Here is a 115,343-nt window from a genome sequence, read left to right on the forward strand (position 1 = left end):
TTGCATTGTGGATCTTGGCATACAAGCATTTGTCCATTTTTAGTTTTCACTTTTATCATAAATTTACCACATGTTGGACACTCTGTTGTGGTTAAATTATCGTGCTTATAACGTTGCTCACTTGATTTGATATCTTCAACAACTTCATTCGTGAACGTTTTCATTTCAGAAATAAACTTTCTGACGTCATATTTACCTTGTTCAATCAACGATAACTTTTCTTCCCATTCTGCTGTAAGTAATGGTGAAGTCAATTTTTGTGGCGCTAATTCAAGAATTTGTTTCCCTTTAGACGTGACTTTAATCTTGCCATCTCGAGATTCAATCGCATTCATATTAAAGAGCTTTTCTATAATATCCGCCCTCGTCGCAACTGTACCTATACCGCCTGTTTCTTTTAACATCTTGTTGTGTTTTTTATCTTGAAGATCAAAGAATTTTTGTGGACTTTCCATAGCTTTCAATAATGAGCCCTCATTGAAATATGGTGGTGCAGTTGTTTCATGTTGTTCAATTTGTGTTTTAGTTATTTTTAATGTTGCGCCCTTTTGCAACTGACTTATTTCAGCAGGATCTTTTTCATGATCTTCATATACTGCTTTAAATCCAAGTTTCGTCGTAACTTTGTCCTTAAATGAAAATGTGTAATTATCCACTTTTAATTCAATCGCTACCGCTTCATATTCATGCGGTGGCATTAAATTTTCTAAAAATCGCTGCGCAATCATCATGTAAATTTTTGATTCGCGCTGACTTAACTGGCTCAAATCTGGGCGCACTTCAGTTGGAATAATCGCATGGTGATCCGAAACTTTACTATTATTCACAAACTTAAATTTTCCTGAAAATGAATTCGCCATCTGTTGTTTTGCATGTGGTTTAAGCGTCGTAGACATAATTGCTTGTAATCTGTCTTTAAGTGTCTCTACCATATCATCCGTTAAATAATTGGAATCTGTACGCGGATACGTAACAAGTTTATGGCGTTCATATAGTGCTTGTAATGTATTTAAAGTTTCTTTAGGTCCTAAATGGTAACGTTTGTATGCATCTTGTTGTAGATCAGTTAGGCTATACAATTGCTGTGGATATGCTTTTTTGTGCGTTTTGTTAATCGCTTCTATCTGAGCTTGTCCGCCATCAATATCTTTTTTAATTCGCTCTAACACTGTGCGATCCATATGAGATTGTGGCGTTTGACATTGATAAGTCAATCCACCCGCCGTCAATTTCATTGTATAGTAGGTCTGTGGCTTAAATTGATTTATTTCATTTTGTCTCATTTGAACTAATTGTATTGTCGGTGTTTGCACTCTTCCAAGTGAAAGCTGTGCATCATATTTAGTAGTTAATGCACGTGTTGCATTAATACCAACAATCCAGTCTGCTTCACTTCGTGCCAATGCAGCTTGATACAAATGATTATATTTGCGACCATCTTGTAGTTTACTAAAACCGTCTTTTATCGCTTTATTAGTTACAGAACTAATCCACAGTCTTTGTATTGGTTTTTTATTATGCGCTTTATCTAGTATCAAGCGCGCCACTAATTCACCTTCACGTCCAGCATCAGTAGCAATGATGATTTTATTGATTTTATCACTCTTTATGAGTGATTGTACTGTAGAAAATTGTTTTCGTGTTTTACTAATTACGACAGTTTTCATCTTATCTGGAATGATAGGCAAATCATTAAGGTTCCATTCTTTAAATCTACTATCATACTGTTCTGGTGTGGCATTTGTTACAAGATGACCTAGCGCCCATGTAACAATATATTTATTATTTTCAAAATAGCCATTGCGTTTTTCGTTTATATTTAACGCATTTGCAATATCTCTACCTACTGAAGGTTTTTCAGCAATAATCAGTGATTTCATAGTTTCGCCCTTTCAAGTTCTAATATAATATCCATTGTAACATGTATGTAGCACATCATAACTTCCATTTAATGCAAAAAATTCTTATAATTGACTTAACTGAATAACTTACGGAGGTATTGTTATGAAAATTACGCAATTAAATAGCTATGAGCAGATTGTAACTTTTATAAATGACGCTGATTACCATTCGGCCTCTTACTTATATAAACTACCGCAAGCACATGAAGATGTGGAAGCAACGATTAAACAAGCAATAGAAGATCCAGGCGTTTTTGCACAATTAGATGATCAAAACGACATAGTTATGTTATTACTCGCATTTAAATATGAAGATAATAAATATAAAGTTATTGGTCCTTTTGTAAAAAAATCAGTCTCACTCTCAAAGGACGATTTCAAATCATTATTTGCAGCACTTGCCCAAAGTAAACCCGATACTGCAAATTTTAATTTTTCTTTTGAAGAAAATGAACAGGCATATGCACCATACATGAAAGCAATTGAAGCTTCGTATAGTTTTACTGATTATCATCTCATATCTACACAAGATGTTGGTAAGGTAGATCATGCACAAAACATAACTGAATATCGCCCAGCCTATTATCGATCATTTAAAAAATTACATGATTACACGTTTAAGCACGATGTCATGACTACTGATGAAATTACAGAATCGCTAGATGAATATAACAAATTGTTTGTTTTTATGTCTGAAGGTCTCCTCAAAGGATATCTTTACATTCAAATTTTCCCTGCTACTAAAAGAGCAGAAATCAAATATTTTTCATCACATGCGGATTATAGATTTATGGGTATCGCATTTGACTTACTCTCTTACGCATTGCAGTTTACGTTTTCTAATTACAATATTGAGAGAGTTTATTTTAAAATTCGTAGTAAAAACAATACACTTGTTGAACGCTTTCATGAGTTGGGCTTTAACATTAATTATGAATACAAGAAATTTAAATATGTTGCCGCCCATCTCTAAACAATCCATTTAATTTAAAATGATAAACATTTAATTCATCATTTGTTACTAAAAACAAAAATCCAACTATAAATCATTGATTATTTTTTACTAAATTATTAATTTGCTTTAAACTAGATTTCACAGCAATCTAAATAGATTGTTTAAAGGGGAAAACAAAATAGAAAGCGTGAGTCAAAATGGATTTATTAATTGCGTTATTACCTGCATTATTTTGGGGTAGCGTTGTTTTAATTAACGTACTGGTTGGTGGTGGTCCATACAATCAAATCAGAGGGACTACTTTAGGTGCACTCATTATTGGTATTATTTTATTACTTACTGGGAATGCCAAGTTTGATAATATCACCGTGATTATTGTCGGTTTAATCTCAGGTGCATTTTGGGCACTTGGTCAAGGTTATCAACTTAAATCTATCAGTTTGATTGGTGTATCGAAAACAATGCCAATCTCTACTGGCTTACAATTAGTTGGTACAACATTGTTCAGTGCTGTGTTCTTAGGCGAATGGAGTACTGGTACACAAGTGACACTCGGACTTGTGTCAATGGTATTACTTGTAATTGGTATTGCGATGACTTCAATCAAAGGCAAGCATGAAGCCTCTGATAGTAATAGTAATTTTGGCAAAGCGATACCTATCTTACTTATTTCGACTGTGGGCTATGTCGTGTATGTTGTAGTCGCACAAATCTTCGGTGTAGATGGTATGAGGGCCCTCTTCTTCCAATCAATCGGTATGGCAATCGGTGGCTTGATTCTTTCTTCAAAACATGAAACATCGATTAAAAGTACAATTTGGAATATCATCCCTGGTGTCGTTTGGGGTATTGGTAACTTATTTATGTTCTACTCCCAACCTAAAGTGGGTGTTGCAACAAGTTTTTCATTCTCTCAATTGTTAGTTATTGTGTCTACACTAGGTGGTATTTTCTTATTAGGAGAACGCAAAGACAAACGTCAAATGATTGGTATTTGGGCTGGAATAGCACTTATAATCATCGCTGCATTTATTCTAGGTAATTTAAAAGGTTAATTATAATTTATTCACATACAAACATCATGAAGTTTAGAACATAGGACGATGGTTGGTTGATTCAACAATTTAACTTTCATATCCTACTTGTTCTAAACTTTTTATTTCATTTACTTATAAGGAGGCGTCAATATTGTTTAAAGAATTAGAAAATAAAGTTGTTGTTATCACTGGTGGAAGTAGTGGTATCGGTAAAGCCATGGTAGAACAATTCGGTAAAGAAAAAGCAAACGTAGTCATTAACTATCGCTCAGAAAAAAGCTTAGACGCAGTCGCAGAATCCATAAAGATCATCGAAGACGCAGGTGGTAAGGCAATCAAAGTACAGGCCGATATATCTAAAGAGGAGGATGTAAATCACCTTATTGCAACAGCAGTGTCTGTATTTGGAACATTAGATATCATGATTAACAATGCCGGTTTTGAAAAAGCAATTCCCACACATGAAATGCCTTTATCAGAATGGCAAAAAGTTATAGATATTAATTTAACTGGAGCGTTTATGGGGTCCAAAGCGGCAGTAAATCAATTTTTAAAAGAAGATAAAAAAGGTATCATCATCAATACATCAAGCGTTCATGATAAAATTCCTTGGCCGAATTACGTTAACTATGCTGCTAGTAAAGGCGGTTTAAAATTAATGATGGAAACGATGTCCATGGAATATGCACAATATGGTATCCGTATTAATAACATTTCACCTGGTGCTATTGTTACCGAACATACGAAGGAAAAATTCTCTGATCCAGAAACGCGAGCTGAAACACTTGAAATGATTCCAGCAAAAGTCATTGGCGATGCACAACAAGTGGCAAACGTTGCACGCTTCCTCGCATCTGACTTAGCAGACTATATTCATGGCACGACCATCTATGTTGATGGCGGCATGACAAACTATCCTGCATTTATGGGTGGTAAAGGATAAATAAGAAACTAAAAGGTTGGAAACAGACAAATGAAATCCTTGTCTATTTCCAACCTTTTTTGTTATACATTTGCAGCTACCCAAATATCGTAATATCTTATGAACACTATGATACAAATAATGCTTGATAGATATACAGAATTATAATACTAATGACAATCGTTAAATTTGTAACCATTCCAACAAGGGGTAATGTTTTATATTTAAACTGTATAGAATATGGAATTATAGCAACACCTACTGGTAAGAGCCACGCTACTTGTAATGTTGTCTTAATCATTTGATCGTCTACAGGTAGGAAATAATATACACATAAACCTGCAATGATTCCAAGTCCATAATGTGCCGCTATATATTTAAGGGCAATTGGCAAGAACCGTCTATCGATACTAAAATTAAGCATAAGTCCAAGTAATATCATGGATAATGGCATATTGGCACCAGATAACACGGAAAAGAAATCAATCATTGGTTCAGGAAAATGGATATCTAACATATTTAATATAAACATGATGATATAGGTCATTAATGGTACAGATTTCAAAATATTTTTTCCTAAATATTTAAAGTCAAAACTATCTCCGGCACTACTAAAATAACTGCCTACAAAATAAGTTACGCCAAACATAATAATAGCGCCACCGATATCTGCCATGCCGAAATAAATCATCCCAGTCTTAGGCCAAATTGCTTCGACCAATGGATATGCAAACAGTCCAATATTAAGTGATGCTATCATCATGCCAGTGGCGCCACGAATTTGATTATCATATTTTATAAAGAACCAAATAACAATGACTTTGGCAACCACACCATATAGAATCATCATTATAGGTAAGATGGACAGTGATATATCTAATTCAGCTTTATTTAAGTTTACAATTACTAAAGAAGGCAGAGTAACATTCAATACTAACGTAGAGAATACTTGGCTATCGTTAGCTTTAAAATAATTAATTCGTTTAAGTATGTACCCTAATGCGATGAGTAAAATAATAATGATAAATTGTTGAGTCACGCTAATGCCTTCTTTCACTTCGTTATTTCGTTTTCATGCTACTTTCATACCTTAACATATCAATTGGTTGTTTTAGAAGCTTTCAAATCCATGATATAATACGAATCAATTGATAAAGATAATTTACTATTTAAAGGAGTGCGTATCCATGGACCTAAATGAAAAATTAGCTGAACTTAAATATGATTATGTTAGATTACAGGGTGACTTAGAAAAAAGAGAATCTGTAAACCAATCAGTAGACCCACTAGTTAAACAGCTAGAAAATATAGAACAGGAAATTGCAGCGGTTCGTTCAGAAATTAGACAAAAAGAACACAAATAACATTCTAGTAAATCTATTTTTAACATGCTAAGATTAATGGCGAACATAGAAAGGAAGTAAATTCATGCAACTATATCTTATCTTTTTACCAGTATTGTATCTTATTGTTGCTTACATAAGCATATTTAGAATGGATACAATTATCACACGCATATTGCGTATTATAATGGCATTACTTTTATTATTTGTAGTCGCTTTGACGACAATGTCTTTGCCAGCAATTAATTGGTGGGTATTTGTCATCTTACTACTGTTAGTAGGTAATGTTGAAGTTACTGCCTTTAAGCACATTAAAAAAGATGCAAAGGCAATCCAAATTTTAAACATTATAAGTGTTCTTTTATTTGTTATCTATGCTATTTTAACATTAGTATTATACTAATAAAGCATATTATGGCAAGATATATATACTGAAATCAAACGAGATTGGCGTGTGAATCATTCATACGTCAATCTTTTTTTATACAAAAATAAGGACAGGCATAAATCAGAATAATTATTCCAATTGATGTACCTATCCTTACTTCACATTACTTTATTTACGTTTTTTTCTACCTAAAATCTTCCCTTTTAATGTAAAGAGAATTTCATAGATAACTGGAACAACAATCAATGTTAACAACGTAGATGAAATCAATCCACCTACTACAGTCGCTGCCATGCCTTTAGAAATGATAATTGAACTATCTTCTCCGAATAACATCGGTGCCAATGCACCTATTGTTGCTAAGGCTGTCATTAAGATTGGTCTAATACGTGTACCACCCGCTTCGAGTAATGCTGCTTTCATATCTAGACCATCTTTTTGATTGTTTATCACTCTGTCCACTAGCACAATCGCATTAGTAACTACAATACCAATCAACATAAGCATACCAATCATACTTGGAACAGAAACTGTTTCGCCTGTAACAACAAGCGCTACCACTACGCCGATAATTGTATATGGTAATGAGAAGAGTATCGTAAATGGTGCTAACGCGCCTTTAAAAGTTAATACAAGTACGAGATAGACAATGATAATCGCTGCGAGCATCGCCATCGCTAACTGTGTAATAGCATTACCAATATCTTCATTTGCACCGCCAACATTTATCTTCACATTATTTGGCGTATCAATTTGATTCACTTTAGATAATACTTTTTGAGAAGTACCACCTACATCATCACTCGTAACTTTTGCAGAAACTGTTGCCGTTTCATCGCCAGCTTTTGTTTCAATTTTATTTGGTGTAGTTGTTTCTTCTAAAGTTGCAATATCGCTTAATTCTACAGATTGACCTGTTGGTGTTTGTAATTCCGTACTTTCTAATTTGCCTTTAGTCCAATGCTTTTCTTTATCTTCTTTGATTTTCACATCAATAGATTTGCCTTTTTCTTTAACGGTTGTGACACTTTGCTCAGGTGTGTTCTGGTTCAATGTCATTGCTAATTGTGATGCAGACAATCCATATTCTGCTGCTTTATTTTGATTTACTTTCACATTGTACTGATCATAAGTTTGCGTTAAATCTGACTTAACGTTAGCCACACCTTTAACGTGTTTCATTTCACTTTCGACTTTTTTAACGGTACCTTTTATTGCATCGAGTGATGGACCAGTAACTGATATTTCTAACGCATTATTACTACCGCCTGTGCCCATATCTTGATTTGCCCATTCACCATCATGCTTATATTTTTCAATATGTTGCAATACTTTATCCGGCTCTTCATCAAAGTTTGGCGTATTTGAGTCATATTCAACCATTATAGCCAAGCTATTTGAATTCCCAGTTGGATCATTTGGAGAAGGACCACCAACAGAGTACTGAACGGTATTCACTTTATCTTTACTATTTAAGTATTTTTGAACCTGTTCTGCATTTTTCAAAATACCTTCTTGTGTTTCACCAGGCTTCGGCGTATATGTTAACGCCATGTATTTATCCTCACCTGTTGATATAAAGCTTGTTCCTAATTTAGCAGCACCTAAACCGATACTTGCGATTAAAATGACAGTACTTAAAATAATGACAATCCATTTATGATTTAATGACCAATTTAAGACAGTTTTATATTTTCTGCCAATAAATCCTAAAGAATTTTCATTCTTATGTGGTTTAACACCTTTTTTAAATAAAGTCGCGCTCAATGCCGGAACAATTGTAATTGAAACTAGCAGTGATGCTAATAAACTAAATGCGATCGCAAGCGCAAATGGTCTAAACATCTCTCCAACTGAACCACTCACAAATGCTAAAGGTAAGAACACTATAATTGTTACGATAGTAGATGACATGATTGGTTTAAATACTTCACTAGTTGCACTTACAATCAAGTTATCTCCTTTAAGTGTTTCTGTACGATTCGATAGTCTTCGGTAAATATTTTCTACGACCACGATGGAATCATCTATGACACGACCAATTGCAACGGTTAATGCACCTAACGTAAGTATATTTAATGATACGTTCGCTAATTTTAATGCAATCATTGCAATGAGAATTGACATCGGTATCGATATGACCGCAATTGTTGTTGTTCTTATATTTCTTAAGAATAAAAGAATAACAACTATCGCAACGATAGTACCTAATGCTGCTTTTTCAATCATCGTATACAATGCATCTTCAATTGGTTTAGCCGTATCCATAACCTTAGTTGCAACCATGTTTGGATTTTCTTTAGTGAATTTATCTATTTCTTTTTTAGTATCTTTCGCAACTTGTACAGTGTTTGCGTCTTGTGCTTTTGTTACCTGTACATTCACTGCATCTTTACCATTTGTTTTAGAAATAGATTTACGTTCATCACCGGCAGATACATCTGCAATATCTTTTAGTTTCACTGAAGGCATATCACTTTGCGAACCTTGTCCAGCAGTTGCACTTGCAGCTGCTGGTGAGGATTGACCTGATGACGCCATTTGATCACTGGCACCTGAATCTTGACCTGATGCTCCACTTTCTTGAGATTGTCCAGCTGCAGCTGCTGCCAATGGAATATCTAAATTTTTTAGTGCGTTGACAGATGTGAATTCACCGTCTATAACAACGGATTTTTCAGTATTATCAAATTGGAATAGCCCAAGTGGTGTTTTGCCTGTAGCGCCTTTTAAATATTGTTGAACACTATCTTTTGTTAAACCACTCTTTTCTAATTTATCTTGATCAAATTTAATAGCAACTTCACGCGCTGTTTGTCCATTGAGTTGCGCATTTTGTACACCATCTATTGTTTGTAATTTAGGAAGTAATTGCTTATTAATTTTACTCGTTGTATCTTTTAAATTATTGTCCTTTGTAGTAAATGAATAAGCGACAATTGGAAACGCGTCCATTGAATTTCTTGTTAATTCAGGTTCTTCAACATTGTCGTCAAATTTTATTTTGTCGATTTCTTTCTTTAAATCATTCTCAGCTTTATCTAAATCTGTTCCTTCTTCATATTCGACAGTAACCATAGACGCATTTTGGATAGATTGTGCACTTACGCTTTTCACGTTTGCCATCGATCGTACTTGATCATCAATCTTGTCGCTGATATCCTCTTTGACAGTTTCTGGTGTAGCACCAGGCATCGACGTTTGCACTGTGATAACAGGTGGTTCTACATCTGGTAATAATTCCAGTTTCATTTTGGCACTCGCGTACACCCCACCGAGTATAACCAGTAATACCATTAAAAATATTGCGAATTTATTGCCTAACGAAAACTGTAACAACTTTTTTATCATGCCCTTATCTCCTCTCACTTTTCCCTCTATCATTATTAATCTACCATAGAAAACGAACTATTTATATGTATTTATGAATCATTTGTACTCCATTCATTTGAAACACAAAACAATCCATATGAAAATGAAAATGCACTATAAAGTTTACCCGCTTCATGTCTAAACTCTATAGTGCATCACATCATTATCATTTAACTTATTTATTTTTCAACTTGCGTGATATTTTAATTTTCGCCTTCGTTATTTTAGGTTTAACGTTTTCAATCAGTTGATATAGTGGTTTGTTTAAAACATAATCAAACTCCCCAATTTTTTCACTTAAATATGTTCCCCAAACTTTTTTAAATGTCCATAACCCATAGTGGTCTGAATCTTTATCAGGGTTATTATCAGTACCCCCAAAATCATATGATTCTGCACCATGTTCACGTGCATATTGCATCATCGCAAACTGCATGTGATGGTTTGGTAAGAAATTGCGATATTCATTTGATGATGCACCATATAAGTAATAAGATTTTTCACCTGCAAACATTAACAATGCTCCAGATAAATAAATGCCGTCTGGATGTGTCGACTCTAAAGTTGTCATCTCATCAATAAGCTCTTGTGTTTTTGCAATTTTATTATCAGCATCATTAATTTTATTGAGTGTTTTCTTATCTTGTTTTTTCTCTAACAGTTTAGCTTTTTCAGTCTCTAAATCAGCTAGTTCTGCTCTTAAGTCTTTAAGTACAGGTTTTGGACTAAGTTTTACAAGGAATAACTCAGCATCACCATCATCATGTAATGCATCATAGATGTTTTGGAAATAACTAATATCTCTAGTTAAAAATCCATCACGCTCTCCTGTAATTTGCATTAACTCAGCGAATGTCTTCAACCCTTCTCTATTAGAACGCTCAACAGTTGTACCACGTTTAAGGGCAAGTCTTACTTTAGAGCGGTTACGACGTTCAAAACTTTGAATAAGTTCTTCATCTGTTTTATTTATAGGAGTAATCATTGTCATCCTAGGTTGGATATAATCTTTAGACAATCCTTCTTTAAATCCTTTATGTTTAAATCCTAACGCTCTTAAGTTCGTCAGTGCATCTGCACCTTGATCCACTTCAACATCTGGATCTATCTTAATAGCATAGGCTTTTTCTTCTTTAGCAATTTGTAACGCAGCTTCTAATAAAGTTTCTAGCGCAAGTTTATTACTATAATCCGTTACAAATCCTCTTGATATATAGCATAATGTGTATGGAAGCTTCGGCACTTTTTTAAATAAAAGTTGTGCTACCCCTGCTATTTCTCCATCTTCTCCAACTGCGATACGTCTTGAATACCAGCCAGTTAGTGTTTTAGTTTCTGCCCATTTTGTTAATTGTAATAAATCACCATTTGGATGTGACTTAACAAACGCATCGTGTGCTTGATTTGTGATATTCATCTTTTCCATAAAACTGATGTCTCCTTTATCAATTCAATACTTTGATATTATACATAGCTACGCTCAATCTTTCACATATAAGTAACACGTTTGATATACTAATTATAGATTAAGAAATGAGGTATAGACATGCGTATTATTATTATTGGGTTATTGGCAGTCGTTAATATTGTATTCATAATACAAGCATTGAACGAGCCGTTGACCATATCCTACTTAAGTTTAAGAATTATATTAGCCGCATTTACATTTATAATAACTGTTTATTTGCTATTATTGCGGACACAAAAAATTTCTACCTATTTGACTATTTTAACACTTATTATTGCTTTGATACACATATTCATTATCGCGCACAGTGCTTATAGTTATATTTATTAGTCCGCTTCAAATCGGTAACTCAAGCCACGGATAATCAACGTATAAGGTGACGTAGTCTTACTATCTTGAAGTGTGACTGTTTTATACCCTGAATAGTTGCCATCGCTAATCTTAAATAAAATATCATCATTTTTCAGTTTCAAAGTGGTAGTTTTATCAGATTCACTTACTAATTCCATATCAAACCATCTTTGCCACTTGCGAACTGTATGCGCACGTTCCGTACTATTGATATCAATAGATTTAATCCTGAATTCATTTTGACGGATAGGCGCTATTTTTTTCTCTCTAACATCCTCATGTTCATTCCATTGAATAAAGAAAGGTGGTTTTACTCTGTAATCAGGATCAGCAATATAAAGTAATTTCCAAGATGTCTTATCACCTTTAACATTTTCTCTATGCATATGGACGGGACCAATCACATCTACACCCTTTGCTTCTAATTCAATTTTCAGCTGTTCAATATCAGTTGTGCCAAACGCCATCGTCTTCATACCTTGACTGTATTGATCCTGCACGATTTTTGAAGGGAATGATACTCGGCCTTCATCTGTTTTCACTATTTTTTGCAATACATCTGGTTTATAGACATCCAATAATTCAATATAAGCATTGTTGATATATGCTAATTTATTGAATGTTCCAAGTCTTTCATGTTGACCACCCTGATTCAATGTAAATAAATGCCCTGGATATTTAAAATTATCCAGCTGTTGCACATAATGAATCAAATGGTCTAGCTTCAAATTTTGCATTGCCGGTCTCCCCTCACTTTACCTTTTCTCTCATAATAACAAATCACACACAACTTTACTTCTCATAACTGTTCCACATGGATGATTATCTTAAATACGAAGCACATACACCTATTAACCCAAATACAGATTCTGTTTGGAAATTCTTTTTGAAAATCACTATTGCTTTCTATATGTAAAAGGTTTACAATATTATTCGTTACCAAATAAGTTAGCAAGGCTAACTATAAATGGAGGCTGTCATGGACGCACAAAGTATATTTAATCATCTTACAGCTATTTATCGCCCTTATACGAAATTATTTCAACCTGTCTTTGAAGAATTTGATATTTTTCCTGCGCAATGGTTGGTATTAAAAGATATCTCACAAAATGCGCCTACAACACTTGTTCAAATTTCAAAACGTCGTGCTATCGAAAAACCTACTACACGTAAAATTTTAAAAGCACTTTCTGAGAAATCATTACTCAAAATTGAGCAAGGCAAGGATAAACGTGAAAAGTTGTTATCATTTTCTGAAGAAGGTCAAAAACACTTTGATGCGATTAATCAACGTGTGAGCGAAGTTCAGACACAAATCATTAAAAATACTGATTTAACTGAAGATGAACTCAATCAGACGATTGAAATTGTGCAAAAAATCCATGCTCAAATCACTAAAATGGAGGAATTGTAATATGCACGCATCTACACCAATAAAATCACCTATATGGACTAAAAGTTTTAATATTAATTTTATAACAAATTTTTTAATATACCTTTGTATGTATTTACTCATTGTAATTATTGCGAGTTATACCAAATCAGAATATAACGCTTCTGATAGTGTTGCTGGTTTAGTCACTGGTCTTTTTATAATTGGTTCCTTAATCGGACGTTTTACTACTGGAAAGTACGTTAATAAAATTGGTCCGAAACGCATATTGTTAATTGGCTTAAGTTTTTTATTGATTACGCAATTATTATATTTTATTGAAGGATCATTAGCCTTTTTAATGTTTACTCGACTTATCAATGGTATTGCCACTGGTATTACTACTACAGCAACTGGTACGATTGCTGCCTACGTCACACCGAATGATAGAAAAAGCGAAGGTATTAGTTTATTCTCACTTAGTTTAGTAATTGGTGCCGCAATTGGCCCCTTCTTTGGGTTATTACTCATCAACCTGTTCCCAATCACACTATTATTCACGTTATGTTTAGTTTGCGGCATCATCAGTTTCATCATCTCATTTTTCGTTAACCTACAATTCGAATTGGAATCTAATGAACAACAAGATGTTGCTAAAACTAAATCAAAACGTTTCAATATTAATAACTATATTGCTAAAGAAGCTGTACCAGTAGCAGTCATCATGTTAATTTCTGGTTTAACGTATTCATCTATACTGACATTTCTACAATTTTTCGCTAAAGAAATTAATCTCGTAACGATTTCAAGTTATTTCTTTATCTTTTATGCTATCGCATCATTACTTACACGTCCCGTAGCAGGACGACTTATGGATTTGAAAAATGAAAATATTGTAGTTTATCCAGCATTTATCTGCTTAATTCTTACGTTTCTTACACTTAGCATTACTAATAATGCGCTACTCTTAATAGTAGCAGGATTACTGCTTGGTGCAGGTTATGGAAATCTTTCATCTAGTATGCAAGCAATTGCTATCAAAGTGTCTCCACCTGCTAAATATGGTATTGCTACTTCAACTTATTTCATTGGCCTTGATCTTGGCCTTGGATTTGGTCCATATGTATTAGGATTCTTTACTTCAGCGGTAAGTTACGCTCAATTATATGCAATTATGGCCGTCGTTGCGTTAGTTACTGGCATTATCTATTATTTCGTTCATGGTAGAAAAGTAAAACCATCCGTATAATTATTTACAGATAAAATTAAATATTATAACAAGAGCGATCCCCATAATATCAATTTATGGGGATCGCTCTTTTGGTTAACTACTTATTTTATTGACTATTGCGTAATTTGAATTTTTTCAATTTCTTTAATAATATCGTCAATCAGTTTCACTTGTACTTCATTATAATAGTAAAAGACTTGTCTTTCGTCTGTTTCTGAACGAACTTTAGATATTAATTCTTTTTTATAAATCTTTCTAATAATGACATCAATTTTACTTGTATCCCATAACATTTCAAAGTGAAGGGTATCTCGTAACTCTTTGCCACTAATTTTCTTAGCTTCATATACTTTATACAACACAACAAATTCTTCTATTGATAAATGATGCACTGATTTCAACCAATGTTTTAACTGGCTCAATGCTCTCTCAGAAGTTATAAAATATGATACTTTACTTTCCATAATAACGGCCTCCTTATTGACTACTCTAGTTGATTTTCATGGCTTTATTTAATGAATAAGCTTCGAAAATATTATATAACACTTTCTTCATTTAATCTATTATTTTTATTGAAACAGATAAATAATATCTTCTATTGATTAATTTTAATATAATCTCAAATGAACATCTCAAAAAAATTGTATTACTAAGCATCTTTAAGTTTAAATTAACAACTTTTATTTAAATTATTATTTTGCAAAATAAAAAGCGCTCAACAATGATAGTACGTGTGCATAGCATATTTAAAACCAAAAAAAATAAGGCTAAGACAAATAATGTCTCAACCTCTTCTCCATTAGTATCGCTATTAACTAACATGTAGTTTAACCGCCAATGTAATTCATGTTAATCTTTTTGCGTTTTCTATTCGCAACCGTTTGTTCCGTACGTTCATCAGAATAACGGTCATCTCGTATTTGCCACAACGCTTTAAATTGTTCAAATAACTCTTCGTCTGTAGCACCATTTCTCATAAATGCTTTTACATCAAAGCCATCAATGGTACTGAATAAGCAGCCATAAAATTTACCATCTGATGATAAGCGCGCACGCGTACACGTCGAACAAAATGATTGTGACACACTTGTAATAAGTCCAAAACGTGCTTGATTATCACTATGTTCATAATACTTTGCGACTTCACCATAATACTTAGGTGCAACTGGTTCAATATCGAAATGTCCCTCAATCACTGCTAACATCTCATCTTTGGAAACCACTTTGCTAAAATCCCAACCATTATCGTTACCAACATCCATAAATTCTATGAATCTAATTTCTATATCTTTATCTTTAAAATATTGGACCATAGGAATAATTTGATCATCATTGACCCCTTTTTGAACAACAACATTTACTTTAACATGAAAACCTATACTTACAGCATAATCTATTTGTTGCAAAATTGTAGATGCTTTTATATTTCTGTTATTAATTGCTTGAAAAACTGCATCATCTATCGCATCCAAACTAACATTAATTCGTCTTAGCCCAGCATCATAAAGTTTCTGTCCATGTTTTTTTAATAGCAAGCCATTCGTAGTAAGACCAATATCTTCAATACCTTCTACTTGAGTCAAAGCATAAATCAATTGGTCTAAATCACGTCTTAATAATGGTTCGCCACCTGTTATTCTTATTTTTTTTACACCTAATTGTGTGTAAACCTTCGAAATACGAACCATTTCATCAAATGTCAGTAATTCGTTTTTAGGTAAGAAAACAAAGTCATCACCAAATATTTCTTTCGGCATGCAATAATCACAACGAAAATTGCAACGATCTGTAACTGACAATCTTAAATCACGAATCGGACGGCCGAGTTTATCAGTTATTTGTTCTACCATTTAATGGCCTCCTTATCTATTTAATATATCTTGTTGTAAAGAGTCCAAATCTTGTTGATAATTTATATTTTTATACCAGTAATCTGGAGAGTCAATCGCAGCTACATCTAGCCAATCACTTTGAACCTGGCGATAAACCCTTCTTAAACTATAATCTCCAGAAGCCAATGCATCTTGGATATACGTTAACGTATGCGGGCTATAAAATGCAATTGTAGGTATAGCTCTTCCATCTTCTTTGAATCCTGCAATATCTAATTGGTCTTCAATCAGATGTTCTACCATAAATTGATATAATTTACTAATTGCTTTTTGTGTAATCATAGGCGTATCAACTGAAATAACAAAGAACAACTCTTCGCTTTCATAGCGTTGTATTACCGAACCAATCCCAGCCAAAGGTCCTTTATCCTTGTTTTTTGAATCATCGACAACGACATCATCATGCTCGAATTGCGAAGCCAATGTTTCATTTGTACTAATAATAATTTGATTAAACATATTTGTAGCTTCTAATACATCAATAATACGTTTATAAAATGGTTGCGCATTTATTGTTGCAAAAGCCTTTGGTTCGCCAAATCGTTCTGACTGACCTCCGGCAAGTATAATTGCTTTCATGTCTTTATTTACCCTCCGCTAACTGGTGGAATCAATGCCACGATGTCATTTGGTTGAATGATAGCATCACTTTGAACAAACTCTTCATTTACTGCAATTTGGAATTGTTTTTCCGCAATTTGAGGATAACGTTCAACTAAAGTTTGCTTAAATGCATCTACAGTTATTTCTGAATTTATATTAATTTCTTCTGATTGCACATTTAAAATTTCTTTTAACTCTGCAAAATATAACACTTTCATGGCTATGATTCCTCCTCAATCGCGTCTTTATGACTACCGTGTTGATGTCCTTGCCATTTCGCACCATCTTCCCATATCTCTTTTTTCCAGATAGGTACAATTTCTTTAATCCGCTCTATTGCATATTCATTTGCTTGATATGCATCTTTACGATGTGGCGATGACACACTGATGAGTACTGCAATATCTGAAATATTAAGTGGTCCGATTCTATGAACTATTGCCACATGTGTACCTGGCCAACGTTGTGTAATTTCATCACCAATTTGTGCTAGCTTTTTTTCTGCCATAGGAACATAAGCTTCGTATTCCAAGTATTCCGTTTTAATACCTTTTGTCCATTCCCTAACATGACCCGTAAACACTACAACTGCGCCTTGATGTGAGTCAAGGACATACTCTCGATATTGCTCTGTTTGTATAGGGGCATGTGTCACTTCAAACTGTTTCATTTAATGCATTCCTTTTATATTAAAATAATGTTCTAACCATTGATCGTATGCGGTTAAAGCACTCATTCCATTCATATTAATACAATATTTAATGTTAGACAGGTTTCGCAAAAGTTGTAATTCCTGCTCATCTTTATATACCACGACTTTATCATATGAGGCTGATTTAAATCCTTCTATCAAAATAATGTTAGTGTTTATTGTAACAGATTCACTGATGATTTTATCAAGACTTTGATTTTCTTTTCGCGTTACAGTTTGTTGAAATGACTCACCTTGAACAATACTTTGATCTGCTCCCGCATTAAAATGCTTCATATGGTCAACATCATCAGCTTGTAACGTGATGTCCATTTCTGCTTCTTCATTTTGATGTGACCCATGATGTTTAATAGTTGCAACTGTCAGTTGATGAGATTTCAATATTTTTATCGTATGTGCCATCAAAGTTGTTTTTCCAGAATTTTTAAAACCTACAATTTGTAGTATCATATGATGCAATCCATTTCGAATGCTTGGGATTCCGTTAATATGACATTGACTGTATGTCCTTTTTCGAATCCTCTTGTACCACCTGGCAGCATTATCATGGCGTTACTGTGCGCAATAGCGACAACAGCGCCGGATTTATTAAAACCTGAAGGAACAACGGTCATACCTTTACTGTTAAATGTTACTTTAGCTCTGATAAACCTTGTGAATGGATTTGCTTTTTTGAAATCTTCCATCAACGTTGCCTGTACAATTTGTGGATATATCGCATTTGCTCCCATCATGTGTAGAACAGCTGGTTTAACATATAATTCGAAACCGGTATAGCAAGCCGATGGATTACCTGATAAACCAAATAAATATTTGCCATCTGCAACAGCTACTGTAGTAACACTTCCAGGACGCATGGCAATTTTATTGAATAATACTTCTGCATTTAGCGCCTCATAAATTTGTGGTAAATAGTCAAAATCTCCAACCGACACGCCACCTGTTGTAATGACAATATCATGTCGGCTCATAGCTTCTTTTACAACTTGGATACTGCTCTCTAAGTCATCTTTTTGTATTTGATATGCTACAGCAGTTAAGTCTAATTTTTTGGAAAGTGCAGTTATCATGGGACCATTAGAATTTCTAATCTTACCAGGTTCTAATTCATCCGACACATCTAAGAGTTCGCTACCAGTTGCAATAACACCTATCGTAGGTTTTTGTGTGACCTTAACTTTTGCATAGCCATAAGTCGCTAATACCGCAATGGTACCAGCATTAATAAATTGGCCTTTACGTAACACGACATCTCCCACTTCAGTTTCTTCACCTTTTAAAGATACATTTTCATTAGGTTCAAATGACTTTCTAATTGTGAAACTTTGCTGTTGTTCCGTCGTTTGTTCTAACATTACAACTGCATCTGTCCCTTCTGGCATGGCCGCTCCAGTCATAATACGTACTGCTTCAAAAGGACCTACAATCTTATCAGATACAGACCCTGCACCGATATGATCAATAACATTAAAGGCAATACGATTTTGTCCATTTGCCCCTTTAGTATCTTTACTACGTATAGCGAAACCATCGTAAGGTGATTTATTAAACCTAGGAATTTCATATGTTGCTACAACGTCTTCTGCTAAAATGTGATTAATACTTTCATCCAACGAAACTTCAATAGTATTTGTGAAAATTTGTTGTTTAATCACACGTTCAATTGCTTCACTTACTGGTATTGGGTTTCTTTTCTCTACTGGCATATAAATCTGCTCCTTACATGATTGGATTTCGTGATATACTAGAAAACGATTAGGAGGGATATTTTGACTGATTTTACACATATTAATGCACAAGGCAATGCACAGATGGTAGATGTATCTGAAAAAAATATTACCAAACGTACTGCTATCGCGCACTCAAGTATTACTGTAAATCCAGATATATATCAACAAATTGTTGATCATACAAATAAAAAAGGTAATGTGCTCAATACTGCCCAAATCGCAGGTATTATGGCAGCTAAAAATACTTCAGATATTATCCCAATGTGTCATCCATTACCGCTTACAGGTATTGACGTAGCATTCACTTGGCAAGAAAATGAACAATCGTTCACCTTAAATATTGAAGCTAGCGTTACTACTACAGGTAAGACTGGTGTTGAAATGGAAGCACTAACTGCCGCAACTACTGTTGCCTTGACTGTATACGATATGACTAAGGCACTAGATAAAGGAATGGTAATAGGTGAAACCTATTTGGTTTCTAAATCAGGTGGTAAGTCAGGTGATTACCAACGCTAAAATAGAGTTAGTAGCTTCTTCGAATTGCAATACAAGAGCCTGGGACATAAATAGATGTCTCAGGTTATTTTTCCAATTGGGCAGTAGATGACTGAATTGAAAATGCGCTTATATCAAGCTTTTTTCAATCCTAGTCATCCTTGCCGGGGTGGGACAACGAAACTTTTTTAGAAAAGTAAGTTTCTGTCCCACTCCCTTTTTAATTTAATAATGCTCAGCTATTTGGTAATTTCATTCACTAGATGATTTAATTCAGGTTTAATTAACTTGTTCACTGCCAATTTAACAGCACCCGTTGAACCCGGCACACTAAAAATCAATTGCTCACCGATAGTACCTGCAATTGCCCTCGATAATAGCGCCCGTGAACCAACATCTTCTGAATAACTCAAATATCTAAATAACTCACCAAACCCTTCAATCTCTTTCGTAATTAATGATGAAACAGCTTCGATAGTCACATCTCTTTGCGCGATGCCTGTACCACCCGTAGTGATAATTACATCAATTTCGTCATCTAGCCATTGTAGTAATTGTTTGCGAATCAATGCTTGGTCATCTTTTACAATGCAATAATGCTCAGAACTAATTGAAACATTCAAATCAGATAGTAATTCTATAACTAACTTACCACCTTTATCTGTTTCATAATTTCTTGTATCCGATACTGTCAACACTGCACATTGAATCTCTCTTTCTAACTTAACATTTGTATGCATCTTATCCATCCCCCTTTATCCAAAAAGTTGATTTATTAAATGAATTGCTTCTTGTGGACGCGTTGTACCATGTATAAGCATGCGTCCACTTGTAAAACTTACGATGCGATAACCTTTAAAGTGAAATTGTAATATATATGGATTTCTGTTATATACAATATGATGCTGTTCTAAGAATTTTTGGAGCATTTCCTGGGAAATATTAGGATTTACATACTGAACAGTATCTCTCCCACATAAGCTCGCATATTGTTTATTTGTTTCATTTAAAAAAGGATAGGTTGGTTGGTCACCACATGTTGGACACGTATCCCTCTTCAAACGACTAAATCCAAAGCTCATATGTGTGTCATCCCACAAATCACCATATGTTAATTTTGTTGGCACTGTATTCCCTGTGATTATTTTCAAAGTATCTCTCATTTGCAAGCTTGTAGTCATCGTTACAGCAGGTTGAATTACACCAACCGTATCACAGGTCATATTCATTACTGGCAATTGCGGTACTAAACAGTTAAAACACGGTGTTTCACCAGGAATAAAAGCAGCTTCAATATACGTACTTTGAACTACACCACCATAAACCCAAGGTATCTTTTGCTGATATGCAAAATCATTCAACAATTGTCTTGTTTCAAAATTATCAGTTGCATCTAATATTAGCGTGACATCTTTACAGCAATCCTCTAGAAATACTCGATCAACGTGCGCGATATGACTATGCAATATTATATCTTCACGAATTGCACGCAACATTTTTTCAGCCGCAACTACTTTAGGTAATGCTGCATTCGCATCTGCTTCAGTGAAGAGCGTTTGTCTCTGAAGATTACTATATTCAATATAATCTCTATCAACAATTGTGAGTGCTCCTATGCCTGAACGCGTTAGACTTTCTGCGAGGTGTGTACCTAATGCACCCATACCCACTATAAGCACGTGTGCCTGGCCAATGGTCTGTTGTCCCTTTGGTCCTATTTGCTTAAATAACATCTGTCTGGAATATCGATCTTGTGTCACACACATTTCCCTCTCTCTTCTTCATTATTTCTATTATAAAACTTGCCCCTTGATGACTCAATGTTTTGAATTGAAGATTTTGAAAATTAGCGATTTCCCTAATTATATTTTATAAACAAACTGTTGCGAGTTCAGTAATAAACAAGTGTATGATTATATATTAAAATATATCCAATTGAATAATGTTCGTGGTACAATTAATCAAATATGATTTAGAGGTGAACACATGACACACTTAAAGCACTATCAACAACAGTTAGAACAAGCAAAAGATATCGTCATTAACTCAATAGGTGAAACAATGGATCTCTATGGTGTGAATCGCAGTGTGGGCAACTTGTATGGCACAATGGTATTTGAACAAAAGAGTATGACTTTGGATGAAATGCGAACTGAACTTCAAATGAGCAAACCCAGTATGAGCGCTGGTGTGAAAAAATTACAAGAATTTGACGGTGTAAAACAACAGTTTATTCGTGGCAGTAGAAAGCAACATTTTATTGCAGAAAAAGATTTCTTCAACTTCTTCGGTAACTTTTTCTCCCAAAAATGGAATCGTGAAATTAAACTTAATCTGGTTGCAATACAACGTGCCGAAAAATTGTTACTACCTATATTAACTGCAGAAGATGCATCTCCAGAAGTTATTAAAGAAACTAAAGAAATGTTAGAACAAATTGACCACTCAAAAATATATTATGCATGGCTTTCTAGTTTGTCCGAAGCAATTCATACAGGTGAAATATTTGATTATTTCCCTATTCCAAATCAAATTACCGACTAATCGCTATAAACTAAGCCTAAGCAAATGGACGACCACCTGCTTAGGCTTAGTTTTTGTATTCAATTCAAAATGTCACCTTAGTAAATTTCAAGATTTAATTTTCAAGCCATCATATGCGATAGTACAATTAAGCCCATATTGACTTAAATGTTGTTCTAACATTGCGACATGTGTTTCATTTAAACCTTCTGTGGATTCTATATGCGTAAAATAAGTATGTTTCGCATTAATTGCGCGTGCGATTGCAACACTTTCATCAAAGCGTGACTCTCCTAATCTTTCAAGCATACCTTCTTCATGTATACGTTCTCCTGTTACTGGATTTACTTCATTACTCCCAAAAGGCAAAATAGCAATATCTACATTTTTAATATTATCACTTGGGGTATAATCTTTAATTTCATCCGGAATAATTAATATACGCTGCGTCGGTGTAACTATGTAAAAACCAAAAGCAATCGCTTGTGTCAGCTGAACATATTCTATTGTAGTTTTTCCAACTGTTATTTGTGCATCATTAGCAACCACATCATATTCAATGACACCAAGTGACTTTAAATAATTTAAATGATCCCAATGACCAAAATATTTTTTAAAATCTAACTTTTGTTGTTCTGTAAGATAGATTTTGGTTTTATTAGAATTTGGAGTTGAGTTAATAAAATCATAATTTAACGTTTCCCAAACTCTAATCCCCATCGTATGATCAGGATGCCAATGAGAATATAAACCTATTTTTATATCATAAATTTTTGAACGTCTCAATTGATAAAAGATATCCTCTGATGTATCAATTAACACCTTCAAATCATGAATATAAATCGCAGGTCCAGTTCTAACTATACTATCTTTATGTTGTGATACTGTTTTATATAATGAAGATATACCACCAGCTGTTCCTAGAAATTCAATTTCCATAGAGCCCAACCACCTTTGCTGTAAAATTACTCCTATTATAATGAAAGCCTACTAACTAAACAATGAATTTTTTATTTTTAAGTATAATGTATTAATAGACTGTTACGCATTTTTCTACAAACAATGAAAAAGCCGAGACATTGCTTTATGTCCCGACCTTAGCTTATATACAAGCATTACACTTTTATTCAATGACTAATATCCTCTATCCTCATCTGCTACGTTAAATGAATAACTTCGTGTGCCAAAGAAGTAGCTTCGTAGTTAGAATGTGTCACAAATATAATTGGTATTTGCCATTCATCAAAAATACTTCGAACTAGTGTCATACTTTCTTCTTTGGTAGCATCATCTAAACTAGAAAATGGTTCATCTAACAATATTAAATCCGGTTTTGTACTGAGTGTTCTAGCTAATGCAACGCGTTGTGCTTCACCACCAGACAATCGGATAGGGTATTGTTTTTTCAAATGATTGATATTCAGTTGTTTTATCAAACTGTCAATATGTTCAGATGGTTCTGCCATAAATGTAATATTATGATATACATCCATATTTGGAAAAAGTTGATAATCCTGAAATAAATATCCGATATTGCGTTTTTGGATTTTCACATCAATTTCATGCTCTGAATCCAAAATAATGCGTTCTTTAAGTTGTACGAAAGCCTTATCTGCTGGCTTCAAGCCAGCAATAATATTTAACAGTGTCGTTTTCCCAATACCAGACGAACCTTTAATCGCGTAGATTTTAGGTGTATCATCATCGATGTTTACTTCTAATAAATTATTATTCAAAAGGTGTGATAAATATATTTTCAACAATCAATCCACCTCCCGATAACGATCTCTGTTTAATACATTGATGGTCCCAATGACCGTAATCGCAAATGCTACAAGTACAAGCACCCAAAGCCATGCTTGGTTTTCTTTACCTTGTTCTACTAAAAAGTAGATTTCTAAAGGTAATGTATTAGTTTTATTTGGAATATAACCTGCAACCATCAATGTCGCACCAAATTCTCCAATTGCACGCGCAAAACTCATCATAATACCAGATAATATCGAACGTTTTGCTAAAGGTAAAATGAGCTTGAAAAATATTTTGTTTTCACTGGCTCCCATTGTCCGAGCCGTATTCAACATTTTATGATCGATGCTACGAAATCCTTGAACTGTATGTTGATACATTAACGGCAGACTAACAATGACAGAAGCGATGACCGCTCCAGTCAACGTAAACACAACAGGCAAGTGAAGTACATTAGTAAAAAATTCTCCGATTAAGCTTCGTGGCGAAAAAATAATTAATAATATAAACCCCATAACTGTAGGTGGTAACACAATAGGAAGTATAATGATACTTTCTAGAATCCTTGCTATCAAGCCGCGTCGCTGATATAACCATTTTGAGATGATTATGCCAACTAAAGCAACGATAACCGTACTAATACTTGCTACTTTAAGTGAAATCCAAAATGGTGTTATATCAGGCATCGTCAATCCTCCTAAGCGTCAAATTTATATTTTTTCAAAATTTCTTTAGCTTTATCTGTTTTTAAAAACTCAATCCATTCTTTGGCAACTTTTTTGTCGGAAATCGTAGCCGATTTATATATAATTGGCTTTTTCAATGCTGCAGTATTAATCTCTTTTACTTTACTGTCACCATTTTGTTGTGACTGATACAAATCCGTTTTATACACATAACCTAATTGTGCATTTCCTTTTTCAACATAATTCAACACTTGACGAACATCTTTTGCATAAACTAAATTCGATTTAACTTTGTCGAATAAGTTGTTATCTTTTAAATATTGTTCCGCGTATTTACCAGCTGGTACAGATTTCGCCTCGCCTATTGCTAATTTATCATTCGGTTTGATATCAGATACAGCTTTATAATTTGTATCTTTTTCACCAATAAGTACGAGTGTATTTTTCGCATAATCATATGTATGGTGTGCTTTGTCTTTATCGACTAACCCATCAACATCTTTGGTATTGGCTGACATGAAAACATCAACAGGCGCCCCTTTTTCAATTTGTTGTCTCAATGCACCTGAACCACCATAATTAAATGTAATATCTACATTTTTATGGTCTGCTGAAAACGCTTTTTCTAATTCTTTAGATACGTCAGTTAGACTTGCCGCTGCTGAAATTTGTAATTCTTGTTTTTTAGTGTCTTCATCTTTAGATTTTGAACTTTTATCTTTAGCGCTATTGTCATTTGAACATCCTGCTAAGACAAGACAACTTACTAACAATGCTATAATGAGATGCTTAAATTTCAAATTAGTCACTCCTTTTCCCTCATTATATGCCTGTCAAATTAAAAATAAAAGAGCAGAAATGTGAAAACAAATAACCATACTTGCCTTCACATACTGCTCTAGTTTTTTATTTCATACCAAAATTTCATCAAATATTTATAACGAAGCTATGAAACGCTTAAATGCTTGTTGCCCTTGTTCTGTATTTTTAAATACACCTGCATCTTCTAAAACACGCTTGAATTTATCGCCAACCGCTTTATCAACAATTTCATCAACATTATGCTGATCAAACTCATGCGCTTGTACCATCTCATCTGCCCATGTTTGATGTTGACCTAAATCAATGTCTCGTTCCCCTAAAAGATACGCTTTAACCTGTTGCAGTTCATCTTTCAATCGTCCTGGTAATATTGCTGTACCCATGACCTCGATAAGACCTATATTTTCTTTTTTTATATGCTGTACATCTTTATGAGGGTGAAAAATACCATCCGGATAGGTTTCAGAAGTTTGATTATCTCTTAACACTACATCTAATTCGTATTTACCTTCTCTGAATCGTGCTATTGGTGTAATTGTATGATGACATTCACCATCATCACTATATGCTTTAATATCAACTGCTGCATCCGAATATTCATTCCATGTATGCATCACATGCGTAGCAGCATTTATAAGTAAATCTCGATCTTCACTTTTTAATCGAATTACACTCATCGGCCAATTTAATGTACTTGCTTGAACATCTGGAAATGCCGCGATTCGAAAATGTTCAATTTCTGCTGCATTATCCATCGGGAAGATATGCTTACCACTTTGGTAATGATTGTGTGAAAGTATAGAACCTCCCACTAATGGTATATCTGCATTGGAACCAATGAAATAATGTGGAAACTGTTCAATGAAATCAAGTAAATTAATAAATGTCTGCTTATTGATTTGCATAGGTGTATGTTCTGCTGACAAGACAATACTATGTTCTTGGAAATAAGCATAAGGTGAGTATTGAAAGCCCCATGATTGACCGCCTAAATCTAAACGTATAACTCTATGATTTGTACGGGCTGCCTGTGTAACCGAACCTTTAAAGCCCTCATTTTCAAGACACAATGCACACTTTGGATAGTCAGTCGCTGGTGCTGCTTTTGCAGCTGCAATTTGTTTCGCATCTTTTTCAGGTTTTGATAAATTAATTGTTATTTCCATGTCCCCGTATTCTGTCGCTACTTCATAGTTAATATTATTTGCTATCGCATCTTCTTTAACATAGTGATTACGTTTAGCAATGTCATAAAAGTAATCTGTTGCTGCTTGTGGTGATTGTTCATACGCTGTTTTAAAATTACGATTAATTGTGGAAGGTCTAGGTGTAATTAAATCTAAAATTTGTGCTTCGACAATTTCTTTTACATATAATGCGTCATCTATAGATTGTTCAGTTACAGCTTGATTAATCCAATATTGTGCAATGTCATTAGCAGTAGCATTGTCGTTTAATGGCGCTTCGCTAGATAAATCAATGCCTTTGGCATTTAGTATATGCAATAGTTGGTTTTGTATATACATGGCATCTTCTTTTTCATAATCACCATACGTAATTGCTTGCGATATATATGCTTGTACTAAGTGTTGATTTAATAACATACGTTACCCCTCTCCATTGTCCTGATAACCATTTGGATGTTGGTGATGCCATTGCCAAGCAGAAGCGATAATATCATGTATATTATCATGTTGTGGCTTCCAGCCTAATAATGTTTGTGCCTTTTTGCTTGATGCCACTAACTTACTTGGATCACCTGCTCTTCTCGGTCCTACCTTTGCCTCAATTGGATTTCCAGTAACTTTTCGTGCTGCCTCTAGTATTTCAAATACTGAATATCCTTGGCTACTTCCTAAATTAAAGGCCCCAGATTCTCCACCTTTTTGTAAATATTGATACGCTAAAATGTGGGCATCAATCAAATCTACAACATGTAAATAATCTCGAATACATGAACCATCTTCAGTATCGTAATCATCGCCGAATATTGTTAACGCGTCTCGTTGACCCAATGCAACTTGTAATACAATCGGCACTAAATGCGTTTCTGGTCTATGGTCTTCTCCTATAGTGCCATCTTCTTTCGCACCCGCTACATTAAAATAGCGTAACGCAGCGTAATTTACACCATAAGCATTATGACTCCAGTGCATCATTTTTTCCATAATCAACTTACTTTCACCATAAGGACTCGTTGGCGTCTTAGAATCATCTTCAGTAATTGGCACTGTATCAGGTTCTCCATATACAGCAGCTGTAGAAGAGAAAATAATATGTTGAACTTGATGCTCATACATAACTTCTAATAATACTTGTAGTCCGTGAACATTGTTATTAAAGTATGCTAATGGCTTTTCAACTGATTCTCCAACTAATGAATAAGCACAGAAATGGAACACACCTTCAATAGACTCATCTGTAAATACTTGGTTTAAGAATGTTTTGTTGCGAATATCTCCTTCGTAAAAACGTGCATCTTTATGCACTGCTTCTCTGTGACCTGTCCCCAAATTGTCAACAACAATAACGTCATATCCTCTGCTAATCAACTGATCTACCGCATGACTACCTATATAACCTGCGCCACCTAATACTAATACAGACATATAAACAATCCTTCCTCTACTATATTATAGACATACTTACAGCGATTTAACGCCATCGCTTATACCTACATGATAAAATGATGGTGCATATCCAATGCGTTCGGTATAAATACGTGAAACTGTTTCTTCCAACTGTGGAATATTGTTTTTATGCACTAAAGCAATGGCACAACCAGCAAAGCCTGCACCTGTCATTCGAGCCCCTAATACGCCCTCTACTTGTTGCGCTGTTTCTGCTAATGTATCCAATTCTACACCAGTCACTTCATAATCATCTTTTAATGATGCATGAGAAGCATTGAGCAGTGCACCAAATTGAACAAAGTCATTCTCTGATAATGCTGTGTATGCCAACTTAGTTCTTTCATTTTCCAACACGGCATGTTTTGCTCTACGTCTTTCAATATCATCTTTAATTAGATGCTTGTGCGTCTCGAATTGTTCCGGAGTTAAATCACCCAATGTTACTATATCAAGTGTCTGTTGTAATTGTGCCAATGCAGATTCACACTCCGCACGTCGTTCGTTATATTTACTTTCAGTTAATGATCGACGTTTATTGGTATTCATTATAGAAATAACATAATCACCAAATTTCGCAGGTACATATTGGTATTCAAGTGTCGCAGTATCAAGTAAAATTGCTTTCTCCGCTTTACCCAAACCAATAATAAATTGATCCATAATACCAGAATTAACACCCATAAAATGATTCTCAACACGTTGCCCAATTTTGATAAGCTCTAAGCGCTCTAAATCTAAATCAAATAGCGCTTTAATGAGCCAACCTGTTAACAATTCAATGGAAGCTGAAGAAGAAAGGCTCGCACCATTAGGTATGTTACCTTCTATTAAAATATTAAATCCGTGGTTAATCGTCTTAAACTGTTCCGATAAATATTTAATCACACCTTTAGGATAATTTGCCCAATCGTGTGATGCATCAAATACTAATTCATCTAATGAAAAAGATACAATGCCTTGTGATTCAAAATTATTTGAATACAATTGGATTTGTTCATCCTCTCTTCTTGATGCTAAGCCATACGTACCAAGCTCTATAGCCGCCGGAAAAACATAACCACCATTATAATCTGTATGTTCGCCAATCAAATTGATACGTCCCGGTGCAAACGCACTCACATCCGCAGCTTCGTTAAATAATTTTTCGAATTTTTCATGCATTGACTGTAACACTACTCACCACTCCTTTTTTAAACATACCATCATCATAAATAACATTAGTAAACTTAACAAAAGTTTACTTGTTTACTTAATGTTTTGTCAATATACATTATCTAAAACTTAAACGTATTACGCATTTTCAATTGTGCTTCAACTACAACATGTATCGCATTCTGTCTTGTATTGTTAATACGCTCCTCTGCCATCCTTACAGCAGTTCTACCAAATTCATCAACTGGAATATGTACACTACTCATCGAAGGCACCACATATTGAATCACTTCTGAATCATTGAAACTAATTAACTTCACATCATTTGGAACATCAATTTTCTTGTCCTGTAGCTGTTGTAATATACCAATAGCAATCATATCATTACCTGCTATAAACACTTGTGGCAGGCTATCGAATTCAGCAAAAAAATGATTCAACGCTACTTCTCCATGTTCTTTCTTCCATCCATTAAGCAGAGTGATTGGTTGTATATCATGCGTTGCACACCAATCTTTATATGCTTGATATCTAACATCTGTTGCTTGTGAAGTTGTCGTACCATCTAGCTCTCTAATCGTATGATTTCCACCTACATATGCGATATCAGTCAATCCTTGTTCTTTTATTAAATCAAGTAAATGTGTCATCGCATAACTTAAATCTGAATATACTGCATCAATAGATTTAGGCGCTTGAGGATTATTAATGACTACCATATTCGCATTATGTGATTTCAGATGCTTTAATGCTTTAATAGAAAAATTGCCTATTACAATGATAGCACCGGCTTTTTCAACTTTCTTTGCATCAACGATGTCATCCTGTTGACCATCGATACGAATCGTACGTTTCAATGATAAATTCAATCGTTTTACTTCCGCTTCAATAGCTAATCGAATTTCTCTATAATATGGATCTGACATCTCTTTTGCGCGCGATGCATATGTAATAATTTGAATACTTTTATTTTTTCGAGTAGTTTTTTGATATTTTAGTTCACCTGCAATATGATGAATACGCTGTCTCGTATCATCTGCTACTGATAATGTAGGATCGTTATTTAATACACGAGAAACAGTTCCAGGACTGACTTTGGCTTGTCGTGCTATATCCCTAATACTTGCCAATGCACTTGCCACCTCTTTCATAATTTGTTTACTTTAAGTTTACTTATCTATTTTACTAAAATCAATTATGAATACATATATTATGTAGCTACAGATTATCTTCAATCAAACTGATTCTTTTTTTTAAAAGTCAAAATACGCTAAAATAGAAACTGAAGTTGAAATGAGGTGTAAGTATGCACGAAGATGTATTAACAAATCAACCTATCATTCGCTATGAAAATGGCAAATTGGTTGAAAAAAAAGATCAATATGTTACAGAATTCCCTCTAACAATCATGGTCAACGGCGAAGAATTTGCAACTGTGATTTGTAGCCCAAATCACCTTGAAGAACTCACATTAGGTTTTTTAGCTTCAGAAGGTGCAATCTTAAAGCGAGAAGATTTAAAATCTATACAAATTGATGACAGTAAAGGGTTTGCTCACGTAGAATTAACTAAATCATTAGGTGAAAGATTTGAATATTCAACAAAACGTATGATTGCTTCTTGTTGTGGTAAAAGTAGAGAATTTTATTTCCAAAATGATGCTGCAATCGCAAAAACATCCATGTCAAAAATCATCTTAAATCCTACTCAGGTACTTAATATGATGACTCGACTACAAAGCGCAAGTGCAGTGTTCAAACAAACAGGTGGACTACATAATGCAGCAATCAGTGATGGCGATACTTTCTTTGAACATCGACAAGATATTGGACGTCACAATGCTTTAGATAAATTATATGGATACTGTATCGAACGTCATATTCCCGTCCGTAATAAAGTGCTAATATTCAGTGGACGTATCTCATCAGAAATATTGATAAAAGCTGCTAAAATAGGCGTCGGTGTTATTCTTTCTAAATCCGCACCAACCACTTTAGCAATTACACTTGCTCAGGATTTAAATATTACAGCAATTGGTTTTATAAGAGATGGCAACTTTAATATTTATAGCCATCCAGAACGTATAAAAATAGCGGAGTAATGGTTGTTTTATATTCAACCACGACTCCGCTTTATATATTTTCTTTAAGTATTTGATAACGATAACTAATAAATGTATACCCTTGCTTAACATACATATCTTTAGCACTATCCTCACCATCTGCAAGCAAAATGATTGTCTTATCTTTGACTGATGATGCTACAAATGCTTGCATAGCACTACCAATACCCTGTTTTTGATATTTATGTACCACACCAAAGGCATCTATTTCAGCTGTATGCGCACCAATAATTAAATCCATGATGCCAACAGGCGTTGCTTCTTTGTATGCAATTACCCTGCATTTTTGCTCCGATTCAAATTGATTACGAATTACTTGCACACTTTGTTCAACATAGTCCTGCCCATATGGTTCCGCAAATATACGATGCACCTTAATATAATCTTCAAGTGTTTCCTCTGTAACAAACGCAACATCGACACCATGATAATCATGCATATTAACGTCACTCGCTTCTATCGCATAAAGTTCCATTAACCCTAATTCAAACCCCTGTGCTTCGATTTCGTGTAACCACTGTACGGAAGGTGTGACGTTTTCCGGAAAAGTAAATGCAAGATGCGACGAACCTTGATTATGGTGCATACTTAATTGTGCTGATTGATCTACTTGCCAAGTTTCTAGTGTAGGCATGGTCTTATATATCCACTTATTTGTATCATATACTAATGGCTCGTTAGGTGTTAAATAAATAGTCTTTCTCTGATCATCACTGTAAATTTTACCTTCTTGAAAAATGTCACTCATTGAAACAATCATTATTTAGTCACCTAACCTTTTATTTTAATAATTGCTTAAATCGACTGTGATTCAACATGATATTACCAATTAAACTGGCTATAACTGCTTTCACGACATCACCAGGCATAAAGACAAAAGATAGCATGATTGATTTGGAAATTGGTAAGTTTGTCATAACGCCCATGATTATCGTACCTACTATATCTAAAAGTACGACTCCAATCACAATAGTTGTACCTAATAATACAACAAAATTAATTTTATTAAAATAGATGTCTCTTAGAAATCCTATTAAATATGTAACGACTGGATACATGAATAAGAAACCTGCTGAAGGGCCTGCAAAGACACCAATACCGCCACGACCACCGGATAATAGTGGTAATCCTGCCGCGACAAGTAATAATAATACAATAACACTCAACGTACCATATTTACGTCCTAATAAAATTGCGGCTAAGAAAATACCTATATTTTGCAATACGATGGGTACCGGCATTATTGGTAGTGGAATTGCGGGTACAAACCCCATAACTGCAATAATTGCTGTCATCAATGCTGTATATACTAAATGTTTTGTAGTCATGCTTAAACCTCCTTGATGAAAGCATTATATCACTATTGTAAACTTATATAAATAAAAAGTTTACAATTATTAATATACTTCTTTCCTCTAAAAGTTAGGTCGTTAAAACTTCACCATTTTTTTAAATTACAAATTAAAAATAGACATATGAAATCATGATCATTCTCATAATTTCATATGCCTATTGCTTTACCCAATTCAATTTAGGAGTGGGATAGAAAACAATTTTTCTAACAGAGTTTTCATAGTCTCACCCCATCGAAATAGAATCTGTGACATCTATTTTTATCTCAGTTTCTTTTGGCGTGTTTGTACTGATGTTTTCTTTTTATTTATTTAAAAATTTCTCTTTTAAGTCTTTTCTCATGTATTCAAGTGTATATGGATCGTTGTACCAATAAGTCTCTGCTTGAACTTGAATGACATTATCATTTTTCACAGCAGGAATATTTTTCCATAATTCCGTCTTTTCATAAGCAGGTTTAGCTTTACCTTCACTTGTTGAAACAATATAATCGCCAGCATAGTCAGCAACCTTCTCTTGTTTCACTTCAGCCCAGCCTTCTTTTTTAACTAAATCGTTAAGTTTATCTGGAATTTTAAGTCCAAATGCCTGATAAATGACTTCTCCACCACGACCCCAGTTTGGTCCATAGCTGTATAGTTTTTTGTCAAATTCATCAAAAATAGATACCGTGGCATCTTCACCAATCTTGGCTTTGATGTCCTCTCCATCTTTTTTAGTTTCAGACTTCCATTTATCTTCCCAAGATTTTACCTTATCTTCTTTACCGAGTAATTTACCTAGTTCTCTTTGTTGATCTAAATATTTATGTTTTCCATAATCATAAACAACGGTTGGCGCAATTTTTTGATATTTTTTGATATTCTTGTCAGTTGAATAAACTACGATTAAGTCTGGTTTTGATTTTGCTACCTTTTCAACATCGTTTTCACCAATTTTTTCTACGCCTTTAAACTTATCTTTCAACAATTTACTGCTATCTACTTGCTCATTCACAGCAACAATTTTCCCACCAAGATATTTAATACCACCAGCATATGTCGGAGCAACAACAGCTATGCGTTGGGGATCTTTCGGGATATCGATTTTCTTCCCATTATCTAATTTATATGATTTTGTCTCGGCTTTTTTATCCTTATTTGAACCACTATCTGATTGATTTCCACATGCAGCCAATATAAGCATTAAAACTATTAACGGAAACAATAATTTTTTCATAACTTTCCTCCATTGAAAATGATTATCAGTACTATTTGATTATATAATGTTCCTAGTAAATTTACAATAGTAATTGTATGAATTTTAATTTTTGATAAATAAAAAAAAGCATTTAGACATATAATCTAAATGCTAAAAATATTATTTTGTTTTAAAAATGCCCTAACACGCTATGTGCAATGTTCGTATAAGCCATATCTTCCATAGGCGGATTATGCAATCCTGCACGCATATCTCTATAGTATCTTTGCAATGGGCGCTCCATTTCTAAACTTTTAGCCCCGACAATTCGCATTGCAATATCAATCACTTCTAATCCTTGATTCATTACTAACACTTTACTTGCTGACGTCTCATTCCAAACTGGTGTCTTAACTTTTTTTTCTACATAAAGTGCAGCTGTACTCCATAAGAAATGACGTGCCGACAGTAAGAGCGACTCCATTTTACCAATATTTTGCTGAACTGTTGGCAAATCACCAATGGTTCCATCAATACTGTTCGGACTATATGTTTGAGCGAATTCAACTGCATAGTCCCTTGCAGCTTGCGCTATTCCTAAATAAACACTCGGAATATGTAATATCCAACCATTAGGTTTCTTTCCTCCTGCACCTCTAATTTCTACAAAATTTTCTTGTGGCACATGGACATCGTTAAGTATCAAATCATGACTTTCTGTAGCACGCATACCTACCATATCCCAGTTATCTGCAATTTCTATACCTGGCGTATCTTTATCAATTAAGAAAAACCCTATCTGATCTATTTCATCATAATATGCACTTACAATAAAATGCGTTAGCCCTTTACTCATTGAAGTAAAAGTCTTCACTCCATTCAGTTTAAAGCCATCATTGAGTTTTACAGCATTTGTTGCTGGTCGGCCCCCTCTTGTTGGACTACCCGTTTCTGCTTCACTAACTGCGCGATTCACTAATGCACCTTGACACACTGCTTCTGCGAATGCATTTAACATTTCTGGTTGCCACATTTTTTGTTCGAATAATTGGCCAACTACACTTAAATGCCAACCGATAGACAATGCAGTGGCGCCATCGATTGCTCCCAGATAACTTTGAAGTATCACCATATCTTCTATAGTAGCACCTTCACCACCATACGCTTTTGGTAAAGTTAATAATGTATAGCCTTCATTGACAAGCCATTCTATATTTTCATATGGAAAACGTGAATGTAAATCATTGTATTCAGCGTGTGATTTGAATGTTTCCTTCACAGTCTCAAATTTTGCTATCCATTTCTTTTGAATTTCTGTATGTATTAATGCAGAAACCTCCATTACCTTTCACCTCATCCATCAAATTTTCACTATTAAATATAAGTTTAACACTCGCTATGACTGAAATAAAGGTTTTGAAGCTAAAAATCCTTACTTTACCGATAAGAATTAATATGATAGTTTATAATTACTGTAATACTGGGGGGATAAATATGATTAATGTAAGTCATCTTATACATAAGTACAATGATCATTTGATACTAAATGATGTAAGCTTCACACAACCAAAGGGAACTGTCACCGCAATTATTGGTCCAAGTGGTTCGGGAAAAACGACGCTACTTCGAACATTAAATGCACTTGCACTTCCTAAATCAGGGACTATTACAATAGGAGAAGACACGTTTGATGCTTCAAGTTTCACTAAAAAAGATGTTTTTCAGTTGCGTCAAAAGTCAGCAATGGTCTTCCAAAATTATAACCTTTTTAAAAATAAAACTATTTTAGAAAATATTACTGTGGGTTTAAAACACGGTAAAAAATATAATACATCAAAAGCCAACAATATTGCATTATCTTACCTAGAACGTATTAATTTATTAAATCAAAAAGATAAATATCCAATTCAACTATCTGGTGGACAAAGTCAACGTATTGGAATTATTCGTGCGCTAGCTTTGAATCCAGAAGTACTGTTACTTGATGAACCTACCTCAGCATTAGATCCAGAATCTATCCAAAGTGTACTATCACTTATTAAATCCATTGCTCAAGAAGGTATGACGATGGTCTTAGTCACCCACGAAATACAATTTGCAAAAGCAGTTGCCGATCAAATACTTTTTATTGATGAAGGACAAATTATTCATCGTGGCACACCTAAAGAAGTACTGGAACATTCCAATTCAGATAGAATTCAACGCTTCTTAAACCATGTCAGCACGGAGCGTGATGATCAATGATAATTAGTAAAAAGCGAATTTTTATTCTGCTATGTGCTATCTGTATGTTATTAACTGCTTGTCATAACAATCATCGTTCAAATAAAAATACCCATAAAAATGAAGTTAAAGTTGCATTATCTGCAGAAGTTAACCCACCCTATCTATATACTAATAAAAAAAATGAATTTATTGGTCTGGATATGGAATATATGAAATTACTCGAACATAAATTACCACAGTATGATTTTAAATATGAAGTTGGTGAAGAGGAATCAAATTTAGTAGGCATCGGTGCTGGAAAATTTGATATGGGCATTAATTGGTTTTTTAAGACACCAGAACGCGAGAAGCAATTTTTATATCAGGACGTTCCATATAGTTATGCGCTTCCTATGCTGGTCGTTAATCAAAATAATAAAGATATTCATAGCTTAGATGATTTACCTGGTAAGAAGCTTACACCTATGGCTCCGAGTGGTGGTCTCTATTCTATTTTATCTGAGTATAATAAGCATCATAATGACAAAATTGATATCGATACTATTCAAGAGCCATCGAATGGCGATAATTTGAAAATGGTTAGCCAGCAACGTCGAGATGCGATGTTGTTAAATTGGAATACATATCAAGCAATACAGTCACAAGTTAAAGAAGACGTTAAAATAGGTGGCATAGTCAAAAAAGAACCCCTTCACATTGTATATAATAAAAAACACCACAAGCTTCATGATGACATTGACCGTGCCACATTAGAATTAAAAAAAGAAGGAAAGTTACAGGCACTTTCAGAAAAATATTTTGATATCAATCTCTTCGAAGATTTAAACGACATTAATAGAAAAAAATCACAATTGGAGGTGCAACGCTAATGCAATCTGTAAATTGGTTAGACTTATTGAGTCAAGTTTTACAACAATTACCAATAACCTTACTAATGATTGTTACATCACTCATCTTTGCTCTAATTCTTGGTTTCATACTAGCTATTGTGCGCATTCGCAAAATCAAGATATTGACTCCTATTGTACGGCTATATCTTTCATTTATTCGAAGCACACCATTACTATTGCAACTATTTTTAGTTTATTTTGCTTTGCCACAATTATTATTACTCGTACATATCGATATCAATCATTTTAGCAGGTTGTTCTTTGTCATTTTAGCTTTCACTTTACACACAGGTGCTTATTTATCAGAAATTATACGTGCTGGATATCAATCTGTAGATTATCGTCAAATAGAGGCTGGCTTATCCATTGGTTTAAGTTATCCTAGAATATTAAAAGAAATTGTTATACCACAAGCATTACGTAACAGTATTCCAAATTTAACAACACAGATTATTGAACTTGTTAAAGATACTTCCTTAGCTTTTACTATTGGCATCATCGACATGATGGGTCAAGTTAAGCTTATCATTGGTAACAACTACGGGTTAGGTATGTTAGAAGTTTATATCGTCATCTCTATCGTTTATTGGATGATTGCTTTGATAATTCAAGGAACACTTGCACTTATTGATAAACGTAGTCAAAAGCCATACCGAATTTAAGGAGGAACAAATATGACTTTCATTATATATACAATAACTGAAGTGCTTAAAGGTGTTCCTAATACAATTTTAATTTCAATTGTCGCAATTATGGTTGGTCTATGTATAGGATTGATTTTTGCAATAATTCGATTAAAACGCATACCTATGCTGTCACAACTAATTATTGTGTATAATTCATTTTTTAGAAGCACACCGCTCATCGTTCAATTATTTATTGTCTATTATGGTTTGCCGACTTTCATCATTTACTTGAACAAACAACTAAATTGGCACATAAATCCAGATATATTCTCACCATTGATTATTGCTTTTATTGTGTTTTCATTACATGCCATCGCCTATCTTTCGGAATCCATTAAAGGTGGGTTGCAATCCGTTGATGCTGATCAAATTGAAGCCGCTCAATCTGTGGGATTAACTAAGTACCATATCTATAAAGAAATTGTATTACCACAGGCTTTTGCGTATGCATTACCTAATATTGAAAATCAATTCATTATGCTAATTAAAGGAACATCCCTAGCATTTGCCGTCCAAGTCACGGAAATTATGGCTGTCAGTCATGTTATTGCCAATGAAGGCTATCGGTTCATAACAGTCTACTCAGTTGCGGCAGCATTTTACTGGCTATTAGCGATTGGCTTAGAATATATTTTCAGTAAAATGGAGAAGCATACAACCCGCTATTTAGAAACGAATGCTATTTAATTTAGCGTAATAGTATTTGCCTTTATCATGACTGTCTAAATATAAAGCTACAAAATACAGTAAAACGCCCGTGTCGATATTTAATTATCAACACGGGCGTTTTTATGTTTATTTGGACTTCTAATAAGACATTACAGTGCTAAGCTTTCCGCATATTGACGTTTGAGCTTGTAGTACTGTTTTACCTTTTTAGGCATTGTGCCATTTTGAAGTTCTTGTTTTGTAATAATAGGATAATTTTTAAATACTAATGAACCGAGATAACCACATATAGCACTACTAGCTGCACACATACATGCAACAGCTATAACTGTTAATGCATTATTGAAGCCAAACATGACCATTAATCCTGCGATTGGAGTTGCTGTACCTGTAGCATCATTGACTAAACCAAATGAGGCAATAATGATACCTGAAATTGCACCACCTGCAAAATTAGTCAAGTAAACTGGCACAGGATTCGCTGTAACAATATCTGCTTGAGATAACGGCTCAATTGCAACAGAAATCGTTGTTTTACGATCGCCAAATTTCATACGTTTAAATAAGACAAAGTTCATAAAGGAAGAACCAAATACGGCAAGTGCACCGATGGCCATTGGCGTACCTGTCAATCCTAATAACGCAGTTAATGCCATAGAACTTAATGGTGCTGTTGCAACAACTGTGATGATACCACCTAGTACAATGCCCATTAATATAGGACTAGACGTTGTAGAGTCTTTAATAATATTTCCAATTTGAACTAATGTAGCATCTACAACAGGTGTTGTTCCCATTGCAATCAATCTTGTGATTGGAGCAATAACGATAATTGCAGCAATCAAATCAAGACCGTCTGGTAATTTTTGTTCCATCCATTTCATTCCAAAACTTGCAATATATGCTGCAACAAATCCTGGTAATAAATCCATATTCCCACATGCGACAGCTATAACAAATGCATATACCGGGGATACGCCCATCGCTAAAGCAACTAAACCAGCAGCAGCAACACCGCCAAGTCCCCCTGCCGCTTCACCAAGTTGCCCTAAAAAAGGAATACCAAACAAATCTCCGCCTACATACTTATGAAATGCTTCTACTAGAAATGATGCAATCGCTGCATTTGCAAGTGCACCCATTGCCTTACCACCATTGGGCGCCTTACTTGTAAACAATGTAAATAAACATAAAACAATACCTAAAAATATAATCCCTATTAGTAAATTCATAATAACACCTTTCCCAATCTCTTTGAATGCGCTTTCATTTAATAAATATAAGTATAACACAGTTAATTTGTTTCTAAAAACAAATATTTGTTCAATATATAACTATTATTATAAATTTACATTTTTCAGAATATTGCGCTTTTTGAAGATGGGAAATGTCTAATAATTGCAGGTGTTATCTATGATTATAGTGCCTTTTGCAGCGTTTCAATCATCTCATTAATTCGTACACGTTGTGCTTCATTTATGTAAACGACCACAGTTCTTTCATCAATTTCGCTTCTCTTTTTACTTAAATAATCCAATTTTATCAATTTTTGAAGTGCTTTCGTTAAGTAGTATGGTTGTAATTCGGAGTATTTTGCAATGTCCTTTGCAGTGATTTCATTGTTGTTACAGTTATAAATGTAATTCAAGATAAATACTTCTTCATAATTTAGTTTATAATTCTTTTTCGTCTCTTTAAAAAATTTCTTGCCTTCTTGATATGTTGCAATCAACTCATTTAATGTTTTAAAACTTTGCGTGTTCATCAAACCACTCCTTATGAATTTCGTGATGTTAATATATGTCACAGTGATTTCTAACAATATTAATATAACAATTTTAGCCTATTTTCCTTCTCAAATTCAATATGACCAACTATGTAAAATATTAAAATTTCCTACTATTTTTTTAATATTTACTTTTAGATTTTAAATTTTAGTGAGCTATTTTTCTTTTTATTACTAAAAAAAGAATATAGGTATCCATTGTATTTATTAATTGATCTAATTCATAAAATGGGTTTATAAATGACATAAATAAAAAACAGACTATTCGTCAACTTAAACGTAACGAATAGCCCTTTCAGTTTCACAATTTACTCTGTTTCATAAATTAATGTGATTATATTTATTTTTTCTTACAATCTAATGTATCTAAGAAGCTAAGTGCTGCTAAACCTGTTAAATCTAACGCATGTTTAGCACCAGCTTTACCGTGCCCTGCCTCAAAGTGTTTGTATGCAGCAACACCTAAAACAGAAATAGTTAATAATGAAGCGATACGAGATAATCGTTTGCTTGCAAAGCTCAACACAAAGAACACTGCACTTAATGATTCAACAGCACCTGCTAATGGTACTGCATTTGCAGGTAAATTAAACACTTCTACAAATGTATCCTTCATAGACTGATCGCCTTTAAGTTTTGGTTTGGCCGCACCGTATAATTCCTTAGCTAACTTTAAGTTTGTTAAATAACGTAATATCATGACAAAATCTCCTTTTATTTGTTTTCAAAATATTTATCTACAATCGGTTTTACCCGTTCGCCTAATAATTTAATGGTATGCATTGTTTTTTCATGTGGCATGGAACCTACAGGTGTATGCAACATAAATCGTGACAGCCCTAATGTTTCTATTGTCTCTATGATTTTATGTGCTACAGTTTCTGGACTACCTACATATAATGCACCATGTGGACCTGCTTCTCTGTCAAAACTATTTTCATCATACATTGCCCAACCACGTTCTTTGGCTAAAACATCGTGGCTTGCTTTAACTGATGGGAAAAATTCTCGCTTAGCTTGTTCATCTGTTTCTGCAATGTAGCCCCATGAATGCGTTGCAATTGGTAACTGATTGATATCATGACCATAAGAGTCAGCAATCGCTTTATACATATCGATATTTCTTTTAAATCTTTTTGGGTCCCCGCCAATTATAGCATAGGTTATCGGTAAACCCAGAGCTCCTGCTTTTAATGAAGACTCTGGTGTACCACCTGTAGCAATAGAGATTGGTAGTGGACCATTTTCAGTTCTTGGATAGACACCTAAATGATCTATAGATGCTCTAAGTTGTCCTTCCCAATGCACAATTTCATTTTGATTGATATTTAAAAGCAATTCAATCTTTTCATTAAATAGTTGTTCGTAGTCATTTAAATTATAACCAAATAATGGAAAAGATTCGATAAAAGAACCTCTGCCTACCATAATTTCTGCTCTACCATTTGATACAGCATCTAATGTAGAAAAACGTTCATAAACACGTACAGGATCATCCGATGATAACACCGTAACCGCACTACTTAATTTGATATGTTCTGTGTTTCTTGCAGCTGCTGCTAATACTGTAACAGGATCAGAAACGGCATAATCAGGTCTATGATGTTCTCCTAACCCATAAACATCTAAACCAGACTGATCTGCAAGTTCAATTTCTTCTATTATATTGCGAATTCTTTCTGCATTTGATAATGCTGATTGCCGACCTTCATCCGTGTAAATATCACTATTATCTGCAAATGATGTTAGTCCAAGTTCAATTTTCATATATTCACCTCGCTACATAAGTATAATTTTTATACTAACTATATTAAGGCTTTGTTTATAAAGTGTCAATATGGTTGCTTAAATGTGTGTATTTCTTAAATTTTTCCACCATAAATTAGATTAATCAAAATATAATCAATAAATCATACTATGTATAAATATTATTTTCTTATGTTTTTAAATATATATAATGTCTCTTATATTACTGTTTGTAATTTTCTGTTATTTTACAGCTTTGTAATATACTAAAGTGCAATGTTACACATTAAAATGTGAAAAGTCGATACGGTCAGTCTTTAGAAGTATGTTTGTACATACTTTCTTTGTTACATGACAGCATTAATTATTAGAACTAAATTACAAAACGATAACAACCCACACAAACCTAACTTTTTCTGATAAAGTAATGCTTGTCGTTGAAACAGCGAATAAAAATTATAACAAATTGTCGTTTAGAGACTGGGATACAATTAAGACTAAAATTTAATTATTTACTATTCTTAGGAGGATATTTAACAATGAAAAAAATCGCTACAGCAACTATCGCTACTGCAGGAATCGCTACTTTTGCTTTCGCTCAAAATGAAGCAGATGCATCAGAAAATAACAATGGTGGGTACAATCCAAATGACCCAACTTCATATAGCTACTCATATACTATAGACCAACAAGGTAACTACCACTACACTTGGCAAGGTAACTGGAATCCAAGTTCAGTTGACCAAGGTCACAATAATAACTATAACTATGGTTACAGCAATAATAACTATAACTATGGTTACAGCAATAATAACGCTACAGCAACTCAATCTTATACAGCATACAACCAAAGTACTGGTGGAAGAGGCGCAGTTTCAAACTCTACTTCAAACAGCAATGTTAAAGTAAGTACAACTAGTGCACCATCAAGTTCTTCAAACTCAATCTCAAGCACTTCAGGTTCATCAAACAACCTTTATACTGCTGGTCAATGTACATACTATGTATATGACAAAGTTGGCGGTAAAATCGGTTCTACTTGGGGTAACGCAAACAACTGGGCAAGCGCAGCAGCTGCTTCAGGTTACACAGTAAACAACAAACCTGCTTCAGGTTCAATCTTACAATCAACAGCTGGTGGTTACGGTCACGTAGCATATGTTGAAAATGTAAACAGCGACGGTTCAATCAACGTTTCTGAAATGAACTATGGTCACGGTGCTGGTGTTGTAACTTCACGTACAATCTCTGCTAGCGAAGCAGCAGGTTACAACTACATTCACTAATTAGTGCTTACTAAAGACAATCCTTTGCGGATTGTCTTTTTTTGTGACAACAAATAAACTACACATACAAACCACAACCTCATAATACAGACTTAACCTACTATAATATAGCTAGTTACTGTTTCTGCACAAAGTGTTTATCAATTAAGGCCTTATACTAACATAATAATGGCTAGTGAATTTTAAGTTACCTTATTAAGATAAATACTAATGTGAATAACAAGGTCTAGTAATACCCATTGAATATATAAAATAAAAACTGCCGACAAAGCTGTAAACTTTGTTGGCAGTTTAATGTTAAGACATTACTTTCATCTTAAACTTACTTATATAAATACTTATTTAATATCATTATCAGCGCATGTATTAATTAAATGCGCAAACGAATCGGTTCTATAATGTAATATCGCTACAATATACACAACAAAACCGATCCTAAAATAGATAATAGAAGGATATTTAAAATCTTTATCTATACATATGATTGAATGAAGTAGCAATGAACTCATTTTACAAAAGTAATATCGCTACAATGATTACTATGTAAAATCAAACTCATTTCATCCATAGTTGTGTTTAACCTAAATAAATGGTTTCAAACTTCTATTTTGAAATTTTGATAAAGAAATTGTAAATTTCATACACTTATATAAGCTCAAGTGCACTATGACAGCTTTTCATTAAATAAATGCAGGACAAGCTATAAAATCAAAAACTCAATTTCATACCCTATCCTGCATCTTATATTTTAAGTTTATGTTATTGTGTTTCACTTGGTTTTGCTTTTTTAATACCGATACCTGTAAAGCCATAAAACAATGCGAATACAATACATAAGTAACAAGGTACTGTCCAAATGAAGAATTGGTCAACAGTAACACCGAGTTGCTGTGCGTAATAAATACCTGATGTGCCCCATGGAATTAATGGAATAATCATCGTTCCTGAATCTTCGAGCGTTCTCGACAAATTCGAACGATCAAGCCCCATTTTATTATACATTTTCATCATCAATACGCCGACCATGATAATCACTACAGAAGCAACGCCTGCAGCTAGTACCATCATGAGTCCACCTAATACTGTTGCAAGTACCAATTGTCCAACAGTATTGATATTTTTAGAAATTTTACCTAAAATCACGTCTAAACAGCCTGCTTTTTCAACAATACCTGCAAATGCATATCCACAAAAAATCGTGACAACAATTTCAGTCATGCTCATCATACCACCTTGTTCAACAAGGCTAATTGCTTTCTTAGTTAATTCACCACTACTGGCAGGAATCATATCTTTATTAAAACCGTTAAAAGTTGCGTTGAATCCATCTACCAGTTTAAAACCATTATTAAATGTACCGACAATAATCGCACTCAAACTGGAAATTAACATTGCTGGTACCGTTGATATTTTTAACAGCAAACAAACGATAATTACAACAAGCGGTATCCATACAAAAACGTTAATATTGTAAATATGTGACAATTCTTTTAGCAACTCATTCACTTGGCTCGTATTCGTTTGACCTCTAAATTGTCGTCCTGCAATATACCAAACAATCAATCCAATAATAGATGCTGGTACGGTCGTCCAAACCATTGCTCTAATATGTGAAAAAATATTCACTTTCGTAACTAATGCTGCTAAATTTGTAGTGTCAGAAAGCGGTGACATTTTATCACCAAATACCGCACCGGCTATAATTGCGCCAGCAGCCATTCCTGGTGTGATATGTAATTGTGCAGCAATAGCCATAAGCGCAATCCCAGCTGTAGATGCAGACCCCCATGCTGTTCCCGTTGCGACAGAAGTAATTGCACAGATGATAAATGCAGATACTAAAAATAAATTAGGATTTAAAAATTCTAATCCATAGTATATTAAAGCTGGTACAGTCCCTGAATACATCCATGTCCCTACAATAATGCCTACTGCTAATATAATAAAAATTGCAGGCATCGCCGTAGCTAAACGGTGTGTGATGCCTTCTTCTAAATCTTGCCATTTTAGACCTACACGTCTAGCTATAATCGCTGCATATGCTGACGCTAATATTAATAATGCTTGTATTGGTATATGGAATACTACAAACCCTGTAATCACTATAATAATCATCACTACAATTGTAGAAATTGATTCTAAAAATGTTGGTTGCCTTTTCATTCACATTCCCCCTATTTACATTATTAAATTATTCTAATCCGAGTTTGTCTTTACCTAACTCATCAATTGTTAGCCCTTCTTCGAAGAAATCACGTTCTAAAATCGTTGACGCGATGACGATAATTGCATCGATATTAGGTGTTGCGACATCAATTTCACGTCCCAAACTAGACCATAGTACTAAACCGTATGCTATATCTTCTGTTAAATAACGATTTTTCACACGGTTAGGTCCTTTAATTTGTGAGAATACAGGACTCGTATTAAATAAGCGATTGAGTGGTTCATCTTCATCCTGTTTTTCTAAATATCCACGTTCTATACGTGCTTCCTTAGCTGTAGATAATTCAAAACCAAGTTTGCGCCCCAATGTTAATCTTTCTAATTCGACGGCATGTAAGAGTCTAACAGTATGTCTTGTGATGCCTTCTTCGTATAATGCAAATTCATCTGCATAATCTATACGCCCTACATTCAGTAAAGTTGGACCTGGATGTACTTCTGGGTTACCATTTTCAAGATTTGTCTTCCAAAGGCTTTCTTCCTTTACTATATATGGGTAAAGGGCTTCAATTTTATCAAATGCCTCACTTAAATAAGCTTTATCATATGTTGAAAAGTGAACTTTTCTTACGTTTAATGATAAATCTACGCGTGCTTCTTCAAAATTAACACGTGTCCCGTATGTAAGTGTATTTGCCTCAGCAAATTGCGGCATTTCCTCAATATGCTTATCTTCTAACACATTCATGAAACGAATAGATCCCATCGAAGCTGCAATATTAAAGAAAATTAGTTGCTTACTTTTAACAAAAGGCGCCATTGTATACGCGTAATGTTCAATGAATGACGATGGAATGACAATTTGAATAACTTCAGCGTCTTGAAGCACATATTCCATATCATCACTTATGTCAGTAAATGAGACAAAACTTTCTTCACCTTCATTATTAAAGGTAAAACCACCTTGTTCTATTGCTTTATCAAATTTATTCATGGATTGATTTCTGCAATATAGTTTTACTTCATGACCTTTGCTGTACATATCTAAAGCCGCTGTCACCGCTCCATTCCCTGAACCTACGATAGCTATTTTCATAATAACCCTTCTTTCTATTAAAATTTTGTATTCTATTTTTAGCATTACTATCAACTATAACCTATTCCCAAAATTCATAAACAATCGTTTAAAAACATAATGTTCTGGCTATAGTTAGTTAACACTATTAAAAGTGCATCACTACATTTTAACAAGTATACACAATACAATATAGCCATTTTTTTAAAATAAATAAATAATTTCAAAATGCATATAAACCATTTAGAAACTTTGGTATAGTTATGTTGTGAAATACATTAAATAGGAGGTTGTATCCTTATGACAGAACAATTCAATGAACAAGCAAATCAAGCATATCAATCCAATTTTAATCAAGAACCTAATAGTGATGCGAGATTAATGGCTACATTAATCTATGTATTGAGCTTCTTCGCACCTTTACTAGCACCATTAATCATTTGGTTAATTAAACGTGAAGAATCTCCATTTGTTGATAGAGCTGGAAAAAACTACTTTAACTTTTTAATTTCTTATACTATATGGCTTACTGTTTCATCGATTGCTATGATTATATTAATTGGATTTATTCTTGTACCTGTGATTACAGTATTATTAATCGTCTTTACAATCATTGCTGCTGTAAAAGCATATAATGGTGAAGATTATTTAGCACCACTATCTATTAGATTCTTAAAATAATTTGAAACACAATTTTGTGATTCTTTACAACAGCTGTAACAATCAAATGTTTTAAAATCACATTTTCAAGCTAAAAACCTTATAATATCAGTGTTTGCGATATGTTACGAGCGGACACCAATTTGTAACCTCACATCTCGTTTATTACAACGATATGTGAGGTTTTTTTAATTGTTTTACAAAAGCGTAACATTGCACACAAAGTAGATTTCTTCTGTTAGAGTATTACTTGTCGTTGAAAGCAAATCGAATTTACAAATTAAAAAATTAAGGCAATACTATTTGCCATTTAAATATTTACAATCTTTGGGAGGATTTTTAAATTATGAAAAAATTAGTAACAGCAACTACATTAACAGCAGGTATCGGTGCAGCAATCGTAGGTTTAGATCACGGAAATGAAGCAGACGCAGCAGAACAAACTCAACCAGCAGCTCAAGATAACACACAATCTACTGGTTCAAGTGCTAACTTATATACTGCAGGTCAATGTACTTGGTATGTATTCGATAAAGTTGGCGGTAACATTGGCTCTACTTGGGGCAATGCAAATAACTGGGCTTCAGCTGCTTCAGCTGCAGGTTACACAGTAAATAATTCACCTGAAGCTGGTTCAATTTTACAATCAACTGCTGGTGGTTATGGTCACGTAGCATACGTTGAAAGTGTAAACAATGATGGTTCAATCACAGTTTCTGAAATGAACTATAACGGTGGACCATTCTCAGTAAGTGAACGTACAATTTCAGCTGGTGAAGCAAGTTCATACAGCTACATCCACGTAAACTAATATGATTAACATTTGAATGTTTTTTAAACCGATTAAGTGCGCATACTTGATCGGTTTTTTTATGCATCCTTGATTATTGAATATTCAAGTATAATTTGAGAAAATTACATAGTTATTTAAAAATAAGGAGGTTCATTACATGCAATGGTTTAAAGTCATCTTAGCTGGTCTCATTGAAATCGTCTGGGTTACTGGTTTAAATACAGCTGATTCATTAATGAGTTGGATTGGCACATTTATAGTTATCATTATCAGTTTCTTTCTAGTTATATCTGCATGTAAATCGTTACCCGTAGGTACTGTATATGCCGTTTTTGTAGGTATTGGTGCAGTAGGTACGGTCATCGTCGACATGATTTTATTCAATGATCCGTTTAATAGCGTTAAAATTGCGCTTATTTTATTATTAGTCATTAGCATTATCGGCTTAAAGTTAACTACAGAGGAGGCTGAAAAATAATGGCTTGGTTACTGTTATTACTCGCTGGTTTATTAGAAGTAGTTGGTGTAGTTATTTTAAATGAAATTACCCGCACCAAGAAAAAATGGCTTGTCATTTTATTAGCAATTGCCTTTGTTTGTAGTTTTAGCACACTTAAATTGGCTATGAATGATATCCCAATGGGCACAGCATATGCCATATGGAGTGGTATTGGTACAGCCGGTGGAACATTAATCGGCATGATGTTTTATAACGAGTCCACAAATGCAAAACGTATTTTCTTTATTGCCTTAATCATATTATCCATCGTTGGATTGAAACTCGTAAATTAATGTCAATTATCATCATACGCACGCACCTACCAATATATATAAGACTATTTAAAATAAGTAATAGTATCATTTGTTTGAGCCAATGAATTTTAATATACTTTATATTAAAGGAAGTGATAAAACATGGTAAAAGTTTATATTGCAGGTCCAGTTCCTGACGTAGGATATCAATTATTGAAAGACCAAGGTTACACTGTTGAAATGTATGAAGGCAATGGCATTATAGATAAAGAAACCTTAAAAGCAGGTGTCAAAGATGCTGACGCTTTAATTAGTTTATTATCGACACCAGTGGATCAAGAAATCATTGATGCAGCCGATCATTTAAAAATTATCGCTAATTATGGTGCTGGCTTTAATAATGTTGATATTGATTATGCACGTAAACAAAATATTGATGTAACAAATACACCAAAAGCTTCAACAAATTCGACTGCTGAATTAACATTCGCACTTGTATTAGCAGTAGCGAGACGTATACCAGAAGGTGACAAGTTATGTCGAACAACCGGTTTTGATGGTTGGGCGCCACTCTTTTTCCGTGGAAGAGAAGTTTCCGGTAAAACCATTGGCATTATTGGTCTCGGTGAAATTGGTGGTGCTGTTGCAAAACGCGCGAAAGCATTTGATATGAATGTACTTTACACAGGTCCACATCAAAAGAAAGATAAGGAACGAGAAATCGGCGCAAAATACGTCGACTTGGAAACATTACTCAAACATTCAGATTTTGTAACTATAAATGCAGCATATAGTCCAAGTTTGCATCATCAAATTGATACGAAACAATTGGAAATGATGAAGCCTACGAGTTACCTTATAAATGCATCTAGAGGGCCTATTGTTCATGAACAAGCACTTGTAAAGGCTCTACAAGATAAAGTCATAGAAGGTGCAGCATTAGATGTTTATGAATTTGAACCTGAAATAAACGATACGCTTAAATCGTTAGATAATGTTGTCTTAACACCTCATATTGGTAACGCTACATTCGAATCACGCGATATGATGTCTAAAATTGTAGCTAATGACACAATCAGCAAGCTAAATAATCAAACACCTAAATTCATTGTGAATTAATCATTGTTCAACAATGCGAATCATTGCTCAAATAGCAATAAAAGTAATTAACCTCGAGTTGCGTATCATCACGCAACCCGAGGTTTATTTTATCTAAATATCTATTATTTACTTTTTGATTTATATAAGAATTTTGTCTGACCAGCAACAAGACGGTTTGGTATCACCTTAGCCAATAAATTCCTACCAGCTACAACAAGCTTATTACGTTTTTGGGCTATTTTACCAATTTTTCTTGAACGCATTATTACTTTTTTAGTATGTTGTACACGTAGTTTATCATAACGTTGCAATGCAGCTTCAAATGGGTAAGCCTGCAAGCAATTCGCTAAAACAATAGCATCTTCCATTGCTTGTCCTGCGCCCTGTCCCATATTTGGTGTAGTTGCATGTGCTGCATCGCCTAGCAATATCACACGTTGGTAAACAAATGATTTTAATGGTTGTAAATCATAGATATCATGTAATAAGATATCCGTTTCACTCTGTTTGTCTAACACTTGTCTTACTTCATTTGGAAAATGATTAAATCGTGCTTGTAAATGTGGTTTCCCATACGCACGCATCTTTGCATCATTTTCCTTAGCATTAATAGAAATAAACCAATACGCTTGGTTATTCAATAATGGTACAATCCCTACGCGACCTTTTGGTGACCAATATTCTTTTGCAATATTATCTGTTTTAATATCTACGTCATCTACTAAACCTCTAAAGACCGTATAACCTTGATAGATTGATTTACTGTTTGGAACAACTGATTGTCTAATAATTGAATGTAAACCATCGGCTCCAATGCATAAATCAAATGCTTCTGGTGCTTGTTCACTAAAATGTACAGTTACCTTCATTGCACCATTATCTATATGCGTCACTTGATGATTTGTATAAATAGTAGATTCAGGTACATATGACTGGATGACATCTATTAAGCTTTGGCGTGTCATAGTTAAATTAATTGTAGATTTCTTTAATTTAGCCTTACTGAGTACATTGTTTTTGTCATCTAATATTTCCATTATATCAATGACTTGTCCAATATTTTTAATCCCTTTTGCTAAATCATGATTTCCTAATTTATCAATAACGTTGCCGCCAATGCCGATACCTGCACCCACTTCAGTAACTTCATTATTTTTTTCAAACACTTTAACGTCGTGCCCTTGTTCGCTCAATAATGCAGCTGCTGTTAATCCACCTATACCAGCACCGATGATTGCTATTTTCATCTTTAATTCACTCCAAATTCGCTATTCTTGTCTTAATGTATTACTTCAATCTATCCGCATGTTGCATTATCATATATTCACTATAAGTAATAATCTTTGTTAACATGATCTTTCTTAATACCAAGTTTATCATAGTACAACTTCATAAATGTAGCGATATTCTCATCCCATTCAATATCACTAGCATATTGATGTTCTCCGGGAGATGACGGATGCCACCTCATTTGGTATAACGAGAGTTGCTTATTTTCAAAATAATTATTTCTGACAAATTTCGCACCACCCATAATCGCTTTCTCTGGTGAAGTCCAAGATTGTTTTTTAGCATAGCTACTACCTGTATGAACAGCATTCTCGTCAAATGCGCCAATGCCATAAAAATTATAATATTTCTTACCTTTGTCTTCGATACCTTTTGCCAGTTCAGATTTACCATTGCCCGTCTCAACTAAAGCATGACTTACAAGATAAATAACATTAACTTCATATTTATCTTGCGCTTTTAAAAATGTCTTACCTTTGCCTTTTAAAATCCCTTTATCTTTCAACATGTCATTGAGCTCTTGTTCAGACATAGGTACTTTTTCCGAAATATCCATATGATTTAAGTTGCCTTTATCACTGTCGACAGCCATTGCATTTTTCACATCAGTCTTTGACGCTTCTACAAATTGACCATCTTTCTCTGTCATATTTAATGTACCTGCTCCAACTTGTTTCTCTACCGCTTCATTAAAAGTATGTGTTTTTTGATTATCAAAAAGATGTGTTTCATTAATTATGAATAACACAGCAAATATCATAGCAATGAGGATAATTATAAACAATGGCATTTTACGTTTGATATTGTCATTCATTATGTGGAATCTCCTTAATTTTTGCTATTTGGTTAACGTAATATACGCAATAATGATAGCGATGAGGACAATTACAAATGAAACATTAATTATAATTTTCATTGCTTTTCTATCTCTAAATAGCGTGTTAAATATCATTAAACTAATCGCTAAGGAAACAACAAACATCGTTATTGCCATTACCATATGCATCGTTGCTAACAGTACAATGCCAATGAGTAAAAATACATTCGAGATGATAGCCATGATTTTTATTATTTTCGGATTGATACGCCTTCCACTCCTTGCTCTAAACTTAGTATAAATTTAACTCCAATAATAGAAATTGTATCACATTTGTCATGGATTCAATATGTCATTTTTCAAACAACAAAAAGAGTGAGTCAGAAAACAAATGCATTACATTTGTTTTCTAAAACTCACTCAAATACATATACCGCTTTTTTAATTATAAAACTATTTAAAAACCTTGAACTTAATATTCAATTTAAGAATCTCTCGACATACCTCTTAACATATTTAGCATATACGTTAAGCTACGATTCATTTCGTCATCTTTTAAGATACTCATTAAACCAGTAATAGATGTTTTTTGATTAGGATTCGCTTTATTCGCAACACTAAGTCCTTTGTTAACTTTATTCAACATCGTCGTTAAATCATCAACATCTAAATCGCCAAGTAAGAATACCAAGGAGGCCATGTTCGAAATTAATCCAGTATACTGCTCTTTGTTTAACTCTACAGAGAATTTATTCGCAATAACGCCTCTACTCTTAACTGCACCAGACATTGCATCTAAAATTTTCGCATCATCTAAAGTATTAATAAGATTGATTGCTTTTAGAATACTATCCTTGTTCGCTGCAATTGCATCGGTTACTTCTGCTAAACTCTCTTGTTTAACTTGCTCCTCTGATTTGTGCATACGTTTAATATTCGTTATTCTTTCAGCCATTATTTATTCACCTGACTTCCTGGGAATGTGTAATCTTCACGTTTCCATTTATCTTCAACACGTACACTATACTGTGGTTGACGTTGCTTATTCACACGGAAGTTTGTAGGATTTAACGGCGATTTACCTCTACGTGTTTTCACTTCCATACGACAACTTGTACGTTTATAAGATGGTGTATCCGTATCTTTATCTACATCACTATTTGTTAATAGATTAATTGCACCATGATCACCATTTGCCATCGCATTATTATTTAATGGAATATAAATTTCTTTGCCTTTTACTCTATCTGTTACGTGAGCAACGAGTTCTACTTCTCCAGTTTCCGAAATCAATTTAATTTCAGCACCTTCATGAATCCCTCTATCTTCGGCAAGTTCTGGTGATACTTCAACGAAAGCATTCGGCACTTTGTATTCAAGTCCAGGTACTTTATAAGTCATATTACCTTCATGGAAATGTTCAAGTAAACGACCATTATTTACATGTAAGTCATACTCTTCATTTACTTTAAAGAAGTTATCAAATGTCAGTGGATAGAAATTCGCTTTTTTATCTTCAAAATTAAATCCATTAAGATATAGCGTTGGCTCATCTGTACCATCTTCAGCAACTGGCCATTGCAAACTATTATACCCTTCAAGTCTGTCGTAACTTACACCTGAATAAAGTGGTGTAACTCTAGCAATTTCATCCATTATTTCACTTGGATGTGTGTAGCCCCAATCATATCCTAATGATTTGGCTACTGCTTGGATAATTTCCCAGTCAGGTTTAGAATCGCCTTTAGGCTCTAAAGCTTGATATAAACGTTGGATACGACGCTCTGTATTGGTAAATGTTCCAGTTTTTTCAAGTGAAGGACTTGCTGGTAACACAACATCTGCAAACGTTGCTGTGAACGTAAAGAACTCATCTTGAACAACTAAAAATCCAACTTTCTCTAATGCTGCTTGTACATAGTTGATATTAGAATCGACAATTCCCGTATCTTCACCATATAGGTATAAGGAATCGATTTCACCTTCGTGTATGCCTTCCATCATTTGATGATTATCTCTACCAACTTTGCTTGGTAATGCTTCGCCATATTCACGTTCGAATTTAGCTCTAATTTCGTCATCTACAACTTTTTGGTAGCCTGGGAATTGATCAGGCATACTACCCATATCACTACAGCCTTGAACGTTATTATGTCCACGTAGTGGATATGCACCAGAACCTGGTTTTCTATAGTTTCCTGTAGCTAACAATAAATTAGAAATTGCAGTTGACGTATCACTACCAATATCTTGTTGCGTTACGCCCATCGCCCAAGCAATTGAAACAGATTTCGCATCTGCAACTTGATGTGCAAAATCAATTAACGCTTCTTGAGCAATACCTGTAGTTTCTTCGGCAAATGCCATTGTATAAGGTTCTAATGATTTATAATATTCATCAAAACTATTTACCCACTCATCAATAAATGCTTTGTCATGTAAGTCATTATCAATAATATACTTTGTCACTGCAGATAACCAAACTAAATCAGTACCTGGTTTCGGTTGATAAAAGTTGTCTGCACGCTCAGCCATTTCATGCTTACGAATGTCGAATACATTGAGCGTATTGTTATATAATTTATGTCCACGTTTAATACGAGATGCAATAACAGGATGTGCTTCTGCAGTATTTGTTCCAATTAATACAACCATATCAGCAATTTCAAGATCTTCTATAGAACCTGAATCGCCACCATGACCAACAGTTCTGAATAGACCTTTTGTTGCTGGTGCTTGACAATAACGTGAACAGTTATCCACGTTGTTTGTACCAATGACCTGTCTAGCCAATTTCTGCATTAAGTAAGATTCTTCATTCGTAGCTTTTGAAGAAGAGATGAACGCTAAGCCATCAGAACCATGTGATGCTTTAACCTTATTAAAATTATCCGCAACAACACTTAATGCTTCTTCCCATTCTACTTCTTCAAACTGTCCATTTTTACGTACTAAAGGCTTCGTTAAACGTTCATCTGAATCAACATAATCCCAACCAAATTTCCCTTTCACACATGAAGAAATTTTATTGGCAGGTGATTCATGTTGAGGTTGAACTTTTAATACTTCTCTATCTTTTGTCCAAACATCGAAAGAACAACCCACACCACAGTATGTACATACAGTTTTTGTTTTTTCGATACGTTCTTCACGCATAGCCGCTTCTGAGTCTGAAACTGCAAATAACGGACCGTATCCTGGTTCCGCTTTTTTCGTTAAATCAATCATCGCCGCTAATGAACCTGGTTCTAAGTCTGTCATATAACCAGCGTTACCTTCCATATTGACTTCCATCATTGCGTTACATGGACAAACAGTTGCACATTGGCCACATCCAACACATGATGAGTCATTGATTGAAGTATCATTATCCCATATAACACGTGGTTGTTGGCGTTCCCAGTCTATAGTCAACGTTTCGTTAACTTGCACATCTTGACATACTTCTACACAACGACCACATAAGATACATTGGTTTGGATCATAACGATAAAATGGACCGTAATCTTTTTCATATGGTTTCTCTTTATATTCGTATGTTTGATGTTCTAAGCCCCACTGATCCATTGTATTGTGAATTTCACAATCTCCGTTGTTATAATCACAAACTGTACAATATAACATGTGTTTCTCTAAGATACGATCTAATGCTTCTTTTTGACTCGTTTGTACTTTGTCATTTTGAGTATGTACAATCATTGGTTTGTCGATTGTTGTACTACATGCGCGTTGCATTTGACCATCAATTTCCACTGTACATGTATCACATGTTTGAATTGGACCAAGTGATTCGTTATAACATATTGAAGGAACAAACGTATCTTGAGATTTAATAAATTCTAATAAATTTGTTCCAGGTTCAACAAGATAATCTTTGCCATCTAATGAGACAATTAAATGTTCTTGCATCTTCTTCACCCCTGCTTTTATATTTGTTTTGCCCATGCATTTAACTTCTTAAGATGTTTGATAACATTACATCTAAAAAGCCCCACACTTTTTCAAGATAATGTTACTTTATATTGTATAGGTATTTTGAAGAAATGTTAAGGTTTTCTATTATATTTACCCACTTTTAATTAAATAGTTCCATATTTAATTTGCACTGTTCATTAATTATTATATAGTAGTTACCTTTAATCACTGCATTAGAAAAAGACTCTGTATTTGCGAAACGCAATTTACAGAGTCTTTAAAAATTAAATTCCTAAGTTGTCTTTAATACTAGATTCAATTTCGCTCAGTGAGCTTTCACTTGGTACGAAATAGTACAATCCATCGTCTTGAATGCCACCTTGACCATCTAGTTGATGTCTATGAACATTGTCGTTCGCATTTTTATAATTACTTCTTACTGTGTTTAATTCACCGATAGTTAAATCTGTTTTCACATTATCTTCAACATGATTCATCAAAGCATTAAAATGTGTTACAGAGCTTATGCCTGTTAATTTATTTGCTAAACCTTGAATTACAAGTTGTTGACGTTCTTGTCTACCAAAGTCTCCACCCGCACCATCTTCTTTACGACTTCTAATAAACGCCATCGCTTCATTACCGTCCATTTCAGTCTTTTCACCTTGTGTGAAGTGATAACCATGGAATGAGAATGTTGCATTACTTGTTACTGTAATGCCACCAAATGTATCAATCATGTCTTTCATACCATCCATATCTATAGTTGCATAATGATCGATTGGTACATTCAATAATTTTTCAACAGATTTCACTGCCATATCAGGACCACCATATGCATAAGCATGGTTGATTTTCTCTGTTGTCCCTTTACCTACGATATCAGCTTGTGTATCTCTCGGAATACTCACAATTTCAGTTGTTTTCTTTTCCGGATTTACTGATAACACCATAATGGTATCACTACGTTGTCCACCACCATCAGCTGCTCTTTTAGCATCTGAATCGACACCAAACAATGCAATCGTAAAAGGATCACCATCATTTAAATTCACTTTTTTATCTCTAAGTTCAGATTTATCTCTATTTAAAGGATTGTGTATCGCTCCCCCAACTGAGAAAATTTTAAATCCTAAATAAATAACTGCAACTAATGCTAACAACGCTAAGATTCCAAAAAACCATAAAAAGATTTTAGCTGGTAAACCCATCTTTCTTTTTTTATCAGAACGATTCACTATTATCATTCTCCATTTCTTTATTCAATTTTATACTCTATTTAATATTACATTATATAGTAATAAAAAATTTATGACATAGTGCTTTAGACCTATTCTTTTTTTAATTAATAAAAGTTATTAACTTAATATTTCTTATAGCCATCGCCTGCATTCAAGATTGCTAACATGTCAGCATGGCAACCCTTATTACTAATAATAAATGGACCCGCCGTTGAAAAATCTAACGGTTCATTATTTAAGGAAGTCATTTTCAAACCTAATTCACTAGCAAATAAAAACTGAGCTGCAATATCCCAAGGCTTAGGATTTGTGTTAACATGTGCACCAAATTGTCCTTTAACAACTCTCATAGAATCCAATCCACATGAACCAATACATCTATAACCGAAAGTTGCTGCATTCAAATCGCTAATCGTGGCATCGTTAATCACTAAAGGATTATATGAGACAATCGCATCTTTCAATTCAAGCATTTCTGGTTCGTGTAACGTTTTGCCATTAACATATGCACCATATCCTTTTATGGCTTTATAGAGTTGGCCATGAGGGTAGTCATATATGTAAGATAATACTGGTTCTCCATTAACAAAATACCCAAGTATAATACAATAGTCTTCTTGCTGCTTAACTAAATTCGTCGTACCATCAATAGGATCCATTATCCAAACATGTCCTTGTTTAGCATTTATGTCATTGTTCAATTTTTCCTCGGCAAACAACTGATGGCTTGGAAAATGTTGATTCAAAAATCGTTCGAAATGTTGCTGAATTGTCTTGTCTACATTTGTAACTAAGTCAAATCTATTTTGCTTAGTAGTCGTAACCATATCATTTATGAGCTTGGGGATAATTTCATCAAGTGTTTCAAGCCATGCATTAACAGCATCATCTATTTGCATTAATTGCGTTCTTTCCATTTAAGTTACACCTCTTTGTTTATATAAATATTGAAAAACTATTATGTATAATTTGTTTTATTTTATCATATAACATTATTTAATATCGCTCATTTTTGTACCGAATAAAATAAAACCGATTAGCGTCGCTAATCGGTTAAATAGAAAGGAAAGTAAGTAATAAATATTGAAGATGTTTGATTCGTAACTCGAACAAATAGATGTAAACAAAACTATATGTAATAGCCTACCCCTTTGCCATCTATTCGCTATCCCCTTGTTACTAAATCTATATTAACATATGACACGCAATAATGTAAGCGTTTTCTTTAAAAAATTCAAATTTCTTGTTCTAAATGTCGTCATTGTCACTTTTATGATATAATAAATGTAATATGTAATCATTCGGGAGGTGACTTTCTAAATGAATAAACGCGAAAGACAAAACAAACTTGTCTTAGCCATTCAAGAGAATAGACAAATTACCGCGTCAGAATTGGCAACAGACTTAAATGTTTCGAAACGTACAATTTTACGTGATATCCAGGATTTAGAAGATCAAGGCGTTAAAATCCTTGCAAAACACGGTAAACTTGGTGGTTATCAATTACAAGAAGCACCGAATAGTTATGAAATAGAGTTAACTGAGCACCAACTGTCCGCCTTATTTCTCGTACTCAACGAAAGTCAATCTTATTCGACATTACCTTATAAAGAAGAAATTAATGCAATTATAAAAAAATGTTTAAATTTACCATATACCAAAATGAGGCGTTCGTTAAAAAAACTAGATCGTTATATTAAATTTGATCATAGTGAACACGCAAATTTACCAAATATTTTTTCAGATATACTTATCTATTGTACCGAAAGAAATGTCATGGCGATGGAATACGCTAATCATTCAACTATCGTAACCGAAAATGTAATTTTTATTGGCTTACTTTGCGAAGAAGGTCTATGGAAAGCTGTTATTTTTGAAATTGGACTTGGCAAGACGAATGAAATACCAATTGTTGATATACATGATATTTCATACTCATTTGGCAAGACAATTAAGACGCAAGACATTACCGTTAATAATTACCAGCAATTTTCAAATCCAACTGAGCTCTAGTCTTCAGTTGGATTTTTAGAACATTAAGCTGTCCTCCTCTTCTCGTTAGCTACTCTAATTTATAGTATAGAAAGTTAAATAACCCACTTTGGACACATCCTATTACACTTTCCAACTTTTACCTTATCTACTTAATTTTCCAAACTTCCAAATAAAAAGTAATTTGATTTGCCTCTTAACCTATAATTACATATTGCATCGAAATATCCTCAATGAAAGGAAGATTATATGTATCAGCTAGAACTCCACGATTTAGAAAAACGTATTGCTAAACTCATCAATTTAATAGAAGTATTTAAATTCGGTTATGTCACAAATCATAGGCATAAACCACAATATAAAACCGCTGTTCATACATTTGTTGAATCAGAGTATAATGCTTTTAATGATTTGAACCTCAGACATATGTCACTCTTTCACTATAATTATTACGTATTTCTTTCTGAACAAATTGATAACCCTATCGACGAATTGACTGTTGGCAATACCACTAAACATATTGATACCATTCAACATAGATTGCTTCGCATTCATCAACAACTTTTATATTTTCTGTAACAATATTACTATTTATACATTTAAGAAATTTGAAATTGTAATAGTATTTCATGTATTGTACAATGAAACCGATTACAGATCATGGAATAAGGGAGTGATATCTATGCATGGCTTCTCAATTTACTTAGGAAAACCAATAAACAAAACATATATCAGGCAAATGGTTGATTTGGGGTATTCAACGATTTTCACTTCGGTTCAAATACCGGAAGAAGATGAAAGTACTAAATATAGCTATTTAGGAGAACTTTTAGACTATTTATCAAACGATTCGCTTACCTATATGATTGATATCAATCCTTCACTACTCAATCGTTCTTTCTTTCAATTTTTAAAACAATATACATCTGCTGCATTTATTATTCGTATTGACCACAGTACTTCTATTGAAATTATTCGTGAAATTGTCGACAACGGTTTTCAATGTTGTTTAAATGCAAGTATTTTATCCGAATCATTACTCTGTCAACTCAAAGCGCAATTAAATGATTTCCAACGCTTATGTTATTGTCATAATTACTATCCTCGACCAGATACAGGCTTAACCGCTTCGTATGTTAATTCACAGAATAGACTCATTTTAAAATATAACCACAATGCTGACATATATGGGTTTATTGTTGGTACAACAAAGAGAGGACCACTTTATAAAGGCCTTCCAACGATTGAAGCAACCCGCGACATACACCCTATTGTTAGTGGACAATTATTACTAGATCATCATACGCAACACGTCTTAATTGGAGATCCATACTTTGAAGCAGAGCAAGCGCAAAAATTAATAGCAGCTTTAAGAGACAGGCACTTCAAGTTAGCGATTGATTTATATGATCAACAGTGTGAATATATTTTACAATATCAGCACACTGTACGCGTGGACAATCCTGAACATGTGATACGCTCACAAGAATCACGTCATTATTGTCAATTTAGTCTACAGCCTAACTACATCCGTATGCGAACGTACGGTGACATAACCATTGATAATCAGCTCAATGGTCGTTACCAAGGTGAATTACAATTGATTAAACAACCATTACCACAACATCCACATGTCAATATTGTAGGTCATGTCGAGACGCATGATTTACCACTGCTTGAATGTTTACGTCCGAATGATACATTTGAATTTAATATAATTTCTAGGAGTTGAACTATGAACAATTCAATTACAGAAGCAAGAAATGACGCCACAATGCAATTAGATGAAATGACGATTCTTGAAGCTTTAGAAACAATGAATGCTGAAGACCAAAAAGTACCTCAGCAAATAAAATCCATCTTACCTCAACTAGCTGATGTCATACATATGACAACGAAACAGTTTAACCTTGGCGGCCGTATAGTTTATATTGGTGCAGGCACGAGTGGCCGTTTAGGCGTACTTGATGCAGCAGAATGCGTACCTACATTTAATACAACTCCAGATGAAATCATTGGCTTAATTGCTGGTGGACAAAAGGCTATGACCGTTGCAGTCGAAGGCGCTGAAGATAGCGAATCTCTTGCACAAAGTGATTTAGCACAGTTACATCTCAATCATAATGATGTGGTCATCGGTATAGCTGCCAGTGGTAGAACTCCTTATGTAAAAGGCGGTTTAAAATACGCAACTTCGGTAGATGCACATACAGTCTCTATCTCATGTAATACTCATACAGAAATCAGCCAATTAGCACAGTATCCAATCGAAGTGAATGTAGGTCCAGAAGTATTAACCGGATCCACACGTTTGAAGTCAGGCACTGCTCAAAAGCTCATCCTTAACATGATTTCTACTTTAACTATGGTTGGTGTAGGTAAAGTTTATGGTAACCTGATGGTTGATGTTAAAGCCTCAAATGAAAAACTAGTCGATCGTTCAATACGAATTATTCAAGATATATGTGATACGACATTTACAGAGGCTCAACAACTGTATAACGCTGCTGACCAGAATTTAAAAGTCGCTGTCGTTATGCATATATGTAATATTGGCAAATCAGAAGCAGTAACAAGACTGAATGATAATGATAACATCATCAAAAAAGCCATTCAGTTTTAATTCATTTTGAAAATAAAACGAATAAATATCTATCATTAATCAAAGGAGGTCATTGCATGACAAAAGAACAAGTATTAGCCGAAAATATTATTGAAGCTGTCGGTGGTATGGAAAATATTGAAAGTATCATCAATTGTATGACACGAGTTAGAATTAAACTGATTGATGAAGGCAAAGTGAATTACGAACAACTAAAATCAATACAAGGCGTTATGGGTGTTGTTAAAGATGAACGACTTCAAGTTGTTGTCGGCCCTGGAACCGTCAATAAAGTTGCAGCACATATGTCAACATTGAGTGGTGTCGGTCTAGGTGAAACAATTACACATCATTCAAAAAATTATCGTGCAAACGCTGAAGCACAAGCACAGAAAAACAAATATGAATTCCAAAACAAGCAAAAGCGTGGAAAATTTAATAAATTACTAAAAACTATCGCTAATATTTTCATACCACTCATTCCAGCATTTATAGGTGCCGGTTTGATTGGTGGTATTGCTGCAGTGTTAAATAACCTATTAACCGCTGGCACTATCTCAGGAGACTGGATTACACAACTTGTTACTGTCTTCGGCGTTATTAAAGATGGAATGCTCGCTTACCTTGCTATATTCACTGGTATTAACGCTGCAAAAGAATTCGGAGCAACTCCTGGTTTAGGTGGCGTTATTGGTGGTACTACATTATTGACGGGACTAACAGATAAAAATATGATTACCAATATTTTTACTGGTGAACCCCTTCAACCTGGTCAAGGTGGAATTATCGGTGTCATCTTCGCAGTTTGGTTACTAAGTATCGTTGAAAAACGTCTACATAAAGTTGTTCCAAATGCGGTTGATATCATAGTTACACCAACCATCACATTATTGATCATCGGCTTATTAACTATCTTTATCTTTATGCCTTTAGCAGGATTTGTTTCTGATGGACTTGTACATGTCATCAATGGCATCATTGATATTGGGGGCGTTTTTAGTGGATTTATTATTGGGGCATTCTTCCTACCATTAGTTATGTTAGGATTACATCATATGTTTACGCCTATTCATATAGAGATGATTAATCAAACAGGCGCGACATACTTACTTCCAATTGCTGCTATGGCTGGAGCTGGACAAGTAGGTGCTGCTCTTGCACTTTGGGTAAGATGTCGTAAGAATACGACATTAAGAGATACCATTAAAGGTGCACTACCAATCGGATTTTTAGGGATTGGCGAACCTTTAATTTATGGTGTCACTTTACCTCTAGGCAAACCATTTATCACTGCATGTATTGGTGGTGGTATCGGAGGCGCTGTTATTGGCGGCATCGGACATATTGGTTCAACAGCAATTGGTCCAAGTGGAATTTCACTATTGCCATTGATTTCAGATCATATGTATTTAGGCTACATTGCAGGACTAATCGCAGCATATGCAGGTGGCTTCGCATTCACCTATCTCTTTGGGACAACCAAGACAATGCGAGAATCTGATACTTTAGGTGATTAATTATGACCAACGTACTCTATAAAATTGACAGTAATTATAAACAATTAACCAAAAGCGAAAAGAAGATAGCAGATTTTATATTAAATACACCACATAAAATCATAAATATGTCTGTCCAAGACTTATCAAACGAAATAGATACTAGTACAGCTTCTATCGTAAGATTTAGTAAAAAGATTACAGACAAGGGATTTCAAGACCTTAAAATAGCAATTTCACGCTATATGCCAGATGATGCTATTAACAATAGTCATCTTGAACTCGTTGATAATGAATCTGTGACAACACTTAAAAACAAGATGCTGTCTCGTGCCACAGACACAATGAACTTTGTCTCCAATCACATTGACGATCAATGTATTGATCATATTTGTGATACTATGAAACGTTCACGTACTATTTTTCTTTTTGGCTATGGCGCGTCTCTTGTTATTGTGACGGATTTATTTCAAAAATTATCACGCATTGGACTCAATGTGCGACTTATACAAGAAACACATTTATTCATGTCAACATTAGCAACACATGATGAGCGCGACTGTATTATTTTTGTAACTAATCAAGGCAATCATAGTGAAATGCAATCAATGGCGAAAGTTGCTTCAGATTATAGTGTGCCTATAATCACAATCTCTAGTTCAAATGATAATCCGGTTGCTAAAATATCTGATTATACTATCATTTATGGTCAAACTGATGAAAATGAATTACGCATGGCAGCGACAACATCTTTGTTTGCTCAACTATTTACAGTAGATATATTATATTACCGTTATATCGCCTTAAATTATCAAAGTGCTTTGGATTCCATTACACAATCTAAAATGGCACTCGATAATTATCGCAAACATCTTTCAAATATCCGCTTTAAACATTAATACATCTATTAAAAAAGACACTTTCGTACTAAGATATGGCATTGTATGCCATACGAACGAAAGTGTCTTTTTTAATTACATATTTTAGTATAGAAGAACCGAGACAAAATGATTGTCCCGGTCTGTCAGTACTCATTTGATTATTGTTGGTTATTTTGGAAAAAATCAAAGATATTTTTAGCATTATCTGTGTTATCAATATTGCCGTGGAATTTGTCACTACCAGGACCAAATGCGTAAGTATTTACGTCTTCCCCTGTATGACCGTAAGTTGTCCAACCTGTATTAGATTCATCATTAATTGGTTTTTGAACAGCATCTTGAAGTTTTTGATATGCATCTTTATATGCTTTGTCTTCTTCATCAAGTTTTCTTACTTTCTTAGCTTCTTCATTGATTTTATCAATTTGGTCTTGTTTCACTTCGAAACCATAACCATCTTTGATAACCTTAGCTGCATCTTTACCACTTGCAATTTGTTTAGTCATGTATGCACCAGAATGTTTCATTGAATGAATTGCGTCTGGGTTCCAAACATAATCTTTACCTTTTGCAATTGATAAACCACCTGTTGAATGGTCAGCAGTAGCGACGATAAGTGTATCTGGGTTTTCTTTTGCATATGTTGTTGCATAATCAAACGCTTTTTCGAAACCTTGCATCTCCGACATTACACCAGTAATATCATTCGGGTGACCAGATTTATCAATTGAAGCACCTTCTACCATTAAGAAGAAACCTTTTTGATTTTGTTTCAATTTATTGATTGCAGTATCTGTCATATCAACTAGTTTTGGATTCTTTTTAGGAGCATCAATTTGTAGAGGCATGTCATTATCTGCAAACAAACCTAATATTTGGTTACTCTTAGAATTTTGCATTTGTGATTTATTTTTCACCACATCATAACCATCTTTTTTGAATTTCTTCGTTAAATCGCCATTTTCTTTACCAAAATACTCTGCACCACCACCAAGTAATACATCTACTTTATGTTGGCCATTGATTCTGTCATTGTAAAATTGTTGTGCAATTTCATCTTTTTTGTCACGATGGTCAACATGTGACGCATATGCTGCAGGTGTTGCATCGGTAATTTCTGCTGTAGATACAAGTCCTGTAGATTTACCATTTTCTTTAGCTTGCTCTAATACAGTTTTAACTTTTTGTTTGTTTTCATCGACACCTATTGCACCATTATATGTTTTATGTCCTGAGCTAAACGCTGTAGCACCTGCTGCAGAATCTGTAACATTTTCTTTTGGATCTTTAGGATTCGTACGTTGGTTCCCTACTAAAAAGTTATCAAATGCTGTCTTGTCCATTTCTTTTGTTTCTGGTTTATCTGCAAAATAACGGTATGCTGCGTTATATGAAGGACCCATACCATCACCAACTAAAAAGATGACATTTTTAGGATTCTTAGTATTTCCCATATAGGATACGTTATCATTTTGATTCGCTGTTTCTACACCACCAGACGCAAACGTTGGTTGTGCACTCCCCAATGCAGTTCCAGCCACAATTGCACTTGCTACAGAAATAGTTGCTAACCTATTGAAGATTTTCATAAATTAATAACTCCTTTAAAATATGTATTATCATGCTACATATCTAGTTTAAATCACGAGTTTTGAGTGAACATTTTAATAACGTTAATTTTTTGTAAACTAAGCATTAGCAAATTATGAATAGACTATAAAGAAATCATTGAATTCAAATAGCTTAATACGATAAGACTTGTAAATATAATCGAATAAATGCGTATTTTCATCAAAAAAGGACTCATCCATTAACTGGATAAGTCCTCATATCTTATAAATTTTTAAAGTTGTTGATCTTTGCTTAATTTATGATAGCCTTTAATAAAAAAGAACAGCGTCATAAATGATAAGAATACGATACCAATTACTACAGAAACTACAGTTTCTTTATTAAATAACATACCAATCAATACCATGATAAAGAATGCCATTGTAATGTAGTTCGTGAACGCACCACCTGGCATTTTGAAAGGGTGCCCTTCAATTTCTTCAGGATGATTTTTTCTAAATCTCAAATGACTGATTAATATCATAAACCACGGTACCATACCAGGTAATATAGATGCACTATATACATAAACGAATACACTATCAGCACCTTTAATAAATAAAGGTAGAATTACATTTAATAATGCACCGATTAAGATACCTACTGCGATTGCTACTACTGTCCATACTGGCACACCATTTTTCATTACTTTCGTAAAGAATTTAGGCAACATACCTTTTTGAGATAAATTCAACGTCATACGACTTGCACTAAAGATACCTGAGTTACAACCTGACATCGCTGCAGTTAACACTACAAAGTTGATGAGACCAGCTGCAAATGTAATACCTACTTTAGCAAATGTTGCTACGAATGGACTACCGATATTACCTAACTCATCCCAAGGATAAACAGTTACGATTACGAAAATCGCACCAATATAGAAAATTAGTATACGCCAGATAACACCATTTACTGCACTCTTAATATTTTTCTGTGGATCTTTAGTTTCACCAGCTGTAATACCGATAAGTTCCACACCTTGGTATGAACCGATAACAATTGAAAGTGCAAAGAAGAAACCTACCCAACCATTCGGGAAGAATCCACCATGTGACCATAAATTAGAAAGTCCAATTGCTTCGCCACCGTTTCCAAGCCCAAAGAAAATTAATCCGAAACCAGCAACAATCATTAATATAATTGTTACTACTTTAATCATTGCAAACCAAAATTCAAACTCACCAAATGCTTTTACAGATACTAAGTTCGCACCTGCTAATAATAAAACTACAATAACACCTGGAATCCATTGAGGTAAGTCTGGGAACCAATAGTTCATATATTCTCCAACTGCTATTACCTCACTCATACCAACTACTACCCACTGGAATATATTACTCCATGCCGTTAAATAACCTGCTACCGGATGTATGTAATCACTTGCAAAGTTAGCAAAAGAACCTGAAGTTGGATGTAAATAAACCATTTCTCCCATTGCTCTCATAACTAAAAATAAGAAAATACCTGCAATTAAATATGCAAATATTACGGATGGCCCAGTCCATTTTATAGTACTTGTCGCTCCCATAAAGAGACCTACACCAATTGTTCCACCTAGTGCAATCATACGCATTTGACGTGCACCTAGTCCCCTTTGTAATTCGTTATTCTCATTCATCTTTCAAACCCCATCTCATTCAAATATAAGTAATTGTAAATTCACTTATTATGTCGTTATTATACTATAAATTCAAAAAATTAAAACAATTATTTTGGTTTTTGTAAGGGCTTACATTTCCCGTAACTAATTGTATGCGATTTTAGAATAAAAAGCAAAGTCTTTTTTATTAATTGATTAATTTTATTTTGCAAATGCATTGTTTTAGTATATCACTTTACTTTAAGTTTAAGATTTAATTTTAAACTTATTATTGAGATAACTAAGCTTAAGTTAAGAATATCCTAAATATTTTGTGAAAATAGTGCTTTATTTAGCTTTCTTCTATACCTCATTGAATCACTACTTTAGTATTTTTTGTGAATTTATTCACAAAGCAAAGATATCATAGTATACTTATGCTTATTCCAAGAAAGTGAGGACAAAACATTGAATGAAAAGAACATAAAATGGGATAAAGTTTTTTATGGTAAAGCTTGGATTAATCATGTAGTCGATACTATTAGAACCAAGGACGTACTTCAAAGTTTTTATTTCAAACGTTATTTACTTCGTGCAATTATGGCTGGTTTTATTTTAGGTGTAATTACTGTCTTTGTATTACTAATAAGAGCTTCATTGGATGCACAAATACCTGCTGGAGCTACAAATTTAATAGCGTCTGTTGCATTTAGCTTCGCCCTCGTATTAATTCTCTTTACCAATTCAGAATTGTTGACGAGTAATTTTATGTATTTTACAGTTGGACTCTACTATCGCGTCATAAATCCAATTCGCGTATTAAAAATTTTTACCTTGTGTTTCATAGGTAATGTGTTAGGTGGTGTCATATTTTTCCTTATATTACGCGGTTCCGACGTAATGACACCAGAAATGTTTGCGCAACTTGAAGCTACCATTGAACACAAAACATTGACTGCAGGCTTTTTTGCTATCCTCATCAAAGGCATTTTTGCTAACTTTTTTATCAATATTTCTTTAGTTATCGCTATGCAAATCGATGATATTTTAGCAAAAATGTTTGTCATGATGTTTGGTGTGTCTATTTTTGCATTTATGGGTTATGAGCACGTTGTTTATAATTCCGTTCTTTTCGCAGGTGGACTCATATATCAAAGCAATACATTGTCATTGATACCTGCTGTCGTCAACTTATTAGGTGCTGGCATTGGTAACTACATCGGTGGCGGTTTAATCCTTGGACTATTTTATGCTTATTTAAATGATCATCACCAATATGACAGTGAAACTTTGCGAAATCGATAAATCACTGATTATAGGTTATTTTGTGTTATAATTCTCTTGAGATTTTAATTCAAAGGAGTTATTTATGAATCAACAGTTAATGAAACGTACACTTACGTTATCTGTTATTTTTGGTGTATTGTTTTTCGTTTTAAATTATTTTAGTAGCTCTGATAGCTCGATTATGCAATTAATATTTAAAAGTATACTTGTTATCGTTGTATTTGGTATCTTATACTACGCTCTCTTTTCCATCGTTAATTCTCCTGAAAGAAAGTATAAGTTCGGGGTTACAATTCCTATAGCATTACTTATTTCTTTAATTGTAAGTGCCTTATTTTCCGCACTGAAGGTAGGCATAATCGTCGGTCTCATCTTAGGTATTCTCGCTGGATATATTTGGGAGTGGCTTGCCAAAAATAGACATGGTGGTGATCAATCGTGAGTATTGTTTTAGGTGTTATCATATTAATATTATTAATAGTAAGTTTAATTCCTAACTTAAAAGCTGTCAGAAAATCTAAAGAAACTGGAGAAAAGAATCCTCGTTTCGCTTTAATGGTTGGTATAGATGCAATATTATTAGTACTTGTAGTTGTAACTTTAATTTTTAAACTAATCTAACAGATTTCAAAAGCAGGACATGCGCTAAACTGACGCATGCCCTGCTTTTTACTTATAATTGAGAGCGCAACACAAAATAATACAATAATGCTGCACCTAACAAATACACCATTGTTCCAGCCATAAAAGACCTAAATTGCACCTTAAACGGAATTTTTTTATTAAATATCGGTCCTAATACTAAATTGCCAAGGGCTAGTATTAAAGGTCCACTTAGGAAAAATAATAAGATATAAACATTCATATGTTATTTGCCACCTTTTTCAAAAAAACTGGCTATGATTTTATCAGCAGTTAAATCTTTACCAACATAGCTGATTTCGCTAAAATCTTGAAATTGTGTCATCTCATTAGTATTCACAATAACATCTAAACCTGCACGTATTGCAGCAGTCGCACCATTGACTGAATCTTCAATTGCTAAACAATTTACTGGATTATAATTCAAATGTTGTACAGCTGTTAAATATGGGTCAGGGTTAGGTTTAATGTCCTCTACATCTTCACGCCCAACTACCACGTCAATAAATGTCTCTAATTCTAACTGTTCAAATGTTGGCATAATATCTTTCCTATAGCTGCTTGTAGCAATCGCCATCGGTATGTGACGTTGTTTACAATATTTCATGAGTTCATGCATGTCAGCTACTATTGGCAAATATTTACTTGTTTTATTATGTTCTTCGTATATCATTTGTTTTCGAGCTAAACCTAGCTGTTCTTCTAAATATTCATGTAATTCAGTGGCTGCACCGCCTATTGACTGCCTGTAGAAATCTAACGTAATTTCTTGTAAATCGTACTGATTCAAATGTTTATTTATAATTTCAAATAAATGTTTTTCAGTATCTATAATCGTACCATCAAAATCAAATACGACTGCTTTATACATCATAAGTCCCTCCCATGATTCCATGTTATCGAATATTAATTTATCGTTAGTTTACCATATTTAACAGACAATTGATGTTACAGCGCTTTAGTTAATACAATAAAAAAACAGCTTACCACTTTGCCTTGGTAAACTGCTCCAATACGCATTAACGTTTATGCCAATACTTCGCTAAAATTGGTCCAGTAATATTGTGAACCAAACTAAATACTGCTCCAGGTACTGCTGCCAATGGACTAAAATGCACAGTTGCTAATGATACTGCTAGCCCAGAATTTTGCATACCTACTTCAATAGATACAGCTTTCTTGTCCGCTTTATCCAACTTGAATATTTTGGCTAATACATAACCTAATGTATAGCCAACAATATTATGTAAGATGACAACTGCAAAAATTAATAGTCCCGTTTCAAGGATTTGTGCTTTATTGCCACCCACCACTGAAGCTAAAATCAAAGAAATCGCTATAACCGATACAATGGGTAATGCATTGGCAGATTTTGCCGCAAAATTTTTAAATACTTTTTGTAAAATAAAGCCAATCAGAATTGGTATTAAAATGACTTGAATAACTGACCAAAACATACTCATAAATGACACTTGTAACCATTCATGTGCAAATAAATAAATTAAAGCAGGTGTTAATATTGGTGCAAGTAACGTTGAAACGCTTGTGATTGCAACTGATAGCGCGACATTAGCATTTGCGAGATAACTCATCACATTACTCGATGTGCCACCTGGACAGCAACCTACTAAAATCACACCAATAGCAACTTCAGCTGGTAACTGAAATAGTTTAGCTATCGTAAAAGCCGCTAATGGCATAATTGTATATTGTAATACCACTCCAATAATAACGGATCGTGGTGACTGAAATACGATTTTAAAATCATTTGGATTAATAGTTAATCCCATGCCCAACATGACAATTCCTAACAAATATGGAACCCACATGCTGATTGTTGCTAGTTGAGTTGGAAACACAAATCCAATAATAGCAGCAATTAACATCCATAATAAGAATGTGTTGGTGGCAAATCTACTTACTTTAGTTAACATCTATAAACACTTCCCTTTATGTATTAATAATGAGAAATGTATCATAATTTATAAATCTAAACAACAGAATTTTCTAAATATTCAAAATACACTTTCTGTAAATCTCTTTTTTCGAAAAAATTTTTTCAACTTAGTTCTAAAGACCTAGTGATTCGTTCAAAAAAGAGTGGTACAATTTAATAGAAATAAAAGCTTGTAAAAATTTAAGTGTAAAAGAATATTATGATAAATAACGACAAAACACTTTATATAGATATTGGGGGTATAATATGTTTTTAGATAAAACTGAAACGTTTGTGTTAAATATTGGTGGCCTTGATAAACGTGCATCACGAAAACAATTAACAAAACTTTTCAAACAAATTCAATTTTGTAAGTCCTTTAAGTTTGCAATTTTCAAGAAAAATAATTTGTATGCTTTAGAAATTAATCTTCCAAAGCAGCAATTACCATATATGATTAGCTTTTTGAGTTTTCACAACTATGCAATATACCAAATTCTAGACAAAGCGCACGAACATGAAATTTTGGATTTAGATCACTTTTTATTATCCTCAAAACGTTTTGAATTAGTGATCGACGGTTTACATGACGCATTTATAAAAGATAAGGTCATTGATATTTTGAATTTAATAAATCAAACAGATTATATTACTTTTACTTTTAATCGAAATAAGGTCAATGTATCTTGTTCCCCAACCGTATTTGCAAAACTTATTTATATGATAGCAACGCATAACATTGATGTGCTTGGTGCTATATATCAACCACGTTTGATGAATAAAGCAAGAATCTCATAATGTCATATTGTGATCAACGTAACTAAAGTATAGGATTACTGCTAACTGCACATTTATAGTGCGTTGGCAGTTTTTTTATCATTATAAAAAAACCTAAACATGTAAGTTATTATCAAAATAACACACTTGTTCAGGGTTTCTATTTTTTATGCTTCTTCATTTATAATATTTTCAAATGCTTCCCTAACTTGTGGAACTGACATACCTACTACAACTTGCACATTTTTACCACTTTTCACGAGACCATGTGCCATTTGCTGATGAGTGAAATAACTGCTATCTTCCACTTTATCAACATCTTTAACGGTAAGTCTAAGACGGGTTGTACAATTTGTAACATCTTTAATATTGTCTTTGCCACCAAGTCCATTTAAGTAATATTGTGCTTTTTCTTCGTATCCATTACCAGTAGGTGTCGAAGAATGCGATTCTCCTTTTTTATCTTTATAATCATTTTTGCTATATAATTTCAAATCTTCCTCGTCCTTTTTACGTCCTGGAAGTGGAATATTGAATTTTAATATTAAGAATCTGAATAAGAAATAATAAATAGCTGTGAAACTTAAGCCAATCACGATTTGAATGACATATGTTAACCAGTGATTCTGTGCAAGTGGAATCCAGTTGGTTGCGAAGAAGTCTAATAATCCGCCACCAAAGTTACCTACAAGTCCAAAAGCATACATTAATGTATCCATCGTTGCTGCAAGCAATGCATGTAATAAGAATAAATACGGTGCAATAAATAAGAACGTAAATTCTAATGGTTCCGTAATTCCAACAACCGCTGCCGTTAACGTTGCTGGGATCAATAACGCAGCAATTTTCTTCTTATTCTCTTTTGGTGTTGTCGAATACATAGCTAATGCAATACCAATTGCGCCAAATACTTTACCGTTTCCTTGTAACATATATCCATAAGGAAATTGTTCTTTTAATGGTTTTGTACTCTTAGCAAATTCATTAACATGTTCAAACCATTCTGCTTTCAACCCATGATTGACTACTACTGGTCCCACTTCAATTGGCGCGTAAATAAAGTGATGTAACCCTGTAGGAATCAAGACCCTCTCTAGGAAATGATATAACCATACGCCTATATATCCAGAACCGATTATAAATCCTTGTAATGATGAAATACCACCTTGTACTGTCGGCCAAATGATGCAAGTTATTAAAGCAACAGGCAACATCACAAAAAATGATATAGTTACAACAAACGTTAAACCTTGAAATACACCAAGCATCTCCGGCAATTTTCTACTATAGAATCGATTGTGTATCCATGTAATAATACTTGAAATGATAATACCACCTAATATATTGGTATCTAACGTTTCAATTCCTGCTATAGCCTTAAGTCCGGTTACGTTTTCAACACCTTTTTCTAAACTAGCACCAAATGTATGTGGCCATTGCGTTAAAATGGCATTAATGAATGTGTTAAACATAAGATATCCCATTAATGCAGCCAATGCAGCATGTCCAGGTGCTTTTTTAGCAAGTGACAGTGGTAAGCCTACAACAAATACAATTTCCATATGATTGAATATTGTCCAACCACCTGATTCTATTACTGACCATATTTTGAACCATGTTGTGCCATCTTCTGCAATACTTCCCATGATTGATGGATTTTTAAATAATGTCGCAAATCCTAATACAATCCCAAAAAATGCGAACATCAATACGGGCACGATCATTGCGCTACCAAATCTTTTTATTGCATTCATAGTACTGTCCCCCAATTTCTATATTATGGAAATTACACTTCCAAATTGTATTTTATTTTCTAAATCATTCACTTCTCAATATCACTATGATTAATTTCATTTTAAAGGAAACGCTTACATACAAACAATAGTTTGACGTCATTCGGAATTATTTTGTATAATCAGATTACATTTTCATAACGCGAAAATATTTTCACGATTGAGAGGTGATTACTTTGTTCCTAGATGAACGTATCAACAAAAATTTCAATAAATTAAACGAGAATGACCTACAAATTGCTCATTTTATCAATACACATATAACGCAGTGTAAAACGATGAAAATTCAAACGCTTGCGTCACGTACACATGCTTCCAATGCAACCATCCATCGTTTCACACGTAAACTAGGTTTCGATGGTTATAGTGATTTCAAATCGTATTTAAAATTTGAAACAGAGCAGTCCCGTCAATTACCTTCAGATTCAATTGAAGATTTCAAACAAGAAATTGAAAACACATTCACCTATTTGGAACGCATTGATTACGACCTCATTACGCATAAAATCAATCAAGCTGAAACAGTATATTTGTATGGTACTGGATTAGCTCAAATGAATGTCGCTCAAGAAGCCCAAAGAATCTTATTGACGATTCACAAAAGTATTATTGTACTACATGACGTTCACGAGATTAAAATGGTCTTAAACAAAACAACACCTAAAGATATTTTCTTTATTATTTCACTTTCTGGTGAAACAGATCAGCTCACAGACATCACTAATTTATTACAACTACGTCAAAAATATTTTTTCTCTATTACTACTTTAAAAGATAATACGTTAGCTCAAAAAGCAAACTATAATATTTATGTATCTAGTAACACATTTTATCTTGCAGATGGTATAGACTATTCTAGTTTTATTAGTTACCACATTTTCTTTGAAACATTATTGCGGAAATACAATGAACGTCAAGAAAAAGGCGAATTGTTATCACGTTAATATAACAACTAAAGGACTTACATACCATTCTGTTTTGGTACATAAGTCCTTTTTTTATTTCATCTTCGATTTTATTTTACGTTTCAATATTCCGATTATAAATCCGCTTCAAATGTTTCTAACACATGTTGCAATTGATCGAACATCATTTCAAACCCATGTGCAGTAGAATCATGGTATTCTTTCTTTTTCTGCTTATATTCTAATGTCGTTAATCTACGTTCTCTTGGTACAAACGCAGTATAATTAAATATCATTTGCGTAATACCTGATTCTCTTTCGAACACTTCTACCTCTATCGTATCTTCGGAATCGCTCAGTTCGGGCATACCGATAGTCATTACAACATACTCGTAAGGTGTTAAGGTCACATATGATCCTTGCACAATATTTTCTTTCCCTTTACGAACATCAACTATTTTATAGCTGCCATTTTGTTCAGGAGTTATTTGAATAGATTTATTCGTTCTCTCCGTCGTCATGAACCATTGTTTTAAAATACGTTCATCTGTCCATGCTTGGTACAGTAATTCAGGTTCAACTTTAAATAATCGTTCAAGTCGAACTTCTACATTTTCATTTTCCACATTATATTTAGCCATGATTTATTGTTCACCTACTTTCACACTTGATTCTATTTTAACGTATTTTGTTAGACTTCTAAACAATAATCATATTTAGCTTCTTAACATAATAAATTATTCATCATTTACTATCTTTAGTTTAGCGTTATATATCGGCAAACGTCAAAAGTTTACCACTAAAAAGGAGGACATATAACAGTGCATCATGAACACTTTTATACATATCCTCCTAATCATTCCATCAACGTTTCGCTAATCTTGGCAATCTAAACACGATGGCAATAATACCGCATATACCTAATATAATAGGATAAATAGAATACGGCACAAGTTCAAATGGTGATATAGACGCTACACCAGCTGCTGCTATAAGTTGCGGGCTGTATGGTAATAAACCTTGAAAACAACTCGCAAACATATCGAGAATACTCGCTGATTTACGTGGATCAACACCATATTCGTCTGAGATATCTTTAGCGAGTGGACCAGCCATTAATATAGAAATTGTATTATTTGCTGTAGAAATATCTGCCACACTTACTAATCCTGCTATTCCCATTTCTGCACCACGCTTAGATTTCACTCTGTTGCGCACAAAGTTTAATAACCATGTAATACCACCATTATGTTGGATTAATGCTACGAGCCCTCCAATTAATAATGCAATGATGGCAATATCTTCCATTCCGATGATACCTTTTGAGATTGAACTCAACAAACCTGTCCAGCCAAATGAACCATAACATAGTCCAATAATAGCTGATAATATAACGCCACCAATAAGTACGATAATCACATTGATACCTATAAGTGCAAGTATCAATACAAATAGATACGGAATAACTTTAATTAAATCATAGTCATAATTTTTAGTAGCATCTACCTGTGCACCGTTAGTCAACAACCACAATATAATAATTGTAATGATTGCACCTGGCAAGACGATTTTGATATTCACTTTGAATTTATCACTCATTTTTGTCTTCTGTGTTCGCACTGCAGCAATCGTCGTATCAGATATCATTGATAGATTATCACCAAACATCGCACCACCAACAACAGTTGCCATTGTGATAGCGGCTGAGACATCCGTTGCTTGACTTAAACCAAAACCAACTGGTGCAATTGCTGCAACTGTACCAACAGAAGTCCCCATAGATAGTGATACAAACATGCATATTACAAATAAACCTACGATGATTAAATTCTCTGGAATTAGTGACAACCCTAAATTAACGGTAGATTTTACGCCACCCATATCTTCGGTTGTCTGTGAAAACGCACCTGCTAATAAGAATATAAGCATCATTAAAATAATATTTGAATGTCCAGCACCTTTAGTAAACACTTCTATCTTTTTTTGAAATGATTCTTTTCTATTTAATAACAATCCAATGATTGATGCTACCAATATCGCAACGTTCAAAGGCATCGTTGTAAAATCTCCTGTTGCGATACCTACGCCTAAAAACATGCCCACAAATATAATGAGTGGTATTAATGCCCACGCATTGCCTTTCTTTGTCTCTTCCATACAGAACCTACTTTCCTCAATTTATAAAACGTTACAAAAACTTCAATTTTAAATCCTGAATAAATAAAAAACTCTTTCTTATAAAGAAGAAAGAGTAAACCCAACACATTTAATCTTATCTTCTAGCACATAACATGCTACTGGAATTGGCACACGCATCTTCATGTTGCCGAAGTATCAACGGGCCAGTCCCTCCACTTCTCTAGATAAGTTATTTAATTTATTGTCTTACAGTACAGTATTAATCTCATTCCGTCAAATGTTGCTGTCATTCTGTGGGGCGTTGAATCGTAAAGGTCTTACCAAGCGACATATAATCATGTCCCGCTAAGCGTCCAACTGGCTTTAAGGCTTGTGGATCTATTTTACTATCTTCTATATAAATGGCATCATCAATATGAAACATCTCTACCTGACCAATGATTAAATCAGAGCCTTCGTCTGCGTCTCCTAATGAAATGATTCGCTCCAAGCGACACTCCATACGCATCTTCGCTTCTGCAACACCAGGCACTGGTATACACTCAGAATCAACGTACGTCAAATTAGTTCTATCCAATTCATTTTGTGTTCTATGTATCGGCGCTGCAGTTTCATTAATCTGCTCGACCGTTGCCTCATCTGTAATGTGAACAACAAAACATTGTGTTTCCTCAATATTTAAAGATGTATCTTTACGTTGTCCATTTGATCGCCCAACTGAAATCATAATCATTGGTGGCGCACTACACACCACATTAAAAAAGCTAAACGGCGCTGCATTAAAATTACCTGATGCATCTTGTGACGTCACAAATGCGATAGGCCTAGGAATGATGCCACCACTCAATAATTTATAATTTTGTTGTTTTGATAATGTATTCGCTTTAAACATTTTCATATATGACTCATACCTTTCAAAAAATAAAAAGGATTAGACTGAAATCAATCGTTTAAACAGATTTCATTGTGCTAACCCTATTCGTTTCTTTTATAATTGGTTTCATTTAAAGGCATATTGATATATTACATATTAAACAAAGCTGTGCTTATATTTTACATCAATATATACTTGAAGCCTACTACGTTACATGCATCACCTATCAAACTAATCAATTTGTGTTCCGCCTGTTACGCCATACACTTGACCAGTCGTATAACTAGATTCTTCCGCAGCTAAATGGACATAGATACCGGATAATTCTACGGGTTGCCCTGCTCTACCAAGTACTTCTTTTTGACCAAATGCTGGAATTTTTGACTGTGGTTGACCACCTGATATTTGTAATGGTGACCAAAATGGACCTGGCGCGACACAATTCACACGAATACCTTGTGCACCAAGTTCTTCAGACAAGCTTTTAGTCAATGAAATGATAGCTGCTTTAGATGCTGCATAATCATGTAAAATCGGACTTGGATTATAGCCTTGAACTGATGACGTTAACGTTATCGTTGCACCTGCTTGTAAATAGTCTAATGCCTTTTGAACAGTCCAAAATATAGGATATACATTCGTTTCAAATGTCTCAGCAAATGAGGCAGTATCAAAGCCTTTAATATTATCTTTGTATTGTTGATGACCAGCTACGAGTGTAACGTTATCTAAACCACCAAGTGCTTGGTATGCTTGGTCCACTAAATCATAATTGAACTGCTCATCACGTAAATCACCTGCAATGAGCACTGCCTTTCGCCCTGCTGCTTCAATGACTTGTTGTACCTCTTCAGCATCTTGTTGTTCATCTGGCAAATAGTTAATGGCTACGTAAGCACCTTCTTTTGCATATGCAATCGCAGCTGCTCTTCCTATTGCAGAATCACCACCAGTCACCAACATTTTATAATCGGTTAACCGACCGTGCCCTTCGTATGATTTCTCACCACAATCGGGTTTTGGTTCTAATTTATGTTGTAAACCGGGTACAGGTTGTTCTTGCTTTGGATAATCTTGATTTGAAAATTTTGTTCTTGGATCTTGTCCTGCCATATTATTCACTCCTTAAATAATGTTCTATTTCTATTTACCCAACAATTCTATTGTCTAATACATTATTTAAGTGAATAGCGCATTAACGAAACATTATGCTTCATTCAATAATTTTTGAACAAATGTAACAAAGTATTCCGGTACTTTTTCTAAAATACGCTCGTCTGGATCATATTTAGGATGATGTAAATCATATTCACTGTTAGAACCGATAAATACAAAAACACTTGGATATTTATTTGAAAAACCTGAAAAGTCTTCGCCAATTGTCAATGGCAGGTCCATCACATGTACTTCATAGCCTACTTCTTTTGCGACTGTTATCGCATCATTGGTCAACTTCTCATCATTTATTACAGCACCTGGTAAACGGTGGTATAACGTTTCAATTTCAACGTCAAATGCTTCTGATAATCCTCTACCAATAGACTTCAAGCGTTCCTCAATCATTGTACGTTTTGCTTCATCAAAGCTTCTAACGGTACCTTGAACATATGCTTCATCCGCAATTACATTCCACGTATTTCCGCTAGAGACTTCACCAATTGTGACAACAGCATTATCAAATGCAGATAAATTTCTACTGACGATGGATTGTACACTATTAATCAATTGTCCTAACACAATGACTGGATCGTTGCCTTGTTCAGGTTTCGCTGCGTGTGCACCTTTACCTTTGATTTTAAATTCAAAGCGATCAACTGACGATGTAATAACACCTGATTTTACTGCAAACTCGCCGATATCCATTGTCGGATAATTATGGTAACCTAACACAGCTTTAGCCCCTTCTATAGCACCCGTATTCGCTATATTAACTGCGCCGTAACCTAGCTCCTCAGCAGGCTGGAATATGATTCTCACACGACCATTTAACTGACTTTCAATTTCTTTTAATCTAGTGGCTACTGCTAAAACACTTGCCATATGTATGTCATGTCCACATGCATGCATCACGCCTTCATTGGTTGAGGTGAATTCGTGGACGACTTGTTCATTTATCGGCAAAGCATCAATATCAGATCTTACTGCAACTAATTGGTCCCCTTGTCCTATCTCGGCAACTAAACCTGTTTCTAAAGGCAAATCTAACACTTTAATATCAAATGATTCTAAAATACGTCGAATTCGTTTCGTCGTTTCATATTCTGCATCTGATAATTCTGGAAATTGGTGAAACGTTCTTCTCCAATTGATATAATCTTCGTATTGTTGCATATTAACACGCTTCCTTTCTTATTTTTTAAAAAATTTAGCTACCAAATAACCAATAGTTACAATAACAACTCCGGCCGCCAAATTATTCGTAATTAAAATAATAAACATAGTCAAAAGTACAATAAGATCATTTTTAACTGGAGCTTTTCGAATAAATGACATAGTATTTCTATCAAATGTTTTTAGAGAAATAGTGATTAATACAGTTGCAAGTACCGCCATGGGTATTTGTCCTATTATATCTCCAAATAAAAACAAACTTATGATTAAAAATGCTCCAGTCACTAATGTTGAAATCCTTGTTGTTGCACCCATCGTCACATTAAAACGCGACTGTCCTACTAATGCACTACCACCGTATCCTCCAAATAGAGAAACAATCATATTTGCCATTCCTTGTCCTATTGTTTCTCTATTCTTATCACTATGACTTTGAGTCACATCATCCATCATTCGTGCTGTTAACGTTGTTTGAACGATAGCAACTATAGCCATCATTAATCCATATGCAAGAGCAGGTAGTAACAAAGGCACCTCAAGTAGACCTACAGGCAACGAAGGCTTCGGCAATTGAAAATGTAAAATCGCCATGTCATGAACATATTTTATATCTGGTTGCATAAACCAGGTACAAATGGTTAATACTACAATAGCCACGAGTGGCGCAGGGATGAATGTAATATAGCGTTGAGCACACCAAATTAATATAAATGACAATATGGTTAACATATAGGTTGAAATTGAGATATGGAAAATATTTTTGAGTTGCGAAGTGAATAATAAGACTCCTAAAGCATTCATAAATCCTATGACGACACCAGTTGGAATATAGTTCATCAGTTTGTTCACATGACACCATCCAAACACGATTTGAATGATGCCCATTATAAACGTTGCTACAACAACTGCTCCCATGCCATAACTAGCCATTAGTGGGGCAACCACTAATGAAACACCGCTACTTGGCGCTGATACCATCAATGTTCTATTAGAAGTTAAACTTAACACAAGCATCATTAATCCTGTACTGAGCAAACCTATCGTTGGGCTTACACCTGCAATCAATGAAAAAGCTATTGCACCAGGTAATAATGCTAATGCCAATAATATACCTGCTAATATATTGGATGCATATTGCCCCTGCCATTGCTTTACATAAGTCGAGTGACGCACATCCCATGTCACCTCCATATCTCTTTAACTCTATGTTATCATAATTGTCAAAATATTTAATCTATTCTAGACAATTCAACTATAAAAAGAACGGTAGACGCAATCAAGTTGTATCATCTGATTACGTACTACCGTCCAAATTTAAATGCTTATTTTAAGCATAAAAGCTTATTTATATTACTTAAGTTGTATTTGATTATCAACTAAGACTTTACCGTCTTTAATTACCTTTTCAGCATGGTTAATACCATAATGATATGGAATGTACTCATGATTTGGCGCATCCCAAATTACAATATTGGCTTTATCCCCTGCATTAATAGTTCCGGCATCAACATCGATGGCTTTGGCAGCATTTACTGTTACAGCATTCCAAATTTCATTAGGTGATAATTTTAATTTAAGTGCAGCAATTGACATTACAAGCTGTAAATTGTTAGTTACACAACTACCTGGGTTGAAGTCTGTAGCAATCGCAATTGCGCCGTCATTGTCTAACATTCCTCGTGCATCAGCATACTGTTCTTTACCTAGATAGAATGTTGTTCCTGGTAATAACACCGCAACTGTGTCGCTATTTTTAAGTTTAGCCTTACCTTCTGTACTTGAAGCGACAAGATGATCAGCTGAAATTGCGCCTTCATCGATTGCTAATTCTAAACCACCTAGAGGATCGATTTCGTCTGCATGAATTTTGACATCGAAACCTAATGCCTTAGCGGCTTCCATGTATTTCTTAGATTCTTCAATCGTGAATACACCTGTTTCACAGAAGATATCGGCAAAATCTGCATATGGTTTAACTTCTGGTAGCAAATCAATCATTTCTTGTAAGAACGCTTGATTTGATGTTGCATCTTTAGGAACAGCATGTGGTCCTAAAAATGTATGTTTCATGTCTAAATTATATTTTTCAGCAAGTCGATTGGATACACGTAATTGTTTCAACTCATTTTCTTTATCTAAGCCATAGCCACTCTTACTTTCGACTGCCAGAACACCATGTTCTATCATCGTTAATAAGTTCTTTTCGGCCTTTTTAAATAGTTCATCTTCTGTTGCATTGCGTGTCGCTTCAACTGTTGAAAGTATGCCGCCACCTTGTTCTAAAATTTCTAAATATGAAACGCCTTGTCTTTTCAATGACATTTCATGCTCACGTGAACCACCATGTACAAGGTGCGTATGTGCTTCAACCAATGCTGGCGAAACAACTTTACCTGTTGCATCAATGATTTCATTTGCTTCATATTCATCTGAATGTTCACCAGCGTAAACAACTTTGCCATCTTTAACGACAACGGAACCATTTTCAACAATAGTAAGTTCATCTAATTCTTTTCCTTTTAAAGGACGTTCTGTAGATTTCGGTAAAATTAATTCTTTGATATTTTGAATGATTAAATCGTTCATTATTTGTCTCCTTTACCTGTAATCATTGGAATGTTGATGCCTTTTTCTTTAGCAACTTGGATTGCAGATTCATAACCTGCATCAGCATGTCTCACTACTCCCATACCCGGATCTGTAGTTAATACACGTCCTAATCTTCGATCTGCACGTTCAGATCCATCAGCTACTACAACCATGCCGGCATGTAGCGAATAACCCATACCTACACCGCCACCGTGATGGAATGAAATCCATGAACCACCTGCCGCTGTATTGATTAAAGCATTAAGGATTGCCCAATCACCAACAGCATCAGAACCGTCTTGCATACCCTCTGTTTCGCGGTTTGGACTTGCAACTGAACCTGAGTCAAGATGATCTCTACCGATAACAATAGGTGCAGAAATTTCTCCATCTCTTACAAGTTTATTTAGTGCTAAGCCCATTTTTGCACGCTCTTCATAGCCTAACCAAGCAATACGTGATGGTAAGCCTTGGAATGCAATTTTTTCTTGTGCTAAATCTAACCAACGAATAAGTTTTTCATTTTCTGGGAATATTTTTCTCATTTCTTCATCTGCACGTTCGATGTCTTTTGGATCGCCACTTAAAGCTGCAAAACGGAATGGTCCTTTACCTTCACAGAATAGTGGGCGAATATAGGCTGGAACAAATCCTGGGAAATCAAAGGCATTTTCTAACCCATTATTAAATGCAACTTGTCTAATATTGTTACCATAGTCGAATGCGACTGCACCATTTTTCTGGAACTCTAGCATTAATTCTACATGTTTTCTCATAGAATTCTGTGCTTCTTTCACATATTGTTTTGGATCTTTCTCACGAATCGCTTTAGCTTCTGCTAATGAATATCCTTGTGGTACATAACCATTTAGTGGGTCATGTGCGCTTGTTTGGTCTGTAACAATATCAATCTTAAATCCTTTGTCTAAGATTGCTTTATGTGTATCTACTGCGTTTCCTACTAAACCAATAGATAAAGGCTCTCCTTTATCGCGTGCCTCTTCAGCCAAGCGTAATGCCTCATCTAAATCATGTGTTTTAACATCACAGTATCGTGTTTCGATACGTTTATCAATGCGTGTTTCATCTACATCAACACCAATTACAACGCCACCGTTCATTGTAACGGCAAGTGGTTGAGCTCCACCCATACCACCCAGTCCAGCTGTTAAAGTAATCGTACCGTTTAATTTGCCATCAAAATGTTGATTTGCAAGTTCACCAAATGTTTCATATGTTCCTTGCACAATACCTTGTGAACCTATATAAATCCAACTACCTGCAGTCATTTGACCATACATCATTAAACCTTTTTTATCTAATTCGTTAAAATGATCCCAATTTGCCCACTCTGGTACAAGTACAGAGTTTGAAATTAACACGCGTGGTGCTTCTTCATGTGTTTTAAAAACAGCGACAGGTTTACCTGATTGTACTAACATCGTTTCATCCGCTTCTAATGAACGTAGTGTTTCTTCAATCGCTTCAAAAGCTTCCCAATTACGAGCTGCTTTACCAATCCCACCATAAACGACTAAATCTTCAGGACGTTCTGCTACTTCTGGATCAAGATTGTTGTACAACATTCTAAGTACGGCTTCTTGTTCCCAACCTTTACACTCAATGTCTAACCCTTTTTTTGCTACTATTTTTCTCATGAAAAATCACTCCTATTTTAATGAATTTATCCTTTGTTTAAATACAATGACTAAAAAATCCATAATGCAAATGGTATTGTAATCAATAAAGTCAGAACTACACGTTCAAACCAAATGATGACCAATTTTCCAACTGAAACTTTGATTTCTGTAGAAAGAATTACAGGTACTACACTTGAAAAGAAAATAATCGCAGAAACACTCATCACAGCAACTGTAAAACGTGTAGCTAAATCGGCTGTTTGAGCAATCGCTGCTGGTAATAACATCTCAACAATTGAAATCGTGGATGCTTGCGCCAAAATAGCAACATCTTTGACTGGAAATATACTTATAAATGGATAAAAAACATAAGAAATGTATTCGATTATAGGCGTATATTCCGCAATAATTAGTCCTAAAAAGCCTATAGACATAATCGATGGTAATATCGCAATTGTCATCGTAACCCCATCTCGTAGATTTTCTACGACATTTTCAATCAAAGATTTTGACCGTTCTACTGCTAGTTTAGCTTCTAACCATGACTCCTTTAATAGAGGCATATCTCTGCGAACTTCTTTCTTGTACGGTTGTGCTTGATACGTCGTGTTTTTCTCAAATCTTATAGGTGGGAGTTGTACTGTAATAGCAGTTACGATAAATGTTACTGCGAGTGTAAACCAAAAATAAAGATTCCAATGTTCTATGATGCCTAATGTATTAGCAACAATAATCATAAATGTTGCAGATACTGTCGAGAAACCTGTTGCCACTACGACAGCTTCTTTATGTGTATATCCACCATCTTTATAGACTCTATTTGTGATGAGTAGTCCAATAGAATAACTGCCTACAAATGATGCGACGGCATCTACAGCCGACTTACCAGGTGTTTTAAATATTGGACGCATAATCGGTCTACATATAACACCGATAAATTCTAGTAATCCAAATCCAACTAAAAAAGATAAAAATATAGCACCAATTGGTATTAAAACACTTAATGGTATCGCCAACTTTTCATACAAAAACGGACCTATGCTTTCTTTTAATACAAAATTTGGTCCAAAGTTGAACACAACCATCAATGCAATTACAATGCCTACGACTTTGAAAAAACTAAAAATCATATCCGTTTTGGATTGTTTCCATTTCTTATTTATAAACGGATGTATTGCACCAATAATAATTAAAATCAACACATAATATGGCAATATAGGATGAATCAATGCTGTAATCCATTGCACAATATGATCAATCATAATTGTCGACTGACCATTAATCGTAATGGGTACAAAGAAAAATATAATGCCAATGAAACTATAAATGAAAAATTTCCACATGTACTTCACGCCCCTTACATGAAAGTACATCTCCCTCTATATTTCTCAGTATAGTATGATAAGATATTGACTACCAATATAAATAAACTAATTATTAATAACTTAAAACTATAAATAATTCAAATACTAAGAGGTGCTTACTATGAAAATCATACAATTGGAATACTTTGTTGCCGTCGTAAATTACAATAGTTTTACTAAAGCCGCTAATTTTTTACATATTAGTCAGCCATCCCTTACAACAACAATTAAAAAAATGGAAGCAGACTTAGGCTATGATTTATTAATGCGCTCCACAAAAGATATTAAAATCACTGAAAAAGGTATTCACTTTTATAATTATGCCCAACAACTAATTCAAAATTATCATCAAACATTAGAAAAAATGCATGACCTTAAAATAGGCCATGTTGCTAAAATTAAAATTTCAATATTAGAGTCTACAAATCAATGGATTTCGCAAATATTGGCTACACATTCTAAACTCAACGATGCACAAACCTATCTTATTTCTGAAGTGCATGATCAAAGTAGAATTATCGAATTATTAATCAACTTCGAAAGTCATGTTGCTTTTACAAATGAACAAATTGGACATGAGGCCATCACTTCTATCCCACTATATGAAGAATCATATGTGTTACTTACGCCTAAAAATGCTTTTCCTAATACACATACAACATCCATTGCGCATCTTCCTTTGATTCTACCAACTAAAGGTTCGCAAGTGCGTAAACACCTTGATGATTATTTTAATCGCATGAATATACATCCAAACATTGTGATTGAAGTAGATCGTTTTGAAGCAGCTACTAATTTTGTTCACAGAGGTCTAGGCTATGCTGTAATTCCACGCGTATATTATCAATCATTCAATGCACGTGATTTAGATGCTATAGATATTAAACCTAAATTGACGCGTTCGATTTATATCAACTACCTAAAAAAAAGAAAACACGCTTCACGCGTGCTTTCTTTCATCAATCAATGTGTCGATTATTGGAATTTTAAAGAATGAAATGATGTAAAAAATTAGCCGACAATTTTGCTGTTCTTTGATCAATATCATATTTAGGATTTGTTTCTGCGATGCTAATCGAAGCCACTTTTTCATTTGGAATAATACGTTTTGCCAATTCAAGTACAATATGAGGCGTCAAACCTAGTACACCATTGGCGCTCACACCAGGTGCAAAGGCACTATCAATTGCATCCATGCAAATCGTAAACATAATTACATCATGATCATGTACAAATCGTTCGACTTTATCTTTAATCGGAGGAGAAATTTGATGTAAGAGCTCATCTGCATATACATAACCAATACCTCTTGCTTCAGCATAGTCAAACAAGGATTGTGTATTGCCACTTTGTTGAATACCTAATACAAGATAATCCGCTTGGTTATCCTGTTCCAAAATTTGTCTGAAACTTGTTCCAGAAGTTGAACCAGGTGCTTCTCTCGTGTCAAAATGCGCATCTATATTTATGACACCTATAGATGCATCAGGATATGCTTCTCTTGTGCCTAAATACTGTGCGTACGCAATGTCATGTCCACCACCAAGTAAAAAGGTTTGATTATGTTTTTGTATTGATTTGGCAACTAAATGTCCAAATTCAATTTGTGTGTCTTCTAAACGTTCATGATCATGCAATACATTACCATAATCATAAATCTTTGATTGCCTAATGACAGGTAAATTAGCAAATGTTTTCTTTATGGCGTTTGGTCCTTCTTTAGCACCTGTACGCCCTTTATTTAGCTCAACACCTTTATCGACTTCATAACCTAACACGCCTACACCGTGACGTGCTTCGTCATAATTGTCTTCAATGTTACGAAAAGCTATGGTTTGAAAGTGTCTAAACTGTGATTCATCTGTTTCACTATCCAATCTTCCAGTCCAAAGATCGCGTTGTGCTAGTTTATACATAATGCTCCTCCTTTAAACTATTATTCACTAAAAAGTATACGCTTACATTTTCTTCAATTCAATTTATAATTATATTTACCCATTTGAACAACCTATTATTTCAAAATTTCGCAATAAATATTTCAATTTAATGTTATATTTTCTCCAAACTATTACATTTCAATGATAAAACAGGAATTTAATTTATTTATCTCCCATAAATATGTATAATTAGGTACAAATGATTTTTTTGAAACCCTATTGGAGGTTACATAATGAATACAAAACGTATACCAGGTTTTCAATGGGCAATGATGATTTTTATATTCTTTATTATTGCTTATGCATCACCTATTATACTAAAAGATTTACAAAGTTCTGTTCCATTCAAAGCGTTCGTCTTTGATATGAGTACAATTGCACCATTTATTGCAATGATTATTTGTATTGCAGTATTTAAGGACAAGGCCACTCAAATAAAAAGTTTAAAATTCACAATAAGTTTAAAAGTAATTGAACGTCTTATATTAGCACTTATTTTACCTTTAATCATTTTTATCATAGCCATGATAAGCTTTAATATATTTGCAGATAGCTTTGTTCTATTACAAGCTAAAGATCTATCCGTGTCAGTCTTGACAATCCTCATAGGACAACTTGTAATGGCGTTCCTAGTAGAAATTGGATTCCGTTCTTATTTACAACATATTGTTGAAAATAAGATGAATACTTTCTTCGCTTCCATCATTGTTGGTATTATGTATGCCGTTTGGAATGCGAATATTGCATTTAGCGTTGAATTCGCAATGTTTAGTTTCTTATACTCATTTGCTTTTTCAATGATTATTGGTGAATTAATTCGTTCAACAAAAGGACGTACAATATATATCGCAATGGTCTTTCACGCGGCAATGTCATTTGGATTAGTGTTCTTATTTAATGAAGAATTAGGTGAAGTGTTTGCAATGAAAGTGATAGCACTTTCTACAGTAGTTGTAGCTATCGTTTACCTATTACTTAGCTTAATCATTCGCGTGTTACTCTACTTCTTTACTAAACGTAATTTAGAGGAAGTTGACGAAAACAATTACCTAGATCACGTTAATGATGACAATGAAGACGAAGACAGTGTAAATACTGACTCAACTGAATCACTGAAAAGAGATCAACATCAAGCAGACTTTGATTCAGACACAACAACACATAGCCATTCACCGGCACATTCAGATGAAGAAACAAACTCAGAAAATCTAACAAACAATGATACGCAGTCACATCAAAGTGAACAAGATGCGAGTCGCAATAATATTATTACTGAAAATACACCAAACAATGAGTCTATTCAGCATAAGCAAACAGACTCATCTGCTAACACTGCGGTGGAAGCATCTACTGAAAAAGCACACACTGACGCATCTTCTGATGATTTAAAATCAAGTGCAAGATACGCTTCAAATCGTAAACCTTCTGCAGTTAGTGATGCGCAAGCAGAGATAGAGCAAGATCAACATGAAGATACAACTTTAGATGATTACCATACGGAGGACACACGTGATCATACACATGAACGTACCACTTTCGGTAGAAATAACAAGCGTAGCCATCGTCGCTAACAGCCGTTTATAAAGCATTAGAAACATGTCTATTTGAACAAACGAAAACACCGCTATTCCTACATCTTTTGGAATAGCGGTGTTTACTTATTTCTCTATAATTTTAACACCAGAAGTTGTTCCGATAATCGCTTGATCTGTAATATTCAAGAAGTATCCTGTTTCTAAAACACCAATGAGGTGAATGAGGTATTCATGCATTTCCATAGGTTTGATACGTTCGTTAAGTACTACATCCAAAATATAATTACCATTATCTGTAATGAATGGGACGTCATCAACCATACGCCGTGTCACAAGCAAATTGTCATACGCAGTAATTTTTTTTGAAACTAACAACCAATTAAACTTATCTACTTCTACTGGTAATTTAAATGTTTGACCTAAATAATCTACACATTTACTCTCATCAGCTAAGACGATAAATCGATTCGCCATAGCATCTATAACCTTTTCTCTAAATAAGGCACCACCGCCACCTTTAATCAGATTCAGGTCGTTATCAACTTCATCTGCACCATCAATTGCAATATCTATTTTTTCTACATCATTCACATCGACAACACGAATGCCTTGTTCCTTAGCGATGAAGGCCGTCTTATTAGACGTACATACACCTGTTATATCGATTTGCTCTTGCTCAAGTTTTTCTGCCATTTTTGGGACAAGCAATTCAATTGTTGATCCAGAGCCGATACCAACAATCATACCATCTTTGATTTGTGCCAATGCATCATTAAATGTACTCATTTTCAACTGTTTCTTATCCATCATGCTTCCCCTTTTACATTGTACTTTTATTATTATTGTACATGAGATTCAATCAAATACCTAGACGAAAAATAATTTTCTACGAGTAATTCATCTCATTACTTGCATAATTAATGGTTTGTTTTAAAATTAAAATAATTACAAGATGGGGGTACAACAATATGATTTACGTGTTAGATGCTATTTCAACCGGTAAAATACAAGATTTGCCATATAGTACCAAAAGACAAATGCGTTCTGCATTAAATAAAGAAAAAATCATAGGACACATGTGGCTCTCTAAAATAGGGTTCGCTGAGGATGAACAAGAATACAAAGATCACGGTGGTCCAGATAAAGCTGTATGCTTATACAGTAAACATAATTATGATTTATGGAGAGATGATGTTAACAAACTTCCTGATTATGCAATGTTTGGTGAAAACCTAACTGCTCAACATTTAGATGAGCGAGATGTACATTTTGGTGATCAATTTCAGTTAGGCGAGGCTATTTTAGAGGTATCAGAAATTAGAGAACCATGTTGGAAAATACAAGAAAAGTATAAAATACCTGATTTAGTCAAACGCATGTCTCGCACTTGTAAAACTGGCTTTTATTTTCGAGTTGTTCAAGAAGGTAATGTCCCTGCAGACGCACACTTAAATCTATTAACACGTGCAGATAATGAGACGAAGCTTTCAGTATTCGAGCTCAATGACCTATATTATAATGACAATAAAAATATCGAACGTTTACAATACGCACTTAAAAATCCTTATCTTACTACTACACGAATTTCAAAGCTTGAACGTTTTTTAAATCGTGCAAATAAAACACAAAAATAATGCACTTATAATTAATAAGGGAGTAAAGCAAAATTGTCTCATTCTATGAGTTGTGTCGCCTTACTCCCGTTTGTATATATGTTTATTTTTCAGAAATTTTGTATGATGTTTTAGAATAAAATGGTTGATTTGCTTCTAAAATAGATGGTGCATCGTTACCCAATAAATTAATATCATTCGGTAAATATTGTGTTTCCAAAGTGAAACCTGAATGTGCCTTATAAATATTAAAATCACTTTCCCAACCAGCCGTATCATTAAACGTGTAAATAACAATATTAGGCATATCTGTATAAACTTTTAATACAAAATGTTTATTTTCAACTGTCATTTCTTGTCCGCCAATATCAAATGGATGATCTATACCACCAAATTGTGTCATTTGTTGTTTCAATACTGGGGATTCACTATTAAAAATATCTTTAAATTGAACACTTTCTGCATTAAATACTTCTACTAGATTCAATGGCTTCATGTCTTTAACAATATTATCATCGCCTAGTAGATACATATCTAATTTAGAACTTGAAATACTATGATTATCAATAACGTTATTGTCTCGATTTAAATTGAAATAAACATGGTTCATAGGATTGAATAATGTTTTTTCTGTAGCAACTGCTTTATATTCAATCGTCCATTTGTGATCGACATCATATGTATGTATAACTTCTAAGTCAATATCACCCGGGAAATAATCATCTTCACTTTTAATTGTTGTTGAAAAAATAACTTTCACTTGTCCAACTTGTTCTTCTATTTTATATTCAAAGAAACGGCGATCTATACCCTTTGGGCCACCATGTAAATTATGGCCACCATTGTTAGCATCTAATACGTATGTTTTACCATCTAATTCAAACGTTGCATTCGCAATTCTACCACCATAACGACCAATCGTAGCACCAAAGTTATATGGATTATCCTCATAAAATTCATCAGCTTCTACGACATTCCCTAGTACAATATTATTATCGTCATACTTCCATGATACAATTCTCGCTCCATAGTTAGTGAAAACAATTTTTGTTTCTTCATTATCAATTTTAATCAAATCAATACCATTACTTTGACTTTCTACTTTTGCAAACATCATTCATTACTCCCTTTCAAACATTGTACTTTTAATGTTTAGATATGACGTTCAATCATGAATATATCTCAAATTTTGACAACAACATGCTACTCATTTATATCGGGGGGTACCTTCATAAATTCAAGTCAGTAGTCTTCAATTTCAAGATGACGATAAACAGATGTTCCCTCATCAATTTTTCATAATCAAACGTCTAATGACACATACGACAGACTATCAAACGCAACGATCGCATTGTCCCTATATGCTCCCTCATAACATATAGTTGGTAAAGGCGCTTCGTATTGTGCCAATTTCGAAAAATAATATCTTTATATTGTGGCGTAGATATAACATATTTTTTATATGCACTCTAAATTCTATCAGACAATATTGATAATTGTTATATTTTTTTCTGATTTTATACTACAAAATGCTAAAATTATGAATTTTTACTCTTACTTCATTTTCTATATTTTTAAATTTTTTAATTAAACAAGCTGCCCTTCTCATAATTGAGGGCAGCTTTATATATAAAACCATTAATTTTTATTAAATATGCGCTTCATAGAATGCTTAAATCCTTTATCGAAACTAAGAATCGTATTTTTATAACTACGAACAGCAATCCACAATAAGATGATAATCATGATAATTGATAAAATGATACTAACCACAATTTCCCATACAGCCACTTCTGGTGAAGACGAACGTACAAACATCACAAATGGTGATAGTAATGGAATAAAACTTGTTACCTTCGTCAATAATGTATTTGGGTTCATCACGCTGAATAGTGAAACATAGAATGCAATCATGCTGACTAAAGTCATTGGCATCAATGCTTGGTTTATATCTTCAATACGTGCCGTTATCGCTCCTAAAATCGCTGCCAATATTACATATGACAAAATGCCTATGACAAGAGAAATGATTCCGACAACTGAAATTTGCATCGTCAGCTCATTCGGCTCAATTTTGAATCCTTTCAACATGTCACCGATGTCGAATACTAAGAAACATAATGCACCAAAGACTACAAATACGACCAACTGTGTAATAGCCACAGCAATCACGCCCGTAATCTTAGCCAAAATATGTGTCACTGGAGAAACACTTGTGATTATCATTTCTATCACACGTGACGTTTTCTCTGTAGCAATTTCCATTGCAACTTGGCTGGCATAATTAAATACGATAAAGAATATTAACATTAATCCTGCATAAACCATTAACGTATTAAAGCCTTTTTGTGCTTCATTCAAGTTTGAATTATTTGCTTTATCTGCAACAATCTCTGAAGTAACATCACTTTCTGCCTCCAATTGCTTTAATTCATCCTGTGACAATTTCAAATTCGACGCCACCAACTGCGTTTGAATCGTAGATAAAGTAACTTTTAACTTTTGCTTCTCTTGCTCTGATACTGAATCTTTACTAACAATCTTACCTGTAAGTTTATGATCACCTTTCATATGAATAATGTAGGCTTTGTCTAACTTTTCGTTTTTTACTTGCGCTTTTGCTTGTTTTTCAGATACTTTTTTAAATTTAGCACCATCGTCTATTTGCTTACCTTGCGCAGTTAATGCTTTATAAATCTGTGTATTTGATGATACAACACCAATCTTATCTGGACCGTCATCAAATAAATCAATAATCTTATTGACATTAGACGCAGCTAGCATCAATAGTATGACAAGACCAGTGAATATCATAAATGATTTTGTTCTGACTTTATTTCTATAAGTGAGTGAAAACGTAGCCCAAAACTTATCCATGTATATCACCTACCTTATCTATAAATATCTCGTTGAGTGTGGGTTCTACCACTTGGAATCGTTTCACGAAACCATACTTTGTTACAATGTCATATATTTTTTCAGCGACATATTCTGACTCAATCATTGCCTTAATTTCACGTTTATTCCTATCTACTTTTAGTACGCCTGGAACTTGCTCTATTTCAGGCATTTCATGATGTGTCTCAATAACCACGCTCTTATTACCATGGTTTGCTTTCACATCATCAATTGCTCCTGAAACAACCAGTTCGCCTTTATTCAAAATACAAACATTATCACAAAGTTCTTCCACATGTTCCATTCTATGTGAACTATATATAATTGTTGTACCTGCATCATTTAAATCTTGGACTGCAGACTTTAATAATTCGACATTAACCGGATCTAATCCACTAAAAGGTTCGTCCAAAATTAATAATTCTGGCTTATGTAACATACTTGCAAGTAACTGAATTTTTTGTTGATTTCCTTTTGAAAGTGCTTCGATTTTCTTCTCTTTATTTTCCTTAATATCAAAACGTTCTAGCCAGTAATCAATCTCTTTCGTTATTGCTTTAGATTTCATGCCTTTTAATGTAGCTAAATAACGTAATTCATCTTCCACTTTCATCTTTGGATGTAATCCACGCTCTTCGGGCAAATAGCCAATGCGATTATATATCGCACGATCAACTTTTATTCCATTATATGTAATATGTCCTTCGGTAATCGGTGTCAATCCTAAAATCATTCTGAACGTTGTGGTTTTTCCAGCCCCATTTCTGCCCAAAAAGCCTAACATCTTGCCCTTTTCTAATGTTAACGAAATATCATTTACCGCAGTAAAGTTTTTATACTTCTTTGTAACATGCTCTATGTTTAATGACATACTGCCTCAACACCTCTCTCTTATAAATGTTCTATCTTGATAATACCATTTGTGAAATCAAAGATACATTTTAAATTACGTGTTATTTACCATTTAAATTAAGATTCATGAAATAGCAATCAATGCTTTAATATTAAATATTCCGTACGGTTGTTGTCCATAATTTTAAATGATGTCAACAATCTTACTTTTTTGCAAAAGGCTAAACTTTACATCGCTATATGTAAGCACTATCATTAGATTAAATAAGGTATCGGCTTATTTCAAAAAATATATTAGGGGGCAATGTAACATGACTTATAGCATCGGCATCGATTATGGTACCGCTTCAGGTCGCGTATTTTTAGTAGATACCACTAATGGAGAAATTATTTCAACTTATATAAAAACATATCCACATGGTACGATTTCAGGTTCATTAAATGGTACAGAATTACCACATAATTATTTTTTACAACATGCAGAGGACTATACCTCAATTCTTGAAGATGGCATTACACATGTATTAGAGGAAAGCAATGTGCCTCTATCATCAGTAATCGGTATTGGTTTGGATTTTACAAGTTGTACAATTGTGTTTTTAGATGAAGATTTCAAACCCTTACATTTGCATTCGGACTTAAAAGACAATCCCCATGCCTATGTAAAATTATGGAAACATCATGGTGCACAAGATGAAGCCACTTACATGAAAGAAATCAGTGATAAAGTAAATCCTTCATGGCTAGACTTTTATGGACATAGTGTCAATAGTGAATGGATGATTCCTAAAATTTTAGAAGTAAAACACAAAGCACCAGAAATATTAGATCAGTGTGCTTACATCATGGAAGCAGGAGATTACCTTGTGAGCCTACTTACTGACAAAAATATCCGCTCTAATTGTGGCATCGGTTTTAAAGGGTTTTATAATGAAAATGATGGTTTCAATTATTCATTTTTTAAAGCAGTAGATCCAGAATTACCTGAAATTATAAAATCCAAATGCGAAGCCCCAGTTGTTAATATCGGTGAGAGCGCTGGAACACTTTGCCCTTATTACCAAAACTTATGGGGACTATCTGCTGACGTACAAATATCACCATACATAATTGATGCACATTCTGGTGTATTAGGTGTAGGTGCAATAGAACAAGGTGAATTCACACCCGTTATAGGGACAAGTACTTGTCATTTGATGCTTGATGCCAAACAAGCACCTATACCTGCCATTACTGGTTCTGTAAAGGATGCCATCATCCCTGGTCTCTACGCTTATGAAGCTGGGCAAGCAGCTGTTGGAGATTTATTTAATTATTCTGCAAGTCTTGCACCCAAAGACATCGTTGATGAGGCAGAACAGCAAGGTATAACCGTTCTAGAACATTTAGAAGCACTTGCCAAAGAAATTCCTATTGAAAAACAACATGTGACTGTATTAGATTGGCATAATGGTAATCGTAGCATCTTAAGTGACAGTCATCTCACTGGTAGTATCTTTGGTCTAACCCTACAGACACCTTTCTCTATGATACACCGTGCTTATATAGAAGCTACAGCATTTGGTACAAAGATGATTATGCAACAATTTGAAAATAATGATATTCCTGTACAAACTGTATATGCAGCTGGTGGAATCCCTATAAAAAGTGAGTTGCTCGTCGATATTTATGCAAATGTATTGAATAAAGAAGTCGTTGTCATTGATTCAAGTAATGCGACGGCACTCGGGGCAGCGATGTTGGGTGCAAATGTTGGCGGTGCATATGCCACATTAAAAGATACTGTAGAACACATGAAGCAGCCTGTTTATTATCGTAAACAACCAGATCCTGACAAAGTGAAGCAATATGAAGTGTTGTTCCAAAGATATAAAGCTCTGCACGATTTATTAGGGAGAGAACACCCTGAGTTGTCCTATCTTGTTTAAATCATAAAAAAAGACCAGCAACACCCCTGACATTATGGGGTAGATTGCTGGTCTTTATATTTCACGACAAATTAATATTTATGGTCGTTGTTATGATTTGATGAAGGTTTTGTTTCATCCTGATGTTCACCAAAAGGATAGTTATTGCGATTGACTTGTTTCAAATCGCTATTTTCTTCGTTCAAATTACTATTGTGTTGCGCATTGTTAGTCGTTTGATTTGTTGATTGATTTTGATTATAAGCTTTAGTGTCCTTATCAGATGCAGGAATATGATTGCCATATTTATGGCTTGGACCATATTTATTAGTCTTTCTTTCACTATCAAGACATGCAATCACAATCATAAAGATACTAAAACCAAAATAAATTAGACTAATTAAAATCATTAGTACCATGTTAATTGGATTTGTTAGTTGCTCATCACGAATATTGATTACAATTGTAATTGGATATGTAACAACAAATACCCCTAAAAAGATTAATGGTATTAACATCGTTCTGCCCGTATCGTGGAAACGTCTAATCATAATTGCCCAGTTCGGTACAAGTGTTGCCAAGCTGTAAATTGCTGAGTAACCGATACCTAAGAACATTAAAATAACGCCAAATGCCAACATACCATCAGAATTTGACGCAGCTCCTGATGCTAAAAAGATAAAAGCGAAGAAATACAATGCAAATGCAGGTGCCATAAAGATTAAATGCCATAGCACCATGTACCAATATTCACTTCTACGAGAACGCCCTTTGAAATTAACATAGTTTTTCCAAAACATCTTTAATGCTTCTTTGAAACCAACTTTCCTCTCCATATTATCCCTCGTTTCATAATTGTTTGTTTTAGATTAGAATTATTTTATACTAAGTATAACTACTTTGTATGTAAATTCCCTACTAATCTTATAATAAATAGTGTACCAAATATTCATAGTACTGGTAACACAATTTTACAAATATTTTAAAAACATTTAAAAAAATTTAGTTTTACAATCTTCAATTGGAGGATGCATTATGGATTTTTTACAACGTGATACAATCACAATAGCGAAAGATTTATTGGGCGTACGTGTCATCTATCAAGATGAGTTACAAACTTTCACAGGATATATCGTAGAAACAGAAGCTTATATCGGAAAAGATGATCAAGCTGCTCATGGTTATAAAGGTAAACGAACTCCTAAAGTAGAGTCTTTATATAAGCGTGGTGGTACAATTTATGCACATGTCATGCACACTCATTTATTAATAAATTTTGTTACGCAACAGGAAGGACAACCTGAAGGCGTCCTTATAAGGGCAGTTGAACCTGAAGAAGGTATTGAATCAATGCAATTAAATCGTGGTAAATCAGGTATTTCACTTACAAATGGTCCTGGTAAGTGGACAAAAGCCTTTAATATTCCTAGACATTTAGACGGTTCAAGAGTGAATGAAGGTCGTCTTAAAATAGATACGAAACATCGTAAATATCCAAAATCAATAGAAGCCAGTAGCCGTATTGGCATACCAAACAAAGGAGAATGGACATATAAACCCTTACGCTTTACCGTCAAAGGCAACCCATACGTATCACGAATGCGTAAATCAGATATGTTATCACCAGATGCAACTTGGCGTATATAATAATACAAAGGCAATTGGGACTGTAACATAAATCAAATTTTTAATTGAAATTTCGTAGTCCTATCACGACAAAGATGACTATGATTGAAAGTAACTTAATATAATCGCATTTCAGTCATATACTGTCTAATTGAAAAAACTGAGACATCTATTTTTGTCTCAGTCTTATTTGTCGCTATTTTTCTTGTATCTTTCGTTCGCTACGTAGACAACAAATCACCAAATTATAGATTCCTAATGTTATCATGAAAAAATTATTTATCTTTGTCAAAAGAGTAATCGCATTTGCTGATAGACTTATTCCTCTAAAAACCATGATATAAATGAAAATCATCATGATTACATAAATACCAAAACTAATAATTGGGACTAACTTTGTTCTTCCTGTATCATGATATCGCCTAATTAAAATAGACAAAGTGGGTATAAATGTAGCTAAGCTGTATAACATTAAATAAGACAATGTTAAAATAATCGCGATTAAGCTTGTAATTGTACCTGATATTGCAGTAACTAAAGTATAATCAAAAAATTCAATTAGTTGGTTTATTAAAATAGTTGCTGGAGCTATGAAGATAACATGCCATATCATCATAAACCAAAATTCTCGTCTGCTAGCACGTCCAGTAAAGTTAAAATAGTTCTTCCAAAACAGTCTAAATGCTTCTATGAAACCAACCTTGCTCTTCATATTAACCCTCACTTTAAATTTGTTTCTTAATTACAAGCTCTTATTGCCATTTTGTATGTACCTCACATATGTATTCTTTATTAAATAGTGTACCAAATATTTATATACTTGATAATACAATTTAAATTTGTTTTTAAAATTGGTGATTCAAATCTAACGTAATAGTTTCGTGTTGATACGTAAATATATAATTGAATCATACAATTTATAAGGTACCAAAAAAGACATGCACTCTATTCACAAAAAAATGATAGGAGACACATGCCTTTATTTGTTTCACCAGAATTTGATTTCAACTCTGAGAACGTTTGTTATCTTGTTGATTTATCTTTGTCTAATAAGCCAAATTGTATTGTGATAATCGTACAAATCACAAATATCACTGGATAAAATGAATATTTTAAAACTTCTAGATACGATACATCGCCATATTTTTCTACCATAAGCATACCGCTATCATGCGGCAATACCATCAAGGCACAACAAGCAAAAATATCAAGTAAACTCGCCATGCGTTTTGGTGGCACTTTATATTCATCACCGATTTCTTTAGCAATTGGCGCCGATATAATAATTGCGAGTGTGTTATGTGATAATGCAGCTGCTAAAACACCTGACATTAAACTGATAACATATTCTGCACTTTTACGCCCTTTGGCCTTTGCTTTCATAGTTTTGATAATCCAATCAATACCACCATAATAACGAATGAGCGCTACTAAACCTGAAACCAAGAATGCCACTAAGAAGATGGTAAACATACTTTCCATACCATCACCTATTGCTTTTGTAAATTGGAATACGCCCATTTGACCTTGTACTATTCCCAAGACGCCTGCCATTATGATTCCAATAATTAACACAAGGATGACATCTAGTCCAGCAATCGCTGCAACTAATACAAACAAATACGGTAGAATATTAATAAAGTTAAAGCTTAGATCTCCTTCAACTTTCCCTGTACCACCTACAATTGCATAGAAAATAGCTGTAATAATCGCTGCTGGTATAGCAATTAAGACATTCATTTTAAACTTATCTCGCATTTTTGCACCAACGCCATTAGTAGCTGCAATCGTTGTATCTGAAATAATCGACAAGTTATCTCCAAAATACGCGCCTGCGATAACGGCTGCACCAGCTGCGGCAACGCTTAGATCAGCTGCCTGCGCTACTGCAACACCCACTGGTATAAAGGCTGCCTGTGCACCAGTAGAAGTTCCCAGCGTTAACGCTGCAAATCCACTCATTAAAAATATACCTGGAATGAGCAAGCTTGGTGGAATAACAGATAATCCCATGTTGACCATTGCTGTTTTTCCACCCATTTCAGATGTTACAGTTGAAAATGCACCCGCTAATAATAGAATCAATCCTAAATTCACAATGCCTGAATTACCCGCATGTTCCGTGAAAATTTGAACTTTTTTTGTAAACGCTGTTTTTCTATCATAGCAAGTCCATGCTATGACAATACCGATTAGAATTGCAACATGTCGTGGTAGTTGATCGAAAGCATCTGCTTTGCCCATAATCGTAAATGTAATGCCCACGCCAATGTACAATATTAAAAATATAAGTAGTGGTAACAATGCTAAAGCACCATATTGTTTTTCACTACGTAGTGATTGTTCCATAAATTTTCTCCTTATTTCTTAGGATTTCCATATGTTATATATAGTAAATCAAAAAAAGGATAATGTCATTGAATTGACACTATCCTTTCAACAAGTACTATTATTTTATCGTTGCATCGCCGGTATCTGTTTCAATTGTAATATGATTGTCTCCATGACCGACTTTTTTGCCTTTGAAACGTTTATGTTCTATATCTAACTCTCCGCTATCACCAATAAAATCAATCTGACTATTTTTAGGTTCCGACTGACCATACTCTAATTCTACATCTCCAGTATCTGTGCGAACCTGTATGGGTTTGTCAGCCGGCACTTGTTTTATATACACATCTCCGGTATCCGTTTTAAATTCGCCGCGATTAAACATTGTATGTTTCAAATCAATTGCTGCTGTATCACCTGTAGCGATTATATTATTAAATTTAGAATGATTTAATTTTAAATTTCCAATATCTGAAAATAGTTGTGCCTCGTCCGCTTCGATATGCTGAATATTGATATGTCCATTATCTGAACTTACATCTAAATTTTTCAACTTTTTAGGAACTGTGACAACCACATCATTATATCTTAAATTTAAAAATGAAATATTAATATTTGACGTTCCTTTATAATCGTTTAATATCAGTTTGTTTCCTTTTATCTTTGCATCAATTTTTATTTTATCATTTGACCCTTTTGATGTGACTTTAAATTTATCTCCTTTTTTTATGGTCAAATTACTATTTTTAAATTTTATATCTGCAGATTTTATTTTTGAATCATTATATATTTCATTAAAATTTGTTGTTATTTGATTTGCTTTTTTATATTCTTCTTTAAATTTCTGAACAGCACCTATGCCACAAACGACTGTAATAATAAAGCTAATAATAAATATGATTATTAATGCTTTCTTCATTTGCCTACACTCCCTTTCATTACTTGAATATTCCATTTTAAATATTTAACGCATAATATATAAAATACTTTAGTAATTAGGTAGGTGATTACAAATAACATTAGTCCAATTCCAAACATAGTACCTGTTACAAAAATATCTAACATAAGTACTTCTTGAAAACCTTCGACCATGCCTTTAAAAATCAAAGCTAATGGCGAAAGTACAAATGATACGGTCGTAAGTATGAGCGTAAATACAATACTTAAAATAATAATAAATGGGATTAAAATGACGAAAAAGTTTAAAATGCTAAGGCCCATTACCGCTAAAATAGCTTGACTTACATCGCCAACCTGATTACTTTGTTCAGCTCTTTCGATTGCCGCACTTGCATTTAATTCCCTTGCTAACTGTTTTGGGTTACCTAACTCTTCTGCAATTTGTTCTTCTGATTTACCTTCTTGTAGTCCACTATAAAAGTGCGTATCATACTCATTAATTATATCTTGACGCTCATTATCGTTTACATGTTTCAAATGTTTATGTAATTGCTTTAAATAATCATTTCTACGCATTAGAGTCACTCTCCTTAATAAATTGGTCTACCGCATGAGAAAATGCACGCCATTCTTCTAATAATAGTTGTAACCGTTCTTTACCTTGATCTGTAATTTGATAATATTTTCTTGCTGGACCTTCCGTTGAGGGTTGATAATATGTCGTTAATTCACCACTTTTTACTAATCTTCTAAGTAACGGATAAACTGTACCTTCTGCTATGGTCATATATCGAGAAATATTTTGAACGAGTGAGTATCCATACTGGTCATCACGCTTAATAATTAATAATACGATGAGTTCAAGCGCGCCTTTTTTAAATTGACTGTTCATTCAAGTCCTCCTTTGCTAAAAATTCAGTACTGTACATTATATAGTAGTGCTTTCAAAAAGAATATATCACATACTACTATACATTGCAAGGTACTGATTAATGATTAGTTATATTTAAATTTTACTTTGGAAAATAGGCGACACTATCATTCTCATTTTATAATCTGTATAATAAAAGTATGGGTTTTGTAAGCGTTTGCTACAATTACAGTTATTTTTAAATCTAAATTAAGGAGGATTCCAGATGTTAACGTTAGATGCAATAACGACCTTAGCGCTAGCTAGTATTTTATACTTGCTTGGTGTCTATATTGTCAATCATATCAATGTTCTGAAACGTTTATGTATACCTGCACCAGTTATTGGTGGGTTACTATTTGCAATACTTGTCGCCATTTTACAGTCTTTAAATATATTAACTATTAAATTAGATTCTGAATTTATCCAAAATTTCTTTATGCTCGCTTTCTTTACAACAATTGGACTTGGTGCTTCACTCAAATTACTTAAACTGGGTGGAAAAGTACTCATCATATACTTTATCTTTTGTGGTGTCATGGCATTTTGTCAAAATGTCATCGGTGTCTCTTTGGCAAAAGTATTAAATATTTCACCTTTACTCGGTTTAACTGCGGGTTCAATGTCAATGGAAGGTGGTCATGGTAATGCTGCTGCATATGGTCAAACAATTAAAGACCTGGGCATAGATTCTGCTGTTACGGCTGCACTAGCTGCTGCAACATTGGGATTAGTCGCTGGTGGTTTAATCGGTGGACCAGTAGTAAAGTATTTAATCAATAAATATCAACTACAACCCGAGCAAGCTGAAGCAATGACTAAAGATTATGGAAAAAGCGAAAGTAATACATATCTAAATAAGCGTATGGCGCCAACTACCGTGTTCTTATTACAATTTTCAATAGTTGCCATTTGTATGGCTATCGGATCTTACATAGGTAATACGTTTACCGATATCACAAACATTAACATCCCAATATATGTAGGTGCGATGTTCGTAGCGGTAATTATCAGAAACGTCTCTGAATATAGCAATTTGCAACTGATTGATATGAAGATTGTAGATCGAATCAGTGACATTTCACTTAGCCTGTTCCTTTCGATTGCATTAATGAGTATCCAACTAACTGAAATTTATCAGTTGGCCATACCATTAATTATTATTGTTCTCGTACAAGTCATTTTCATCGTTCTATTCTCGGTATTTATTCTATTCCGTGGTTTAGGTAAAAACTATGATGCTGCCGTTATGGTTGGTGGTTTTATTGGTCATGGACTTGGTGCTACACCTAATGCGATGGCAAATTTAGATGTTATTACTAAAAAATATGGAGCTTCACCGAAAGCATACCTAGTCGTGCCAATCGTTGGCGCATTTCTAATCGACTTACTCGGTGTACCCATCGTCACAATATTTATTAACGTTTTCAAATAAATCTTGTTTAAGTCATATGAAACAATAAAATGGAGGAGAAGACATCTGATATGTCTTCCCCTCCATTTATTTTATTATTATATAGCACTAGAAATATTAGTGAATATCTAAGTTTCTTTGTTCTATCCAAGATTGTAATTTTGGACTTAAAACCATTTGCGTTTGTTTTAAATCTTTTATAGTTCTAGCATCTAACATTGTCATAATTTTCTTCATATGCTCAATAAACTGCTCTGTATAATTCAATGTTTCCGTGATGCCGTTATGTTCTACTTGATTTAAGAATGGACGTGACATACCAACTGCACTTGCACCTAATGCTAAACATTTCACTGCGTCTAATGGTGTTCTTACTCCACCACTTGCTAAAATATTCATATCTTGTTGATATGCAGTACTTTCCAATAGTGATTCAACTGTAGTTTGTCCCCATTGTCCTAAATAATCCATATCTTTGTAGGTACGTCTTTCATTTTCAATATCAACAAAATTTGTACCACCTCTACCACTTACATCAACATATGAAATACCAATTTCATTTAAGTTTTTAATCGTTTCTTTACTCATGCCAAAACCAACTTCTTTTACAATGACTGGAACATCTACACGCTTAACAATTTGAGCAAGATTATCCATCCATGTTGAAAATGTTCTATTTCCTTCTGGCATAACAAGTTCCTGAGGTGCATTCACATGTACTTGTAGCGCTTGTGCATCTAGCAATCTTACTGATTCAATAGCTTTATCAACAGGTACATCTGCCCCTACATTACTAAAGATAATACCATTAGGATTTGTGTCTCTAACTACTGTAAATGACGATGCCATTTTACTGTTTCGCAATGCTGCGTGTGTTGAACCAACAGCCATTGCCATACCAGTTTCACGTGCAATTACTGCCAATTTTTCGTTTATTTGTTTCGTCCATTCACTTCCACCTGTCATTGCATTAATATACAAAGGCTGATTTAATGTAAAATCTTTTAAATGACTTGTTAAATCTACATCATCTACATCAATGTTAGGGATTGAATGGTGAACAAACCTTATGCCATCAAAATCAGAAACGGTAGCATCCTGCTGTGCCATTGCAATTTCAACATGTTCATTTTTTCTTTGTTCTCTTTTGTTATCGCTCATCTTCGGCTCCTACTTTCAATCATTGTTATAAATTATCGTAATTCTATTTATCTCTTACTTTTCTAAAACCATTTTTCCTTTTTAAAATAATATATGCAACCTACACTAATCATTAACATCAATGATAAGACAATATAATAACCATAATGCCATTTCAATTCAGGCATATTTGTAAAATTCATACCATATATACCCGTTATTAAAGTGAGTGGCAAAAATATGACTGACACTAATGTTAATACTTGCATGACATTGTTCATTTTAAATGACGTATAGGAAGCATAATTATCTCTAATTTCATTTGTCATTTCTTGTGACATTTTCAGGATATTCTGTTGTTTAATAATATGATCCTCTATATGTTGAATATACATATAATTTTTTGCATCTACAAGTAATAGCTTACTTTCTTTGATATCATCAATCAATTCATGCATTGGATAAATGACTCGCTTCGTTTTTATTATATTGGAACGTATTTTGAATACCTCTTCCATAATTCGTTTTGTTGATTGTTCACTTAATTGAAAATCTTCAAATTCAAATACTTTATCTTCAATTTCATTTATAAGATAAAAATAATTATCTACTATTTGATCTAAAATAAATAAAGCTACATCTGAGGTATCTAAATCTTTATTAAATTGATTTACAATTTTTTGTTCAATTTCTTTTAAACTCTCAAAAGGTTTATGATGATATGTAATGAGCGTATTGTCTTTGATAAATAAATTTAGTGCTTTATCTCCATTCATATGGGTATCTATACTATGAAAGACTAAATATTGATAGGATTCATATGCCTTGTATTTCGCTCTTGGTGTACCATTCACTGTATCATCGATTTCTAGTTTATTAAAATTAAAATGTGATTCTAGAATTGCATTTTCTGCTTGCGTTGGTTCATCAAAATCACACCATATAAACGTGGCTGATTGAGGTATTTCACTAAAATGTGAAACTTGTGTTAGTGATTGCTCGGTAGTTTGATATTTAATTGTTAAACTCACGGCTTACCTCCTCAAATCATTTCTTTTATTTTACCATGAATTGACTTGTATGTAAGGTTAAGTCTTATTTGATTCAAACAGGAAACAAATATTGTATAAACATGTTAAAATTTAATCATTATACTTAACTTTAGGAGTTGGATCTATGAACGCGACATTCACTGTGAAACAACAAGTCACGAATGACATGATTGACCATAATAACCATGTACATGACGCACACTATAATATTGTATTTAGCGATGCAATCAATCAATTTAATTATGAACATGGATTATCATTAGACGAACGTGAAGCATTAGATTATACCCTCTTTACAGTTGAAGAACACACTGCATATTTAGCTCAATTAGTCGCAGAGGAACATTATCAAATTACCATTCATCTATACGATTATAATGAAAAAAGTGTTCATTTCTTTTCAATTTTAACCAAGGAAGATGGAACGACAGCTGCTACTAATGAAGCATTAATGTTGGGTATTGACCGTAAAACGCAAAAAACAGCCCCTTTTCCAGAACAATATGCATCGCAAATCATCGCTTATTACGATAATCAACAACTGATTGAATGGCCAAAGCAATTAGGACACCGCATCAGTATTTCAAGATAAGGAGAGATAAAAATGTCAACAGATACTCATACAGCAGTTGAAAGCCAATTGTACGATTTATTCGACAACACTAAATATGAACTGAGCGAACTAAATCAAAATAAGTCACTCGTACTAAATGGACCAGATAACAAGTTAATTAAACGTGGTCTTGATATTAGTTATTTACAGGGGCAGAAAAAAGCTATCGATGCTATTGATACCATATTAAAAAATAATCATGATGACACTTCATTTATTACTAACTTCAACACCTATACATTAACTACCTTAGACAGTTATAACCATTCATTTACAAATTTTAAAAATATAGACTATCCGCCTGCAGATTACGACGTTATTTTGGCACACCATTATACATTAATGGGTCAAAAATCAGTTATAGATGCAGTAAATAGTACAATTACACAATCATAAGTATTAATTCTTTGCAGTTCCACAACCCTTCATTTTAAACATTTGAATAAATACAAAAAGTAGGCTAGGAAATTGAGGACCTAGCCTATAAATGCATGGCTTATTTTAATCATGATTTAAGGTTTCTACGATTTGTTTAACTACTTTATGTGACTCACGTATAGGTAATAGTGGAAAGGCATGTATCATACGTTTATATTCATAGAAATGAATTTCTTGATCACGATCTCTTAACATTTCCGTAAAACGTTGCATATCTGGCAAATAGATTTCATAAGCACCACCATACATATATATCGGCGGTAATCCTTCTAAGTTTCCATATATAGGTGAAACACGTTTATCATCTAGTGGCAAATGTTGTGACCACACATCTAATATTCTTTGAACGCCTTGTTTATCAACAATTACATCTTTTTTATCTAGTGCTTCAGTGATACCATCATTATCTAATTGTGCGTCAAGCATAGGTGATATTAAGTATAATTTGTTAGGTAAAGCTTCGTTATTATCACGCAATTGTTGAATCATACTAAGTGCTAATGCTCCACCCGTTCCGTCTCCCATAACCACAATATCTTCACATTTAACTTCTGTTAGTAGTTGATTGTATACATCAAAAATGGCCGTAAATGTATCATCAATATTGTAATTAGGTGCTTTTGGATAAATTGGCATTACAATTTCATTTAAAGTGCTTAACGCGAGTTTATCCATAAATCTCCAATGAAATACAGATGGTTGCAGTGTATTATAACCACCAGGTATATAAAGTATTTTCTTTTCATGACTGTGTCTAAAACGGAATCTAAAAACCTGCATGTCACCTAACATTTGTTTATCTAAATCAGATTTTACATTTAACGTTTCTGGTTGCTTATGTTTCTTTTCATTGAGTGTTTTTCGTTTAGTTAAGAATTTATCAAATGCTTGTTCAGAATTAAAAATGATAGAACGATGCGGTAATAAATACTTATTAATAAACTTGCTAGTTAATCTTGATTTCATACAAATTCAATCCAATCTGTGTTTAATCTTTAATTTATTTAAATTAATTTTATGGTAAAATTAATTCAATGCATCAAAATATAGTTATAATATCGAGTATGCGATTTAATGTTTATTATTCTAATAACTAAAATGTAACAGTTATTGAACATTATAACAAAATAAAAGTCATAAAATTATTTTAGTTTGTTTTAAATAAAAGAAAGGAGCATTATATGACCGAAAATAATAATCAATTCAAAAATTTTGAGCATAGTTTTACTAATGAATCTATGCATCGTGGCAAACGTTTTAGTAAGAAGAAAAAGTCATGGGTCAGTATGGTTATACAAATCATCGTTCTTATACTGGTCGCAATTTCAGGTTATAGTATGTATAAAGAGCCTTTGTTTAATTTAGTATTTCTTAAAACGCCAATTAACTTCCATCAACTTACAAACTTCCAAAGCACGATGAATGATGTTGCAAATTTAAACCTCAATATTAACAATATCAATGATTTACAAACAAGTATTGATCGTTTGATTTTAGTTTTTTATGTTTTTTTCATTGCCTGTATTTTAAGTTTAATATTGACGATTTTAACACTTGTATTCAATAGAACTGCATTAAAAATCGTTAATGTACTTGTTATTGCAATTATGTTTATTATTACTTTTGGTTTTTCTTACCTTATCAAAAATATCGCATCACGCATTGCTGAATCAATGAGTCAAAATTATCTTACTGTTAAACCGACTCAAGTATTAACAGAAGCTGATGCTATCCATAATTCCATTACACTTTTAGGTTGTAGCATTGCTTTGTTAATCATTAGTTTATTTTTTAGAAACCGTAAATCTTATCAAAAAATATAATATCATTTTAATATCAAAATAAGCGTACATTTAGTAGTAATTTCTAAATGTACGCTTATTTTTTAACTTTTTCCAACTGACAAGTGATTGCCTTGTTGATAATAATAGAGGCTAAAACATCAAAAATGTTTCAGCCTCTATAAACAGAATATAATTAAACTTCAGTAATTATATTAGTTATTCATTTTTCTTATCTTTACGTCTTCTTAGTAACAGTAAACCTGCTAAGAATGCAACAACAGAACCAAATATTGTTTTTGAGTTATTATCTTCAATACCTGTATCAGGTAAATGATTATTTACAACACTTGCTTCATCAACAATATCTTGAATTTTTTGTACTGTTTCTGCATTTTCAATTCGTTGATTAAATTCGCCTTGTTGTTGTTCTGATAATTTTCGCAATTGATTAATATATTGTTTCGCTTCTTCTTTTGCTTTATCAATAGAAGAATGATCAATTGTGATACCACTAGTGTTACTAGAACCATTGTCATGATTAGCAGTTCCATGCTCATTTGAGTTATCTGTTACTAGGTGACTACCGTTTGTGTTGTCTGAACCTTGATGACTGCCATTTGCGTTATCAGTTGGTTTATTACCATGGTTGTTATGTGAAGTTGAATCACCACCATGTTGATGTTCCGCTTTATTTTCATTTTCAGCTGCCTTCACAATCTCATCGATTTCTGCTTGTGTTTTCGCTTTATCGATTTGGTCTTTATATCCTGCTTTTGCTTCGTCTGATAAGTATATTAAACCATCGATTTCCTGCTTAGCAAGGGCTTTAGCTTTTTCTAATTCTGAAGCACTTGATTTTTCAATTGCTTCTTTTACTATTTCTTCTACATTTTCAATAGTTTCTGATTGATTAATACGTTCTATAAAGTTAGTACGATCACTATTTGTCAATCCAGGCAAATCGTTAATTGTTTCAAAACCTTGTTTTTTAGATTCATTAAGTGCATGCATTTCTAAATCTTTAGTTTTAGCTTCTTCAACGATTTTATCTATTTCATCAATAGATGATGCATTTTCAATTCTATCAACGAAATTATCTTTTTGTTTATCAGTGATGCTTTCTAATTTTTCAACTAGTGATTTGGCTTTTTCCTTAGCACTTGATAAATCTGAACTATCTTGTGTTTTTTTCGCTTTCATTGCTGCGTTTAATGCATCCGTTGCTGTCTTCACTTCTTCGGCTGTTGCGTTATCATCTTTACTCACTTCTTGTGATCTTGCTAATGCATCCGCTACAGCTTTATCTTCCGCATCATTGTTATCTAAATCTAAGCCTTCGGCTTCTGAAATCGCTGCGTCTAACTCAGTTTTATCTGCTTTATCACTTAATTGATTTAACGCATCTTGAATTGTTTGCGTTGCTTCATCTATTTCTGCTTGCGTATGATTGTCTGGATTGTCGATGATATTTTGAGCTGCTGTTAACGCATCTTTCAATGGCGCGTAACTATTTGGTGTATAGTCGCCTTCATTGATTGCGTTGCCTTGTGCTTGCGCTGCTTTCAAGGTATCTAATGATGCAGCTTTCTTATCTGATGCAGCTTGTGTGTCTTTCGCTTTCATTGCTGCGTTTAATGCAACTGTTGCTGTCTTCACTTCTTCGGCTGTTGCGTCATCATCTTTGCTCACTTCTTGTGCTCTTGCTAATGCATCCGCTACAGCTTTATCTTCCGCATCCGTTTCATCTAAATCTAAGCCTTCGGCTTCTTTGATCGCTGCGTCTAACTCAGTTTTATCTGCTTTATCGCTTAATTGATTCAACGCATCTTGAATTGCTGTTGTTGCTTCATCTATTTCTGCTTGCGTGTGATCTTCTGGATTATCAATGATGTTTTGTGCTGCTGTTAACGCATCTTTCAATGGCGCGTAACTATTTGGTGTATAGTCGCCTTCATTGATTGCGTTGCCTTGTGCTTGCGCTGCTTTTAATGCATCTAATGATGCAGCTTTCTTATCTGATGCATCTTGGCTTTCTTTCGCTTTCATTGCTGCGTTTAATGCATCTGTTGCCGTCTTCACTTCTTCGGCTGTTGCGTTATCATCTTTGCTCACTTCTTGTGCTCTTGCTAATGCATCCGCTACAGCTTTACCTTCCGTATCATTGTTATCTAAGTCTAAGCCTTCGGCTTCTGAAATCGCTGCGTCTAACTCAGCTTTATCCGCTCGATCGCTTAATTGATCCAACGCATCTTGAATTGCTGTTGTTGCTTCATCTATTTCTGCTTGCGTATGATTGTCTGGATTATCGATGATATTTTGAGCTGCTGTTAACGCATCTTTCAATGGTGCGTAACTATTTGGTGTATAGTCGCCTTCATTGATTGCGTTGCCTTGTGCTTGTGCTGCTTTCAAGGCATCTAATGATGCAGCTTTCTTATCTGATGCATCTTGGGTTTCTTTCGCTTTCATTGCTGTGTTTAATGCATCTGTTGCTGTCTTCACTTCTTCAGCTGTCGCATTGCCATTTTCGCTTACTTCTTTTGCTGTTGCTAATGCATCGATTACAGCTTTATCTTCCGCATCATTGTTATCCAAGTCTAAGCCTTCGGCTTCTGAAATCGCTGCGTCTAACTCAGCTTTATCCGCTCGATCGCTTAATTGATCCAACGCATCTTGAATTGCTGTTGTTGCTTCATCTATTTCTGCTTGCGTATGATTGTCTGGATTATCGATGATATTTTGAGCTGCTGTTAATGCATCTTTCAATGGCGCGTAACTATTTGGTGTATAGTCGCCTTCATTGATCGCGTTACCTTGTGCTTGTGCTGCTTTCAAGGCATCTAATGATGCAGCTTTCTTATCTGATGCATCTTGGGTTTCTTTCGCTTTCATTGCTGCGTTTAATGCATCTGTTGCTGTCTTCACTTCTTCGGCTGTCGCATTGCCATTTTCACTTACTTCTTTCGCTGTTGCTAATGCATCGATTACAGCTTTATCTTCCGCATCCGTTTCATCTAAATCTAAGCCTTCGGCTTCTTTGATCGCTGCGTCTAACTCAGTTTTATCTGCTTTATCGCTTAATTGATCCAACGCATCTTGAATTGCTGTTGTTGCTTCATCTATTTCTGCTTGCGTATGATTGTCTGGATTATCGATGATATTTTGAGCTGCTGTTAACGCATCTTTCAATGGCGCGTAACTATTTGGTGTATAGTCGCCTTCATTGATTGCGTTGCCTTGTGCTTGCGCTGCTTTTAATGCATCTAATGATGCAGCTTTCTTATCTGATGCATCTTGGGTTTCTTTCGCTTTCATTGCTGCGTTTAATGCATCTGTTGCCGTCTTCACTTCTTCGGCTGTTGCGTTATCATCTTTGCTCACTTCTTGTGCTCTTGCTAATGCATCGATTACAGCTTTATCTTCCGCATCCGTTTCATCTAAATCTAAGCCTTCGGCTTCTTTGATCGCTGCGTCTAACTCAGCTTTATCCGCTCGATCGCTTAATTGATCCAACGCATCTTGAATTGCTGTTGTTGCTTCATCTATTTCTGCTTGCGTGTGATCTTCTGGATTATCAATGATGTTTTGTGCTGCTGTTAATGCATCTTTCAATGGTGCGTAACTATTTGGTGTATAACCATCTTCATCAATCGCATTTCCTTGCGCTTGTGCTGCTTTCAAGGCATCTAATGATGCAGTTTTCTTATCTGATGCATCTTGTGTGTCTTTTGCTTTCATTGCTGCGTTTAATGCATCTGTTGCTGTCTTCACTTCTTCGGCTGTTGCGTTATCATCTTTGCTCACTTCTTGTGCTCTTGCTAATGCATCCGCTACAGCTTTATCTTCCGTATCATTGTTATCTAAGTCTAAGCCTTCGGCTTCTGAAATCGCTGCGTCTAACTCAGCTTTATCTGCTTTATCGCTTAATTGATCCAACGCATCTTGAATTGTTTGCGTTGCTTCATCTATTTCTGCTTGCGTGTGATCTTCTGGATTATCAATGATGTTTTGTGCTGCTGTTAACGCATCTTTCAATGGCGCGTAACTATTTGGTGTATAGTCGCCTTCATTGATTGCGTTGCCTTGTGCTTGCGCTGCTTTTAATGCATCTAATGATGCAGCTTTCTTATCTGATGCATCTTGGGTTTCTTTCGCTTTCATTGCTGCGTTTAATGCATCTGTTGCCGTCTTCACTTCTTCGGCTGTTGCGTTATCATCTTTGCTCACTTCTTGTGCTCTTGCTAATGCATCTGCTACAGCTTTATCTTCCGCATCATTGTTATCCAAGTCTAAGCCTTCGGCTTCTGAAATCGCTGCGTCTAACTCAGCTTTATCCGCTCGATCGCTTAATTGATCCAACGCATCTTGAATTGCTGTTGTTGCTTCATCTATTTCTACTTGCGTATGATCTTCTGGATTATCAATGATGTTTTGGGCTGCTGTTAACGCATCTTTCAATGGTGCGTAACTATTTGGTGTATATTCTCCTTCATTGATTGCGTTGCCTTGTGCTTGTGCTGCTTTCAAGGCATCTAATGATGCAGCTTTCTTATCTGATGCATCTTGGGTTTCTTTCGCTTTCATTGCTGCGTTTAATGCATCTGTTGCTGTCTTCACTTCTTCGGCTGTTGCGTTATCATCTTTGCTCACTTCTTGTGCTCTTGCTAATGCATCCGCTACAGCTTTATCTTCCGCATCATTGTTATCCAAGTCTAAGCCTTCGGCTTCTTTGATCGCTGCGTCTAACTCAGCTTTATCCGCTCGATCGCTTAATTGATTTAACGCATCTTGAATTGTTTGCGTTGCTTCATCAATTTCTGCTTGCGTATGATTGTCTGGATTGTCGATGATATTTTGAGCTGCTGTTAACGCATCTTTCAATGGTGCGTAACTATTTGGTGTATAGTCGCCTTCATTGATTGCGTTGCCTTGTGCTTGCGCTGCTTTTAATGCATCTAAACCATTAGATTTTGCCAAATCATTTGCTTCTTTAATTATTTCATCTATTTCTTCTTTTGATTGTGCATTTTCTATAGCCTCTTTAAATCCATCAATATCTTCACTAGAAAGCCCTTTGATTTCTTCTAACTCATTAATTCCATTTTCTATTGCTATATTTAAAGATGCATATTCTTTTGCTATTTCAATTGTTCCTTCTATATTTTCTGGCTGCTGTTCCGCATTTATGATATCGATAAATTCATTTTTTTCTTCGTCAGTTAAACCATCTAAACCTTTGATAATTTCTATGGCTTCTCTTTTACCTTCTTCTAAGACATTATTTTTTTCTTGCTCTTTAGCTTGATCAACTATTGCTAAAATTTCATCACTGTTTTCAGCATTTTCGACTTGATTTATAAAATCTTCACTTTGGCCATCAGTTAAATTCAATAATTCTTTAATCTCATCTTTTGCTGACGCTTTCGCTTTTTCTAATTGATATTGATCATTTAAATCATTTGCCTTATCAATAATTGGGCCAACATCACGCGATCTAGTAGCTGCATCTATTTCAGCTATAAATGCCGCTTTTTCTTCTTCACTTAGGTTTGGTAAATTATTTACAGTTTCTTTACCATTCTCTCTTACTATATTTAAAGTATTTTCGTTTGCTTTATCTTGTGCCTGTTGAACAATATCATTAACGCTTTCAACGTCTTTAGCATTCTGTATGTCATTTGTAAATTGTTCAAGTTCCTCAGGTGTTAAATTCTGCATAGCATTTACTTTATTTATTGCATTTGACTTCGCATCATCTAGCTTATGATTGTTTGAGTCTTCAGTTGCTTGGTCAACGATTTTTTGAATGGCTTCTGCATTATCCGCACCTTTGATTTGATTTACAAAATCACTCACTTCGTCAACAGATAAACCGTCTAGTCCTCTAACAATTTCTTCGGCTTTTTGACGTGCATCATTCAAATTATTTTCTTGTGCTTGAGCTTTTGCTTCATTTACAACTTCATCAATACTTGTAGCGTCCTTAGCATCGTCAACCTGTGAAATAAATGCTGCCTTTTCTTCTTCATTTAGGCCTTCAATACCATTAATTGTATTAGTTGCTTCTTCTTTCGCTTTATTCAAGTTATTTGTTGCATTTGCATTTTCTGCTTGCTTCACAATCGCAGCAACATTATCTGCAATTTGAGCTTTATCTACTTGTGATTTAAAACTATCTTTTTCTTCCGAAGTTAGACCATCTAACGCATCAATTGCTGTCTTAGCTTCATTTTTCGTGTTGGTTAAAGTATTTTCATCATTTTTAATACGTGCCTCACTAACAATACTATTAATAGAAAACGTATCATTAGCGTTATTAATACGATCTTTAAAATTTGATACTTCTTGCGGTGTAAGATTCTCAAACGTGTCTATTTTAGCATTTGCATCTTTGCGTAACTTGTCTAATTCTGCTGTTTGATTTAATGATTTTGCTTCATCTACGATGTCAGAAACTGCTGCTTCATCTGTTGCGTTATCAACACGTGTTTTCAAATCAGCCTTTTGCTCATCTGTTAATGAAGCCATTCCGTCAATAGAATTTTTAGCATTGCTTTTTACATTATTTAATAATTGAGATTGATCACCTTGACGTGCTTGTTCAACGATTTGTTGGACTGCCTCTTGTGTAGTCGCTTGATCAATTTGAGAATTATAAATATTACGTTCATCATCTGTTAAGTTTGCTAAACTTGCAATTGTATCTTTGGCATCGACTTTTGCTTTTTCTAATGCATTTTTAGCATCTTGAATTTTTGTATTATTTATTACTGTTTGAATTTGATCAGGTGTTGTTGTACCAGCAATACGATTTTTATATTCTGTTTTTTGTTGGTCCGTTAAATTAGTTAAATTGTC

Annotated in this window: 109 protein-coding genes and 1 riboswitch (2 of these 110 running past the window's edge); of the genes, 40 read left to right on the forward strand and 69 right to left on the reverse strand. The window is 34.1% G+C overall.

Annotated elements, in window-relative coordinates:
• On the reverse strand, positions 1-1,880 hold the 5' portion of the coding sequence (locus BJS11_RS05165; RefSeq protein WP_069995243.1) for a DNA topoisomerase III. The gene continues 259 nt to the left of window position 1, outside the view; the window shows 1,880 of its 2,139 coding nt (coding positions 1-1,880); its start codon is at positions 1,878-1,880; its stop codon lies off the left edge, out of view.
• Between the two features lie 124 nt (positions 1,881-2,004).
• Between BJS11_RS05165 and BJS11_RS05170 the strand changes: the two genes are divergently transcribed.
• The 3 genes from BJS11_RS05170 to BJS11_RS05180 all read left to right on the forward strand — a co-directional run bounded on the left by BJS11_RS05170 (position 2,005) and on the right by BJS11_RS05180 (position 4,836).
• Complete coding sequence (locus BJS11_RS05170; RefSeq protein ID WP_069995242.1) at positions 2,005-2,874, forward strand: GNAT family N-acetyltransferase; 870 nt, start codon at positions 2,005-2,007, stop codon at positions 2,872-2,874.
• Between the two features lie 179 nt (positions 2,875-3,053).
• Positions 3,054-3,911 carry a RhaT/GlcU family sugar-proton symporter gene (locus BJS11_RS05175; RefSeq protein ID WP_069995241.1) on the forward strand — a complete coding sequence of 286 codons (858 nt, stop codon included), beginning with the start codon at positions 3,054-3,056 and terminating at the stop codon, positions 3,909-3,911.
• A gap of 133 nt (positions 3,912-4,044) precedes the next feature.
• Positions 4,045-4,836 (forward strand): glucose 1-dehydrogenase, encoded by a 792-nt coding sequence (locus BJS11_RS05180; protein WP_069995240.1) that lies wholly within the window; start codon positions 4,045-4,047, stop codon positions 4,834-4,836.
• A gap of 106 nt (positions 4,837-4,942) precedes the next feature.
• Here BJS11_RS05180 and BJS11_RS05185 read toward each other — a convergent pair whose 3' ends face one another.
• Positions 4,943-5,854, reverse strand: a complete 912-nt coding sequence (locus BJS11_RS05185) for an AEC family transporter (RefSeq protein ID WP_069995239.1) — start codon at positions 5,852-5,854, stop codon at positions 4,943-4,945.
• Positions 5,855-6,002: 148 nt separating this feature from the next.
• Here BJS11_RS05185 and BJS11_RS13775 point away from each other — a divergent pair, with 148 nt between their 5' ends.
• Complete coding sequence (locus BJS11_RS13775; protein ID WP_167351808.1) at positions 6,003-6,179, forward strand: SE1832 family protein; 177 nt, start codon at positions 6,003-6,005, stop codon at positions 6,177-6,179.
• Between the two features lie 64 nt (positions 6,180-6,243).
• Positions 6,244-6,561, forward strand: coding sequence for a membrane stabilizing protein MspA (gene mspA, locus BJS11_RS05190; protein WP_069995238.1), 318 nt, complete (start codon positions 6,244-6,246; stop codon positions 6,559-6,561).
• Between the two features lie 153 nt (positions 6,562-6,714).
• Here mspA and BJS11_RS05195 read toward each other — a convergent pair whose 3' ends face one another.
• The 3 genes from BJS11_RS05195 to BJS11_RS05210 form a co-directional block, all read right to left on the reverse strand.
• On the reverse strand, positions 6,715-9,897 hold the full coding sequence (locus tag BJS11_RS05195) for an efflux RND transporter permease subunit (RefSeq protein ID WP_069995237.1): 3,183 nt from the start codon (positions 9,895-9,897) through the stop codon (positions 6,715-6,717).
• Between the two features lie 196 nt (positions 9,898-10,093).
• Positions 10,094-11,344: a lipid II:glycine glycyltransferase FemX gene (locus BJS11_RS05200; RefSeq protein WP_069995236.1), complete on the reverse strand. Its 1,251-nt coding sequence runs from the start codon at positions 11,342-11,344 to the stop codon at positions 10,094-10,096.
• 368 nt (positions 11,345-11,712) lie between these two features.
• Positions 11,713-12,474: a VOC family protein gene (locus BJS11_RS05210; RefSeq protein ID WP_069995234.1), complete on the reverse strand. Its 762-nt coding sequence runs from the start codon at positions 12,472-12,474 to the stop codon at positions 11,713-11,715.
• Positions 12,475-12,716: 242 nt separating this feature from the next.
• Here BJS11_RS05210 and BJS11_RS05215 point away from each other — a divergent pair, with 242 nt between their 5' ends.
• A complete protein-coding gene (locus BJS11_RS05215) occupies positions 12,717-13,151 on the forward strand; it encodes a MarR family winged helix-turn-helix transcriptional regulator (RefSeq protein ID WP_069995233.1) in 435 nt (144 codons plus the stop codon).
• 1 nt (position 13,152) lies between these two features.
• Positions 13,153-14,358, forward strand: a complete 1,206-nt coding sequence (locus BJS11_RS05220) for an MFS transporter (protein WP_069995232.1) — start codon at positions 13,153-13,155, stop codon at positions 14,356-14,358.
• A gap of 95 nt (positions 14,359-14,453) precedes the next feature.
• On the opposite strand, the gene BJS11_RS05225 is transcribed toward BJS11_RS05220, so the two are convergent.
• From BJS11_RS05225 to BJS11_RS05255, 7 genes are all read right to left on the reverse strand, one after another.
• A complete protein-coding gene (locus BJS11_RS05225; RefSeq protein WP_069995231.1) occupies positions 14,454-14,804 on the reverse strand; it encodes a transcriptional regulator, SarA/Rot family in 351 nt (116 codons plus the stop codon).
• Positions 14,805-15,167: 363 nt separating this feature from the next.
• Positions 15,168-16,190 (reverse strand): GTP 3',8-cyclase MoaA, encoded by a 1,023-nt coding sequence (gene moaA / locus BJS11_RS05230; protein WP_069995230.1) that lies wholly within the window; start codon positions 16,188-16,190, stop codon positions 15,168-15,170.
• 12 nt (positions 16,191-16,202) lie between these two features.
• The gene (gene mobA, locus BJS11_RS05235; protein WP_069995229.1) at positions 16,203-16,811 is read right to left on the reverse strand and encodes a molybdenum cofactor guanylyltransferase MobA; all 609 of its coding nucleotides are present in this window, start codon (positions 16,809-16,811) and stop codon (positions 16,203-16,205) included.
• Positions 16,812-16,819: 8 nt separating this feature from the next.
• The gene (moaD, locus tag BJS11_RS05240) at positions 16,820-17,053 is read right to left on the reverse strand and encodes a molybdopterin converting factor subunit 1 (RefSeq protein ID WP_069995228.1); all 234 of its coding nucleotides are present in this window, start codon (positions 17,051-17,053) and stop codon (positions 16,820-16,822) included.
• Positions 17,054-17,055: 2 nt separating this feature from the next.
• Positions 17,056-17,505 carry a molybdenum cofactor biosynthesis protein MoaE gene (locus BJS11_RS05245; RefSeq protein ID WP_069995227.1) on the reverse strand — a complete coding sequence of 150 codons (450 nt, stop codon included), beginning with the start codon at positions 17,503-17,505 and terminating at the stop codon, positions 17,056-17,058.
• On the reverse strand, positions 17,506-17,997 hold the full coding sequence (gene mobB / locus BJS11_RS05250; protein WP_069995226.1) for a molybdopterin-guanine dinucleotide biosynthesis protein B: 492 nt from the start codon (positions 17,995-17,997) through the stop codon (positions 17,506-17,508).
• Complete coding sequence (locus BJS11_RS05255; RefSeq protein ID WP_069995225.1) at positions 17,994-19,253, reverse strand: molybdopterin molybdotransferase MoeA; 1,260 nt, start codon at positions 19,251-19,253, stop codon at positions 17,994-17,996. The genes mobB and BJS11_RS05255 overlap by 4 nt, the downstream gene beginning before the upstream one ends.
• 63 nt (positions 19,254-19,316) lie before the next feature.
• Here BJS11_RS05255 and moaC point away from each other — a divergent pair, with 63 nt between their 5' ends.
• On the forward strand, positions 19,317-19,796 hold the full coding sequence (moaC, locus tag BJS11_RS05260; RefSeq protein WP_069995224.1) for a cyclic pyranopterin monophosphate synthase MoaC: 480 nt from the start codon (positions 19,317-19,319) through the stop codon (positions 19,794-19,796).
• Between the two features lie 218 nt (positions 19,797-20,014).
• Here moaC and BJS11_RS05265 read toward each other — a convergent pair whose 3' ends face one another.
• Together BJS11_RS05265 and BJS11_RS05270 are read right to left on the reverse strand one after the other, a co-directional pair.
• Positions 20,015-20,515 (reverse strand): MogA/MoaB family molybdenum cofactor biosynthesis protein, encoded by a 501-nt coding sequence (locus BJS11_RS05265; protein WP_069995223.1) that lies wholly within the window; start codon positions 20,513-20,515, stop codon positions 20,015-20,017.
• A 15-nt stretch (positions 20,516-20,530) separates the two neighbouring features.
• Positions 20,531-21,535: a ThiF family adenylyltransferase gene (locus BJS11_RS05270; protein WP_069995300.1), complete on the reverse strand. Its 1,005-nt coding sequence runs from the start codon at positions 21,533-21,535 to the stop codon at positions 20,531-20,533.
• Positions 21,536-21,761: 226 nt separating this feature from the next.
• On the opposite strand from BJS11_RS05270, the gene cudC reads away from it, so the two are divergent.
• A complete protein-coding gene (gene cudC / locus BJS11_RS05275; protein WP_069995222.1) occupies positions 21,762-22,319 on the forward strand; it encodes a choline uptake/conversion transcriptional regulator CudC in 558 nt (185 codons plus the stop codon).
• An 87-nt stretch (positions 22,320-22,406) separates the two neighbouring features.
• Here the strand turns inward: cudC and BJS11_RS05280 are convergent, their stop codons facing one another.
• From BJS11_RS05280 to BJS11_RS05315, 8 genes are all read right to left on the reverse strand, one after another.
• Entirely contained in the window at positions 22,407-23,237 is an 831-nt protein-coding gene (locus tag BJS11_RS05280) for an MBL fold metallo-hydrolase (RefSeq protein WP_069995221.1), read from the reverse strand.
• A gap of 218 nt (positions 23,238-23,455) precedes the next feature.
• The gene (locus tag BJS11_RS05285; protein WP_069995220.1) at positions 23,456-24,061 is read right to left on the reverse strand and encodes an ATP-binding cassette domain-containing protein; all 606 of its coding nucleotides are present in this window, start codon (positions 24,059-24,061) and stop codon (positions 23,456-23,458) included.
• Positions 24,062-24,733, reverse strand: coding sequence for a molybdate ABC transporter permease subunit (modB, locus tag BJS11_RS05290; protein ID WP_069995219.1), 672 nt, complete (start codon positions 24,731-24,733; stop codon positions 24,062-24,064). It lies immediately after the preceding gene.
• Between the two features lie 11 nt (positions 24,734-24,744).
• Positions 24,745-25,533 (reverse strand): molybdate ABC transporter substrate-binding protein, encoded by a 789-nt coding sequence (gene modA, locus BJS11_RS05295; protein WP_069995218.1) that lies wholly within the window; start codon positions 25,531-25,533, stop codon positions 24,745-24,747.
• 135 nt (positions 25,534-25,668) lie between these two features.
• A complete protein-coding gene (gene galT, locus BJS11_RS05300; RefSeq protein WP_069995217.1) occupies positions 25,669-27,159 on the reverse strand; it encodes a UDP-glucose--hexose-1-phosphate uridylyltransferase in 1,491 nt (496 codons plus the stop codon).
• A gap of 3 nt (positions 27,160-27,162) precedes the next feature.
• A complete protein-coding gene (gene galE, locus BJS11_RS05305; protein ID WP_069995216.1) occupies positions 27,163-28,164 on the reverse strand; it encodes a UDP-glucose 4-epimerase GalE in 1,002 nt (333 codons plus the stop codon).
• Positions 28,165-28,200: 36 nt separating this feature from the next.
• Positions 28,201-29,361: a galactokinase gene (locus BJS11_RS05310; RefSeq protein ID WP_069995215.1), complete on the reverse strand. Its 1,161-nt coding sequence runs from the start codon at positions 29,359-29,361 to the stop codon at positions 28,201-28,203.
• 101 nt (positions 29,362-29,462) lie between these two features.
• Complete coding sequence (locus tag BJS11_RS05315; RefSeq protein ID WP_069995214.1) at positions 29,463-30,470, reverse strand: LacI family DNA-binding transcriptional regulator; 1,008 nt, start codon at positions 30,468-30,470, stop codon at positions 29,463-29,465.
• A 176-nt stretch (positions 30,471-30,646) separates the two neighbouring features.
• On the opposite strand from BJS11_RS05315, the gene fdhD reads away from it, so the two are divergent.
• A complete protein-coding gene (fdhD, locus tag BJS11_RS05320) occupies positions 30,647-31,441 on the forward strand; it encodes a formate dehydrogenase accessory sulfurtransferase FdhD (RefSeq protein ID WP_069995213.1) in 795 nt (264 codons plus the stop codon).
• Between the two features lie 31 nt (positions 31,442-31,472).
• On the opposite strand, the gene BJS11_RS05325 is transcribed toward fdhD, so the two are convergent.
• From BJS11_RS05325 to BJS11_RS05340, 4 genes are all read right to left on the reverse strand, one after another.
• The gene (locus BJS11_RS05325) at positions 31,473-32,222 is read right to left on the reverse strand and encodes a GNAT family N-acetyltransferase (protein WP_245167078.1); all 750 of its coding nucleotides are present in this window, start codon (positions 32,220-32,222) and stop codon (positions 31,473-31,475) included.
• 19 nt (positions 32,223-32,241) lie between these two features.
• Complete coding sequence (locus BJS11_RS05330; RefSeq protein WP_069995212.1) at positions 32,242-32,790, reverse strand: biotin transporter BioY; 549 nt, start codon at positions 32,788-32,790, stop codon at positions 32,242-32,244.
• A 328-nt stretch (positions 32,791-33,118) separates the two neighbouring features.
• Entirely contained in the window at positions 33,119-34,033 is a 915-nt protein-coding gene (locus BJS11_RS05335; RefSeq protein WP_069995211.1) for an ABC transporter substrate-binding protein, read from the reverse strand.
• A gap of 151 nt (positions 34,034-34,184) precedes the next feature.
• Positions 34,185-35,336, reverse strand: a complete 1,152-nt coding sequence (locus tag BJS11_RS05340) for an acyl-CoA dehydrogenase family protein (RefSeq protein WP_069995210.1) — start codon at positions 35,334-35,336, stop codon at positions 34,185-34,187.
• A gap of 152 nt (positions 35,337-35,488) precedes the next feature.
• Here BJS11_RS05340 and BJS11_RS05345 point away from each other — a divergent pair, with 152 nt between their 5' ends.
• The 4 genes from BJS11_RS05345 to BJS11_RS05360 are packed head-to-tail and all read left to right on the forward strand — an operon-like array spanning position 35,489 to position 38,483.
• On the forward strand, positions 35,489-36,238 hold the full coding sequence (locus BJS11_RS05345) for an amino acid ABC transporter ATP-binding protein (protein ID WP_069995209.1): 750 nt from the start codon (positions 35,489-35,491) through the stop codon (positions 36,236-36,238).
• A gap of 44 nt (positions 36,239-36,282) precedes the next feature.
• Positions 36,283-37,089 carry an amino acid ABC transporter substrate-binding protein gene (locus BJS11_RS05350; protein WP_374699928.1) on the forward strand — a complete coding sequence of 269 codons (807 nt, stop codon included), beginning with the start codon at positions 36,283-36,285 and terminating at the stop codon, positions 37,087-37,089.
• Positions 37,089-37,772, forward strand: coding sequence for an amino acid ABC transporter permease (locus tag BJS11_RS05355; RefSeq protein ID WP_069995207.1), 684 nt, complete (start codon positions 37,089-37,091; stop codon positions 37,770-37,772). Before BJS11_RS05350 ends, BJS11_RS05355 begins: the two co-directional genes overlap by 1 nt.
• A 12-nt stretch (positions 37,773-37,784) precedes the next feature.
• Positions 37,785-38,483, forward strand: coding sequence for an amino acid ABC transporter permease (locus tag BJS11_RS05360; RefSeq protein ID WP_069995206.1), 699 nt, complete (start codon positions 37,785-37,787; stop codon positions 38,481-38,483).
• Between the two features lie 131 nt (positions 38,484-38,614).
• Here BJS11_RS05360 and BJS11_RS05365 read toward each other — a convergent pair whose 3' ends face one another.
• From BJS11_RS05365 to BJS11_RS05380, 4 genes are all read right to left on the reverse strand, one after another.
• Positions 38,615-39,697 carry a PTS sugar transporter subunit IIC gene (locus BJS11_RS05365; RefSeq protein WP_069995205.1) on the reverse strand — a complete coding sequence of 361 codons (1,083 nt, stop codon included), beginning with the start codon at positions 39,695-39,697 and terminating at the stop codon, positions 38,615-38,617.
• A 185-nt stretch (positions 39,698-39,882) separates the two neighbouring features.
• A complete protein-coding gene (locus tag BJS11_RS05370; RefSeq protein WP_069995204.1) occupies positions 39,883-40,230 on the reverse strand; it encodes a transcriptional regulator, SarA/Rot family in 348 nt (115 codons plus the stop codon).
• Between the two features lie 361 nt (positions 40,231-40,591).
• Complete coding sequence (locus BJS11_RS05375) at positions 40,592-40,951, reverse strand: DoxX family protein (protein WP_069995203.1); 360 nt, start codon at positions 40,949-40,951, stop codon at positions 40,592-40,594.
• A gap of 14 nt (positions 40,952-40,965) precedes the next feature.
• Positions 40,966-42,018 (reverse strand): LLM class flavin-dependent oxidoreductase, encoded by a 1,053-nt coding sequence (locus tag BJS11_RS05380; protein WP_069995202.1) that lies wholly within the window; start codon positions 42,016-42,018, stop codon positions 40,966-40,968.
• Positions 42,019-42,536: 518 nt separating this feature from the next.
• Between BJS11_RS05380 and BJS11_RS05385 the strand changes: the two genes are divergently transcribed.
• On the forward strand, positions 42,537-43,283 hold the full coding sequence (locus tag BJS11_RS05385; RefSeq protein WP_069995201.1) for a CHAP domain-containing protein: 747 nt from the start codon (positions 42,537-42,539) through the stop codon (positions 43,281-43,283).
• Between the two features lie 759 nt (positions 43,284-44,042).
• Here BJS11_RS05385 and nhaC read toward each other — a convergent pair.
• Positions 44,043-45,446, reverse strand: a complete 1,404-nt coding sequence (nhaC, locus tag BJS11_RS05390; RefSeq protein ID WP_069995200.1) for a Na+/H+ antiporter NhaC — start codon at positions 45,444-45,446, stop codon at positions 44,043-44,045.
• Positions 45,447-45,474: 28 nt separating this feature from the next.
• Positions 45,475-46,545 carry an NAD/NADP-dependent octopine/nopaline dehydrogenase family protein gene (locus BJS11_RS05395; protein WP_069995199.1) on the reverse strand — a complete coding sequence of 357 codons (1,071 nt, stop codon included), beginning with the start codon at positions 46,543-46,545 and terminating at the stop codon, positions 45,475-45,477.
• Between the two features lie 279 nt (positions 46,546-46,824).
• On the opposite strand from BJS11_RS05395, the gene BJS11_RS05400 reads away from it, so the two are divergent.
• From BJS11_RS05400 to BJS11_RS05420, 5 genes are all read left to right on the forward strand, one after another.
• A complete protein-coding gene (locus tag BJS11_RS05400; RefSeq protein WP_069995198.1) occupies positions 46,825-47,205 on the forward strand; it encodes a DUF4870 domain-containing protein in 381 nt (126 codons plus the stop codon).
• A 325-nt stretch (positions 47,206-47,530) separates the two neighbouring features.
• A complete protein-coding gene (locus BJS11_RS05405) occupies positions 47,531-47,995 on the forward strand; it encodes a CHAP domain-containing protein (protein ID WP_069995197.1) in 465 nt (154 codons plus the stop codon).
• A 139-nt stretch (positions 47,996-48,134) separates the two neighbouring features.
• On the forward strand, positions 48,135-48,455 hold the full coding sequence (locus tag BJS11_RS05410) for a DMT family transporter (protein WP_069995196.1): 321 nt from the start codon (positions 48,135-48,137) through the stop codon (positions 48,453-48,455).
• Positions 48,455-48,769, forward strand: a complete 315-nt coding sequence (locus tag BJS11_RS05415; protein WP_069995195.1) for a DMT family transporter — start codon at positions 48,455-48,457, stop codon at positions 48,767-48,769. The genes BJS11_RS05410 and BJS11_RS05415 overlap by 1 nt, the downstream gene beginning before the upstream one ends.
• A gap of 123 nt (positions 48,770-48,892) precedes the next feature.
• The gene (locus BJS11_RS05420; RefSeq protein WP_069995194.1) at positions 48,893-49,849 is read left to right on the forward strand and encodes a 2-hydroxyacid dehydrogenase family protein; all 957 of its coding nucleotides are present in this window, start codon (positions 48,893-48,895) and stop codon (positions 49,847-49,849) included.
• A gap of 104 nt (positions 49,850-49,953) precedes the next feature.
• Here the strand turns inward: BJS11_RS05420 and BJS11_RS05425 are convergent, their stop codons facing one another.
• The 7 genes from BJS11_RS05425 to BJS11_RS05455 all read right to left on the reverse strand — a co-directional run bounded on the left by BJS11_RS05425 (position 49,954) and on the right by BJS11_RS05455 (position 58,011).
• Positions 49,954-51,078: an FAD-dependent monooxygenase gene (locus BJS11_RS05425; protein ID WP_069995193.1), complete on the reverse strand. Its 1,125-nt coding sequence runs from the start codon at positions 51,076-51,078 to the stop codon at positions 49,954-49,956.
• 80 nt (positions 51,079-51,158) lie between these two features.
• Positions 51,159-51,935 (reverse strand): N-acetylglucosaminidase, encoded by a 777-nt coding sequence (locus tag BJS11_RS05430; RefSeq protein WP_069995192.1) that lies wholly within the window; start codon positions 51,933-51,935, stop codon positions 51,159-51,161.
• 24 nt (positions 51,936-51,959) lie between these two features.
• Positions 51,960-52,181 (reverse strand): hypothetical protein, encoded by a 222-nt coding sequence (locus tag BJS11_RS05435; RefSeq protein WP_069995191.1) that lies wholly within the window; start codon positions 52,179-52,181, stop codon positions 51,960-51,962.
• 241 nt (positions 52,182-52,422) lie between these two features.
• Entirely contained in the window at positions 52,423-52,893 is a 471-nt protein-coding gene (locus tag BJS11_RS05440; protein WP_069995190.1) for a helical membrane plugin domain-containing protein, read from the reverse strand.
• Positions 52,893-55,847 (reverse strand): formate dehydrogenase subunit alpha, encoded by a 2,955-nt coding sequence (gene fdhF / locus BJS11_RS05445; protein ID WP_070014065.1) that lies wholly within the window; start codon positions 55,845-55,847, stop codon positions 52,893-52,895. Before fdhF ends, BJS11_RS05440 begins: the two co-directional genes overlap by 1 nt.
• Positions 55,848-56,137: 290 nt before the next feature.
• Positions 56,138-57,100: an LCP family glycopolymer transferase gene (locus tag BJS11_RS05450; RefSeq protein ID WP_167351809.1), complete on the reverse strand. Its 963-nt coding sequence runs from the start codon at positions 57,098-57,100 to the stop codon at positions 56,138-56,140.
• 116 nt (positions 57,101-57,216) lie between these two features.
• On the reverse strand, positions 57,217-58,011 hold the full coding sequence (locus tag BJS11_RS05455; RefSeq protein WP_069995188.1) for an inositol monophosphatase family protein: 795 nt from the start codon (positions 58,009-58,011) through the stop codon (positions 57,217-57,219).
• Between the two features lie 403 nt (positions 58,012-58,414).
• Between BJS11_RS05455 and BJS11_RS05460 the strand changes: the two genes are divergently transcribed.
• The 6 genes from BJS11_RS05460 to BJS11_RS05485 all read left to right on the forward strand — a co-directional run bounded on the left by BJS11_RS05460 (position 58,415) and on the right by BJS11_RS05485 (position 64,083).
• Positions 58,415-59,107, forward strand: a complete 693-nt coding sequence (locus BJS11_RS05460) for a helix-turn-helix transcriptional regulator (protein ID WP_069995187.1) — start codon at positions 58,415-58,417, stop codon at positions 59,105-59,107.
• Between the two features lie 228 nt (positions 59,108-59,335).
• Positions 59,336-59,665, forward strand: a complete 330-nt coding sequence (locus tag BJS11_RS05465; RefSeq protein ID WP_069995186.1) for a hypothetical protein — start codon at positions 59,336-59,338, stop codon at positions 59,663-59,665.
• A gap of 103 nt (positions 59,666-59,768) precedes the next feature.
• On the forward strand, positions 59,769-60,818 hold the full coding sequence (locus tag BJS11_RS05470; RefSeq protein WP_069995185.1) for a MupG family TIM beta-alpha barrel fold protein: 1,050 nt from the start codon (positions 59,769-59,771) through the stop codon (positions 60,816-60,818).
• 3 nt (positions 60,819-60,821) lie between these two features.
• Complete coding sequence (gene murQ / locus BJS11_RS05475) at positions 60,822-61,709, forward strand: N-acetylmuramic acid 6-phosphate etherase (RefSeq protein ID WP_069995184.1); 888 nt, start codon at positions 60,822-60,824, stop codon at positions 61,707-61,709.
• Positions 61,710-61,765: 56 nt separating this feature from the next.
• Positions 61,766-63,205 carry a PTS transporter subunit EIIC gene (locus tag BJS11_RS05480; RefSeq protein WP_069995183.1) on the forward strand — a complete coding sequence of 480 codons (1,440 nt, stop codon included), beginning with the start codon at positions 61,766-61,768 and terminating at the stop codon, positions 63,203-63,205.
• Positions 63,206-63,207: 2 nt separating this feature from the next.
• Positions 63,208-64,083 (forward strand): MurR/RpiR family transcriptional regulator, encoded by an 876-nt coding sequence (locus BJS11_RS05485; RefSeq protein ID WP_069995182.1) that lies wholly within the window; start codon positions 63,208-63,210, stop codon positions 64,081-64,083.
• A 140-nt stretch (positions 64,084-64,223) separates the two neighbouring features.
• On the opposite strand, the gene BJS11_RS05490 is transcribed toward BJS11_RS05485, so the two are convergent.
• Both BJS11_RS05490 and BJS11_RS05495 read right to left on the reverse strand, forming a co-directional pair.
• Positions 64,224-65,654 (reverse strand): alkaline phosphatase, encoded by a 1,431-nt coding sequence (locus tag BJS11_RS05490; RefSeq protein WP_069995181.1) that lies wholly within the window; start codon positions 65,652-65,654, stop codon positions 64,224-64,226.
• A 254-nt stretch (positions 65,655-65,908) separates the two neighbouring features.
• Positions 65,909-67,297 carry an amino acid permease gene (locus BJS11_RS05495; protein WP_069995180.1) on the reverse strand — a complete coding sequence of 463 codons (1,389 nt, stop codon included), beginning with the start codon at positions 67,295-67,297 and terminating at the stop codon, positions 65,909-65,911.
• A 429-nt stretch (positions 67,298-67,726) separates the two neighbouring features.
• Between BJS11_RS05495 and BJS11_RS05500 the strand changes: the two genes are divergently transcribed.
• From BJS11_RS05500 to BJS11_RS05510, 3 genes are all read left to right on the forward strand, one after another.
• Complete coding sequence (locus BJS11_RS05500; RefSeq protein ID WP_069995179.1) at positions 67,727-68,563, forward strand: formate/nitrite transporter family protein; 837 nt, start codon at positions 67,727-67,729, stop codon at positions 68,561-68,563.
• A 64-nt stretch (positions 68,564-68,627) separates the two neighbouring features.
• Positions 68,628-68,987 carry a hypothetical protein gene (locus BJS11_RS05505; protein WP_069995178.1) on the forward strand — a complete coding sequence of 120 codons (360 nt, stop codon included), beginning with the start codon at positions 68,628-68,630 and terminating at the stop codon, positions 68,985-68,987.
• Positions 68,984-69,166 (forward strand): hypothetical protein, encoded by a 183-nt coding sequence (locus tag BJS11_RS05510; protein ID WP_069995177.1) that lies wholly within the window; start codon positions 68,984-68,986, stop codon positions 69,164-69,166. Before BJS11_RS05505 ends, BJS11_RS05510 begins: the two co-directional genes overlap by 4 nt.
• A gap of 52 nt (positions 69,167-69,218) precedes the next feature.
• Here the strand turns inward: BJS11_RS05510 and BJS11_RS05515 are convergent, their stop codons facing one another.
• From BJS11_RS05515 to BJS11_RS05525, 3 genes are all read right to left on the reverse strand, one after another.
• The gene (locus BJS11_RS05515) at positions 69,219-69,410 is read right to left on the reverse strand and encodes a hypothetical protein (RefSeq protein WP_069995176.1); all 192 of its coding nucleotides are present in this window, start codon (positions 69,408-69,410) and stop codon (positions 69,219-69,221) included.
• Positions 69,411-69,413: 3 nt separating this feature from the next.
• Positions 69,414-70,058: an HAD family hydrolase gene (locus BJS11_RS05520; RefSeq protein WP_069995175.1), complete on the reverse strand. Its 645-nt coding sequence runs from the start codon at positions 70,056-70,058 to the stop codon at positions 69,414-69,416.
• 148 nt (positions 70,059-70,206) lie between these two features.
• A complete protein-coding gene (locus tag BJS11_RS05525) occupies positions 70,207-71,121 on the reverse strand; it encodes a bile acid:sodium symporter family protein (protein ID WP_069995174.1) in 915 nt (304 codons plus the stop codon).
• 269 nt (positions 71,122-71,390) lie between these two features.
• On the opposite strand from BJS11_RS05525, the gene BJS11_RS05530 reads away from it, so the two are divergent.
• A complete protein-coding gene (locus tag BJS11_RS05530; protein WP_069995173.1) occupies positions 71,391-71,921 on the forward strand; it encodes a hypothetical protein in 531 nt (176 codons plus the stop codon).
• 146 nt (positions 71,922-72,067) lie between these two features.
• Here the strand turns inward: BJS11_RS05530 and BJS11_RS05535 are convergent, their stop codons facing one another.
• Entirely contained in the window at positions 72,068-73,654 is a 1,587-nt protein-coding gene (locus tag BJS11_RS05535; RefSeq protein ID WP_069995172.1) for an alpha-glucoside-specific PTS transporter subunit IIBC, read from the reverse strand.
• 215 nt (positions 73,655-73,869) lie between these two features.
• Here BJS11_RS05535 and BJS11_RS05540 point away from each other — a divergent pair, with 215 nt between their 5' ends.
• On the forward strand, positions 73,870-74,637 hold the full coding sequence (locus BJS11_RS05540; RefSeq protein ID WP_069995171.1) for a MurR/RpiR family transcriptional regulator: 768 nt from the start codon (positions 73,870-73,872) through the stop codon (positions 74,635-74,637).
• Positions 74,638-74,732: 95 nt separating this feature from the next.
• On the opposite strand, the gene BJS11_RS05545 is transcribed toward BJS11_RS05540, so the two are convergent.
• The 9 genes from BJS11_RS05545 to BJS11_RS05585 all read right to left on the reverse strand — a co-directional run bounded on the left by BJS11_RS05545 (position 74,733) and on the right by BJS11_RS05585 (position 85,514).
• A complete protein-coding gene (locus BJS11_RS05545; RefSeq protein ID WP_069995170.1) occupies positions 74,733-75,239 on the reverse strand; it encodes an SRPBCC family protein in 507 nt (168 codons plus the stop codon).
• A 223-nt stretch (positions 75,240-75,462) separates the two neighbouring features.
• A complete protein-coding gene (locus BJS11_RS05550; protein WP_069995169.1) occupies positions 75,463-76,755 on the reverse strand; it encodes a Na+/H+ antiporter NhaC family protein in 1,293 nt (430 codons plus the stop codon).
• A 112-nt stretch (positions 76,756-76,867) separates the two neighbouring features.
• Positions 76,868-76,968, reverse strand: a riboswitch (SAM riboswitch).
• A 55-nt stretch (positions 76,969-77,023) separates the two neighbouring features.
• Positions 77,024-77,635, reverse strand: coding sequence for a flavin reductase family protein (locus BJS11_RS05555; RefSeq protein WP_069995168.1), 612 nt, complete (start codon positions 77,633-77,635; stop codon positions 77,024-77,026).
• A 207-nt stretch (positions 77,636-77,842) separates the two neighbouring features.
• Positions 77,843-78,724, reverse strand: coding sequence for an SDR family oxidoreductase (locus BJS11_RS05560; RefSeq protein ID WP_069995167.1), 882 nt, complete (start codon positions 78,722-78,724; stop codon positions 77,843-77,845).
• Positions 78,725-78,817: 93 nt separating this feature from the next.
• Complete coding sequence (locus BJS11_RS05565; protein ID WP_069995166.1) at positions 78,818-79,942, reverse strand: amidohydrolase; 1,125 nt, start codon at positions 79,940-79,942, stop codon at positions 78,818-78,820.
• Between the two features lie 18 nt (positions 79,943-79,960).
• The gene (locus BJS11_RS05570; RefSeq protein WP_069995165.1) at positions 79,961-81,133 is read right to left on the reverse strand and encodes a SulP family inorganic anion transporter; all 1,173 of its coding nucleotides are present in this window, start codon (positions 81,131-81,133) and stop codon (positions 79,961-79,963) included.
• A 159-nt stretch (positions 81,134-81,292) separates the two neighbouring features.
• Positions 81,293-82,528: an imidazolonepropionase gene (gene hutI / locus BJS11_RS05575; RefSeq protein ID WP_069995164.1), complete on the reverse strand. Its 1,236-nt coding sequence runs from the start codon at positions 82,526-82,528 to the stop codon at positions 81,293-81,295.
• Positions 82,528-84,189, reverse strand: a complete 1,662-nt coding sequence (gene hutU, locus BJS11_RS05580; protein WP_069995163.1) for a urocanate hydratase — start codon at positions 84,187-84,189, stop codon at positions 82,528-82,530. The genes hutI and hutU overlap by 1 nt, the downstream gene beginning before the upstream one ends.
• A 50-nt stretch (positions 84,190-84,239) precedes the next feature.
• Positions 84,240-85,514, reverse strand: a complete 1,275-nt coding sequence (locus tag BJS11_RS05585; protein ID WP_069995162.1) for a YjiH family protein — start codon at positions 85,512-85,514, stop codon at positions 84,240-84,242.
• Positions 85,515-85,656: 142 nt separating this feature from the next.
• On the opposite strand from BJS11_RS05585, the gene BJS11_RS05590 reads away from it, so the two are divergent.
• The gene (locus BJS11_RS05590; protein ID WP_069995161.1) at positions 85,657-86,532 is read left to right on the forward strand and encodes a LysR substrate-binding domain-containing protein; all 876 of its coding nucleotides are present in this window, start codon (positions 85,657-85,659) and stop codon (positions 86,530-86,532) included.
• Here BJS11_RS05590 and hutG read toward each other — a convergent pair.
• Positions 86,522-87,451 (reverse strand): formimidoylglutamase, encoded by a 930-nt coding sequence (gene hutG / locus BJS11_RS05595; protein WP_069995160.1) that lies wholly within the window; start codon positions 87,449-87,451, stop codon positions 86,522-86,524. The two genes, BJS11_RS05590 and hutG, sit on opposite strands and share 11 nt — an antisense overlap.
• Before the next feature lie 254 nt (positions 87,452-87,705).
• Between hutG and sdpC the strand changes: the two genes are divergently transcribed.
• The gene (sdpC, locus tag BJS11_RS05600; protein ID WP_069995159.1) at positions 87,706-89,043 is read left to right on the forward strand and encodes a peptidoglycan release complex CPBP-like subunit SdpC; all 1,338 of its coding nucleotides are present in this window, start codon (positions 87,706-87,708) and stop codon (positions 89,041-89,043) included.
• A gap of 87 nt (positions 89,044-89,130) precedes the next feature.
• Here sdpC and BJS11_RS05605 read toward each other — a convergent pair whose 3' ends face one another.
• Positions 89,131-89,817, reverse strand: coding sequence for a ribose 5-phosphate isomerase A (locus tag BJS11_RS05605; protein ID WP_069995158.1), 687 nt, complete (start codon positions 89,815-89,817; stop codon positions 89,131-89,133).
• A 161-nt stretch (positions 89,818-89,978) separates the two neighbouring features.
• Between BJS11_RS05605 and BJS11_RS05610 the strand changes: the two genes are divergently transcribed.
• Positions 89,979-90,641 carry an MOSC domain-containing protein gene (locus tag BJS11_RS05610; protein WP_180365213.1) on the forward strand — a complete coding sequence of 221 codons (663 nt, stop codon included), beginning with the start codon at positions 89,979-89,981 and terminating at the stop codon, positions 90,639-90,641.
• An 82-nt stretch (positions 90,642-90,723) separates the two neighbouring features.
• Here the strand turns inward: BJS11_RS05610 and BJS11_RS05615 are convergent, their stop codons facing one another.
• The 3 genes from BJS11_RS05615 to BJS11_RS05625 form a co-directional block, all read right to left on the reverse strand.
• Positions 90,724-91,734: an aldose epimerase family protein gene (locus BJS11_RS05615; RefSeq protein ID WP_069995156.1), complete on the reverse strand. Its 1,011-nt coding sequence runs from the start codon at positions 91,732-91,734 to the stop codon at positions 90,724-90,726.
• Positions 91,735-92,258: 524 nt separating this feature from the next.
• Complete coding sequence (locus BJS11_RS05620; protein ID WP_069995155.1) at positions 92,259-93,497, reverse strand: ABC transporter permease; 1,239 nt, start codon at positions 93,495-93,497, stop codon at positions 92,259-92,261.
• Complete coding sequence (locus tag BJS11_RS05625) at positions 93,490-94,389, reverse strand: ABC transporter ATP-binding protein (protein WP_069995154.1); 900 nt, start codon at positions 94,387-94,389, stop codon at positions 93,490-93,492. The genes BJS11_RS05620 and BJS11_RS05625 overlap by 8 nt, the downstream gene beginning before the upstream one ends.
• Before the next feature lie 292 nt (positions 94,390-94,681).
• Here BJS11_RS05625 and BJS11_RS05630 point away from each other — a divergent pair, with 292 nt between their 5' ends.
• Entirely contained in the window at positions 94,682-96,298 is a 1,617-nt protein-coding gene (locus tag BJS11_RS05630) for a ribulokinase (protein WP_069995153.1), read from the forward strand.
• A 71-nt stretch (positions 96,299-96,369) separates the two neighbouring features.
• Here the strand turns inward: BJS11_RS05630 and BJS11_RS05635 are convergent, their stop codons facing one another.
• The gene (locus tag BJS11_RS05635; RefSeq protein ID WP_069995152.1) at positions 96,370-97,113 is read right to left on the reverse strand and encodes a DUF805 domain-containing protein; all 744 of its coding nucleotides are present in this window, start codon (positions 97,111-97,113) and stop codon (positions 96,370-96,372) included.
• A 199-nt stretch (positions 97,114-97,312) separates the two neighbouring features.
• Here BJS11_RS05635 and BJS11_RS05640 point away from each other — a divergent pair, with 199 nt between their 5' ends.
• Positions 97,313-97,924: a DNA-3-methyladenine glycosylase gene (locus BJS11_RS05640; RefSeq protein WP_069995151.1), complete on the forward strand. Its 612-nt coding sequence runs from the start codon at positions 97,313-97,315 to the stop codon at positions 97,922-97,924.
• Positions 97,925-98,099: 175 nt separating this feature from the next.
• On the opposite strand, the gene BJS11_RS05645 is transcribed toward BJS11_RS05640, so the two are convergent.
• The 5 genes from BJS11_RS05645 to BJS11_RS05665 form a co-directional block, all read right to left on the reverse strand.
• On the reverse strand, positions 98,100-98,615 hold the full coding sequence (locus BJS11_RS05645; RefSeq protein WP_069995150.1) for a DUF805 domain-containing protein: 516 nt from the start codon (positions 98,613-98,615) through the stop codon (positions 98,100-98,102).
• A gap of 311 nt (positions 98,616-98,926) precedes the next feature.
• Positions 98,927-100,252 (reverse strand): Na+/H+ antiporter NhaC family protein, encoded by a 1,326-nt coding sequence (locus BJS11_RS05650; protein ID WP_069995149.1) that lies wholly within the window; start codon positions 100,250-100,252, stop codon positions 98,927-98,929.
• 100 nt (positions 100,253-100,352) lie between these two features.
• Entirely contained in the window at positions 100,353-101,153 is an 801-nt protein-coding gene (locus BJS11_RS05655) for a DUF4097 family beta strand repeat-containing protein (RefSeq protein ID WP_069995148.1), read from the reverse strand.
• Positions 101,150-101,710: a DUF1700 domain-containing protein gene (locus tag BJS11_RS05660; protein ID WP_069995147.1), complete on the reverse strand. Its 561-nt coding sequence runs from the start codon at positions 101,708-101,710 to the stop codon at positions 101,150-101,152. Before BJS11_RS05660 ends, BJS11_RS05655 begins: the two co-directional genes overlap by 4 nt.
• The gene (locus BJS11_RS05665) at positions 101,703-102,026 is read right to left on the reverse strand and encodes a PadR family transcriptional regulator (protein WP_069995146.1); all 324 of its coding nucleotides are present in this window, start codon (positions 102,024-102,026) and stop codon (positions 101,703-101,705) included. Before BJS11_RS05665 ends, BJS11_RS05660 begins: the two co-directional genes overlap by 8 nt.
• Before the next feature lie 244 nt (positions 102,027-102,270).
• On the opposite strand from BJS11_RS05665, the gene gltS reads away from it, so the two are divergent.
• Positions 102,271-103,479 (forward strand): sodium/glutamate symporter, encoded by a 1,209-nt coding sequence (gene gltS, locus BJS11_RS05670; RefSeq protein ID WP_069995145.1) that lies wholly within the window; start codon positions 102,271-102,273, stop codon positions 103,477-103,479.
• 96 nt (positions 103,480-103,575) lie between these two features.
• Here gltS and fni read toward each other — a convergent pair whose 3' ends face one another.
• Both fni and corA read right to left on the reverse strand, forming a co-directional pair.
• The gene (gene fni, locus BJS11_RS05675) at positions 103,576-104,619 is read right to left on the reverse strand and encodes a type 2 isopentenyl-diphosphate Delta-isomerase (protein ID WP_069995144.1); all 1,044 of its coding nucleotides are present in this window, start codon (positions 104,617-104,619) and stop codon (positions 103,576-103,578) included.
• Positions 104,620-104,681: 62 nt separating this feature from the next.
• The gene (gene corA, locus BJS11_RS05680) at positions 104,682-105,629 is read right to left on the reverse strand and encodes a magnesium/cobalt transporter CorA (RefSeq protein ID WP_069995143.1); all 948 of its coding nucleotides are present in this window, start codon (positions 105,627-105,629) and stop codon (positions 104,682-104,684) included.
• A 145-nt stretch (positions 105,630-105,774) separates the two neighbouring features.
• Here corA and BJS11_RS05685 point away from each other — a divergent pair, with 145 nt between their 5' ends.
• Complete coding sequence (locus tag BJS11_RS05685; RefSeq protein WP_069995142.1) at positions 105,775-106,242, forward strand: thioesterase family protein; 468 nt, start codon at positions 105,775-105,777, stop codon at positions 106,240-106,242.
• 12 nt (positions 106,243-106,254) lie between these two features.
• Positions 106,255-106,659: a hypothetical protein gene (locus BJS11_RS05690; protein WP_069995141.1), complete on the forward strand. Its 405-nt coding sequence runs from the start codon at positions 106,255-106,257 to the stop codon at positions 106,657-106,659.
• A 105-nt stretch (positions 106,660-106,764) separates the two neighbouring features.
• On the opposite strand, the gene BJS11_RS05695 is transcribed toward BJS11_RS05690, so the two are convergent.
• Complete coding sequence (locus tag BJS11_RS05695) at positions 106,765-107,667, reverse strand: alpha/beta hydrolase fold domain-containing protein (protein ID WP_069995140.1); 903 nt, start codon at positions 107,665-107,667, stop codon at positions 106,765-106,767.
• 215 nt (positions 107,668-107,882) lie between these two features.
• On the opposite strand from BJS11_RS05695, the gene BJS11_RS05700 reads away from it, so the two are divergent.
• Positions 107,883-108,524 carry a hypothetical protein gene (locus tag BJS11_RS05700; protein ID WP_069995139.1) on the forward strand — a complete coding sequence of 214 codons (642 nt, stop codon included), beginning with the start codon at positions 107,883-107,885 and terminating at the stop codon, positions 108,522-108,524.
• A 177-nt stretch (positions 108,525-108,701) separates the two neighbouring features.
• Here BJS11_RS05700 and BJS11_RS05705 read toward each other — a convergent pair whose 3' ends face one another.
• Positions 108,702-115,343, reverse strand: the 3' portion of a protein-coding gene (locus BJS11_RS05705) for an LPXTG cell wall anchor domain-containing protein (RefSeq protein WP_425337474.1). 2,772 nt of this gene lie beyond the right edge of the window; only the last 6,642 of its 9,414 coding nucleotides appear in the window; its start codon lies beyond the right edge, outside the window — the gene reads right to left on this strand; it ends in the stop codon at positions 108,702-108,704.

The organism is Staphylococcus caeli, assembly GCF_900097965.1.
GTDB lineage: Bacteria > Bacillota > Bacilli > Staphylococcales > Staphylococcaceae > Staphylococcus > Staphylococcus caeli.

Excerpts from the sequence above, each read along its gene's own strand:
- BJS11_RS05170 (WP_069995242.1), top strand. The coding sequence starts at position 2,005 with ATGAAAATTACGCAATTAAATAGCTATGAGCAGATTGTAACTTTTATA.
- BJS11_RS05175 (WP_069995241.1), top strand. The coding sequence starts at position 3,054 with ATGGATTTATTAATTGCGTTATTACCTGCATTATTTTGGGGTAGCGTT.
- BJS11_RS13775 (WP_167351808.1), top strand. The coding sequence starts at position 6,003 with ATGGACCTAAATGAAAAATTAGCTGAACTTAAATATGATTATGTTAGA.
- mspA (WP_069995238.1), top strand. The coding sequence starts at position 6,244 with ATGCAACTATATCTTATCTTTTTACCAGTATTGTATCTTATTGTTGCT.
- BJS11_RS05195 (WP_069995237.1), bottom strand. The coding sequence starts at position 9,897 with ATGATAAAAAAGTTGTTACAGTTTTCGTTAGGCAATAAATTCGCAATA.
- BJS11_RS05200 (WP_069995236.1), bottom strand. The coding sequence starts at position 11,344 with ATGGAAAAGATGAATATCACAAATCAAGCACACGATGCGTTTGTTAAG.
- BJS11_RS05210 (WP_069995234.1), bottom strand. The coding sequence starts at position 12,474 with ATGCAAAATTTGAAGCTAGACCATTTGATTCATTATGTGCAACAGCTG.
- BJS11_RS05215 (WP_069995233.1), top strand. The coding sequence starts at position 12,717 with ATGGACGCACAAAGTATATTTAATCATCTTACAGCTATTTATCGCCCT.
- BJS11_RS05220 (WP_069995232.1), top strand. The coding sequence starts at position 13,153 with ATGCACGCATCTACACCAATAAAATCACCTATATGGACTAAAAGTTTT.
- BJS11_RS05225 (WP_069995231.1), bottom strand. The coding sequence starts at position 14,804 with ATGGAAAGTAAAGTATCATATTTTATAACTTCTGAGAGAGCATTGAGC.
- moaA (WP_069995230.1), bottom strand. The coding sequence starts at position 16,190 with ATGGTAGAACAAATAACTGATAAACTCGGCCGTCCGATTCGTGATTTA.
- mobA (WP_069995229.1), bottom strand. The coding sequence starts at position 16,811 with ATGAAAGCAATTATACTTGCCGGAGGTCAGTCAGAACGATTTGGCGAA.
- moaD (WP_069995228.1), bottom strand. The coding sequence starts at position 17,053 with ATGAAAGTGTTATATTTTGCAGAGTTAAAAGAAATTTTAAATGTGCAA.
- BJS11_RS05245 (WP_069995227.1), bottom strand. The coding sequence starts at position 17,505 with ATGAAACAGTTTGAAGTGACACATGCCCCTATACAAACAGAGCAATAT.
- mobB (WP_069995226.1), bottom strand. The coding sequence starts at position 17,997 with ATGATACTACAAATTGTAGGTTTTAAAAATTCTGGAAAAACAACTTTG.
- BJS11_RS05255 (WP_069995225.1), bottom strand. The coding sequence starts at position 19,253 with ATGCCAGTAGAGAAAAGAAACCCAATACCAGTAAGTGAAGCAATTGAA.
- BJS11_RS05265 (WP_069995223.1), bottom strand. The coding sequence starts at position 20,515 with ATGCATACAAATGTTAAGTTAGAAAGAGAGATTCAATGTGCAGTGTTG.
- cudC (WP_069995222.1), top strand. The coding sequence starts at position 21,762 with ATGACACACTTAAAGCACTATCAACAACAGTTAGAACAAGCAAAAGAT.
- BJS11_RS05280 (WP_069995221.1), bottom strand. The coding sequence starts at position 23,237 with ATGGAAATTGAATTTCTAGGAACAGCTGGTGGTATATCTTCATTATAT.
- modB (WP_069995219.1), bottom strand. The coding sequence starts at position 24,733 with ATGCCTGATATAACACCATTTTGGATTTCACTTAAAGTAGCAAGTATT.
- galT (WP_069995217.1), bottom strand. The coding sequence starts at position 27,159 with ATGTTATTAAATCAACACTTAGTACAAGCATATATATCGCAAGCAATT.
- galE (WP_069995216.1), bottom strand. The coding sequence starts at position 28,164 with ATGTCTGTATTAGTATTAGGTGGCGCAGGTTATATAGGTAGTCATGCG.
- fdhD (WP_069995213.1), top strand. The coding sequence starts at position 30,647 with ATGCACGAAGATGTATTAACAAATCAACCTATCATTCGCTATGAAAAT.
- BJS11_RS05325 (WP_245167078.1), bottom strand. The coding sequence starts at position 32,222 with ATGATTGTTTCAATGAGTGACATTTTTCAAGAAGGTAAAATTTACAGT.
- BJS11_RS05330 (WP_069995212.1), bottom strand. The coding sequence starts at position 32,790 with ATGACTACAAAACATTTAGTATATACAGCATTGATGACAGCAATTATT.
- BJS11_RS05335 (WP_069995211.1), bottom strand. The coding sequence starts at position 34,033 with ATGAAAAAATTATTGTTTCCGTTAATAGTTTTAATGCTTATATTGGCT.
- BJS11_RS05340 (WP_069995210.1), bottom strand. The coding sequence starts at position 35,336 with ATGGAGGTTTCTGCATTAATACATACAGAAATTCAAAAGAAATGGATA.
- BJS11_RS05345 (WP_069995209.1), top strand. The coding sequence starts at position 35,489 with ATGATTAATGTAAGTCATCTTATACATAAGTACAATGATCATTTGATA.
- BJS11_RS05350 (WP_374699928.1), top strand. The coding sequence starts at position 36,283 with ATGTTATTAACTGCTTGTCATAACAATCATCGTTCAAATAAAAATACC.
- BJS11_RS05355 (WP_069995207.1), top strand. The coding sequence starts at position 37,089 with ATGCAATCTGTAAATTGGTTAGACTTATTGAGTCAAGTTTTACAACAA.
- BJS11_RS05360 (WP_069995206.1), top strand. The coding sequence starts at position 37,785 with ATGACTTTCATTATATATACAATAACTGAAGTGCTTAAAGGTGTTCCT.
- BJS11_RS05365 (WP_069995205.1), bottom strand. The coding sequence starts at position 39,697 with ATGAATTTACTAATAGGGATTATATTTTTAGGTATTGTTTTATGTTTA.
- BJS11_RS05370 (WP_069995204.1), bottom strand. The coding sequence starts at position 40,230 with ATGAACACGCAAAGTTTTAAAACATTAAATGAGTTGATTGCAACATAT.
- BJS11_RS05375 (WP_069995203.1), bottom strand. The coding sequence starts at position 40,951 with ATGATATTACGTTATTTAACAAACTTAAAGTTAGCTAAGGAATTATAC.
- BJS11_RS05380 (WP_069995202.1), bottom strand. The coding sequence starts at position 42,018 with ATGAAAATTGAACTTGGACTAACATCATTTGCAGATAATAGTGATATT.
- BJS11_RS05385 (WP_069995201.1), top strand. The coding sequence starts at position 42,537 with ATGAAAAAAATCGCTACAGCAACTATCGCTACTGCAGGAATCGCTACT.
- nhaC (WP_069995200.1), bottom strand. The coding sequence starts at position 45,446 with ATGAAAAGGCAACCAACATTTTTAGAATCAATTTCTACAATTGTAGTG.
- BJS11_RS05395 (WP_069995199.1), bottom strand. The coding sequence starts at position 46,545 with ATGAAAATAGCTATCGTAGGTTCAGGGAATGGAGCGGTGACAGCGGCT.
- BJS11_RS05400 (WP_069995198.1), top strand. The coding sequence starts at position 46,825 with ATGACAGAACAATTCAATGAACAAGCAAATCAAGCATATCAATCCAAT.
- BJS11_RS05405 (WP_069995197.1), top strand. The coding sequence starts at position 47,531 with ATGAAAAAATTAGTAACAGCAACTACATTAACAGCAGGTATCGGTGCA.
- BJS11_RS05410 (WP_069995196.1), top strand. The coding sequence starts at position 48,135 with ATGCAATGGTTTAAAGTCATCTTAGCTGGTCTCATTGAAATCGTCTGG.
- BJS11_RS05415 (WP_069995195.1), top strand. The coding sequence starts at position 48,455 with ATGGCTTGGTTACTGTTATTACTCGCTGGTTTATTAGAAGTAGTTGGT.
- BJS11_RS05420 (WP_069995194.1), top strand. The coding sequence starts at position 48,893 with ATGGTAAAAGTTTATATTGCAGGTCCAGTTCCTGACGTAGGATATCAA.
- BJS11_RS05425 (WP_069995193.1), bottom strand. The coding sequence starts at position 51,078 with ATGAAAATAGCAATCATCGGTGCTGGTATAGGTGGATTAACAGCAGCT.
- BJS11_RS05430 (WP_069995192.1), bottom strand. The coding sequence starts at position 51,935 with ATGAATGACAATATCAAACGTAAAATGCCATTGTTTATAATTATCCTC.
- BJS11_RS05435 (WP_069995191.1), bottom strand. The coding sequence starts at position 52,181 with ATGGCTATCATCTCGAATGTATTTTTACTCATTGGCATTGTACTGTTA.
- BJS11_RS05440 (WP_069995190.1), bottom strand. The coding sequence starts at position 52,893 with ATGGCTGAAAGAATAACGAATATTAAACGTATGCACAAATCAGAGGAG.
- fdhF (WP_070014065.1), bottom strand. The coding sequence starts at position 55,847 with ATGCAAGAACATTTAATTGTCTCATTAGATGGCAAAGATTATCTTGTT.
- BJS11_RS05450 (WP_167351809.1), bottom strand. The coding sequence starts at position 57,100 with ATGATAATAGTGAATCGTTCTGATAAAAAAAGAAAGATGGGTTTACCA.
- BJS11_RS05455 (WP_069995188.1), bottom strand. The coding sequence starts at position 58,011 with ATGGAAAGAACGCAATTAATGCAAATAGATGATGCTGTTAATGCATGG.
- BJS11_RS05460 (WP_069995187.1), top strand. The coding sequence starts at position 58,415 with ATGAATAAACGCGAAAGACAAAACAAACTTGTCTTAGCCATTCAAGAG.
- BJS11_RS05465 (WP_069995186.1), top strand. The coding sequence starts at position 59,336 with ATGTATCAGCTAGAACTCCACGATTTAGAAAAACGTATTGCTAAACTC.
- BJS11_RS05470 (WP_069995185.1), top strand. The coding sequence starts at position 59,769 with ATGCATGGCTTCTCAATTTACTTAGGAAAACCAATAAACAAAACATAT.
- murQ (WP_069995184.1), top strand. The coding sequence starts at position 60,822 with ATGAACAATTCAATTACAGAAGCAAGAAATGACGCCACAATGCAATTA.
- BJS11_RS05480 (WP_069995183.1), top strand. The coding sequence starts at position 61,766 with ATGACAAAAGAACAAGTATTAGCCGAAAATATTATTGAAGCTGTCGGT.
- BJS11_RS05485 (WP_069995182.1), top strand. The coding sequence starts at position 63,208 with ATGACCAACGTACTCTATAAAATTGACAGTAATTATAAACAATTAACC.
- BJS11_RS05490 (WP_069995181.1), bottom strand. The coding sequence starts at position 65,654 with ATGAAAATCTTCAATAGGTTAGCAACTATTTCTGTAGCAAGTGCAATT.
- BJS11_RS05495 (WP_069995180.1), bottom strand. The coding sequence starts at position 67,297 with ATGAATGAGAATAACGAATTACAAAGGGGACTAGGTGCACGTCAAATG.
- BJS11_RS05505 (WP_069995178.1), top strand. The coding sequence starts at position 68,628 with ATGAATCAACAGTTAATGAAACGTACACTTACGTTATCTGTTATTTTT.
- BJS11_RS05515 (WP_069995176.1), bottom strand. The coding sequence starts at position 69,410 with ATGAATGTTTATATCTTATTATTTTTCCTAAGTGGACCTTTAATACTA.
- BJS11_RS05520 (WP_069995175.1), bottom strand. The coding sequence starts at position 70,058 with ATGTATAAAGCAGTCGTATTTGATTTTGATGGTACGATTATAGATACT.
- BJS11_RS05525 (WP_069995174.1), bottom strand. The coding sequence starts at position 71,121 with ATGTTAACTAAAGTAAGTAGATTTGCCACCAACACATTCTTATTATGG.
- BJS11_RS05530 (WP_069995173.1), top strand. The coding sequence starts at position 71,391 with ATGTTTTTAGATAAAACTGAAACGTTTGTGTTAAATATTGGTGGCCTT.
- BJS11_RS05535 (WP_069995172.1), bottom strand. The coding sequence starts at position 73,654 with ATGAATGCAATAAAAAGATTTGGTAGCGCAATGATCGTGCCCGTATTG.
- BJS11_RS05545 (WP_069995170.1), bottom strand. The coding sequence starts at position 75,239 with ATGGCTAAATATAATGTGGAAAATGAAAATGTAGAAGTTCGACTTGAA.
- BJS11_RS05550 (WP_069995169.1), bottom strand. The coding sequence starts at position 76,755 with ATGGAAGAGACAAAGAAAGGCAATGCGTGGGCATTAATACCACTCATT.
- BJS11_RS05555 (WP_069995168.1), bottom strand. The coding sequence starts at position 77,635 with ATGAAAATGTTTAAAGCGAATACATTATCAAAACAACAAAATTATAAA.
- BJS11_RS05560 (WP_069995167.1), bottom strand. The coding sequence starts at position 78,724 with ATGGCAGGACAAGATCCAAGAACAAAATTTTCAAATCAAGATTATCCA.
- BJS11_RS05565 (WP_069995166.1), bottom strand. The coding sequence starts at position 79,942 with ATGCAACAATACGAAGATTATATCAATTGGAGAAGAACGTTTCACCAA.
- BJS11_RS05570 (WP_069995165.1), bottom strand. The coding sequence starts at position 81,133 with ATGGAGGTGACATGGGATGTGCGTCACTCGACTTATGTAAAGCAATGG.
- hutI (WP_069995164.1), bottom strand. The coding sequence starts at position 82,528 with ATGAACGATTTAATCATTCAAAATATCAAAGAATTAATTTTACCGAAA.
- hutU (WP_069995163.1), bottom strand. The coding sequence starts at position 84,189 with ATGAGAAAAATAGTAGCAAAAAAAGGGTTAGACATTGAGTGTAAAGGT.
- BJS11_RS05585 (WP_069995162.1), bottom strand. The coding sequence starts at position 85,514 with ATGTGGAAATTTTTCATTTATAGTTTCATTGGCATTATATTTTTCTTT.
- BJS11_RS05590 (WP_069995161.1), top strand. The coding sequence starts at position 85,657 with ATGAAAATCATACAATTGGAATACTTTGTTGCCGTCGTAAATTACAAT.
- hutG (WP_069995160.1), bottom strand. The coding sequence starts at position 87,451 with ATGTATAAACTAGCACAACGCGATCTTTGGACTGGAAGATTGGATAGT.
- sdpC (WP_069995159.1), top strand. The coding sequence starts at position 87,706 with ATGAATACAAAACGTATACCAGGTTTTCAATGGGCAATGATGATTTTT.
- BJS11_RS05605 (WP_069995158.1), bottom strand. The coding sequence starts at position 89,817 with ATGATGGATAAGAAACAGTTGAAAATGAGTACATTTAATGATGCATTG.
- BJS11_RS05615 (WP_069995156.1), bottom strand. The coding sequence starts at position 91,734 with ATGTTTGCAAAAGTAGAAAGTCAAAGTAATGGTATTGATTTGATTAAA.
- BJS11_RS05620 (WP_069995155.1), bottom strand. The coding sequence starts at position 93,497 with ATGGATAAGTTTTGGGCTACGTTTTCACTCACTTATAGAAATAAAGTC.
- BJS11_RS05625 (WP_069995154.1), bottom strand. The coding sequence starts at position 94,389 with ATGTCATTAAACATAGAGCATGTTACAAAGAAGTATAAAAACTTTACT.
- BJS11_RS05630 (WP_069995153.1), top strand. The coding sequence starts at position 94,682 with ATGACTTATAGCATCGGCATCGATTATGGTACCGCTTCAGGTCGCGTA.
- BJS11_RS05635 (WP_069995152.1), bottom strand. The coding sequence starts at position 97,113 with ATGGAGAGGAAAGTTGGTTTCAAAGAAGCATTAAAGATGTTTTGGAAA.
- BJS11_RS05640 (WP_069995151.1), top strand. The coding sequence starts at position 97,313 with ATGGATTTTTTACAACGTGATACAATCACAATAGCGAAAGATTTATTG.
- BJS11_RS05645 (WP_069995150.1), bottom strand. The coding sequence starts at position 98,615 with ATGAAGAGCAAGGTTGGTTTCATAGAAGCATTTAGACTGTTTTGGAAG.
- BJS11_RS05650 (WP_069995149.1), bottom strand. The coding sequence starts at position 100,252 with ATGGAACAATCACTACGTAGTGAAAAACAATATGGTGCTTTAGCATTG.
- BJS11_RS05655 (WP_069995148.1), bottom strand. The coding sequence starts at position 101,153 with ATGAAGAAAGCATTAATAATCATATTTATTATTAGCTTTATTATTACA.
- BJS11_RS05660 (WP_069995147.1), bottom strand. The coding sequence starts at position 101,710 with ATGCGTAGAAATGATTATTTAAAGCAATTACATAAACATTTGAAACAT.
- BJS11_RS05665 (WP_069995146.1), bottom strand. The coding sequence starts at position 102,026 with ATGAACAGTCAATTTAAAAAAGGCGCGCTTGAACTCATCGTATTATTA.
- gltS (WP_069995145.1), top strand. The coding sequence starts at position 102,271 with ATGTTAACGTTAGATGCAATAACGACCTTAGCGCTAGCTAGTATTTTA.
- fni (WP_069995144.1), bottom strand. The coding sequence starts at position 104,619 with ATGAGCGATAACAAAAGAGAACAAAGAAAAAATGAACATGTTGAAATT.
- BJS11_RS05685 (WP_069995142.1), top strand. The coding sequence starts at position 105,775 with ATGAACGCGACATTCACTGTGAAACAACAAGTCACGAATGACATGATT.
- BJS11_RS05690 (WP_069995141.1), top strand. The coding sequence starts at position 106,255 with ATGTCAACAGATACTCATACAGCAGTTGAAAGCCAATTGTACGATTTA.
- BJS11_RS05695 (WP_069995140.1), bottom strand. The coding sequence starts at position 107,667 with ATGAAATCAAGATTAACTAGCAAGTTTATTAATAAGTATTTATTACCG.
- BJS11_RS05700 (WP_069995139.1), top strand. The coding sequence starts at position 107,883 with ATGACCGAAAATAATAATCAATTCAAAAATTTTGAGCATAGTTTTACT.